At 60.6% G+C, this 83,164-nt stretch carries 78 protein-coding genes, 1 tRNA gene and 1 riboswitch (1 of these 80 running past the window's edge); of the genes, 70 read left to right on the top strand and 9 right to left on the bottom strand.

Annotation, left to right across the window (positions count from 1 at the left end):
- Positions 1 to 33 precede the first annotated feature (33 nt).
- The 10 genes from RIN49_RS07435 (at position 34) to RIN49_RS07390 (ending at position 11,643) form a co-directional block, all read left to right on the top strand.
- On the top strand, positions 34 to 1,770 hold the full coding sequence (locus tag RIN49_RS07435) for a 2-oxoacid:acceptor oxidoreductase subunit alpha (protein WP_309119525.1): 1,737 nt from the start codon (positions 34 to 36) through the stop codon (positions 1,768 to 1,770).
- A gap of 3 nt (positions 1,771 to 1,773) precedes the next feature.
- A complete protein-coding gene (locus RIN49_RS07430; protein WP_309119524.1) occupies positions 1,774 to 2,640 on the top strand; it encodes a 2-oxoacid:ferredoxin oxidoreductase subunit beta in 867 nt (288 codons plus the stop codon).
- Positions 2,641 to 2,773: 133 nt separating this feature from the next.
- Entirely contained in the window at positions 2,774 to 3,346 is a 573-nt protein-coding gene (locus RIN49_RS07425; protein WP_309119523.1) for a phosphate propanoyltransferase, read from the top strand.
- Between the two features lie 116 nt (positions 3,347 to 3,462).
- Positions 3,463 to 5,025, top strand: a complete 1,563-nt coding sequence (miaB, locus tag RIN49_RS07420; protein ID WP_309119522.1) for a tRNA (N6-isopentenyl adenosine(37)-C2)-methylthiotransferase MiaB — start codon at positions 3,463 to 3,465, stop codon at positions 5,023 to 5,025.
- Positions 5,026 to 5,124: 99 nt separating this feature from the next.
- Positions 5,125 to 5,553, top strand: a complete 429-nt coding sequence (locus RIN49_RS07415) for a YlbF/YmcA family competence regulator (protein ID WP_309119538.1) — start codon at positions 5,125 to 5,127, stop codon at positions 5,551 to 5,553.
- A 141-nt stretch (positions 5,554 to 5,694) separates the two neighbouring features.
- Complete coding sequence (locus RIN49_RS07410) at positions 5,695 to 7,047, top strand: spore germination protein (RefSeq protein ID WP_309119521.1); 1,353 nt, start codon at positions 5,695 to 5,697, stop codon at positions 7,045 to 7,047.
- Positions 7,048 to 7,056: 9 nt separating this feature from the next.
- Positions 7,057 to 8,184, top strand: coding sequence for a GerAB/ArcD/ProY family transporter (locus RIN49_RS07405; RefSeq protein ID WP_309119520.1), 1,128 nt, complete (start codon positions 7,057 to 7,059; stop codon positions 8,182 to 8,184).
- Positions 8,171 to 9,277 (top strand): Ger(x)C family spore germination protein, encoded by a 1,107-nt coding sequence (locus tag RIN49_RS07400; RefSeq protein ID WP_309119519.1) that lies wholly within the window; start codon positions 8,171 to 8,173, stop codon positions 9,275 to 9,277. Before RIN49_RS07405 ends, RIN49_RS07400 begins: the two co-directional genes overlap by 14 nt.
- A gap of 239 nt (positions 9,278 to 9,516) precedes the next feature.
- Positions 9,517 to 10,548 carry a ribosome small subunit-dependent GTPase A gene (gene rsgA, locus RIN49_RS07395; protein ID WP_309119518.1) on the top strand — a complete coding sequence of 344 codons (1,032 nt, stop codon included), beginning with the start codon at positions 9,517 to 9,519 and terminating at the stop codon, positions 10,546 to 10,548.
- Between the two features lie 21 nt (positions 10,549 to 10,569).
- Positions 10,570 to 11,643, top strand: coding sequence for an undecaprenyldiphospho-muramoylpentapeptide beta-N-acetylglucosaminyltransferase (locus tag RIN49_RS07390; RefSeq protein WP_309119517.1), 1,074 nt, complete (start codon positions 10,570 to 10,572; stop codon positions 11,641 to 11,643).
- A gap of 114 nt (positions 11,644 to 11,757) precedes the next feature.
- On the opposite strand, the gene RIN49_RS07385 is transcribed toward RIN49_RS07390, so the two are convergent.
- Both RIN49_RS07385 and RIN49_RS07380 read right to left on the bottom strand, forming a co-directional pair.
- The gene (locus RIN49_RS07385; protein WP_309119516.1) at positions 11,758 to 11,994 is read right to left on the bottom strand and encodes a hypothetical protein; all 237 of its coding nucleotides are present in this window, start codon (positions 11,992 to 11,994) and stop codon (positions 11,758 to 11,760) included.
- 9 nt (positions 11,995 to 12,003) lie between these two features.
- Positions 12,004 to 12,390: a DUF1540 domain-containing protein gene (locus tag RIN49_RS07380; protein ID WP_309119515.1), complete on the bottom strand. Its 387-nt coding sequence runs from the start codon at positions 12,388 to 12,390 to the stop codon at positions 12,004 to 12,006.
- Between the two features lie 126 nt (positions 12,391 to 12,516).
- Between RIN49_RS07380 and RIN49_RS07375 the strand changes: the two genes are divergently transcribed.
- Positions 12,517 to 13,314, top strand: a complete 798-nt coding sequence (locus tag RIN49_RS07375; RefSeq protein ID WP_309119514.1) for an MBL fold metallo-hydrolase — start codon at positions 12,517 to 12,519, stop codon at positions 13,312 to 13,314.
- On the opposite strand, the gene gluQRS is transcribed toward RIN49_RS07375, so the two are convergent.
- The 3 genes from gluQRS to RIN49_RS07360 all read right to left on the bottom strand — a co-directional run bounded on the left by gluQRS (position 13,301) and on the right by RIN49_RS07360 (position 15,311).
- Positions 13,301 to 14,278, bottom strand: a complete 978-nt coding sequence (gene gluQRS, locus RIN49_RS07370; RefSeq protein ID WP_309119513.1) for a tRNA glutamyl-Q(34) synthetase GluQRS — start codon at positions 14,276 to 14,278, stop codon at positions 13,301 to 13,303. The genes RIN49_RS07375 and gluQRS overlap by 14 nt on opposite strands.
- Before the next feature lie 67 nt (positions 14,279 to 14,345).
- Positions 14,346 to 14,422 (bottom strand) — tRNA-Asp (locus tag RIN49_RS07365).
- 43 nt (positions 14,423 to 14,465) lie between these two features.
- Positions 14,466 to 15,311 carry a tyrosine-type recombinase/integrase gene (locus tag RIN49_RS07360; protein ID WP_309119512.1) on the bottom strand — a complete coding sequence of 282 codons (846 nt, stop codon included), beginning with the start codon at positions 15,309 to 15,311 and terminating at the stop codon, positions 14,466 to 14,468.
- Between the two features lie 141 nt (positions 15,312 to 15,452).
- On the opposite strand from RIN49_RS07360, the gene hrpB reads away from it, so the two are divergent.
- The 7 genes from hrpB (at position 15,453) to RIN49_RS07325 (ending at position 23,004) form a co-directional block, all read left to right on the top strand.
- Positions 15,453 to 17,930 (top strand): ATP-dependent helicase HrpB, encoded by a 2,478-nt coding sequence (gene hrpB, locus RIN49_RS07355; RefSeq protein ID WP_309119511.1) that lies wholly within the window; start codon positions 15,453 to 15,455, stop codon positions 17,928 to 17,930.
- Between the two features lie 19 nt (positions 17,931 to 17,949).
- Positions 17,950 to 18,342, top strand: coding sequence for a globin domain-containing protein (locus tag RIN49_RS07350; protein WP_309119510.1), 393 nt, complete (start codon positions 17,950 to 17,952; stop codon positions 18,340 to 18,342).
- A gap of 122 nt (positions 18,343 to 18,464) precedes the next feature.
- A complete protein-coding gene (locus tag RIN49_RS07345) occupies positions 18,465 to 19,157 on the top strand; it encodes a response regulator transcription factor (RefSeq protein ID WP_309119509.1) in 693 nt (230 codons plus the stop codon).
- On the top strand, positions 19,147 to 20,259 hold the full coding sequence (locus RIN49_RS07340) for a sensor histidine kinase (protein WP_309119508.1): 1,113 nt from the start codon (positions 19,147 to 19,149) through the stop codon (positions 20,257 to 20,259). Before RIN49_RS07345 ends, RIN49_RS07340 begins: the two co-directional genes overlap by 11 nt.
- Positions 20,260 to 20,396: 137 nt before the next feature.
- On the top strand, positions 20,397 to 20,654 hold the full coding sequence (locus RIN49_RS07335) for a hypothetical protein (protein ID WP_309119507.1): 258 nt from the start codon (positions 20,397 to 20,399) through the stop codon (positions 20,652 to 20,654).
- Positions 20,635 to 21,690, top strand: coding sequence for a hypothetical protein (locus RIN49_RS07330; protein ID WP_309119506.1), 1,056 nt, complete (start codon positions 20,635 to 20,637; stop codon positions 21,688 to 21,690). The genes RIN49_RS07335 and RIN49_RS07330 overlap by 20 nt, the downstream gene beginning before the upstream one ends.
- An 81-nt stretch (positions 21,691 to 21,771) precedes the next feature.
- On the top strand, positions 21,772 to 23,004 hold the full coding sequence (locus tag RIN49_RS07325) for an aminopeptidase (protein WP_309119505.1): 1,233 nt from the start codon (positions 21,772 to 21,774) through the stop codon (positions 23,002 to 23,004).
- A gap of 67 nt (positions 23,005 to 23,071) precedes the next feature.
- Here RIN49_RS07325 and mgrA read toward each other — a convergent pair whose 3' ends face one another.
- A complete protein-coding gene (gene mgrA / locus RIN49_RS07320; protein WP_309119504.1) occupies positions 23,072 to 24,073 on the bottom strand; it encodes an L-glyceraldehyde 3-phosphate reductase in 1,002 nt (333 codons plus the stop codon).
- A 158-nt stretch (positions 24,074 to 24,231) separates the two neighbouring features.
- Here mgrA and RIN49_RS07315 point away from each other — a divergent pair, with 158 nt between their 5' ends.
- The 22 genes from RIN49_RS07315 (at position 24,232) to RIN49_RS07210 (ending at position 45,783) form a co-directional block, all read left to right on the top strand.
- The gene (locus RIN49_RS07315) at positions 24,232 to 25,605 is read left to right on the top strand and encodes a S41 family peptidase (RefSeq protein WP_309119503.1); all 1,374 of its coding nucleotides are present in this window, start codon (positions 24,232 to 24,234) and stop codon (positions 25,603 to 25,605) included.
- Between the two features lie 114 nt (positions 25,606 to 25,719).
- Positions 25,720 to 26,679, top strand: a complete 960-nt coding sequence (locus tag RIN49_RS07310; protein ID WP_309119502.1) for an alpha/beta fold hydrolase — start codon at positions 25,720 to 25,722, stop codon at positions 26,677 to 26,679.
- Between the two features lie 61 nt (positions 26,680 to 26,740).
- The gene (locus tag RIN49_RS07305) at positions 26,741 to 27,196 is read left to right on the top strand and encodes a divergent PAP2 family protein (RefSeq protein ID WP_309119501.1); all 456 of its coding nucleotides are present in this window, start codon (positions 26,741 to 26,743) and stop codon (positions 27,194 to 27,196) included.
- Between the two features lie 107 nt (positions 27,197 to 27,303).
- Positions 27,304 to 27,855 carry a GNAT family N-acetyltransferase gene (locus tag RIN49_RS07300; RefSeq protein WP_309119500.1) on the top strand — a complete coding sequence of 184 codons (552 nt, stop codon included), beginning with the start codon at positions 27,304 to 27,306 and terminating at the stop codon, positions 27,853 to 27,855.
- Positions 27,852 to 28,376 (top strand): hypothetical protein, encoded by a 525-nt coding sequence (locus tag RIN49_RS07295; RefSeq protein ID WP_309119499.1) that lies wholly within the window; start codon positions 27,852 to 27,854, stop codon positions 28,374 to 28,376. Before RIN49_RS07300 ends, RIN49_RS07295 begins: the two co-directional genes overlap by 4 nt.
- Before the next feature lie 81 nt (positions 28,377 to 28,457).
- Entirely contained in the window at positions 28,458 to 29,294 is an 837-nt protein-coding gene (coaW, locus tag RIN49_RS07290; protein ID WP_309119498.1) for a type II pantothenate kinase, read from the top strand.
- On the top strand, positions 29,291 to 29,689 hold the full coding sequence (locus RIN49_RS07285; protein ID WP_309119497.1) for a hypothetical protein: 399 nt from the start codon (positions 29,291 to 29,293) through the stop codon (positions 29,687 to 29,689). The genes coaW and RIN49_RS07285 overlap by 4 nt, the downstream gene beginning before the upstream one ends.
- A 395-nt stretch (positions 29,690 to 30,084) precedes the next feature.
- Positions 30,085 to 30,273, top strand: a complete 189-nt coding sequence (locus tag RIN49_RS07280; RefSeq protein ID WP_309119496.1) for a hypothetical protein — start codon at positions 30,085 to 30,087, stop codon at positions 30,271 to 30,273.
- Positions 30,274 to 30,420: 147 nt separating this feature from the next.
- On the top strand, positions 30,421 to 30,915 hold the full coding sequence (locus RIN49_RS07275; protein ID WP_309119495.1) for a cysteine hydrolase family protein: 495 nt from the start codon (positions 30,421 to 30,423) through the stop codon (positions 30,913 to 30,915).
- A gap of 55 nt (positions 30,916 to 30,970) precedes the next feature.
- Positions 30,971 to 31,864, top strand: coding sequence for an EamA family transporter RarD (gene rarD, locus RIN49_RS07270; protein WP_309119494.1), 894 nt, complete (start codon positions 30,971 to 30,973; stop codon positions 31,862 to 31,864).
- A gap of 62 nt (positions 31,865 to 31,926) precedes the next feature.
- Entirely contained in the window at positions 31,927 to 32,430 is a 504-nt protein-coding gene (locus RIN49_RS07265; RefSeq protein ID WP_309119493.1) for a GNAT family N-acetyltransferase, read from the top strand.
- Between the two features lie 39 nt (positions 32,431 to 32,469).
- A complete protein-coding gene (locus RIN49_RS07260; RefSeq protein WP_309119492.1) occupies positions 32,470 to 33,255 on the top strand; it encodes a Cof-type HAD-IIB family hydrolase in 786 nt (261 codons plus the stop codon).
- A 22-nt stretch (positions 33,256 to 33,277) separates the two neighbouring features.
- Entirely contained in the window at positions 33,278 to 34,123 is an 846-nt protein-coding gene (locus tag RIN49_RS07255; RefSeq protein WP_309119491.1) for an SDR family oxidoreductase, read from the top strand.
- 365 nt (positions 34,124 to 34,488) lie between these two features.
- A complete protein-coding gene (locus RIN49_RS07250) occupies positions 34,489 to 35,193 on the top strand; it encodes an ABC transporter ATP-binding protein (protein ID WP_309119490.1) in 705 nt (234 codons plus the stop codon).
- Positions 35,168 to 36,271, top strand: coding sequence for an efflux RND transporter periplasmic adaptor subunit (locus RIN49_RS07245; protein WP_309119489.1), 1,104 nt, complete (start codon positions 35,168 to 35,170; stop codon positions 36,269 to 36,271). Before RIN49_RS07250 ends, RIN49_RS07245 begins: the two co-directional genes overlap by 26 nt.
- Positions 36,272 to 36,294: 23 nt before the next feature.
- Positions 36,295 to 39,156 carry an ABC transporter permease gene (locus tag RIN49_RS07240; RefSeq protein WP_309119488.1) on the top strand — a complete coding sequence of 954 codons (2,862 nt, stop codon included), beginning with the start codon at positions 36,295 to 36,297 and terminating at the stop codon, positions 39,154 to 39,156.
- A 19-nt stretch (positions 39,157 to 39,175) separates the two neighbouring features.
- Positions 39,176 to 40,075: an ABC transporter ATP-binding protein gene (locus RIN49_RS07235; protein ID WP_309119487.1), complete on the top strand. Its 900-nt coding sequence runs from the start codon at positions 39,176 to 39,178 to the stop codon at positions 40,073 to 40,075.
- 135 nt (positions 40,076 to 40,210) lie between these two features.
- Positions 40,211 to 41,200: a LacI family DNA-binding transcriptional regulator gene (locus tag RIN49_RS07230; RefSeq protein ID WP_309119486.1), complete on the top strand. Its 990-nt coding sequence runs from the start codon at positions 40,211 to 40,213 to the stop codon at positions 41,198 to 41,200.
- Positions 41,201 to 41,267: 67 nt separating this feature from the next.
- Positions 41,268 to 43,067 (top strand): L-fucose isomerase, encoded by a 1,800-nt coding sequence (locus tag RIN49_RS07225; RefSeq protein WP_309119485.1) that lies wholly within the window; start codon positions 41,268 to 41,270, stop codon positions 43,065 to 43,067.
- Positions 43,068 to 43,199: 132 nt separating this feature from the next.
- Positions 43,200 to 43,895, top strand: a complete 696-nt coding sequence (locus RIN49_RS07220) for a response regulator transcription factor (protein ID WP_309119484.1) — start codon at positions 43,200 to 43,202, stop codon at positions 43,893 to 43,895.
- Positions 43,892 to 45,439: a sensor histidine kinase gene (locus RIN49_RS07215; protein ID WP_309119483.1), complete on the top strand. Its 1,548-nt coding sequence runs from the start codon at positions 43,892 to 43,894 to the stop codon at positions 45,437 to 45,439. Before RIN49_RS07220 ends, RIN49_RS07215 begins: the two co-directional genes overlap by 4 nt.
- Positions 45,440 to 45,489: 50 nt before the next feature.
- Positions 45,490 to 45,783 (top strand): hypothetical protein, encoded by a 294-nt coding sequence (locus RIN49_RS07210; protein WP_309119482.1) that lies wholly within the window; start codon positions 45,490 to 45,492, stop codon positions 45,781 to 45,783.
- Positions 45,784 to 45,882: 99 nt separating this feature from the next.
- Here RIN49_RS07210 and RIN49_RS07205 read toward each other — a convergent pair whose 3' ends face one another.
- Positions 45,883 to 46,689, bottom strand: a complete 807-nt coding sequence (locus tag RIN49_RS07205; protein WP_309119537.1) for a C40 family peptidase — start codon at positions 46,687 to 46,689, stop codon at positions 45,883 to 45,885.
- Positions 46,690 to 47,019: 330 nt separating this feature from the next.
- On the opposite strand from RIN49_RS07205, the gene RIN49_RS07200 reads away from it, so the two are divergent.
- The 11 genes from RIN49_RS07200 (at position 47,020) to pdxR (ending at position 54,715) form a co-directional block, all read left to right on the top strand.
- Positions 47,020 to 47,340 (top strand): Dabb family protein, encoded by a 321-nt coding sequence (locus RIN49_RS07200; protein WP_309119481.1) that lies wholly within the window; start codon positions 47,020 to 47,022, stop codon positions 47,338 to 47,340.
- The gene (locus RIN49_RS07195) at positions 47,337 to 47,633 is read left to right on the top strand and encodes a 4a-hydroxytetrahydrobiopterin dehydratase (RefSeq protein ID WP_309119480.1); all 297 of its coding nucleotides are present in this window, start codon (positions 47,337 to 47,339) and stop codon (positions 47,631 to 47,633) included. The genes RIN49_RS07200 and RIN49_RS07195 overlap by 4 nt, the downstream gene beginning before the upstream one ends.
- A gap of 44 nt (positions 47,634 to 47,677) precedes the next feature.
- Positions 47,678 to 47,831: riboswitch (cyclic di-AMP (ydaO/yuaA leader) on the top strand.
- Between the two features lie 172 nt (positions 47,832 to 48,003).
- Positions 48,004 to 49,179: a KamA family radical SAM protein gene (locus tag RIN49_RS07190; protein WP_309119479.1), complete on the top strand. Its 1,176-nt coding sequence runs from the start codon at positions 48,004 to 48,006 to the stop codon at positions 49,177 to 49,179.
- A gap of 127 nt (positions 49,180 to 49,306) precedes the next feature.
- On the top strand, positions 49,307 to 49,558 hold the full coding sequence (locus RIN49_RS07185) for a spore gernimation protein GerQ (RefSeq protein WP_309119478.1): 252 nt from the start codon (positions 49,307 to 49,309) through the stop codon (positions 49,556 to 49,558).
- Between the two features lie 9 nt (positions 49,559 to 49,567).
- A complete protein-coding gene (locus RIN49_RS07180; protein WP_309119477.1) occupies positions 49,568 to 49,954 on the top strand; it encodes a spore coat protein in 387 nt (128 codons plus the stop codon).
- Positions 49,951 to 51,087, top strand: a complete 1,137-nt coding sequence (locus RIN49_RS07175) for a zinc-dependent alcohol dehydrogenase (protein ID WP_309119476.1) — start codon at positions 49,951 to 49,953, stop codon at positions 51,085 to 51,087. Before RIN49_RS07180 ends, RIN49_RS07175 begins: the two co-directional genes overlap by 4 nt.
- A gap of 36 nt (positions 51,088 to 51,123) precedes the next feature.
- A complete protein-coding gene (locus RIN49_RS07170; protein ID WP_309119475.1) occupies positions 51,124 to 51,324 on the top strand; it encodes a hypothetical protein in 201 nt (66 codons plus the stop codon).
- 13 nt (positions 51,325 to 51,337) lie between these two features.
- Complete coding sequence (locus RIN49_RS07165; RefSeq protein WP_309119474.1) at positions 51,338 to 51,637, top strand: spore coat protein; 300 nt, start codon at positions 51,338 to 51,340, stop codon at positions 51,635 to 51,637.
- Between the two features lie 117 nt (positions 51,638 to 51,754).
- Positions 51,755 to 52,729 carry a Gfo/Idh/MocA family protein gene (locus RIN49_RS07160; protein WP_309119473.1) on the top strand — a complete coding sequence of 325 codons (975 nt, stop codon included), beginning with the start codon at positions 51,755 to 51,757 and terminating at the stop codon, positions 52,727 to 52,729.
- Positions 52,730 to 52,838: 109 nt separating this feature from the next.
- Positions 52,839 to 53,210, top strand: a complete 372-nt coding sequence (locus tag RIN49_RS07155) for a YidH family protein (RefSeq protein WP_309119472.1) — start codon at positions 52,839 to 52,841, stop codon at positions 53,208 to 53,210.
- An 80-nt stretch (positions 53,211 to 53,290) separates the two neighbouring features.
- Positions 53,291 to 54,715, top strand: coding sequence for a MocR-like pyridoxine biosynthesis transcription factor PdxR (gene pdxR, locus RIN49_RS07150; RefSeq protein ID WP_309119471.1), 1,425 nt, complete (start codon positions 53,291 to 53,293; stop codon positions 54,713 to 54,715).
- A gap of 110 nt (positions 54,716 to 54,825) precedes the next feature.
- Here pdxR and RIN49_RS07145 read toward each other — a convergent pair whose 3' ends face one another.
- Positions 54,826 to 55,443 (bottom strand): thioredoxin family protein, encoded by a 618-nt coding sequence (locus tag RIN49_RS07145; protein ID WP_309119470.1) that lies wholly within the window; start codon positions 55,441 to 55,443, stop codon positions 54,826 to 54,828.
- Positions 55,444 to 55,681: 238 nt separating this feature from the next.
- On the opposite strand from RIN49_RS07145, the gene RIN49_RS07140 reads away from it, so the two are divergent.
- Positions 55,682 to 56,197: an NUDIX domain-containing protein gene (locus RIN49_RS07140; protein WP_309119469.1), complete on the top strand. Its 516-nt coding sequence runs from the start codon at positions 55,682 to 55,684 to the stop codon at positions 56,195 to 56,197.
- A gap of 79 nt (positions 56,198 to 56,276) precedes the next feature.
- Complete coding sequence (locus RIN49_RS07135; protein WP_309119468.1) at positions 56,277 to 56,420, top strand: hypothetical protein; 144 nt, start codon at positions 56,277 to 56,279, stop codon at positions 56,418 to 56,420.
- A gap of 112 nt (positions 56,421 to 56,532) precedes the next feature.
- Here the strand turns inward: RIN49_RS07135 and RIN49_RS07130 are convergent, their stop codons facing one another.
- Complete coding sequence (locus tag RIN49_RS07130) at positions 56,533 to 57,714, bottom strand: MFS transporter (RefSeq protein ID WP_309119467.1); 1,182 nt, start codon at positions 57,712 to 57,714, stop codon at positions 56,533 to 56,535.
- Positions 57,715 to 57,905: 191 nt separating this feature from the next.
- Between RIN49_RS07130 and RIN49_RS07125 the strand changes: the two genes are divergently transcribed.
- The 17 genes from RIN49_RS07125 to RIN49_RS07045 all read left to right on the top strand — a co-directional run.
- Positions 57,906 to 60,320: an alpha-L-rhamnosidase-related protein gene (locus tag RIN49_RS07125; protein ID WP_309119466.1), complete on the top strand. Its 2,415-nt coding sequence runs from the start codon at positions 57,906 to 57,908 to the stop codon at positions 60,318 to 60,320.
- Positions 60,317 to 61,954 carry a hypothetical protein gene (locus tag RIN49_RS07120; protein WP_309119465.1) on the top strand — a complete coding sequence of 546 codons (1,638 nt, stop codon included), beginning with the start codon at positions 60,317 to 60,319 and terminating at the stop codon, positions 61,952 to 61,954. The genes RIN49_RS07125 and RIN49_RS07120 overlap by 4 nt, the downstream gene beginning before the upstream one ends.
- Positions 61,955 to 62,000: 46 nt before the next feature.
- On the top strand, positions 62,001 to 64,076 hold the full coding sequence (locus RIN49_RS07115; protein ID WP_309119464.1) for a glycoside hydrolase family 88 protein: 2,076 nt from the start codon (positions 62,001 to 62,003) through the stop codon (positions 64,074 to 64,076).
- Positions 64,073 to 65,272: an enolase C-terminal domain-like protein gene (locus RIN49_RS07110; protein WP_309119463.1), complete on the top strand. Its 1,200-nt coding sequence runs from the start codon at positions 64,073 to 64,075 to the stop codon at positions 65,270 to 65,272. The genes RIN49_RS07115 and RIN49_RS07110 overlap by 4 nt, the downstream gene beginning before the upstream one ends.
- A 16-nt stretch (positions 65,273 to 65,288) precedes the next feature.
- Entirely contained in the window at positions 65,289 to 66,068 is a 780-nt protein-coding gene (locus RIN49_RS07105; RefSeq protein WP_309119462.1) for an N-acyl homoserine lactonase family protein, read from the top strand.
- Positions 66,065 to 66,268 (top strand): hypothetical protein, encoded by a 204-nt coding sequence (locus RIN49_RS07100; RefSeq protein WP_309119461.1) that lies wholly within the window; start codon positions 66,065 to 66,067, stop codon positions 66,266 to 66,268. Before RIN49_RS07105 ends, RIN49_RS07100 begins: the two co-directional genes overlap by 4 nt.
- 21 nt (positions 66,269 to 66,289) lie before the next feature.
- Positions 66,290 to 67,045 carry an SDR family NAD(P)-dependent oxidoreductase gene (locus RIN49_RS07095; protein ID WP_309119460.1) on the top strand — a complete coding sequence of 252 codons (756 nt, stop codon included), beginning with the start codon at positions 66,290 to 66,292 and terminating at the stop codon, positions 67,043 to 67,045.
- A gap of 21 nt (positions 67,046 to 67,066) precedes the next feature.
- A complete protein-coding gene (locus RIN49_RS07090; RefSeq protein WP_309119459.1) occupies positions 67,067 to 68,749 on the top strand; it encodes an alpha-L-rhamnosidase-related protein in 1,683 nt (560 codons plus the stop codon).
- Between the two features lie 117 nt (positions 68,750 to 68,866).
- A complete protein-coding gene (locus RIN49_RS07085; RefSeq protein WP_309119458.1) occupies positions 68,867 to 69,988 on the top strand; it encodes a substrate-binding domain-containing protein in 1,122 nt (373 codons plus the stop codon).
- A gap of 240 nt (positions 69,989 to 70,228) precedes the next feature.
- Entirely contained in the window at positions 70,229 to 71,905 is a 1,677-nt protein-coding gene (locus tag RIN49_RS07080) for an ABC transporter substrate-binding protein (protein ID WP_309119457.1), read from the top strand.
- Positions 71,906 to 71,991: 86 nt separating this feature from the next.
- Positions 71,992 to 73,914, top strand: a complete 1,923-nt coding sequence (locus RIN49_RS07075; RefSeq protein WP_309119456.1) for an ABC transporter permease subunit — start codon at positions 71,992 to 71,994, stop codon at positions 73,912 to 73,914.
- Between the two features lie 15 nt (positions 73,915 to 73,929).
- Positions 73,930 to 74,805 (top strand): carbohydrate ABC transporter permease, encoded by an 876-nt coding sequence (locus RIN49_RS07070; protein WP_309119455.1) that lies wholly within the window; start codon positions 73,930 to 73,932, stop codon positions 74,803 to 74,805.
- Between the two features lie 27 nt (positions 74,806 to 74,832).
- Positions 74,833 to 78,840 carry a DUF5722 domain-containing protein gene (locus tag RIN49_RS07065; protein ID WP_309119454.1) on the top strand — a complete coding sequence of 1,336 codons (4,008 nt, stop codon included), beginning with the start codon at positions 74,833 to 74,835 and terminating at the stop codon, positions 78,838 to 78,840.
- A gap of 388 nt (positions 78,841 to 79,228) precedes the next feature.
- The gene (locus RIN49_RS07060) at positions 79,229 to 80,434 is read left to right on the top strand and encodes a GTP-binding protein (protein WP_309119453.1); all 1,206 of its coding nucleotides are present in this window, start codon (positions 79,229 to 79,231) and stop codon (positions 80,432 to 80,434) included.
- 40 nt (positions 80,435 to 80,474) lie between these two features.
- Positions 80,475 to 81,446: an ABC transporter substrate-binding protein gene (locus RIN49_RS07055; protein ID WP_309119452.1), complete on the top strand. Its 972-nt coding sequence runs from the start codon at positions 80,475 to 80,477 to the stop codon at positions 81,444 to 81,446.
- Positions 81,447 to 81,456: 10 nt separating this feature from the next.
- The gene (locus RIN49_RS07050) at positions 81,457 to 82,464 is read left to right on the top strand and encodes a FecCD family ABC transporter permease (protein WP_309119451.1); all 1,008 of its coding nucleotides are present in this window, start codon (positions 81,457 to 81,459) and stop codon (positions 82,462 to 82,464) included.
- Positions 82,457 to 83,164, top strand: the 5' portion of a protein-coding gene (locus RIN49_RS07045; protein WP_309119450.1) for a FecCD family ABC transporter permease. Its footprint extends 348 nt past the window's final position; the window shows 708 of its 1,056 coding nt (coding positions 1-708); its start codon is at positions 82,457 to 82,459; the stop codon falls past the right edge of the window. The genes RIN49_RS07050 and RIN49_RS07045 overlap by 8 nt, the downstream gene beginning before the upstream one ends.

The raw sequence follows: 83,164 nt of genomic DNA, 5'->3' as shown, positions 1-83,164 counted from the left end.
ACTATTTTTCGGCCTCCAAAGGAGTGGACTTTCTTGATTAGCCAATTGTCATGGAAAATCGGCGGACAACAAGGGGAAGGCGTTGAAAGTACCGACCGTATTTTCTCGACTGCGCTCAACCGGCTCGGGTATTACTTGTACGGATATCGTCACTTCTCTTCCCGAATCAAGGGCGGACATACCAACAACAAGATTCGGATTTCCACGAAAGCGATTCGCGCGATTTCGGACGATCTCGACATCCTCGTCGCGTTCGACCAAGAGACGATCGATTTGAACTCTCATGAATTGCGCAAGGGCGGCGTCATCGTGGCCGACGCGAAATTCAATCCGACGGTGCCGGAAGGCATCGATGCAAGACTGTTCCCGGTCCCGATCACCTCGATCGCGGAAGAGCTTGGCACATCCCTGTTCAAGAACATGGTCGCTTCCGGCGCATCCTGGGCGCTGCTCGGATTGCCGCTCGAGGTGTTCAATAAAGCGGTAGAAGAAGAGTTCGGACGTAAAGGTCCGGCGATCGTCGAGAAGAACGTCGAAGCGGTGCGCCGCGGCGCGGAATTCGTTCTCGAGCTGGCGGGCGGTTCGCTCGCGGACTTCCAGCTGGAGCCTTCCGACGGCAAGGCGAAGCTGTTCATGATCGGCAACGACGCGATCGCCCTCGGCGCCGTCGTCGGCGGCTGCCGCTTCATGCCGGCTTACCCGATTACGCCGGCTTCCGAAATCATGGAATACCTCGTCAAGACGCTGCCGAAGTTCGGCGGCACCGTCATTCAGACGGAAGACGAGATCGCGGCCGTCACGATGGCCATCGGCGCCAACTACGGCGGCGTGCGTACGTTGACCGCTTCGGCGGGCCCGGGTCTGTCGCTCATGATGGAAGCGATCGGCCTCGCCGGCATGACCGAGACGCCGGTCGTCATCGTCGATACGCAGCGCGGCGGACCGTCCACCGGTCTTCCGACGAAGCAGGAGCAGTCCGACATCAACGCGATGATCTACGGCACGCACGGGGAAATTCCGAAGATCGTCATCGCGCCGAGCACGGTCGAAGAATGCTTCTACGATGCGATCGAAGCGTTCAACCTGGCGGAGAAGTTCCAATGCCCGGTCATCATCGTGACCGACCTGCAGCTGTCTCTCGGCAAGCAAACCGCGGAAAACCTCGAGCTCGATAAGATTAAGATCGACCGCGGCGCGCTGCAAACCGGCGAGCTGCCGCAGCTCGAAGAAAACAAGCTGTTCAAGCGATACGAGTTTACGGAAGACGGCGTATCGCCTCGCGTCCTGCCGGGCATGAAGAACGGCATCCACCACGTGACGGGCGTCGAGCACGACCAAGAAGGCCGTCCTTCCGAAAGCCCGATCAACCGCAAGAAGATGATGGATAAGCGATTGAAGAAGCTCGAAAGCGTACGGATCACGAACCCGATCCATATCGATGCGCCGCACGAAGAGCCGGACGTTCTGATCGTCGGCATGAGCTCCATCGGCGGCACGATCGACGAAGCGCGCGAGCGTCTGACGAAGGACGGCATCAAGTCGAACCACATGACGGTTCGCCAGCTGTTCCCGTTCCCGACCGAGCTCGTGGCGCCGTACGTCGAGAAAGCGAAGACGGTCGTCATCGTCGAAAACAACGCGACAGGCCAGCTGGCGGATCAGCTGAAGCTGCGCGTCGGTCATGCGAACAAAGTGAAGAACTTCCTGAAATACGACGGGACGCCGTTCCTGCCTTCCGAAATTCACACCGGCTGCAAGGAGTTGTTATAAGCGATGGCAACATTTAAAGACTTCCGTAACAACATCAAACCGAACTGGTGCCCGGGCTGCGGAGATTTCTCGGTGCAAGCCGCGATCCAACGCGCCGCCGCGAACGTCGGCCTCGAGCCGGATAACCTTGCGGTCGTCTCCGGCATCGGCTGTTCCGGACGCATCTCCGGTTACATTAACGCTTATGGCTTCCACGGCATCCACGGCCGCGCGCTGCCGATCGCCCAAGGCCTCAAGATGGCGAACCGCGAGCTGACGGTCATCGCATCCGGAGGCGACGGCGACGGCTTCGCGATCGGACTCGGACATACGGTGCACGCGATCCGACGCAACATGAACGTAACGTACATCGTTATGGATAACCAAATCTACGGGTTGACGAAGGGCCAGACGTCGCCGCGAAGCGCGGAAGGCTTCAAGACGAAGTCGACGCCGGAAGGTTCGATCGAAGGCACGCTCAGCCCGCTCGAGATCGCGTTGTCCGCAGGCGCGACGTTCGTGGCGCAGTCGTTCTCCAGCAACATCAAGCAGCTGACGGCGCTCATCGAAGAAGCGATCAAGCACGAAGGCTTCTCGATCGTCAACGTATTCAGCCCTTGCGTCACGTTCAACAAAATCAACACGTACGACTGGTTCAAGGAGCATATCGTCGATCTCGACGAGCAGTCCGACTACGATCCGTCCAACCGGATCGCGGCCATGACGAAAATCATGGAGACGAACAGCATGCTGTGCGGGCTGATCTATCAAGACAAGAGCAAGAAGCCTTACGAGGCATTGGTCAAGGGCTTCCATCCGGAAGGCCTGGCGAAGCAAGATCTGACGATTACGGAAGAGCAGTTCGCGAAGCTCGTCGCGGAATTCCGTTAAATAGATCGCAACGAACGAGAGCATTCGGGGACTTCCCGTATGCTCTTTTCGTTTGCATGGAATACTGAACAAGGCTATGATTGGGTGGAAAAGGGAATCGATCACACCGCAAGGACCGAGGAGGACGACAAGCATGTACGAAATTCCGATCGGGGTGTCCGCCCGTCACATTCACTTGGCGCCGGAGCATATCGACATCTTATTCGGTCAAGGATACGAGCTGAAGACGTTGAAGCCGTTGTCGCAACCGGGACAATTCGCGGCGGAGGAGACGGTGGCCGTCGTCGGGCCGAAAGGCCGTTTCGACAAAGTTCGGATTCTCGGACCGGCGAGAGGGAACACGCAGCTGGAAATTTCCCGCACCGACGCGTTCGCGCTCGGCGTCGACGCGCCGGTCCGGTTGTCCGGAAATATCGACGGGACGCCCGGGATCCGAATCGTCGGACCGAAGGGCGAAGCGACGGTCGAACGCGGGGTCATCGTCGCTTCCCGTCACATTCATTTGCATACGGACGATGCGGCGCGGATGAACGTGAAGGATAAACAGATCGTCAGCGTGAAGACGCAAGGCGAGCGGGCGGTCACGTTCGCGAACGTCGTCTGCCGCGTCTCCGATCAATTCGCCCTCGACATGCATATCGACACGGACGAAGCGAACGCCGCGGGCATCAAGAACGGAGACAAGGGAACGATCGTCTTGGAATAATGGGAAGCGGCTCCGGCGACGGGGCTGTTTCTTTTTCGATGAATGGATTCTTTATTCGCCCTTATGTTATAATTTCCGAATGGGACATTCAGCATAAGAGGAAGTGAACGATAGCGATGAGCGCGAAGGAACCGAAGGACTATTCCAAATATTTCGATTTTTCGAGCGCGAAGGTCGTAAGCGTGGAGGACGGCAAGACGACGTACCGGCTGAACGGGCGCAACATTCAAATAAATTCGCAACCGGATTATAAAGCGGGGAAGAAGCGCGGGAAGGAAGAGGTCGAAGTGCATTACGGCTTCGACATCCCCGAAGAGATGCGGACGTTCGGCGCGGGAAAGCGCTACCTCGTAACGACGTACGGCTGCCAGATGAACGAGCACGACTCCGAGACGATGAAGGGGATGCTCGAGGCGATGGGCTACGTCTCGACGGACGATAAGCGCGAAGCCGACGTCATCCTCTTGAATACGTGCGCGATCCGCGAGAACGCGGAGGACAAGGTTTTCGGCGAGCTCGGCCATCTGAAGCATCTGAAGCTGGAGCGTCCGAACGTCATTCTCGGCGTATGCGGTTGCATGTCGCAAGAGGAAGGCGTCGTGCAGCGCATCTTGACGAAGCATCAACACGTCGACCTCATCTTCGGCACGCATAACATCCACCGCCTGCCGAGGCTGCTGCAGGACGCGTATTACGATAAAGAAATGGTCGTCGAGGTTTGGTCCAAGGAAGGCGACATCGTCGAGAACTTGCCGAAGAAGCGCGAAGGCATGAAGGCTTGGGTCAACATCATGTACGGCTGCGACAAGTTCTGCACGTACTGCATCGTGCCGTATACGCGAGGCAAGGAGCGCAGCCGCCGGCCGGAGGACGTCATCGCCGAGGTTCGCGAGCTGGCGCGGCAAGGGTACAAGGAAGTCACCCTGCTCGGGCAGAACGTCAACGCCTACGGCAAGGACTTCGAAGACATCGAATACCGATTCGGCGATTTGATGGACGACATTCGGAAGATCGACATTCCGCGCATCCGGTTCACGACGTCGCATCCGCGCGACTTCGACGATCATCTGATCGAGGTGCTGGCTGCGGGAGGCAATCTCGTGGAGCATATCCATCTGCCGGTGCAATCCGGCAATACGGACGTGCTGAAGAAGATGAGCCGGAAATATTCGCGGGAGCAGTACCTCGAGCTCGTCGCGAAGATCAAGCGGGCGATCCCGGACGTCGTGCTGACGACGGACATTATCGTCGGCTTCCCGGGCGAGACGGAGGAACAGTTCCTGGACACGCTGTCGCTCGTCAAGGAAGTGCGCTACGACTCGGCGTACACGTTCATCTACAGCCCGCGGGAAGGAACGCCGGCCGCCGAGATGGCGGACGACATTCCGGCCGAGGAGAAGTCCGCACGGCTCATTCGCCTGAACGACGCGCTGAACGAAATCAGCCGCGAAGCGAACGAGCGATTGCGCGGACAGACGGTGGAGGTGCTTGTCGAAGGCGTCAGCAAGAACAATGCCGACATGCTGTCGGGACGGACGCGATCCAATAAGCTTGTTCATTTCCAAGGTCCTCGCGAGTTGATCGGCACGTTCGCGAAGGTGACCGTCACCGAACCGATGACTTGGTTTATCAAAGGCGAACTGGCGGGAACCGATTCGCCTGCCGTCGCCAACTTATAGAAGGTTATAGAAGGAGCGAAACCCATGGCGCATCATCATCTGTATCGGCATGAAGGACATGCGGGGCACGCGTGCAGCGCGGAAGCCGACGGCAAGCCGATGAAGCATTATCATACGAAGGATCTGCTCGTCCGGGAGGACATTATGGCGAAGGCGAAGGAAGTCGCCGAGCTGCTGTCGTCGTCCGACGAAGCGGACGTCTTCCGCAAGGCGGAGAAGCGGGTCAACGAACATCCGGAGATCCAACGCTTGATCGCCGCGATTAAGAAGAAGCAGAAGGAAATCGTCGCGTTCGAGACGACGTTCAAGAACGCGGATATGGTGAAGAAGATCGAAGCCGAGATCGAAGAGCTGCAGAACCAGCTCGACGACTATCCGATCGTGACGCAATTCCGCCAGTCGCAATCCGACTTAAACTATACGCTGCAGCTTGTGTTCAACCTCATTCGCGATACGCTGTCCGAGAAGATCGCGGTCGAAGACGCGGCGACGACGGCGGCTTCCGCCGGGGGCGCTTGCGGCGACTAATGTTTCATTCGAATATGCTCCTCCTGTAAGACGATTCCGAACGCGTTCGGGGTCGTCTTTTTTTCGTCTGCATGAACGCTCCTTAACATCTCCATACTAATCCAGATTTAGAAAATCGGGGAGCGGATTTCTATCGAAGCCATGGAGGAACTAAAGCAAAAAATTATCGCGCAACTGAAGGGCGCCTCGGACCTAATACAGAAGACAATGCATCGGGAGCAAACGAGCGTAGACCTGATGTACGTGCGCACCGTCGCCGACGAAGCCAAAGTGTTCGATTTGTTGGTTACGCCGTTTTACAACAAAGCGATGTTCGCGAACTATGACGACTACGTCGTTAGCTTGCCGAACCGGGTCGCTCCGAAATCGGAGAAGGAGATCCTGTCGTTGCTCGCGGACGGTTACGCGATTTTATTGTCGGGAACGGATGTATACGTATATGACGTTCGTAAATTTCCGCTCGGAACCATTCGGGAAGCGACCGTCGAAACGGTCATCCAAGGACCGCTCAACGCGTTCAGCGAAGATCTGGGGACGAATATTACGCTGCTTCGCCAGCGTTATAACCAACCCTCGCTTCGGGTGGAGAAGGCGAAGGTAGGAACCGTTACGCAGACGGGGTTGACGATTTTGTACGATAGCGCCACGGCCGACCCGAATCTGATCGCCGAGCTGAAGCGTCGGATCGACAGCGTTACCATGGCGGTCGTCCAATCGACGGGACAACTGGTTCAACTGCTCGGGGAGCCGAAGCGAAGCCTATTTCCACGCATCATGATCACGGAAAGGCCCGACCGGGCGACGCTCAATCTTTCGCAGGGGAAGGTCGTCCTCTTAATGGAAGGGACGGCGTTCGCGCTCATCGCGCCATCGACGTTTTACGACTTTCTGGCGTCTATGGAAGACCTTTACCAACAATATTTCATCAGCCGCTTCTTAATTATTCTGAGGTATGCTTCCTTGCTCATCAGCTTAACGCTTCCGGCGGCGTACGTCGCGGTCTCCGCTTATAATCCCGAGATCCTGCGGGCGCAGCTGGCGCTCTCGATCGCCGGAAGCCGGGTACCCGTTCCGTATCCGGCGTTCCTGGAGGTGCTCCTGATGCTGCTGGCCATGGAGCTGCTGGTCGAGGCTTCGATCCGTCTGCCGAAGGCGATCGGCTCGACGGCGACGACGGTCGGCGGTTTGATTCTCGGTACGGCCGCTACCGAAGCGAGCCTAGTGAGCAGCATCATGATTATCATCGTCGCGACCGTAGCCATCTCGAATTTCGTCGTGCCGATCAACTCGATGAGCTTCGCGCTGCGGGTCGCCAAATACGGTATCCTGCTCTTCGCCACGCTGTTCGGATTGATCGGCATCGTGCTCGGGATCATTGCCTTGATCGGGTACTTGGTATCGCTGGAAAGCTTCGGGAAGCCTTACATGAAGCTGTTCGAAAACGACGACCGTCACGTGAAGCCGACGCAGAGACAACCCGAATCGGGCGTGTAGGAGGAAACTATGAACCGGTATTTGGTTTATTTCTTGGTCTTGAATATGTTGACGAACATCGTATCGCAGGTGTCGATCCTTCTGCAGGAAGATCGATATAGCGGGACGGTTCCTTCGATCTTGATCGGAATTCCGCTAGGCGGCTTGATGCTGTTCGTCTTCGTGCGACTGTTCAGCCGATTCCCGAAGCAAGGCTTGCCGGAAATTATGGCCGGCGCGCTTCCTCGATGGATCGGTGCGCCCTTCCTCCTCCTGCAAACCGCGTTGTGGTTCGTCGGCGGGTTCGTCATCCTGCTGTACATCTCAGAGGTGACCAAACGGTTCATTAATCCGGATTTCGCTCCAGTGGAGGCGTTGGCGTTATTTCTGACGGTCGTGGTGCTGCTGGCGAACATGCCTTCGACCAAGGTTTTGTATTTAATGGAGATTATCCTCGTTCTTGCCGCCCCCTTCGTCGTGTTCGTGATCGTGAAAGCCGTGTTCAGCGACAGCCTCATGTTCGACAGCATTCGGGAGGTTACGACGCATGTATATGAGATGCCATCCCCGTTGGCGTTCAACGGCACGATGTTTATTTTCTCGGGATTTATGGCATTATGCGTCTTTAACCGCGTCATCGCGCCGGACGTGAAGCGTTGGTGGGTGTATATGGCGATGACGGCCACCGGCGCGGCTATGCTGTTAATCACGTTCCTGCTGCCGATCGGTTTCCACGGCGCGGACGGCGTGCTCGGATGGACGTACCCGTGGTTCGCCACGGCGGATTCGCTCCGGCTGAAGTACGGGTTCATCGAGAGGTTGTTGTTTTTCTTCCTCCTGTTGAACGTAATGATCAGCGTCGTCGCGATCATCGTGTATTGGCATTCCGGACTGCAGCTCTTCAAATCCGTGCTGCCTCGCCGCATCGGGGCGTCGTGGTCTCAGGTCGTCTTGCCTTACGGTTTGTTGGCGGCGGCGGCGTTCGCTTCGATTTATATCGACCTGAATTTCGGCCTTCGCTTCATCCGCGAGGTCGCAAGGTTGTGGCTTTGGATTCAAATGCCGAACACCTTGCTCGTGCTGGCGATCCTCGTCTGGGCCGCCTATGTCCAAAGCCGAGCGAGGCGGAAGAAGGGGGAGCGGAATGAGGCTTGCTAAGCTCGAGTTCTTCGCGAGATCGGCGCTTGTCCTCGCCCTGCTCATGTTCGCCGGCATCGGTTTTAACGGGTATAAGGATATCGATAAGCGATTCTTCGTCGTATCGATGGGCGTCGATGAAGGAAAGAACGGTTTTTTGTATGAAGTAACGTTAAAGCTGGCGCTGCCGCAGGCGGACCCGAAGGCCGCGAAGAACGAGTTTCTGCTGATCAAGCGGGAGTCGAACTCGATCGGGGAGGCCGTCGCCTTCATGAAGTCTCAGGTCGACAAGGAGTTCGACTTCGGTCATATGAAGATGATTTTCATCGGGGAGAGTCTCGCGAAGCGGAATTGGTTGAAGACGATGGATTGGTTTTTCCGCAGGCGGGATATTCAGAAGATCGCGTACGTCGCTGTCGCACGCCCCGACGCGGCGACCGCGCTGAACATTAAGCCGATGTTCGAGCAGTTGCCTTCGAGCTCGCTGTTCACCGCGTTCGGAGACGAGGGCAGCGAGACCCCGTATATCGTGACCGAATACTTATTCGACTTGCATCGTAGATTGCATGAGAGGGGGATCGATCCTGTCGTGCCGATCGTCGAGCCTTACAAGAAGCAATTCGACATCCAAAAGGCATACATCGTGACGCGTTCCGGCATCAAGACGGCCCTGAACCCGCAAGAGACGGGTTTATACAGCATGCTTCTGAATCGGGCGGAGCGGGCGACGTTAAGCGTCCAACGGGGAACGGACAGCTTCTCCGTGACAGCGGACGAAATCAAGCTGGATCACGAATTAAGGACGGGAGCGAAGCCGACCGTTACCGTGAAAGGAACGGTTCTCGGAACGGTGGAGGTCGCGAGCGAGACGGTAGAACCGAGCGAGCTGGGGAAATTCGAAAGCGCGCTCGAACAACGGATGAACGAGGACATTATCTCGTTACTTAAGAAGCTGCAGGAAGACGATGTAGACCCGTTCGGATTCGGGCTTCATTATCGCGCGACGCATTACAACAATGATACGGAATGGGAGGACTGGCGGAAGATCTACCCGAAGCTTACTTTCGAAAGCGAAATTCGAGTCGTTCTCGAGACCCCGGGCGTGGTCGAATAATCTTCCGTTGTGCGGCGGACGCCGTTGCCCTATAATGGGTAATGTTTGGAAGCTTCCGAAGGAGTGATGTAATATGGTGAACCTTGCAACTGTCCGCGCTGCGGTCAACGTCGTCTCGTCGTTCGTCGGTAAGGCAAAAGCACATCAATCGATTCGCGCAAGAGGATTCGCCGGTTCCCTATAATATGAAGCTTCCGTCGGCCGGTACGTCCTCCGAGCGATATTATTGGAGGATCCGAATGTCGGAATTGGAACGATACGGTTGGAATGAAGCGCGGGAGGCGGCGTTCGCCTCGTCCCGCGCCAAAGGTTGGACTCCGGGCCGAGTGTCCCTGGAGCATAAGCGAATGTACCGCATCTGGACGGAGAACGGAGAGCTGCTCGCCGAGCTGTCCGGCAAGCTTCGATTCGAAGCGTTGGGGCGGGACGACTTGCCCGCCGTAGGCGACTGGGTCGCCGTATCGGCGCGCGACGAGGAAGGGAAAGCGACGATCCACGGCGTGCTGCCGCGCACGAGCAAGTTTTCCCGTAAAGCGGCCGGCGGCGAGACGACGGAGCAGATCGTCGCCGCCAACGTCGATACGGTGTTCTTGGTCAGCTCGTTGAATATGGACTTCAATCCGAGGAGATTGGAGCGTTATTTGCTGCTGGCCTGGGAGAGCGGGGCGAACCCGGTCATCGTCTTGACGAAGGCGGACCTCTGTCCGGATCCTGCGCCCTATCTCGAGCAGGCGGAGGCGATCGCCCTGGGCGTGCCGGTATATGCGGCGTCGGCGGAGACGGGCGAGGGCATGGACGCGATCCGCGCCTACGCGACCCGCGGACGCACCGCGGCGCTGCTCGGCTCGAGCGGCGTCGGGAAGTCGACGCTCGCGAACGCGCTGCTCGGCGAAGCGCGCCTCGCCGTCGCGGGCATCCGCGAGCAGGACGCTCGCGGCCGGCATACGACGACGCATCGGGAGATGTTCGTCCTGCCGTCCGGCGGCCTGCTGATCGATACGCCGGGGATGCGGGAGATTCAGCTCTGGGACGTCGGTCAGGGGTTGTCCGAGACGTTCGAGGACGTCGTCGCCGTCGCGAGCGGCTGCCGGTTCGGCGATTGCCGGCATGAGCGAGAGCCGGGCTGCGCCGTACGCGAGGCGCTGCGGGCCGGGACGCTCTCCGAAGGGCGGTACCGGAACTATCGCAAGATGGAAGCCGAAGCAGCCTATGCGGCCCGCAAGGAGTCCGCGCGGCTGCAGGCGGCTATGAAGCGAAAACATCGAAGATAAACGGGGAGGCGGAAGAGGCGGATGAAGCGCGCCATCGTGTTTACCGGCGGCGGCACGGCCGGCCATGTGACCGTGAATTTAGCCTTGATGCCGAGGTTTTTGCGCGACGGCTGGGATGTGCATTATATCGGTTCGGAGCGCGGCATCGAACGGGAGCTCGTCGCCGGCGTTCCGCAAGTGACGTACCACGGCATCGCTACCGGCAAGCTGCGGCGGTATATGGATTGGAACAACGCGAAGGACCCGTTCCGCGTCGTGAAGGGCGTCTGGCAGGCGTATCGGCTGATGGCCGCGATCCGGCCCGGCGTCGTCTTCTCCAAGGGAGGGTTCGTGTCGGTGCCGGTCGTCGCGGGAGCTTGGCTGAATCGGATCCCGTCGATCATCCACGAATCCGACTTTACGCCGGGTCTGGCGAACAAGCTGTCGATTCCGATGGCGACGAAGGTATGCACGACGTTCCAGGACACGGCGAAGCATCTGCCGCCGAACAAGGCGGTGCACGTCGGAGCGGTCGTGCGAGAGGAGCTGTTCCGCGGCGAAGCGGTCCGCGGTCTCGCGATGTGCGACTTCGTGCGCACGAAGCCGGTGCTGCTCGTCATGGGCGGCAGCCTCGGCTCGCAGCGGATTAACCGAGCGATCCGCGAGGAGCTCGACGCGCTGACCGAGACGTTCCAGATCGTACATCTGTGCGGGAAGGGCAATGCCGATCCCTCGGCGTCGACAAGATCGTACCGTCAGTTCGAATACGTGACGGACGAACTGCCGGACCTGCTTGCGGCGGCGGACGTCGTCGTCTCTCGCGCCGGCTCGAATTCGATCTTCGAATTCCTGGCGTTGAAGAAGCCGATGCTGCTCATCCCGCTGCCGCTCGCCCAGAGCCGCGGCGATCAGATCGCGAACGCGGAAAGCTTCCGCGAGCGCGGCGTCGCCGAGGTGCTGCCGGAGGAGACGCTCACCGGCGAGACGTTCCTGCGCGCCGTTCGAGAACTGTACGAAAACCGCGCCCGTTACGTCGAAGCGATGGAGCGGGAGCCGAAGCGGGAGCCGCTGCAGCAGCTGTACGACTTGATCCTCGAAGCGGCGGGGACGGGATGAGGCTCCCGATCGCAAGTCGCATGCATGCGAACGCGTCGAAAATAAAAAACCTTCGTTCCATTGCGACCGCGTCTTAGGAGACGCAGCGCGGAACGAAGGTTTTTCGTTTTCCCGTCAATGGGTGTAATCCGTCTTCTCCACTTCGATCTTATTCCCGACCGACTTCGCCCAATCGAGGAACGCCTTGCCGTTCACCGTCGGTTGGCCGTCGCCGGAGTTGTTGAACGAGAACTTCCCCTCGCGTTCGAGCCGGCGGATCGTATCGAAGCCGAGCCCCGTCATGCCCGCCAAGACGTCCAGAGGGTAGTTCGTGCCTTCGTCGAGCTCCTTCACCTTCATCTCGTATTCCATCGGTTTCGGTTACGCTCCTTCCCGACGTTCGAACGTCTGACAGTTCGTGTCCTGGCATTCGTTGCTGTCGCGGCCCGTAATTTCGATCGCCTTCGCGACGCAGCGGGCGCCTTCCCCCCAATATTCGCAGGAGGAGACGGTGCAGGCGACGGACGGATGGACCGCGTACGCCGGATTGACCAGTCCCATGACGGTTCCGGCTAAGTTAATGTTGTCCGCCGAACCTAAATAATTGGCGAGGCTGCTCGCATGGACGAACGACTTGCACATCGTCTGTTCGACGACTTGGGACATCATCGTCTCCTCTTCATGCAGGATATCGATGTTTTTCGCGCCGCAGCGATCCCCGTACAAATAGTGGGTGCATGTGTTGACGACGCATTTGACCTCCGGCATTGCCATTCACTCGCTTTCCAAGTGGGTTATCGCTAGTATTCCCACCCGAGCGGAACATAGTCCGCCGCGCGGTGGGCAACCTAACCGGTAAAACCAGCTTGGCAGACGAAGGGAGCGTTCAGCGATATGAGAGCGGAACGATTAGCGAGGGATGTGTATTGGAAAAGGCTGCTGATCGTCAATATGGCGTTCATCGGCCGACCGGGGGCGAAGAACGGGGAGTGGGCGCTCGTGGATACGGGATTGCCGTACTCGGCGGAGGCGATCGAGAGAGATGCGAAGGAGTGGCTGGGCTATGAAGGCGCGCCGAGCTGCATCGTGCTGACGCACGCGCACTTCGACCATGTCGGCGCCGTCCGGGAGCTGGCGAAGAAGTGGGACGTGCCGGTATACGCGCACGAGAGGGAGCTGCCTCACATTACGGGCAAGGCGGCGTATCCGCGGCCGGATCCGACGGTGGGCGGAGGCGGCATGGCGCGGCTGTCGGTCATGTTCCCGACGAAGGCGATCGACCTCGGCGAACGGGCGAAGCCGCTTCCCGCGGACGGCTCCGTGCCGGGCTTGCCGGAGTGGCGATGGGTGGCGACGCCGGGTCATTCCGACGGCCATATCTCGTTGTTCCGGGATGCGGATCGGACGTTGATCGCGGGCGACGCGTTCGTCACGGTGGCGCAGGAATCGCTCGGAGGCGTGTTGATGCAGCGCAGCGCCATTCACGGACCGCCCGCGTACTTGACGACCGACTGGGAGGCGGCGCGCCGGTCCGTGGCCGAGCTGCGCGAGTTGCGGCCGCATGTCGCGCTGACGGGGCACGGCGTTCCCGTCGTGGGCGAATACGATTGTAGCCTGCTGCTCGATATTTTGACCGATCGGTTCGACGAGATCGCGGTCCCGCGGCAGAGCAAGTTCCTCAACCGGAAGTAGAGGTAACGTTATATTTCTTAAGCGCGTCCAAGGGGAAGCGGATCGGGTCCCGCGGCAGCTTGTCGAGGTCGAAGCCGGCGACGAGCTCCGCTGGGCGGATCGGCTCGGGCCGGTCGATGAGGCGCGCCGACCAAGCGACGAGTCCGACGAGCGTCTCCGCGGGGACGCCGGCTTCCCTCAGCGCGGCGGCGGCGAGCGACTTCTGACGCTTCGACAGCCGTTCGCCTCGTTCGTCGCAGAGGAGCGGCACGTGCGCGAAGGCCGGCGGCGTCAGACCGAGCGCCTCGTACAGCCACAGCTGTCGCGGGGTGGAGTCGAGCAGGTCGGCGCCGCGCAGCGCGTGCGTTACGTTCATCGCGGCGTCGTCGACGACGACGGCGAGCTGATAGCCGATAATGCCGTCGGCTCTGCGCACGACGAAGTCGCCGCCCGCGCCGGGCGGGAAATCGACGCGGCCGTAGACGGCGTCCTCGAAGGCGACGGGCGCGTCCGGCGGAACGGCGAAGCGGAGGGAGGGCGTCTTCGTCTCGGCCCTCCGAGACCGCTCTTCCGGCGGCAGGAAGCGGCAGGAGCCGCCGTACGCAGGTCCTTCGGAGGAGAGTCCGTGCGGAGCGCTCGCGACCGAGAACAGCTCGGCGCGGCTGCAGAAGCACGGGTAGAGCCTGCCGTGCGCCAGCAACGCGTCGAGCGCGGCTTCATAACGGTCCGCCCGCTCGCTCTGCGTATAAGGAGCGTACGGACCGCCGACGTCCGGACCCTCGTCCCAATCCAAACCGAACCAGCGCAAGTCTTTCAGAACCAGTTCGGCGAGGTCGGGCTTGCAGCGCGGCTTGTCGATGTCCTCCATGCGCAGCGCGAAAGCGCCCCCTGCGCTTCTCGCGTGGAGCCACGCCATCAGCGCGGCGTACAGGTTGCCGAGATGGAGGCGTCCGGACGGCGTCGGGGCGAAACGGCCTCGGTACATAGCTAACCCTCCTGGAATAGAAAACAATCCCGACACGAATGTGACGAGACTGTTGAATAGGTATGTATGGCGGAGCTGACGGGATTCGAACCCGCGGTCTCCTGCGTGACAGGCAGGCATGTTAGGCCTCTACACCACAGCTCCTAATGGACACAAGCGTTATCATACCACGACGCAGTTGGTTAAATCAACCTCTACTTTCTTGTCGATAATATTTCCACGTCGTCAGCAGCGTCTTATGGCCCGCCAGCGCCTTGAGCCGCTCGACGGGGACGCCCTGCTCCGCAAGCCTGCGGCAGAACGTATTCCGCAGCGATTGGCTCGAGAGCGGGATGCCGAGTTTGACGCTGTAGGTCTCGATCACGAACTGCACGGCGCGCGGCTGCATCTTGCCGGACCGCTCCGTGACGAACAGCGCGTCGCTCAGAGCGTGAACCTCCTTCGCCGAAGCGAGGCGAAGGCGAAGCCAAGCGTCGAGCTTCGCGAACGCGAACGGCGAGAGCGGCACGGTCCGAACGCGAACCCCGTCGTCGTACACGTCCAGCTCGCCGCCGCGGAGGGCGCCGATGGGCAGCTGCGGCAGTTCCTCCACCTTCACGCCCGCATACAGCATGGCGGCGATCAACGCTTCGTTGCGGACGCGTTGGAAGACGGTCGACTCCTTCGCGACGACGTCCAGCAGCGCCGCTTCCTCCTCGGGCGTCAACCATCGAGGCGGCTCGTCCTTCTTCGACGCCGGCAGCCGAAGCCGCCGTGCGAAGTTGTCGCCGGCGAGGCCGTTCGATTGCGCCCACTTGAAGAACGTGCTAAGCGTCGAGACGGACTTATTGACGGTCGCGGTCTTCATGCCGCGGCCGACGAGCGCGTCTCGGTATTCGGAGAACGCGGCCTGCGACAGCTCGGACAGACCGGCGTTCCGGATGGAACACCACCCGAGGAAGCCTTCGGCTTCGTGTACGTACGCTTTAATCGTATTTTCTTCTTTCCCCTGACTCTTAAGGTATCTTCGGTATGACTCTATGATCGAATCCATGCATGCGCGCCGGCCTCTCCGTTATAGTCTCTCTTATTATAAGAACGCAACCCTTCAGGCGCAATCGCGCGGCTAGGCTCTTCCCAATTCGGCGCGATTCGTGTATGGTAAGGGTCGAAGAATGGTTGCGGAGGTGTCGGCATGAGCGAGAGGCTGCCGATCGAAGAAGCGCTGCCCGCCTTGAAGAAGGCGCTGGCCGCCGGTCCGAACGCGGTCGTGACGGCGCCCCCGGGCGCGGGCAAGACGACGATGGTGCCGCTTGCGCTGCTCCGGGAGCCGTGGGCGGGAAGCGGGCGCATCGTCATGCTGGAGCCGCGGCGCATCGCGGCGCGAGGGGCGGCGCGGCGCATGGCGTCGCTGCTCGGCGAACGCGCCGGCGAGACGGTCGGCTATCGGACGAAGGGGGACACGAAGGTCGGTCCCCGCACGCGCATCGAAGTCGTCACGGAAGGCGTCCTGACGCGGATGCTGCAGCAGGATCCGGCGCTGGACGGCGTCGCGTGCGTCCTGTTCGACGAATTCCACGAACGAAGCGTGCACGCCGATCTCGGGCTTGCCTTGGCGCTGCAGACGCAAGGGCTGTTTCGGGACGACCTGCGGCTCGTCGTCATGTCGGCGACGATCGAGGCCGACGCGACGGCGCGGCTGCTCGGCGGCTGCGCCGTCGTACACAGCGAAGGGCGGATGTATCCGGTCGAGACGCGGTACGAAGAACGGCGAACGGAGCTTTCGGTCGAACGCCGCGCCGCGGCGACCGTGAAGGAAGCGCTCCTGCGTCATCCGGAGGGAGACGTGCTTGCGTTTCTGCCGGGCGGACGTGAAATTCGACGCACGGCCGGGGAGCTGGAGCGGCTCGGCCTGCCTCCGGGCGTTCGCGTCGCCCCGCTCTATGGGGCGCTGTCTCCCGAAGAGCAGGACGCGGCGATCGCGCCGGCTCGGCCGGGCGAACGCAAGGTCGTGCTCGCGACGAGCATCGCGGAGACGAGCTTGACCGTCGAGGGCGTGCGGATCGTCGTCGACTCGGGGCTCAGCCGGGTGCCGCGGTATTCGCCGCGGACGGGATTGACGGCGCTCGAGACGACGGCGGTCACGGTCGCCTCCGCCGATCAGCGGCGCGGCCGCGCCGGCCGGGTCGCCCCGGGCGTCTGCTACCGGCTGTGGACGGAGGAGGAGCACCGCCGGCTCGAGCCGTTCGGCGAACCGGAGATTCTCGCGACGGACGTGACGCCGCTCGCGCTCGAACTCGCCGTCTGGGGCGTCCGCGACCCGCTGGAGCTCTCCTGGCTCGACCCGCCGCCGGAAGGCGCCTATAAGCAGGCTATCGACCTGCTGCAGCGGCTCGGGGCGCTGGACGCGCGCGGCGTCGTCACGCCGGAGGGCCGCCGCATGGCGGAGCTCGGGATGCACCCGCGGCTCGCGCATATGACGCTGCGCGGCATGGAAGGCGGGCGCGGGGATCTCGCCTGCGAGCTGGCGACGCTGCTCGAAGAGCGCGACGCGCAGGCGCCCGGCGGCGCCGATATGCGCCTGCGCGTCGAGGCGCTGCGCCGGGGCGCGACGCCCGCGGCGGCGAAGCAGCGCGAGGTAGCGGCGCGTCGGATGCGGGACGCCGGCGTCGTTCGGGACAGCCGGCCGACGGCGGCCGCCGCGTCGGGCGAGCTGCTCGCGCTCGCGTTCCCGGACCGCGTCGCGATGCGGCGCGCGAACGGCAAATACGTGCTCGCCGGCGGGCGCGGCGCGGAATTCGCGGGGGACGAGCCGCTCTCCCGCGAGACGTTCCTCGCCATCGCCGAGCTCGACGGGGCGGGCGTCGACAGCCGGATCCGGTCGGCGGCGCCGGTAAGCGCGGAGGCGCTCCGGCGCGTCTGCGCGGACCGGATCCGCACGGAGGACGACGTCTATTGGGACGCCGCCTCGGCCTCGGTTCGCGCGCGGCGGCGAACGACGCTCGACGCGATCGTGCTCGAGGAGACGCCGGCGGCGGCGCCCGATCCGGAACGCGTGAAGGACGCGTTGCTGCGCGGCATCGCGGAGACCGGTCTGCATCTGCTGCCGTGGACGAAGGCGGCGGATCAATGCCGCAAGAGGCTCTTGTTCCTCCGCCGGCATGCGGGCGAGGAATGGCCGGACGTCTCCGACGAACGCTTGCTCGAGACGCTGCCGGACTGGCTCGGATCTTACGTCTTCGGCATGAAGTCGAAGGGCGATCTCGAACGCGTGCGTCTCGTCGAAGCGCTCGAAGCGCCGCTCTCCTGGGAGCAGCGTCGCCGAATGGACGATTGGGCGCCGACGCATCTGACGGTGCCCAGCGGCTCGAGGCTGGCGATCGATTATAGCGACCCGGACGCGCCCGCGTTGTCCGCTAAGCTGCAGGAGCTGTTCGGCTGGGCCGAAACGCCGCGAATCGGAGGGGGCCGGGTGCCGGTGACGATCCATCTGCTGTCGCCGGCGCAGCGGCCCGTGCAAATTACGAGAGACCTGGCCAATTTCTGGCGCGAAACGTACTTCGAAATTAAGAAAGACCTTAAGGGTCGATATCCGAAGCATTACTGGCCGGACGAGCCGACCGCGGCGATCGCGACGCGCGGGACGCGGCCGAAGATAACTCAGCGCGACTAGGAGGGACTTCCAAAAACCTATGGAGACGACGATTTTCGAACAACTCGGGGGCGAGGCGACGATCCGGAGGCTCGTCGACGCGTTCTACGACCGCGTCGTGCGAGACCCGAAGTTGTCGCCGCTGTTCGCCGGCAGCGACATCGACGAAGTGAAACGGAAGCAGAAGATGTTCCTGACGCAATTCCTCGGCGGCCCGCAGCTGTACTCCGAGGAGTTCGGGCATCCGATGATGCGGTATAGACATCTGCCGTTCCCGATTACGACGTCGCACGCCGAAGCGTGGCTCGGCTGCATGGCCGCCGCGATGGACGAGGTCGGCCTCGAAGGCGGCGCGCGCGAATTTTTCTTCGGGCGGCTGACGCAGGTCGCGCATCATATGGTGAATACCGAAGACGGCTCCCTCGATCGATGAGGCGGGCCGTTTTCCATATTTCTTAGGGAATCCTTAAGATTGCTTAAGGTTATGTAAGGGTCGAAGAAAACCGGAAGCGAATGTTGTATAGTGTTGGGAAGAGAAAGGAGATTTAGACGCCAGTGAACTATCGCATCTTAATCGTGGACGACGACCGGGAAATCGCCGGTCTGATCGAAATTTATTTGCGCAACGACGGCTACGACACCGTGCTGGCGTACGACGGGGAGGAGGCGCTTCGCGCGCTCGAAGGAGACGAACCCGTACACCTCGTCGTGCTTGACGTCATGATGCCGAAGATGGACGGTCTGACGGTATGCCGCCGCATTCGCGAGGAGAAGCATCTGCCCATCCTCATGGTCAGCGCGAAAGCCGAAGACATGGATAAGATTCTCGGTCTGATGACCGGGGCGGACGACTATATGGTGAAGCCGTTCAACCCGCTCGAGCTAAGCGCGCGCGTGAAGTCGCTGCTGCGTCGCGCGTACCGGATGCCGGCGGAGGCGCCGGCCGCGGACGACGCGATCCGAGTCGGGGCGCTGCGGATCGACAAGACTACGCATCGGGCCGAGGTCGACGGGAAGCCGCTCCATCTCACGTCGACCGAATTCGGCATCCTGCACCTGCTCGCGAGCAACCGCGGCCGGGTGTTCAGCGCGGAGGACATTTTCCAACAGGTGTGGAAGGAGAAATACTTCGATTCGAACAACACGGTCATGGTGCATATCAGTCATCTGCGCGACAAGCTTGAGCAGGAGACGGGAGATAAGATGATCGCGACCGTATGGGGGGTCGGCTACAAAATTGACGGATAACATCGTACGCAGGCTCGTCTTCAAGTTCGTGCTCCAAGTGTTCCTCAGCGTGTTCTGGACCGGCCTGGCCACGGTCGTCACGGGCGTCGTCGTCGCCGCCGCGGCGGATGCCCGAAATATCGTGGGCTATTTTCTGAGGTTTTTGTTCAGTCTGTTTCCGGCCGAGGGCTGGGGCGTCTTGGCGCTAATCTTCTACTTCCTAACGTTCCTTACGCTGTACCAGTATCGCCGCTTCCGCTATTACGGGGAGATGATTCGCGCCGTTCGGCACATCGCCGAAGGGCGATTCGACGTTGCCGTGCCCGTGAAGCAGAAGGACGACTTCGGCGTGCTGGCGACCGATATGAATTCGTTGATCGCACGGCTGCGCACGTCGATCGAGGAGGAGCGGCGCGCCGAACAGACGAAGAACGAGCTCATCACGAACGTCTCGCACGATCTTCGGACGCCGCTGACGTCTATCCTCGGTTACCTCGGTTTGATCGACGACGACAAATACCGGGACGAGCTCGAGCTGCGCCATTACGTGCAGATCGCGAACGCGAAGGCGAAGCGGCTGCATGTGCTGATCGACGATCTGTTCGAGTATACGCGGATGCGCCACGGCGGCATGCCGCTGCGGAAGACGCGGTTCAATCTGACGGAGCTGCTCGGGCAGCTGCTCTCCCAGCATCGTCTCGGCTTGCAGCAGGCGGGCATGACCGCCTCGCTGTCGGCGCCGCAGGAGGCGGTGGAGGTCGTCGGGGATCCGGATAAGCTCGTACGCGTCTTCGAAAATTTGCTGACCAACGCGATGCGGTACGGACGGGACGGGAAGCGGATCGACGTCGCGATCCGAACGGGGGGCGGCGCCGCCGAGGTCGACGTGGCCAATTACGGCGAGCCGATTTCGGCCGCGGACTTGCCGTATATTTTCGAGCGGTTTTACCGCGCGGACAAATCCCGGACGGAGGCGGACGGCGTGCCGGGCTCGGGGCTCGGCCTCGCGATCGCCAAGGGCATCGTCGACCAGCACGGCGGCGCGATCGTCGCGTACAGCGACGCGAGAAGCACCGTCTTTCAGGTGCGGTTGCCGCGGGGAGAGCATCGTCCGATTTCATAAGAGCGCCGCGGAACGAACGTTCCGCGGCGTTTTTTTAATCCGTTCTTAAGAAATTCTTATGGTTTCGTTACTACGTTCTTAATCTTGCGCCTGTACAATGAAGCTTAGAAAACGGAGATGAGCGAGGTGAACGCAGGATGGCGTTCGAAGAGAAAGTCTTGCTGCTGAGGCGGTACGAGCAACGCGTCTATTCGATTTGTCTTCATCTCGTCGGGGAGGAACCGCTCGCGAGCGAAGCGGCCGAAGCGGCGCTCGTCGCCTTGTTCGGCGACCCGGCGTTCGCCGCCGGATCGGAAGGGGAGCGTTCCCGCTCGGCGCGCGCCGCCGCCGTCCGCCACGCTCTGCTGCTACATTCCAAAGAGAGAGGGTTCGCTCATGCACGCGCACACGGTTGAGAAACACCCGACGGTCGCTTTCTTGTTATCCCTGATTCCCGGGGTAGGCCATCTGTACTTGGGGAAATACATCAGGACGCTGCTGTACGGCGGCGCCGCGGCCGCCCCGCTCGCGCTGCTAGTTTTGTTTACTCTGGCGGAAGGGTTCGCGATCGAGGCGTTTTCCCTTGCGGCGGTGGCGGTATTTTTCGTCTGGTGCGTCAATATGATCGATATGGCGATTACGCTGACGCTGCGGAAACCGTACGCGCCGAGCGGCCTTCCCGAGGCTCCGTCTCCGCGGCGGGATCGAACGATCGCGACGATGCTGTCGCTGCTTCCGGGCATCGGCCATATCTATTTAGGACGGAGTCGACGAGGATTGACGCTCTTGCTCGCCGCGGCCGCCTGCGGCATCGTTCCGCTCCTCGCGGCGCTCGCGCTGGGCGAAGAGACGATGCTGCTCGGCTGGTTCGCGGTGCCGGCGCTCGTCGCATTCGCCGCGATCGACGCCGCGGAAGCGGCGAAACGCTCCGAATACGACGCCTTGCGGCCCGAGGACGACTTCGACGCTTGGTTCGTTCCCGGGTCGGACGGCCGTCGTCCGGTCGTCGCCCTATTCCTCTCGCTCGTACCCGGAGTAGGGCATCTGTACCTCGGCTCGTTGTTCGCCGGGCTGCGACAGCTCGGCGCCTTGCTCCTGCTCTTATTCCTGAAGCGGGAATACGGCATCGACTTGGCGGTTTACGCGCTGCCGCTCCTGTGGTGTTGGGCGTTCTTCGACGTGCTCCGCCGCGTGTCGCCGGGCGGCTTCGGCGGCTTGGACGCCGACGAGCCGCCGGTATGGTCGTCCGCGGTGACGCGCTGGGCGGGCATCGGACTGATCGTGCTCGGGGGATACGTCGCCTTCGACCGCATCGTCGTCTCGGCGGCGCTCGAGTGGCTGCCGAACGCGGAGTGGTTGTTCAGGTATCGCCGCTGGGCGGAGCCGATGCTGATCGCCGGGCTGTTCCTCGGCGTCGGGCTCGAGCTGCTGCGCGGCCGGCATCGTTCATAACGGAAGGGGGAGAGCGGAGACGCTCTCCCTCTTGGCGTTGCCCCCCCTTCCTATGGTATAAAGAGGGGAGGAGGCGATGAGATGGCAACGTTCGAACAACATTTACATAACTACGTGAGCTTGGGGGTTCGGGTCGGCGTCAATCTGCAGCCGGGCCAGACGCTCGTCATTCAGGCGCCCACGACGGCGGCAGAGCTCGTCCGGTTGGCGGCGAAAGAGGCGTATTCGCTCGGCGCCCGTTACGTGCACGTCGAATGGAACGACGATCCGTTGACGCGCATTCGGTACGAGCTTGCGCCGGAGGAGTCGTTCGGCGACGGTCCGGCGCTGCGGGCGCACAATTACGACCAGCTGATCGCGCGCGACGCCGCGTTCTTGTCGCTCGTATCCGCCAATCCGGACCTGCTGACGGGGATCGACCCCGATCGGGTGGCGGCGGCGACGAAGGCGACCCGTTCGGCGATGACGAACTTCTACGACGGGGTGCGTTCCGACAAGTTCAGCTGGAGCATTCTTGCCGTGGCGACCGACGTATGGGCGGAGAAGATGTTCCCGAACGAACCGCAGGAACGCCGGCTCGAGACGCTCTGGAACGCCATCTTCCGCGCGACGCGGGCGGATCTGGCGGATCCGGTGGGCGCATGGAACGCGCACTTGCAGCAGCTAGCCGAGAAGAGCGATTATCTGAACGCCAAGCGGTACCGCGCGCTGCATTATACCGCGCCGGGCACCGATCTCGTCGTGGAGCTGGCGGACGATCATCTATGGGTCGCCGGGGACAGCGTGAACGAGAAGGGCACGACGTTCGTCGCCAACATGCCTACGGAAGAAGTGTTCACCGCGCCGAAGCGCGAAGGCGTGAACGGCACGGTGCGCAGCACGAAGCCGCTCAATTACGGCGGAACGCTGATCGACGACTTCGCCTTCACGTTCAAGGACGGGAAGATCGTCGACTTCTCGGCGGGCACCGGGGGCGAGACGCTGCAGCGTCTGCTCGATACCGACGAGGGGGCTCGCTATTTGGGCGAGGCCGCGCTCGTCCCGCATCGTTCCCCGATCTCGGATACGGGAATGATCTACTACAATACGCTGTTCGACGAGAACGCGTCGAACCATCTCGCCATCGGCAGCGCCTACGCCTTCAGCGTGAAAGGCGGCAAGACGATGACGAAGGAGCAGCTCGCGTCCAAGGGGCTGAACGACAGCTTGACGCACGTCGACTTCATGATCGGCTCCGCCGAAATGAACGTCGACGGGCTGACGGCGGACGGCGCGCGGGAGCCGATCTTCCGCGGCGGCAATTGGGCGATATAATCGATCGGTACGTATTGAAAAAGGCCGGCATCGGGTTCCCGATGCCGGCCTTGCTTGCGCTTCGCTCCTATTCTGCGCGAAGCACGTCTTCGATGCGCTGCAGCTCTTCGCTCGCGAAGTCGAGGTTGTCCAGCGCGGCGACGTTCTCCTCGATTTGGCTCGCCCGGCTGGCGCCGATGAGCGCAGACGTCACTCTTCCTTCGCGGAGCACCCAAGCGAGCGCCAACTGCGCCAGGGACTGTCCGCGAGCGGAGGCGATCTCGTTCAGCTTGCGCACCTTCGCGATTTTCTCCTCGGTGACGTCCTTCGCGTTCAGGAACGGCGACGTCGTCTTCGCCGCGCGAGAATCGCTCGGGATGTCTCCGGCGAAGTACTTGTTGGTCAGCAGTCCTTGCGCCAGCGGCGTGAAGGCGATGCTGCCGACGCCGTTCTGCTCGAGAACGTCTTGCAAGCCGTTCTCGATCCATCGGTTGAACATCGAATAAGACGGTTGATGAATCAACAGCGGCGTGCCCAGCTCGCGGAGGATGCGAACCGCTTCGCTCGTCTGCTCGGCCGAGTAATTGGAGAGGCCGACGTACAGCGCCTTGCCTTGCCGGACGACGTGGTCGAGCGCGGCCATCGTCTCCTCGAGCGGCGTCTCCGGGTCGGGGCGGTGAGAGTAGAAAATATCGACGTAATCGAGATGGAGCCGCTTCAAGCTCTGGTCGAGACTCGAGACGATGGATTTCCGCGAGCCCCACTCGCCGTACGGCCCCGGCCACATATAGTAGCCCGCTTTCGTCGAGACGATCAGCTCGTCCCGGTACGGCGCCAAGTCGGTCTGCAGCAGGCGGCCGAACATCTCTTCGGCGGAGCCCGGAGGCGGTCCGTAATTGTTCGCCAGGTCGAAGTGCGTAATGCCGAGGTCGAACGCCCTCTTCACCATGTCGCGGCCGTTCTCGAACGCGTCGACGCCCCCGAAGTTGTGCCAGAGGCCGAGAGAGATCGCCGGCAGCTTCAAGCCGGAAGCTCCGGTACGCCGGTACTTCATTCCTTCGTATCTCGAAGAATTGGCTACATATGGCATAAAAAAGATTCCTCCCGTTCGTAGTTTCGTGTAACATATACCATTATAGTGAAACCGCATTCGCGAAAGCAAAGGAGGAGTTGCATTCGATTTCGAATCGCGCTTCGGCTATAATGAACGCGATTGGATTTCGAAACGGAGAGACGAGGGAATAATCGATGAGCAGATGGAAGTGGATCCCCGCCATGCTCGCCTCGGCGCTTGCGGGCGGCGCCGTGGCTTATACATACGCGAGCTTGAACCAGAGCGGAATCTCCAAGTTGGAAAACGCGATGGATCTGATCGAAGACGGGTATTTGGAACCGGTCGACCGGTCGAAGCTGATCGACGGCGCGATCGAAGGCATGCTGCGGTCGCTCGAGGATCCGTATACGACGTATATGGACCAAGAGGAAGCGAAAGCGTTCTACGAAAGTATCAACGCTTCGTTCGAAGGCATCGGCGCCACGATGGAGGAGATCGACGGGCGCATCGTCATCGTGGCTCCGATCAAGGGCTCGCCCGCGGAGGCGGCCGGCGTTAAGCCGGGCGATCAGGTGATCAAGGTCGGAGACACCAGCTTGGAGGGCATGAAGGTGCACGAAGCCGTCCTGCTTATTCGAGGGAAGAAAGGTACGACCGCCGACTTGACGATCGTTCGGGACGGCAAAGAGGTGAAGCTGTCGATCGTGAGAGACACGATCCCGCTCCAGACGGTATACGCCGAGCTGCGGGGAGACGGCGTGGGCGTCATTCGGATTTCGTCGTTCGCGGAGACGACGTCCGAGGAATATGTGAAGGAAGCGAAGCGGCTTCTGGGCGAAGGGATGAAGGGGCTCGTGCTCGACCTCCGGCAAAATCCGGGCGGCCTCACCGACACGGCCGAGGAAGTCGCGGAGACGCTTGTGCCCGACGGAGAACCGATCGTTCAATTCAAGCGACGCGACCACCCCGCGGAAGTGTCCCGATCCGACTATAACGATATCGGTCTCGGAGAGCTTCCCGTCGTCGTGCTGATCGACGCCGGGAGCGCGAGCGCGGCGGAGATCGTCGCAGGGGCGCTGCAGCAGTCCGCGGGCGTTCGGCTCGTCGGCGAGAAGTCGTTCGGGAAGGGGACGGCGCAGCTCAGCCAACCGTTCCAAGACGGCTCGAACATGAAGTATACGGTCGCCGAGTGGCTGACGCCGAACGGGAACACGATCAACAAGAGCGGACTGACGCCGGACGTTCCCGTCTCGCTGCCGTCGTACGCCTCGCTGCCGATCGTCGAGTCCGATCTCGTCATGAAGGAGAACGGATTTTCCGGCGAAATCAAGACCGTCCAGACGATGCTGAAAGCGGTCGGCTTCGATCCGGGCCGGGAGGACGGCTTCTTCGACGCGAACACGACGAAAGCCGTGCGGGAGTATCAGGCGTCGAAGAAGCTCGAGTCGACCGGGATCGCGACAGGGGAGACGACGCGCGCGCTGATCGAGGATGTCAGGGCTCTGATCCAAGCGAACGATACGCAGTTGGAAAAGGCGGCGGAGCTCGTCAAGGAACAAATGAAATGACGAGTCGACAACAAACGATAATAAACAGTTGTAAATAACAGTATAATGCAATAAACTGGGAATATCGCCGTAACGGTACCGATAACCTTCTTTATGACAAGGGAGAGAGAACAGATGCCAGCATTGGATATGCCGTTGGAACAGTTGAAACAATATAAGGGACGCAGTCCGAAGCCGGACGACTTCGACGCGTACTGGTCGAGAGCGTTGGCGGAGCTCGACGCGACGGCGCCGGACGTCGAGCTGACGCCCAGCGCGTTCCAAGCGCCGAACGCGGAATGCTTCGATCTGACGTTTACCGGCGTGCGGGGCGCTCGGGTGTATGCCAAACATCTGCGGCCGAAGGGCGCGTCCGGTCCGACGCCGGCGGTGCTGATGTTCCACGGATACAGCGGCAGCTCGGGCGATTGGGCGGACAAACTCAACTGGGTGAACCTCGGCTTCTCCGTGTTCGCGATGGATTGCCGCGGTCAGGGCGGCAAGTCCGAGGACGTAGGCGGCGTGAAGGGAAATACGCTGCGCGGTCTGTTTATCCGCGGATTGGATTCCGGACCGGATCACTTGACGATGCGTCACGTATTCCTGGACACGGCGCAGCTCGCGCGGGCGGCGATGGCGATGCCGGAGATCGATGCGGATCGCGTCGGCGTGACCGGCGGTTCGCAAGGCGGCGCGCTGGCGCTCGTCTGCGCCGCGCTCGAGCCGAGGGTGAAGCGCTGCGTCTCGATCTTCCCGTTCCTGAGCGACTACAAGCGCGTATGGCAGATGGACCTCGCGAAAGACGCTTACGAAGAGCTGCGGACCTACTTCCGCTTGTTCGATCCTCGCCACGAGCGGGAGGACGAGGTGTTCCGGACGCTCGGTTACATCGACGTTCAATATTTGGCGGAGCGCATTCAAGGCGAGGTATTGATGGGGATCAGTCTGATGGATTCGGTCTGCCCGCCATCGACGCAGTTCGCGGCGTACAATCGAATTTCCGCGCCGAAGCGCCATATCATCTATCCGGATTTCGGCCACGAAGGGCTTCCGGGCTTTAACGACGACGCGTACTTGTTTTTATCCAAGTTATAACGATTCGTTTATCGGCATAATTCCTTTCGGAACGGACGACATTACCATTGAGGTGGTGTCGATGAACAGAGCGATTATTACGGGTCTCAGCACGATCGCGGCGACCCAAGCCCTGAAGCTGCCGCTCGAATACGCGACGAACGGCACATGGAACTGGAAGACGTTGTTTCGCACCGGAGGCATGCCGAGCTCCCACTCCGCGGGCGTCGCTTCGCTGGCGACGTACATCGCGTTGAAGAAGGGCGTCAAGGCGGTCGACTTCGCGATCAGCTCCATTTTCGGACTTATCGTAATGTATGACGCCATGGGCATCCGCCGCCATGCCGGCGAGATGGCGGTGGAGTTGAACGATCTGGACGAGAGGGTCGAGAAGCTCGCCGATCAGCATCCGGGGTTGTATCATCGGGAGCGCCGCGCGGAGCTGAAGGAAGAGCTCGGCCACTTGCCGAGGGAGGTCGCCGTCGGCGCGATGCTCGGCATCGCGGCGGGCATTCTCAGTTACGCATGGGAATCATGAATCATTCGAACGAGCGAGGCCTTCCTTCGGGAAGGCCTCTTTCGTGTGCGGCCGCGGTTTGGTATAGTTGATTTTATCCAAGGAATGGAAATCAAGGGGGGGACCGGATGGCGTATCGGTATTGGGAAGGGGAGCGGATCGCGCTTCGGGCGCTTCGGGCGTCCGACGCCGCCTTGTTTCGGTCGTTCGACGACGAGGTCTCGCGCAATCTCGACGGCGTTCACGGGCCGATGTCGGATGCGAAGTTTCAAAGCTGGTTCGAACAGCAGCAGAAGGCTCGATTCGACGATTCGAATCGATGGGTCGCCGACGACAAGGAGGGCGTTCCCGTCGGAACGATCGACACGTTCCAGTGCAATCCCCGGCACGGCACGTTCAAGTACGGTATCGTCGTCGCCGACGGACATCGCGGCCGGGGATACGCGTCGGAGATGATCGTAATGACGCTCCGGTATTACTTCCTCGAACTCGGGTATCAGAAGGTCACGCCGCATGCGTTCGCGTTCAACGAGGCGTCGATCCGGCTGCATGAGAAGCTTGGCTTCCGGCTCGAAGGCCGGCTGCGGAGCATGATGTACACGAACGGCGCGTATCACGACGAGCTGCATTACGGCATGACGCGCGACGAATTCGCCGCGCTTCACGGTGCGGGACGATGAGCGCGAAGTCGGCCGCGTTCATCGGGCTTCGGCTGCTAGCCATATACTGGGCCGTTCGCAGTCTTGAAGCGTGGGGCCAGCTGTTGACGCTGCTCGTTCCGGAGCTGCCTTGGAGCGAAATCAATCGTTCCTCCGTCGCGATCGCCGGGATGATTCCCGGCGCCGTGCAAGGAGGAATCGCCGCCGCCCTCTGGCTGTCTGCGGGGCGAGCGGCGTCCGCGATCGCCGGCGTATCGAAGACGCCCGAACCTGAAGGGGAGTCGGCCCCGGACGATTGGGCGTCGTCGGCGCTCGCCGTCGCGGGCATCGTCGCGGCCGTCTCGGCGCTTCCCGGATTGGCCGGATCGACGTACACGATCATGCAGCCGCCTGTAGTCGGGTTCGAGCTCAACGAGTATCAGACGATTGTGTACAGGGGCGCCTTGATCGAAGGCGTCTTACAGCTTGCGGTCGGACTCGCCTTAGCGTTCGGCTCCCGCCGTATCGCGGCGATCGTCAAGCGTTTCGGGGCGAGAAATTGAACGATTCGGAAGACTTCCGATTGCGGATGTCTTCCTTTTTTTATATAGTAGAGAAGGTTTTTGCGATAGGAGGGGAGTCCTATGAGGGATATGAAACAATCTATCGGCATCGACGCCGGAGGCACGTTAATCAAAATCGCGCACGAGACGCCGGACGGCGCCGTGCGCTTTCTTAAATTCAGATCGGACGATCTCGAAGGCGCGGCGGCATGGCTGCTGGCGCGCGGGGATGATGCGGCCGTCGCCCTTACGGGCGGCAAGGCGAAGCCGCTGCAAGCGCTGATCGGGCGACCGGCGTCGTATTTAGTCGAATTCGAAGCGACCTGCAGCGGCGTTCGTTGGTTGATGCGCCAGGGCGGCATGGAGCAAGCTTCGTTCTTGCTTACGAACGTAGGGACCGGTACGTCGATTCACTATGTCGACGGGGAGCGGCATACGCGCATCGGCGGCACCGGCGTCGGAGGCGGTACGCTCGTCGGGCTGTCCGCGATGACGACCGGCGTGCGGGAATTCGATGAAATCGTGCGTTTGGCTTCCACGGGGAAGCGCGACGACATCGATCTGCTCGTCAGTCACATCTATGAAGGCTCGACGCCGCCGATTCCCGGCGAGCTGACGGCCAGCAACTTCGGACGATGGCTCCAAACCGGCGGGAGCGACCGGCCGGAAGACGTGCTCGCGTCCATCGTCGGCCTTGTCGGGGAGACGGTCGCGTCGGTCAGCGTCCATGCGGCCGGACAATGCGGCGCGTCTTGCGTGCTGTACATCGGCTCGTCGTTCATTCGCAACGACCTGCTCCGCAAGGTCGTCGCCGGGTATACGGAGCTCCGCGGGTCACGCGCGGTCATGGTGCCGGACGGCGAATACAGCGGAGCGCTCGGCGCGTTGCTGTCTTTGAAGACGGGGGAAGCGGGATGAAGCGTTGGCTGCAGCGTGCCGGAGGCGTCTTCCTCGGATACGCGTTCGCGGAGCTCCTTCTGCACGCGGCGCGCGCGTCCGCTTACGGATTGAAGGCGCAGACGCTCGCGGGGAAGCTCGGCGCGCTCCTGTTCGGCGTCGCCGTCTTGGCGGGCTGCATCGTTTGGTTGAAGCGGCGCTTCCCGAGGAGCTTCTATCATGGGTTTATCGTGTCGACCGGATTGTTCTTCAGCTTCGATATCGTCGCGTTTCATTGGATCTTCGGACTTCATCGCATCACGGACGGGCCGGAAGCGAACGTATTGGAGCCGATTCTCGTGGCGGTCGGATGCTTTTTGCTGGTCCGCGGTTTGCGGGACGAGCTTCGTTTTCAAAAAAGAAATGAAAATGATTGAAAAATGCGTTGACAAAGCAAGTGCAGATCCTTTATATTTACTCAAGGGAAAACATTCCCAATACTTAAACGAAGGGGTGATGGAACATGTTTACGATCGCGACGGCGGCTCTTACGGTACAACTGAACAGAACGTCTTTGCTCACCCGGTTCCGTCATACCCGGGAACGCAACGCTGACGCGTGATGTCTTCAGCTTGCGGTCCATATGTGTGATGGGTAACTCAGCCACGGTGAACGATGTTCGCCGTGGCTTTTTTACGTCCAAAATCGAGAGGAGCGATCTACAAAACATGCAGCAGCACACCGCCGGTAATGTCATGGTAGTCTCGATGTTTCAATCGCAACGTTTGGCAAAGCACTACAATAAAACAAGAAAACGAAGGTGAAGGTTAACATGGAATTGATGGGTTACGTAGCGGAACAATTGGCCGCACAAAAGCATAGCAACTTGGAACACGAAGCGCACTTGGCGCTTCTCGCGAAGACGAACGCGGCGGGTCCGTCGTGGAAGCGCGCATTCGCGTTCAAACTGTGGAACGTCGAAGTGACGGTCCGTACCGCTCGCAAGACGGTTCATATGTAATATTCCTTTGAAAAAGCGGTGCGTTTCGGAAACCCGAAGGTTTTCGAACGCGCCGTTTTTTCATTTTCAAGACGAGTTCGTCTTTCTTATGGTAAAATGTCATCTGCAATCTATTATCCTATGCATTGAAGAGAAGGAGAATCGCGCATGACGATCGCAATGCTGATCATCGATATGCAAGTCGGGTTTATCGGCGAGGAAAAGAGGAAGGATGACGTCCGCATCGCATCGGAGTATATCAATTATGCAGCGAATCTCATTCGACAAAGCGGCAACATCGTCGTCCACGTGCAGGACGAGGACGTCGAGGGAGGCAGGGATTCCGCGAACTACGAGATCGTTCCATCGATCGTTCGCGCCGCCGGGGATTTATATGTAAATAAGAAATGGTCGAACTCGTTCTGGAATACCGAGCTGGAGTCGATGCTTAAGGAGCGCGGCGTCCGCTACGTGATCGTCTCCGGGTTCGCGGCGGAGCATTGCGTGCTCTTTACGTACAACGGAGCGTCGGAGAGAGGCTTCAAACCCGCGGTGCTTCAGCATGGGGTCGTCGGGGAGCGAGCAGGCTCCGCCGAGATGCTGCAGCGGGATCGAGCCGTCATCTCTTGCAACGTTATCGGTTGGTTGACCGAGAAAAAGTAGAAGGTAACGAAGCTGACAGCTTGCAGCTATGAAATTTCAGAAATGAGAGAGACTTATGAAAGCTGGCGTCGGTTACGCCATATTGGCTTATTTATCATGGGGCATGCTCCCGCTGTATTGGAACTTGTTCAAGGGGGTGCCTTCGGACGTCGTGCTCGGTCATCGCGTCGTATGGTCGTTCCTCTTCGTGATGGTTCTATTGGCTTGGTCGAAGCGGTTGAAAGCATGGAAGTGGATGTTCCAGTCGAAGCGGTCGTTGTTCTCGGTCCTTGCGGCTTCGGTTCTCATCTCCGCGAATTGGCTGCTGTTCATTCACGCCGTGAACAGCGGGCACGTCGTGGAAGCCAGCCTCGGGTATTATATCAATCCGCTCGTTAGCGTCGTATTGGCGGTCTTCTTTCTCGGCGAGCGTCCGAAGCCGCTGCAGTGGGCGGCGATCGCCATGGCGGCGGTCGGCGTCGCGCTGCTGACGATCTCGTTCGGGAAGCCGCCGTGGATCGCGCTCGCGCTGGCAGTCAGTTTCGCGTTCTATGGCGTCGTGAAGAAGAAGTCGTCCGCCGACGCGGTCTCCGGGTTATTCGGCGAGACGTTGGTCGTGCTTCCGCCGGCGCTCATTTACTTGCTCTTCGCCGGCGGCCTGGACGCGCCGTTCCGGTCCGTCGACGCCTGGCCGTTAGTGCTCGCCGGCGTCGCGACGACGCTCCCGCTGCTTTGGTTCGCGCAGGCGGCGAAGCGGTTGCCGTTGTCCACAGTCGGCTTGATCCAATACGTATCCCCGACGATAACGCTCGCGATCGGCGTCTTGCTCTTCCGGGAGCCGTTTACGAGCGGGCATGCCTGGAGCTTTGCGCTCATCTGGAGCGCGCTGGCGTTGTACACGGTCGCTTCTCTGCGGTCGGCGCGCCCGACGCGGCCTGCACCCGCGGGTGTAAAGAATGGCGTGAACTGATTAATGGGATCAATGTTTATGGGATTAATAATTAATAGCATGAAATGACGAGGTGGACGAACATGATTCGCCAGGCGGATGCGCGGGATATCCCGGCGATTTTGGACATTTATAACGACGCGATCCTGCATACGACGGCCGTCTACGACTACGAGCCGCATCCATTGGAGAGGCGGAAACAGTGGTACGACGCGAAGGTCGAGGAAGGGTATCCGGTCCTCGTCTACGAAAGCGACGGCCGCGTCGCGGGCTTCGCTTCGTTCGGTCCGTTCCGCGCTTGGGCGGCGTATCGGTACACGATCGAGCATTCGATCTACGTTCATCGCGATTTTCGTAAGCAAGGCATCGGTCAAGCGCTCTTGGAGCGATTAATCGACATCGCGAACGAACGGGAATATGCGGTCATGGTCGGCGGGATCGACGCCTCCAACGAGAATAGCATTCGCTTGCACGAGAAGCTCGGCTTTCGGCATTCCGGCACGATCGCGAAGGCCGGTTATAAGTTCGGGCGTTGGTTGGATTTGGCTTTTTACCAGCGGGAGTTGAACGGGCCGAAGCAACCGTAGTTTACAGATAGAATGAATCGGATAGGAAAGAGGGATCGTATGATTAAATTGGCTGCATTCGACGTCGACGGGACGCTCCGGGAGCGCGACTATTTGCCCGAGTCGACGCGGTCGGCGCTGCGGAAGCTCAAGGAGAAGGGCGTCGCGCTTGCGATCTGCACCGGCCGAAGCGAGTTCGAGCTCGTCGCGCTGCGGGAAGAGCTCGGGATCGATTGGGCGGTGTCGTGCAACGGTAGCCATATCGGGTACCGGGGGACGACGGTGGCGGGGACGCCTTTTCCTAAGAAACTGATTCAGTCGTGGCTGACGTTGGCCGAAGCGCAAGGTCATGAGGTGTTGCTGTACGCCGGGGATTCGATGTATTTGAACCGGGCGGATGCGCCGCGGTTCCGGCAAGCGCAGCTGGAGATCGGGTTCCTGGAACCGACGGTGTTGTCGGAGGAGCGTTGGGCGTCCATTCCGGACATCTACCAATGTATCGTCTATTGCGAGGCGCACGAGCAGGAAGCTTATACGTCTCTTGCGGACGGGGATCTCTATGTGCATCGCTGGCGCCCGTGGGCGGTCGACTTCAACCCGCGCGGCATGAACAAGGCCGTCGGACTGAAGCGGCTGCTGGAGCATCTGTCGTTGGCGCCGGAGGAAACCGCCGCGTTCGGCGACGGCCTGAACGATCTAGAGATGATGGCGCTCGTCGGCAACGCGATCGTGATGGGGAACGGCTGCGACGAGCTGAAGGCGCTCGCGACGTTCGTGACGAAGTCGCTGCGCGAAGACGGCATCGCGCACGCCGTGGACCATCTGGAACGGACGTCGGCGATTTAATACGGCAAGGGAGGGACGGCGAATGGCATCGGCAACGCGGGTCGCGATCGTGACCGGCGCCTCGAGCGGCTTCGGCCTGCTCGCTTCGGTCGAGTTGGCGCGCCGGGGATATACGGTCGTAGCGGCGATGCGCGACCCGGAAGGGCGCGGGCGGCGCTTGCTCGAAGCGGCGACGCTGGAGGGCGTCGAGCGGCGCATCGCTCCGTCGCGGCTCGACGTGACGGACGCGAGCCGCGCGGAGGCGGTCGTCGCGGAAACGATCTCGGCGCACGGACGCATCGACGTGCTTGTGAACAACGCCGGCTTCGCGCAAGGCGGCTTCGTCGAGGACGTGTCGCTCGAGGCGCTGCGCGCGCAGTTCGAGACGAACGTGTGGGGCACGATCGCGATGACGAAGGCGGCGCTGCCTCATATGCGGGAACGCCGCAGCGGCAAGATCGTGAATATGAGCAGCGTCAGCGGCCGGATCGCGATCCCCGGCTTCGCGCCGTACGCCGCGTCGAAGTACGCGATCGAAGGCTTCAGCGAGTCGCTGCGGCTCGAGATGCGGCCGTTCGGCGTGTCCGTCGTGCTGATCGAACCGGCTTCGTACCGAACCGACATCTGGGATAAGGGCTTCGCGGCGATGGCCGGCGGCCCCGACTCGGCGTACGCGGCGCCGCTCGCCCGCATCCGCGGCTTGGCGGAGCGATCCGCCCGTAAGGGCGGGGACCCGCGGGACGTGGCGCGGTTGATCGGCCGCGTCGCGGACGCCCGCCGGCCGCGGCTGCGGTACGCGATCCCGCGCCGCGCGGGCTGGATGGCGGCGGCACGGGACTTGCTGCCGTGGTCTTGGTACGAAGCGGCGATCAGGCGCTTGCTGCGTTAGCGGCGGCAGGCCGCCCGATTGCGCCGTGGCGTGAAAACGTAGGAGTTTCTCCGACTACAGGCCGCTCGGTGGGGAGCACCTCCCCAATAAAGTTGGCGCGCTGCCCCGATGATTGCGGAACCCCGCCGCATTTCCCTCGAACCCACCGAAACTCGCCAGTCCCGCCGAAACGAATGCCACCGTTAGATAATGGAACGTCCTCCCAGCCTAGCATTCGCTGCATATCCCGATCATTGTAGAAATTTATAATGAATCGCAATGATTCGTTGTAGTCTTCTTCACCTATGTTCTTTATAATAGCTGGAAGAGCTTGTATCCGTTTGGATAAACATGCAACAAACGTTCGAAGAGGTGGGAGAAGCATCATGGGAGATGAACCGCAACCGATTCTAAGAACTGTAAGCGTTTCCAGAGTGTTCGGGCAAGGCGAAGGGGCGGTGCATGCGCTGCGCAACGCGAATTTAGCGATCCCGCGCGGACGGCTCGTCGCGTTGAAAGGGCGATCCGGTTCCGGTAAGACGACGCTGCTGAACCTGTTGGCGACGCTGGATGCGCCGACGACGGGCCATGTGTTCTACGACGGGAGAGACGTCCAGGCGATGAGCGACGGTGGCCGCGACGAGCTGCGCCGTACGGAGATCGGGCTTATTTTCCAGTCGTTCGGCCTCGTGCCGTATATGTCCGCTTACGAGAACGTGGAATTCTCGCAGCGTATCGCGGGCGTGACGCCGGCGACGCGACGGAAGGAGAACGCCTTGCAGGCGCTGGAGTTCGTTGGGTTGAAGCCGCGCATGCACCACCGCCCGCAGGAGATGTCCGGCGGGGAGCAGCAGCGCACCGCCATCGCGCGCGCGATCGCGCATCGGCCGAAGGTGCTGCTCGCGGACGAACCGACGGCGGAGCTCGACACGAAGATGGGCTTCCAAATCATTAAGGTGTTTCGGGATTTGGTGGAGCAGGAAGGGATCAGCATCGTGATGACGACGCACGACCCGGCGATCATGGATGTCGTCGACAACGTATACGCATTGGAGGATGGGGAAATTGTCGAACAACAAGGCGAACGGTAACGTCGCGCCGCGCCGCGGCGGAGGCCGGCCGGAGCGAGCGCATCACGGTAGACGCATCGCGCAACAATCCAAGCGGGTCGCCGGCCTCGCGATCTTGCTGTCGGCGTCCGTCGCCGCATCGGGCTGCTCGCTGCTGCCCTCGGAGGAGCAGCCGCTCAAGCCGCCGCTCGTGAAACCGGCCGAAGCGCGCATCGTGACGGCCGAACCGAAGATCGGCACGATCGAACGGGCGCTCTCCGGCTCGGGGACGTTCGAGTCGGTGCGGACGGCGTATCACCGATTCACGGAAACCGGCGGCCGCGTCGAGGAAGTGCTCGTCCGCTCCGGAGACGAGGTGAAGGCGGGCGATGTTTTGCTCCGCCTCGATACGGGCGAGATGCGGATGACGCTGCTGCAGCGGCGGCTCGAGGTCGAGAAGAAGAAGTTAGCGCTCGACGAGGCGAAGGAGACGGGCGACGCCCGGCGCGTGAACATCGCGGAGCTCGAGCTCGAGATCGCGACGATGGCATACGATTCGATCGAAAACACGTTCGATCACCGGGAGCTGCGCTCGGAGATCGACGGCGTCGTGACGTTCGCCGCGGACCTGGAGCCGGGAGATTTCGTGGAGGAATATCGGACGTTGTTTACCGTCTCGGATCCGTCGGAGATGCGCCTCGCGTTCGGCGTATCGTCGGGCAGCGCCGTCTCCGAAGCGCAGGTCGGCATGGCGGCGGATATCGTGTTCAAAGACAAGAACTATGCCGGGAAAGTCGTGCAGACGCCGTCTTCTGCGCCTTTCGAAGAGGACGAACGACTGCGAGACCGGTATTCGAAGACGTTGTACATCGAGGTCGAGGGGCTGCCGGAGGAAGCGGAGATCGGCGATTCCGCCTCGGTGCGCATCATTACGGCGAGGAGCGAGGACACGCTGATCCTGCCGAAGAGCGGCGTGCGGAAGCTGTTCGGTCGGACGTTCGTGCAGGTGATCGAAGGCGAGAGCCGCCGGGAGCTCGATGTCGAGACGGGACTCGAGACGGCGACGGAAGTGGAAATCGTGAACGGGTTGGAAGCCGGAGCGAAGGTCGTATTACAGTAATAGGATTGTAGGAGGACATAGAAGTGATAGCGATCCTGACGATGCTGTTCCGGAAGATGGCGAAGAACCGATGGCTCGTCGCCGGGTTATTGGCGGGCATGTGCCTCTGCACGGCGTTGACGAGCAGCATGCCCATTTATAAGAACGCCTCGCTGCAGCGCATGCTGACGAAAGAGCTGGAGCGGCACTACGAAAGAACGAGCACGTACCCGGGATCGATCGTGGCGACGGGCACCCCGAACTTCCAACCGGAGGACGTGGGGAAGCAAGCCGCATTCCTCAGAACGTACGACGCTTTATGGGAAAAGGACGCCCTGCTGGATCCGAGTCTAACGGTGCTGGATTATGTGAAGGAACGGCAGACGGTGACGTTCCGCATCGTTCCGGCGGATCCGACCCGGATGGATCCGGAGGAAAACCGCGTCGCCAAGCTCGCGATGCGAACGGGGCTGAAGGAGCATGTCCGGCTCATCGACGGCCGCATGCCGTCGCCAGAGCCGCAGAACGGCGTATACGAGGCGCTGGTGACCGATAGCATGCTTGTGAAGTTGGGTATGGTGCTCGGGGTGGAGGTCGTCAGCGACGACGACGACTGGGCGGAGCAGATTCGCATCGTTCCCGTCGGGGTCGTCGCGGAGTCGGATCTCAACGATATGTACTGGGATTTCATGCGGCTAAGCGGATACGACGCGACGTTCTTCGTCGACGACGCATTGTTCGAAGCCGAGATCGTCGACGGGGCGAAGGTACCGGTCGGGAACGTCCGATGGGAGGCCAGCTTTGACTACAGCCGCTTTACGCTGGAATCCGCGATCCGCTTCACCGAGGCGAAGGAACGTCTTGATGCCGCGTACAAGCAGCGGATGCCGTTCAACTCCAACGTTCGCGCTCCAGCGGAGGCGATTATGTCCGTATACGAGGAGAAGGAAGCCACGTTGGAGTCGCTTCTCTGGTCGTTGAACGTGCCGTTGTATATCCTCGTCGCGTTTTACTTGTATATGGTGTCCGGGTTGCTCGTCGAAAAGCAAAAATCCGAGGTCGCCGTGCTGCGCAGCCGCGGCGCGGGACGATGGCAGATCATCGCATTGTTCGCGATGGAGTCGGCGGTTCTGTCGATCGTCGCGCTGATGGTCGGTCCGTACTTAGGGGCGGCGTTCACGGCGGTGCTGGGCTCGAGCGACAGCTTCATGAGCTTCGTGCAGCGCAAGGCGCTCCCGGTACGGGTGGACGGCGATAGCTTCGCGTTCGCAGGGGCGGCGGCCGCCTTTTCGTTCGTCGTGTACTTGATCCCGGTTTTCCTTGCGACGCGCTTCAGCATCGTGGATCAGAAGCGCGCCTCCGCCCGAGGCAACCGCGCTTCCGTCTGGCACAGATTCGGGTTGGACGCGGTGCTGCTTGCAGTCTCGCTATACGGATTGTACACGTTCCGCAAGCGCATTGCGGAAATGACGGCGCTCGGTCTCGACGCCGGCGCTATCGCGACCGACCCGCTGTTGTTCGCGGTGCCGTCGATGTTTATTCTCGGGTTCGGCTTGGCGCTGCTGAGGTTATACCCGTGGTTCGTCAAGCTCGTCTACTGGATCGGGAAGTCGCGTTGGACGGCGTCGCAGTATTCTTCGCTGCTCCAGGTCGGCCGCCGAAGCCGGCAATACGAGCTGTTCATGATGTTCCTGGTGTTGACCGTCGGAACGGGGTTGTACAGCGCCAGCGCCGCGAGAACGATCAACGGGAATATGGAGGATCAGATTTGGTACGCCCAAGGCGCCGACGTCGTGCTGCGTCAGGATTGGGTCGACGATGCGCCTCCCCCGGCGGGACCGGGCATGGAGGCGCCGCCGCCGGTCAGCGATCGGATCAATTATCTCGAGCCCGACTTCGACGTGTTCTCGTCGCTGCCCGGCGTTCGGAGCGCCGCTCGCGTCTTCACGAAGGAGAAAGCCGTCGTATGGACGAAGGAAGAGAACGTTCAAGCCCGCTTGATCGGGATCCATACCGATGAGTTCGGAATGACGTCATGGATGAAGGACGGATTGCTGCCCTACCATTTCTACGAATATTTGAATCTAATTGCGCCGGATCCGAGAGCGGTGCTCGTCTCGCGATCGATGGCGGAGGCGTTCGAGCTGACGCCCGGCGACGTCATCGACGTCGGTTGGAGCGACACGTCGCGGATGCAGGCGACGGTGTACGGAACGATCGATTACTTCCCGACGTTCAACCCGAACCCGGCCGGAGCGGAGACGAATCCCGACGCGCCGAAGCCGTACCTCGTCGTCGGACATCTCGAGACGATCCAGAACGAACTGGCGTTGGAGCCGTACGACGTCTGGATCGACGTCGCTTCGCCGGACGATCGGGAGGCGTTATATGCGGCGATCGGGGAAAAACGAATTCAACTCGTCTCGATCCATGATACGAACGAACTAGTCGCGGACAGCCGGAGCGATCCGTTCCGGATGGCGATGAACGGCGTCATGAGCCTTGGTTTTCTGTTGTCGCTTGCGATCACGCTGGTCGGGTTTCTCTTGTATTGGGTGCTGGCGCTGCAGGGGAGAACGCTGCAATTCGGCATTTTCCGAGCGATGGGTCTTACGTTCCGCAACATTGTCGGCATGCTCGGCACCGAACAGCTGCTCACGTCGGGCGCGGGCTTCGCGATCGGACTGTTGTCCGGCGCGACAGCCAGCTACTTATTCGTGCCGTTGTTTCAGCTATCGTTCGATCCGGGGCGCGTCGTGCCGCCGTTCCAGGTGATGATCGAATCGCAGGATACGACGCGGCTGCTGCTCTTCATCGCCGCGATGCTCGTCGTCGCGCTGGTCGCGCTGGCGGCGTCGCTGAGCAGGGTCAAGCTGCATCAAGCGCTCAAGCTGGGCGAGGATTAACGGGGAGGAGGCGTGCCGGGTGATCAAATGCGAGAACTTGGTCAAAATCTATAAGACGTCCGACCTGGAGGTCGTCGCGCTGCAAGGGCTGGATCTCACGATCGAGCAAGGGGAACTGACGGCGATTATCGGCAATTCGGGCAGCGGGAAGTCGACGCTTCTCAATATGCTGGGCGGGCTCGATCGCCCGTCCGCGGGTCGGCTCTGGGTGGACGGGAAGGACATGCTGAAATTCAGCGAACGGGAGCTGACGCGGTATAAGAAAGAGACCGTCGGATTCGTGTGGCAGAACAAGGCGCGGAATCTGATTCCGTACTTAACGGCGAGGGAAAACGTGGAGATCCCGATCCTGCTGAAAGGTCGGCGAAAGCGGCTTCGCGCCATGGAGCTGCTCGAAGCCGTCGGCATGTCCCATCGTCGAGACAATCGGCTCGATCAGTTGTCCGGCGGGGAGCAGCAGCGCGTCGCGATCGCGATCGCGCTCGCCAACCACCCGAAGCTGCTGCTCGCGGACGAGCCGACCGGTTCGGTCGATACGAAGACCGCGGCGCTGATTATGGAACTGTTCAACCGATTGAATCAAGAATTGGGGCTGACGATCGTCATCGTGACGCACGACCAGCAATTGGCGAAGCAGGTCAGCCGCGTCGTGGCGATCCGGGACGGGCGAACGTCAAGCGAGCTCGTCCGCCGCGCCTCGTACGCCGAACGGCTGGCGGAGATGGAGTCGGAAGCCGCGGCGACGTCCGCGGTAGAAGACTCGCACGAGGAATACGTCGTCATGGACGGCGCGGGCCGCATCCAGGTGCCGGCTAATTACCTCGAGGCGCTCGGCCTCTCGGGAAGTAAGCGAATCAAGCTGCAGCTCGAGGGCGACCGCATCGTGATGACGTCCCCGGCCGGCAAGCCGGAAGCATGACGCAAGAAAAAGACGCGCCCGTTCCGCCGGTATGGCGGGCGGGCGTATGTTTTCGCACTGGACGTCACCGGCGGGATGGCATATAATGGTTTGTGTAAACGTTAACACATCCAAGTCGAAACGAAGGTGCGCGGCATGACGAAGAAGCTGACGGTGAAGGACGTCGCTCGCGAAGCCGGGGTCTCGACCGCTACGGTTTCCAGAGTGTTGAACCGCACCGGATACGTCAGCGAGTCGGTGCGGGAGCAGGTGCTCGGCGTCGTGGAACGGCTGAAGTACCAGCCGAACTCGATCGCGAGAAGCTTGAAACAAGAGAAGAGCTACACGATCGGCATCGTCATTCCCGACATGACGAATCCGTACTTCATGACGATCGCTAGGCATATCCAGAGGCGATGCATGAGCGCCGGATACCATCTCCTGTTCATGGATTCCGAGGAGGATGCCGGGAAGGAGAGCGTGGCGCTCGACCTGCTGATGGAGAAGCGGGTGGAAGCGATCGTACTCGCGGGCACCGATCGCAATCGGGAGAAGCTCGAGTCGATTCGCGCGAACGGAACGGCGCTCGTATTGATCGACCGGCGCATCGACGGCGTCGACGCGGACATCGTCTGCGAGGATAACGCGAACGTTACGTTCCGAGCGGTATCCGAGCTGCTCGACCGAGGCCATACCCGGATCGGCGTCATCGCGGGTCCCGAAGGGATCGTCACGGCAAGAGAGCGTTACGAGGGCATCGCGGCGGCGCTGCGGGAGAAGAGCGTAGAGCTGGACCCCGCGTTGGTGTACGAGGGCGATTATACGAAAGAATCCGGTCGCGGCGCCGTTCGTTCCTTATTGGCGTCGACGCCTCCGCCGACCGCGGTCGTCTCCTGCAACAACGAGATGACGTACGGATTTTACCTTGGCTTGCAGGAGGCCGGCATCGATACGGCTTCCGTGGAAGTCGTATCGTTCGGCGATCTGGAGTTTTCCCCGCTGTTCCGACAGCGTCTCACGGTCATCAAGCAAGACCCTGTATGGATCGGGGCTACGGCAGGCGATACGGTGCTGGCCCGGATCTCGGAGCCGAGCCTAGAGAAGGTTACAAAGATAAGGATCCCTACGGTAGAGGCGAAGTCGTAATTTTTTTTCGATGGTGTGTAAACGATTACACATACATGCAATCATTTTCTCTGGGAGGAATGGACTTATGAAGAACGGATCGATCATTCGTAACCGCTTGCAAGGGGAGATGCCGAAGATCGGCATTCGCCCGATCATCGACGGTCGCCTCGGCGGCATCCGGGAATCGCTCGAGGAGCCGACGATGAAGATGGCCGAGGCGTGCGCGAAATTTCTGTCCGAGCATTTGCGTCACTCGAACGGCCTGCCGGTCGAATGCGTCGTGGCGGACACGACGATCGGCGGCGTCGCGGAGGCGGCGCGTACGGCGGAGAAATTCCGCAAGGAAGGGGTCGGCGTCACGATCTCCGTGACCCCGTCCTGGTGTTATCCGCTCGAGACGATCGACGCCGACCCGCACATGCCGAAGGCGATCTGGGGCTTCAACGGCACCGAGCGGCCGGGGGCGGTCTATCTCGCCTCCGCGCTCGCCGCGCATAACCAGAAGGGGATTCCGTCGTTCAGCATTTACGGACGCGACGTGCAGGATATCGGCGACGAGACGATTCCAGAGGACGTGCAGGCGAAGCTGCTCCGGTTCGCGAAGGCGGGTCTCGCCGTCGCGACGATGCGCGGCAAGTCGTATTTGTCGCTCGGCGGCGTCTCGATGGGCATCGCCGGCTGCATCGTGGACGAGAGCTTCTACCAGGAATACCTCGGCATGCGCAACGAATACGTCGACATGACGGAGTTCGTGCGGCGGATGGATCGCGGCATCTACGACCGCGACGAGTACGCCAAGGCGCTCGCCTGGACGAAGGAGCATTGCCGCATCGGCGAAGACGTCAATCCGCCGGAGTTGACGCGGACCGCCGAGCAGAAGGAGCAAGATTGGGAGACTGTCGTGAAGATGTCGCTCATCGCGCGCGATCTGATGATCGGCAACCCGAAGCTGGCGGAGATGGGGTACGGGGAAGAGGCGCAAGGTCATAACGCGATCGCCGCGGGCTTCCAAGGGCAGCGGGCGTGGACGGATCACTTCCCGACCGGCGACTTCCTGGAAGCGATCCTCTCGAGCTCCTTCGACTGGAACGGGATTCGCGAGCCGTTCATTATGTCGACGGAGAACGACAATCTGAATGCGGTGACGATGCTGTTCGGCCATCTGCTGACGGATCGGGCGCAAATCTTCGCGGACGTGCGCACGTATTGGAGTCCGGAGGCGGTGAAACGCGTCACCGGGCATGCGCTTGAAGGCGCGGCTGCCGGCGGCGTCATCCACCTGATCAACTCCGGACCCGCGGCGTTGGACGGCACGGGCGAGCAGAAGGACGCGGACGGACGCCCGACGATGAAGCCGTTCTGGGACATTACCGCCGAGGACGTCGAAAGCTGCCTCGCCGCGACGAAGTGGTGCCCCGCGGTCGACTTCTTCCGCGGCGGCGGTTATTCCACCGACTTCACGACGCGCGGCGGCATGCCGATGACGATGGCGCGGCTAAACCTGATCAAAGGCGTCGGTCCGGTGCTGCAAATCGCCGAGGGATATACCGTCGAGCTGCCGCAGGATGTGCACGACGCGCTCGATCGTCGATCGAACCCGACGTGGCCGACGACATGGTTCGTGCCGAATCTGACGAGCGATCCGGCGTTCAAGGACGTCTATGCCGTTATGAACAACTGGGGCTCCAACCATTGCGCCGTCAGCTACGGCCACGTCGGCGCCGATCTGATCACGCTCGCGTCGATGCTGCGTATTCCGGTGTGCATGCACAATGTGCCGAGCGACCGGCTGTTCCGCCCGAGCGCATGGACCGCGTTCGGCGCGAACGAGCCGACGGGCGCCGATTATCGCGCCTGCGCGGCGTACGGTCCGTTGTATAAGTAAGCCCAGCGCTCCTCATGCGGAGAACATTTTCGCTTGGGGGGCATTTTTTTTTACGACCGACGGACAGAAACCATCGCCTCCTTGCGAACGTTGTAAGGACCCGCATTCCGCGGAAAGAAGGAGGCGCTGTTGATGAAAGTGTTGGTAGCCGACGACGATCCGAACGTATGCGAAATTATCCGCATCTATTTCGAACAACAAAACATCGAGCTGCTGGAAGCGTACGACGGCGCGGCGGCGCTCGAGCTCGTCGAGAAGGAAACGCCGGACCTCGTCATTCTCGACGTGATGATGCCGAAGATGGACGGCTATGAGGCTTGCCGGGAAATCTTGAAGCGGCGGGACGTGCCGATCATTATGCTCACCGCCAAAGGAGACGAGTTCGACCGCGTGCTCGGTCTCGAGTTAGGCGCGGACGATTATATGACGAAGCCGTTCAGCCCGCGAGAGCTCGTCGCCCGCATGAAGGCGATCTTCCGTCGCGTGCAGCCGCGGCAAGCGGCGAACGGGGAAGAGGCGGCGAAAGCGGCCGCGTACGAATTCGAGGGGTTGTCCATCCATCCGGACCGTCGGGAAGTGCTTTCGGACGGAGAGCGCGTGTCGCTGCGGCCGAAGGAGTTCGATCTGTTGGCGCATCTGGCGAAGTCGCCCGGTACCGTGTTTACGAGAGAACAGCTGCTTGAGCTCGTCTGGGGGTACGACTTTATCGGCGACATCCGCACCGTCGACGTGCACGTCAAGAACGTACGCAAAAAGCTGAATCAGCCCGAACGGGAATATATTCATACCGTTTGGGGCGTCGGTTATAAATTCGAGGCGCCGCGATGAAGAAGCTCGGCATGAATAAGACGATCTTCCGCCGTCTGCTCCTCGGCAATCTGGCGATCGTACTGCTGGGACTCGGCGCGGTCGGCATCGCCATCTCAATGATGGTGAAGGGATACTTATACGATGTAACGCAGCAGGAGCTGCTTCGCAAGGCGAAGAAGGTCAACCTATCGATTCAAGAATTTCAAACCGCGGACGAAAATATGTTGGCGTTGCTGACGTTCCTCGACCAGACGTTCGATACCCGCATCTGGATTTTCGACAGCCGAGGCGAAATTATCGCCACATCGACGCAGGACGAAGTGTCCGTAGGCAAGTCCGTGTCGGGAAAGATTGCGGAACGAGTCATGCAAGGGAACGCGGTGAGCGACGAGCTCCACTTCGAAGGGTTGACGGAACCGATGCTCTCGGTCGCAGTCCCGTGGGGGAAGGAAGACGCGTTATACGGCGGCATCGTGCTCCACGCGCCCGTCAACGGCGTCACGCATGCGATCCTTCAGGTGAGAGAGACGATTCTCTGGGTCACCTTGTTCGGGATGTTGATCTCGATCGCCGTCGTGTTGTATTTATCTCGGTCGATCTCGAGGCCGCTGCAGCATATCGCGAGGACCGCGACGGAAATCGGCATGGGACAGTACGACCGGAGGCTCGAGGCGGAAGGCGCGGACGAAATCGACGACTTGGCGTCGTCGATCAATTCGTTGGCCGGCAAGCTGGAACGCATGGACGAGGAGCGTCGCAAATCGGATCGGATGCGCGACGACTTCCTTGCGAATTTGTCGCATGAGCTGCGAACGCCGCTGACCGCGATGCAAGGTTTCTTGGAAGCGCTGCAAGACGGACTCATCCCGGAAGAAGGCCGGGAGAAATATTACGACGTGATGTATCAAGAGACGCATCATATGACGCGGCTCGTCGACGACCTGCTCGATCTGATGAAGCTGGAACGGGAAGAAGTGGCGATCGATCGGCATCCGCTCGACGTCGCTCCGCTGCTGCGGAAGGTGGCGTTCAAGTTCGAGCCCGACGCAAGAGAGCGCGGGCTGGACCTGCGGGTGGAAGCGGACGACGCGCTGCCGAAGGCGTACGCGGACGGCGACCGCTTGGAGCAGATCGTGGCGAATCTCGTTCGCAACGCGGTCAAGTTTACGGATCGCGGCTACATCCTGCTTAAGACATTCGCGGAGGAGGACGAAGTCGTCCTCGAAGTGACAGATACGGGCGTAGGCATCTCCGAAGCGGATCAAGCCCGCATCTGGGAACGATTCTTTAAGGCGGACCGCGGGCGTTCCCGGAAAAACAAGGGCGCGGGTCTCGGCCTCGCCATCGTGAAGGAACTCGTCGAGCGGCACGAAGGAACGATCGAGGTGGACAGTCGATTGGAGCAAGGCTCGACGTTCCGGGTCCGAATTCCCGCGTACCGGGATCCCTCGGAAGTCGTCGTCGCGAAGATCGGCGATTCCTCCGTTCATCGAACGAACATATTTCTTCATAAAAAGTTCCCGAACCGAAAATCGAACGATCACACGTTTCCGGTAAAGTAAAGGTGTACCAAAGAACACCGAAAACCAAAGATCGAAGGGAGAGGTTCGGAATGAGAAAGAAAACGTGGTGGACGGCGCTTGCGGTTGCCGTTATGTCGATGGGGTTGTTGATCGGGTGCAGCGGCGAGGGCGGCGAGCCGTCGATGGACGCGCCAGCGGGAGGCCAGCCGATGGAGCCGGGCATGACCGCGCCGGAAGCGACGGAGGCGCCCGAGGCGACAGAGACGCCGGAAGTAACGGAGACGCCGGAAGCGACGGAAACGCCGGAAGCGACCGAGGCGCCAGAGGCGTCCGAGGAGACGATGGCGCCGGAAGCGGAGACGTTACCGGAAGCGACGGAATAACGCGACTGACCTACACATACGTATCCCCATGAAACAGAGAAGAAGCTCCAGGGCGCCGCCGCGCCGCTGGAGCTTCTTCTCTTGTAGGCGGGAATGACTTTACAGAACGTCCCGCGCCGTTACGTAATGATCGGACCAATAGTTCGAGTTGATATCCGAGACGCCGACTCCGTCGAAGATCGGAGACGCATGGATGAAGTCGCCGCCGCCGATGTACATGCCGACGTGGTTAATGCTGCCGTTGTCGTTCGTGTCGAAGAAGACGAGATCGCCCGGCTTTAAATTCGATTTCTTAACGTATGTACCTTCCTTCGCCTGCTGCCGGCTTGTCCGCGGCAGGTCGACGTTGTGCTTGCGGAAGACGAGCTCCATGTAAGAAGAGCAATCCGCGTATTTGTACCCCGTGTTCCACGGCTCGGCGCCCCAATCGTATTCGAAGTCGCCTTTGTACGATTTCGCGGTCGCGACGATCGCGCTTCGGCTCGGGGACACGGAACCGGAGGAGCCGACGGAACCGCTGGAACCGCTGGAACCGCCTTTATAGTCCGTATACTTTCCATTATCAGATATGTATCCGGTCGTGCCGCTCTTCGTCCGCACCTTCAGCCAGTTGCCGTCCGCTTCTTCGATGACGCGTAGGTCTTCGCCGCGATTCAGCATCCGGATGACCTTGCTCGACGTGCTAGGCTTCGTCCTTAGATTCACGCCGTAGGTTACTTCCGTATCGTAGCGCGCCGCCGACGCATCGAAGCTCGTATATTTGTCGTCATCCGATATGTATCCGATCGTGCCGCTCTTCGTTTGGATTTTGAGCCAGTGGTCGGCGACGCCGTCGATGACGTGGACGTCTTCGCCGCGCTGCAGCATGCGAATCACCTTGCCCGACATGCTCGGTTCGCTCCTCATATTAACGCCGTACTTGACTTCCGTCTCGTAACTCGTCGCCGCCGAAGCGGATGTTGCCAGTGCTGCGGATCCTACTACCGATGCGAGGAATATCATGGTTTTTCGCATCCTAATCACCTCCATAACCAGAATACCCCACGCTCGTCCGGCTCGGGGAGGGGCCAAATGTTGGGATTCGAGATGAACGCGTATACATTCGGCATATTTATCCATGCCTCCGGCCGTCCGAGCGGCAGCAAGAGATGGACATCGCCGCCCTGTAAACGTCGGTGCCGCGCCGGCGGATATGGTAAACTAGAGGGAATGAAAAAGAGGAAAGGATGACGGCACATGTACGAGCATATCGTCGTATTTAAATTTCGGACCGAGCTGCCCGCGGCGCAGGAGGAGGGCTTGCTGACGCAGCTGCGGTCGTTCCAGGGAGTCATTCCGGGCATCGTCTCGATGAGCGCGGGCCGCAACGTTACGCGCGAGACCGAGAACATCCATGGCTTTTCGATCGGGCTGCGCATTACGTTCGAGGATCATGCCGCCTTGATGGCTTACGGACCGCATCCGGCGCATCAAGCGTTCGTCGCTTCGTTGGACGGCCTCGTCGAACAAGTCGTCGTCGTGGACTACGAGATCGGGAAGGAGACGAACCGCGCATGAAGCTGACGCCGGTGGAGATCGAATCGCGGCTGCCGTCGGCGCCCGGATGGCGTCTGGAAGACGGGAAGTGGATCACCAAGAAATATCGCTTCCCCTCGTATCTCGACGGGATCGCCTTCGTCGGCCGGGTCGCCGCGGAAGCGGAACGGCTCGATCATCATCCGTTCATCGCGATCGAATATAAGCTGATTACGCTTCGGCTGACGTCCTGGCATGCCGGCGGACTAACGGCGCTTGACTTCGAGGCGGCCGAAGCGTTCGATCGGGCGGCGCCGGCGCCGCCGGGGACGTAATCGTTTTCGGGAAATGGGTTGACAGCGTCCGCGCCGTTCGATACAGTAAAATTACGCTTAATTCTCGGTCGACATCCGTTCGGCGGGAAGCGGGGGAACCAATGTACGTGGGGCGAATCGTTCCGAAGTTTGGACCGTAGGGAACCATCTTATCCCGAGCCCGGCAGCTAACCTCGTCAGCAGGAGATGGGTCGATTTTTTACTGCATACTTAGCTTATACTTGCCGAGACCCGATTCCGTTCGGGCATTCGTGCGTCCATACGACCCCGTTCGTACCTCCGCTGGCGAGACATGTCTTCATCATGTCGTCGGCGGAGTTTTTTGCGTTCCCGCCGGCGACCGAAACTTCGAATCGAGGGAGGAATGCGCATGGCGCAGCCGAAGTACATCACCGACATCGACAAGCTCGAAGCGATCCCGGAAGAAGAAAGAAGTCGATTGAAGCGAATTACGGAGAAGTTCGTGTTTCGCGTGAACGACTACTACTTAAAGCTGATCGATTGGAACGATCCCGAGGACCCGATTCGCAAGCTCGTCATTCCGAACGAGGGGGAGCTGCTCGAATACGGGCGCTGGGACGCCTCCGACGAGGATACGAATTACGTGGTGCCCGGCTGCCAACATAAGTACCGATCCACGGCGCTCTTGATCGTATCGGAGGTGTGCGGCGCGTATTGCCGGTACTGCTTCCGGAAGCGGCTGTTCCGTACGGACGTGAAGGAAGCGATGTCCGACGTCGAGCCGGGGCTCGCGTATATCGCGGCGCATCCCGAAATCGACAACGTACTGCTGACCGGCGGCGACAGTCTCATTCTGGCGACGCCGAAGCTGAAATCGATCTTGGAGCGGCTTCGCGCCATTCCGCATGTGAAGATCATTCGCCTCGGTTCGAAGCTGCCCGTCTTCAACCCGATGCGGATCTACGAGGATCCGGAGCTGCTCGAGACGATTCGCGCTCACTCCACGCCCGAACGCCGAATCTACGTTATGGCGCATATCAATCACCCTCGCGAAATTACGACCGAGGCGAAGCTCGGGTTCGAAGCGCTGCATCAAGCGGGCGCTATCGTGGTCAATCAGACGCCCGTGCTGCGGGGGATCAACGACGATCCGGCGGTGCTCGGGGAGCTGCTCGATAAGCTGAGCTGGGCGGGCGTGACCCCGTATTATTTCTTCGTCAATCGTCCCGTCGCCGGCAATTCGGATTTCGTCCTGCCGCTCGAGCGGGTGTACCGAATCGTCGAAGAGGCGAAAGCGCGCACGTCGGGGCTCGGCAAGCGGGTGCGGCTGTCGATGAGTCATACATCAGGGAAGATCGAAATTCTCGCGATCGAAGACGGGAAGGCGTATCTGAAATACCATCAATCGCGCGAAGGCGCATACGGTAAGTTTCTAACGCTCGATTGCCCGAGCGACGCGGCTTGGTTCGACGATCTGCCCGGCAACGAACGGTATTGGAAGCGGCCGGTCAAGCGCACGGACGCTGTCGTTTCGGTCAACGAGCTGCCGGATGTGCCTCGGCGGGCGACGAAAATCGCAAAGTAATCGCAAACGGCTCGCTCCTCGGTTGTTCGGGGAGGGGCCGTTTTTTCTTAACCGAAGGAGAATAGCCCTGCGCCGATAGGTAAAAATACCGATCATACCGAAGACTCCCAACCGAGGTGAACGTTAGATGAACCATGCCACGTTGGCGGCGCACGAGTCGCTCGACCTTCATGAGACGCTTAATCTCAAGACGCTTTGCTTGGCGAAATCGAAATTAATGCAAGGGCTCGTCTTCGATCAAGAACTGCGGGCCTTGATGCAGAAGGACGTCGAACAAAGCCTGAAGGCGCTCGCCGACCTGCAGGCGTTGTACGAGAAGGCGCCGTTCCGGACTCCCGTACCGGTAATCCGGCCGACTCCCATCCTAGACGGAAGGTGACCTTACTCCATGAATAACGATTATCTTGATCCGATGAACGCCCTCGGCATGCCGGAGCTGGCGGATATGACGTTCGCCATGGACTTCCTCGTCCGGGCGAAGGACGGCGTCCGCAACGCCGCCGCCGCCTTGACGGAAGCCGCTTCCCCGGAAGCGCGAGCGCTGCTGCGGAATCAGCTTCGCGAAGCGCTCGCGATGCATCAAGAAATTACGGAATTGATGGTTCGGAAGAGATGGTTCCATCCGTACGAGCTCGGCGAACAATACAAGCTGGATCAGCTGTCGGCGAAAAATACGGCGATGATCGGCGGCATGAAGCTATTCCGGGACGACACGTCAAGAAAAGGGATGTTCGACCGCCTGCCGGACGAAGGGCTGAGAGGAGATCGAGCATGAAAGCCGTTACGTATCAGGGCGTCAAAAATGTCGTGGTCAAAGAGGTTCCGGATCCGACCATCGTAAAGCCCGACGACATGATCATTCGGGTGACGAGCAGCGCGATCTGCGGCTCGGACTTGCATCTGCTGCACGCGATGATTCCGAACCTGCCGGAGGATTACGTTATCGGGCACGAACCGATGGGCGTCGTCGAAGAAGTCGGTCCCGGCGTGACGAAGCTGAAGAAGGGCGACCGGGTCGTCATCCCGTTCAACGTCTCTTGCGGCGAATGCTTCTATTGCAAACATCAGCTGGAAAGCCAATGCGACAACTCGAACGAAAACGGAGAGATGGGCGGTTTCTTCGGATACTCGCATACGACGGGCGGTTATGCCGGAGGGCAAGCGGAATATTTGCGCGTGCCGTTCGCCAACTTCACCCACTTTAAGATCCCAGACGACAGCGAAGTGGAAGACGAGAAGCTGTGCTTGATTTCGGACGCGATGACGACCGCCTATTGGACCGTGGACAACGCGGGCGTGAAAGACGGCGACACGGTCATCGTGCTCGGCTGCGGACCGGTGGGGCTGCTCGCGCAGAAATTTTGCTGGCTCAAGGGAGCGAAGCGCGTCATCGCGGTCGATTATGTCGGCTACCGGCTGGAACATGCGAAACGCACGAATCGGGTAGAGATCGTCGATTTCGAATCGAAGGAGCATATCGGCGAGTATTTGAAGGAGCTGACGAGCGGCGGAGCGGACGTCGTCATCGACGCGGTCGGCATGGACGGCAAAATGACCGACCTCGACTTTCTCGCGACGGGCATGAGGCTGCAGAGCGGCGCGCTCGGCCCGCTCGTCATCGCCTCGCAAGCGGTGCGAAAGGGCGGCACCATTCAGATTACGGGCGTGTACGGCGGGCGGTACAACGGGTTCCCGCTCGGCGACTTGTTTCAGCGCAACGTCAACATCCGCACCGGTCAGGCGCCCGTCATCCATTACATGCCGTATATGTACGAACTGATCGCTTCGGGGAAGGTGGACCCGGGCGATATCGTTACGCATAAACTTCCGCTACAAGATGCGAGACGCGGGTACGAGGCGTTCGACACGAAGACGGACGATTGTATTAAGGTGATTCTAAAGCCGTAATAAATTCCGCCGCGCAACAGGAGGTTCGATAAGGAAATGCAACAAGGATACGCATTGCACGAAACGCTGGAGGTACACGAGCTGGCCGGGGCCCGGACGGTCGGCTTGACGAAGTCGAAGACGATGAAGGCGCTGGTATCCGACGACGCGCTGAAACAGCTCATGCAAGCGGACGTCGAGCTGTCGACGCGCCATCTGGAGGAGCTTCGCGACATTCTGAAAAAAGCGAAACGGTAGGGGGATCCGACCGATGAATATTATTTTGGAAAAGCTGACCGGCCTCGGTTCGTTGACCGATCAGGTGGTCGCGATGGACTTCTTGAACACGGTGAAGAGCGGAGTGCGCAATTACGCGATGGCGGTCACCGATACGGTCACCCCGGAAATCAAAACGATCTTGTCTCGGCAGCTGGAGGAGTTGATCGACCTTCACGAACGCGTCGCGACGTATGCGGCGGAGAAGGGGATTTACCATCCGTGGAACGTCACCGAACAGATCGAGGTCGATTTGAACCATATCGAAATGGCTTTGAAGGCGCCTACGCTGTGAACGTCTATTAGCGTCGGATGCTGCGTCCCGAACCCGGGACGCTTTTTTTTCTATTACCGCATTCTTCCTGTAAAATGGATCGTGGAATGATATCCAATGATAGGAAGGCGGAAGACGATGAATGCTACGGTGAAGTGGGGAATCATGGGCCCGGGGGGAATCGCGCGCGCGTTCGCGGCGGATCTGAAGACGGTCCCCGGGGCGGAGCTGGTCGCGGTCGCGTCCAAGTCGAGGCAGCGCGCCGATGCGTTCGCCGGCGAGTTCGGCATCCCGCGAGCGTACGACGACTACGAAGCGTTCGTTCGGGACGAAGAGGTCGAGATCGTCTATATCGGGACGCTCCACCCGGCGCATAAGGAGTTGATGCTGCTATGTCTTCGGCACGGCAAGGCGGTCGTCTGCGAGAAGCCGTTCACGATGAACGCGAGCGAAGCCGAAGAAGTGGCGAACGCGGCGCGAGCGAACGGCACGTTCGCGATGGAGGCGATGTGGACGCGGTTTCTGCCGCCGATCGTGCAAGCGCGCGCATGGATCGCGGAAGGCCGAATCGGAGAAGTGAAAGCGGTCACCGCCAATTTCGGCTTCGATGTCGGGTGGCGCCCGGAGAGCCGGTTGCTGAATAAGGAGCTTGGCGGCGGAGCGCTATTGGACGCCGGCATCTATCCCGTGTCGTTCGCCTCGATGATCTTCGGCCGCCAGCCGGAGCGCATTTCCAGTTCCGCCTGGATCGGCGAGACCGGCGTGGACGAGCGATTCGCGGCGCTCTTCGAATACGACGGGGGACGCACGGCGCAGATCGGCGCGAGCGTGCGGCTGCGCACCTCCAACGACGCATACGTCTACGGCTCCGAAGGGTATATCCATCTGCCGAATTTCCTGTTCGGCCGTACGGCGTCGCTGCACCTTCCGAACGCGGAGCCCGTCGTATGCGCGGACGACCGCCTCGAGCAGGGCTATCGATTCGAAGCGATGGAGGCGATGGCCTGCCTACGGGACGGTCGGCTCGAGAGCGCGGTCATGCCGCTCGACGAGACGGTGGACATTATGCGTACGCTCGATCGCCTGCGGGAGCAGTGGGGGCTAGAGTATTAGGGCGAGCCGGCGCCTCGTCGATCCCATAATTCTCCTCTAAGTGGTCATACTAAGTTCGCGTCGCGATGATTGAGGACGGGAACTGTTACGCTTGGAGGAGATATTTATTTTGTCAACGCAACGGAAGAGCATCGATTCGCAGTATATTCAACAGCATCTCGCGAATGAACGGACGTTCCTGGCATGGGTTCGAACCGCCGTCGCTATGGCGGGAGTAGGTTTCCTAGCGGCCGGGGTCGCGTTTCGGTCCAACGAATACGAAGCCCTCGGGCAGCTCTTCGCGGTCGTTACGGGAGTCGGGTCCGTGCTGCTCGGCGGATTGATCATCGGATGCGCGACAAGAGATTATTTCATGAAGCGGAAGACGATCAACGACTGCAGCTTTCTAGCTCCGAGGTTATCGATATGGGTCGCGTTCGCGAGCCTTGGGATTATAGATGTGTTATTAATGATTCTCGTCATTTTATTGCTGATAGGATAAAATGCGATTACAAGGAAACTGACATGTAGGTATACAGCATTATTTTAAAAATTTAAAAGACAGCGGGTACGCTTCGATATATGTTCGAGATCCTTTTGCCTACCGAATTCGAGATGCCGATCTACCGACAGCTATACCTTCAAATTCGGGAGATGATCGTCAGCGGCCGCCTTCCCGACGGAACGAAACTGCCGTCCGTTCGCGCCCTGCAGGTTCAATTGAATATAAGCAAAACCCCGATCGAGACGGCCTATCAGATGCTGACGTCGGAAGGGTATGTCGTCAGTAAGCCTCGTTCCGGGCTATTCGCGGCGACGCATGGATTTCGGGATGCGGAGCGGACGAAGGCGGAGGCGCCGAGCCGGAACGCAACCCGTTCGGAGCAGCCGGCGCCTGCCGAGCGTCCCGCCTTCGTCGCGGATTTCGATCCGACGGCGTTGGGTTCGGACTTGTTTCCTTGGCGGACATGGATGAAGACGATGAAAGAAGCCATGGAGAAGAGAGCGGGGGACATCGGGAAGTACGGCCATCCGCAAGGAGAATTCGAGCTTCGGCTGGCGTTAGCCGACTACTTGCGCAATTCGCGAGGAGTGAACGCCTCTCCGGAACGCATCGCGGTCGGCGTCGGCATGGCGTATAGCATCGGCGTATTGACGAAGCTGCTGCCCGGTGAGCGGCGCGTCGCGGTCGAGGAACCGGGGTATCATCTGGTGCGGGATCAATTCGAGCTGAACGGCTACGAGATCGTCCCGGTTCCGGTCGGCGAAAGAGGGATTTCTCCAGACGTTCTCGAGCAAGTTTCTGTTCGGGCGGTGTACGTCACGCCGTCGCACCAATTTCCGACCGGCGTCGTCATGCCGTATCCCGAGAGGCAGCGTCTCCTCGAATGGGCCGTCTTGAATAACGCTTATATTATCGAGGACGATTACGACGGCGAATTCCGATACAACGGCAAGCCGATCCCTTCCTTGCAAAGCTTGGACGTTCATGGAAGAGTCGTGTACATCGGTACGTTTTCGAAGGCGTTGACGCCGGCTTTGCGCATGAATTACATGGTGCTGCCTCCGAGCTTGCTTGCGCGTCTATCCGACCTGCCGCACGAGATCGTCTATGCCCCTTCGCGCGTCGAACAGTGGGCGATGCAATCGTTCATCGAACAAGGTCATTGGTATCGGCACATTCGCAAAGCCCGCAATGCGTACCGACGGAAGCATCGCCACATCATCGATTCGATCCGAGCGGAACTGGGCGATCGGGTCGAAATAACGGGACAAGACGCCGGACTGCACATCCGATTGACCGTAAAGACGGGACGAACGACGGAGGAGTTGATCGGACTGGCGGCGGCGGCGGGAGTAAAGGTGTACGATTTTCGGAAAATGTGGTTGACCCCGCCGGCCGTACCTCCCGAGTATCCCCAATGTTTCTTAGGATTCGCGGGAATCGACGGGGAGGACATAACCATCGGCGTTCGCTCTCTTCGTCGGGCGTGGTTTCGAGATTGACGACTTGCTCGCCACAAAAACGCCCGATTGGATCAGAGCGAGACCGGCAACCATGCTCCAGCGGATCGTCTCGTTCATCAGCAGTAACACGAAGTATAACGAGCCCCGCATCAAAAGCGCGCTTCCTTCGGAAATGCAGTAAACAATATCTTCAATTCCTGGATGATCGCATCTCGATAGCGCGCTCCGTTGTCTTCGCGGTAAAGCTCGCCGATGCGTCGATACGTCCGATCCAGATTCGACATGTACTCGGGGCGGGATTTGTCCGGATGTTCCTCCTTAAAGCGATCCATTGCCGCTTGGATATAAGCGGGACGCGCGCCCCAACGCCCTAGCACATCGCCGTTCGTGTTTAGAAACGCCGCGACCGGCTGCGCGCGACCGCCGTCGGTCAGGAACAAATCCATGACGTCAAGATGCTCCTCCATCGGGAGAATTTCGCCGGGAATGCCGCAGGTTTCTAAAACCCGAAGCAATAGGGGCACGTTCCAGATGACGTCCGGGCACCAATCCGTGCAGAGGATCAGGCAATGACCAAGGTCGGAACGCTCGCGGATGCCCGAAAAGTACGTTCGGTCCTCTTCGTTTCTCCAAGCAAACTGTTCGTATTCGGTAATAAATCGTTGTTTCGTATTCTGGATCCCGCTGAGCTCCATTGTGCGGATTTGCATCCCGTCTACGAAATCTTGAGGGGACATGCCCCGGCCGATGCTACGTCGTAAGTTCAATCCTTGGCGATCCATGTTTTTCACGCAACCTTTCGTCTGAAGGAGATATACCGAATGTAACGGAATACTGACCATTAAGAAATGGTCAGTCCGACGTAGTATTCGAAAGACAGAACGAGAAGGTCCGAATCCGCTCGATTCCGGTTGGTTCGGTCGGGCGCAAGATCATATGATTTCAACTTAAGATATAGTAAAATGGTTCCATGCTTGCCTGACGAACCGAATAAGGAGGAGTGACATGCGGCGTCTTGTCAGAATTACAGACAGCGACTTCTTCGGCGGCGCTCCGGCGTACTTGGATTCGGTTTCCCGATACGGCGCTAGAGGCGTGTTATTAGATGAACGTTCGAACGTAGGCATGATGTATATGTCCGCCTCGGACTTGTACAAGCTGCCGGGCGGCGGCGTAGACAAGGGCGAAGATCCGCGGGACGCCTTCGTTCGCGAAATTTTGGAAGAGACGGGCTTCGAAGCGGAGATCGTCCATGAGCTCGGCTGGGCGGAGGAGCATAAGAATCGGAATCGATTCATGCAATACTCTTATTGTTATTTGGCCAGAGCGCTTCGAAATACGGGGAAGACGATGCTTAGCGCCAACGAGCGAAGGCTTGGCATGACGATCGCGTGGCTAACGCCGTCCGAGGCGTTGGAAGCGATGAAGAACGCGGTGCAACGCAACGACGATTATTCAAAGCGGTTCATGTTGATGCGGGATCGCGCGATTTTGGAGCACGCGATCAAGTTGATGCGTTAGGAAGCACGAGCGAAGCGTGCGGGGTGCCGGCACATATCGTATGACCAATAACGCTTGTCGTTACGGGGAGGAGAAGGCAGTGCGCGAATTCGTCGGAAACTGTCGATCGTGCGAATCGCCGATTTACTGCAACGAAGGCTTCTTGAACGGAATCGTTATGGAAGATAAGACGCTGTTATGCTTCGACTGCTCCGAAGAACCGAATGAGGAGAAGGAAGAATGAACCAAGGAATGTCCGCCGGATGCGCGGACATTCCTTGGTTTTCGTTATGGGGCGGAACCGTGTTCCGCATCGCACTGCCGCTAGGGCGAATCGAAACGGAGGTCTCTCGGCGTTAACGGAGGGGCCTCGTTTCCGTTCCCAAGCGCATCAGCAGGAAAGCGCCGATCAGCAACACGACGGTGAACATGCCGAAGATGACGAGGTAGCCGACTTGGTTGTCGATGAACGCCCCGACCAGGAACGGCGCGACGATGCTGCCGACCCGGCCGAAGGCGGCCGCGAAGCCGGCGCCCGAAGCTCTAACGCGGGCGGGGTAATTTTCCGGAGTATACGCGTAAAGCGCGCCCCAGGCCCCCAAGTTAAAGAAGGAAAGCAATGCGCCGAACGACAGGAGGAAGCCGTCGGATTCGCTTGCGCCGAATCCGACGGCGGCGACGGCCGTCATCGCCATGAACGCGGCCAGCGTAGGCTTGCGACCCCACCGCTCGACCAGGTAGGCCGCAGAGAAGTACCCCGGCAGCTGCGCCAGCGTCATCAGGAGCACGTATTCGAAGCTTTTGAGTAACGTATACCCTTTGTCCACCAGTACGGAGGGAAGCCAGAGAAACATGCCGTAGTAAGAAAAGGAGATCGCGAGCCATACGCTCCAAAGCGCGATCGTCGGCTTCCGGTACGCCGTGAAGATTTCGCGAAGGTTCGCGCGATCCTCGTCGCTTCGGACGAACGCCGGGGATTCCGGAATGTTTCTTCGAATCGCGACGGCGTACACCAACGGGAACGCCCCGATGAGGACTGCCGTACGCCATCCGTACGCGGGCATGACGTAGTAAGCGATGACGGCCGCCAAGATCCAACCGAACGCCCAGAAGCTCTCCAACAGCACGACGGCTCTGCCTCGCTTCGCTTCCGGCGCGAATTCGTTCACAAGCGTCGATGCGACAGGAAGCTCCGCCCCGAGTCCCAAGCCCATCAGGAAACGGAGGGCGAGCATCGACAGAAAGCCCGTCGCCGCCGCGCTGCAGACGCTCGCCAATCCGAACAGCGCCAACGTATAAAGAAATACGGGGCGTCTGCCGATACGATCGGCGTAATATCCTCCTAAGAACGCGCCGAGCGCCATGCCGACCATATTCATCGTCCCTAGCATTCCGCCCTCGCTCGGCGTCAGATGCCACTCTTCCTTCAGCATCACAAGAATGAAAGAAAGCAAGCCGACATCCATGGCGTCGAACATCCACCCGAATCCGGCCGACCAGAAAACCTTCCGATAAGTGCTCGTAGTCGAAGTCGACATCGAAGGACTTCACCCTCTCCGCATGTTCCTTCCTAGGAGTATTCTCCATTTCGCCGTAGCTCATGTGAAGGATCGGCGAAAATAAACGTATATCATTCAAAATGCAATTGATAAAACAGATCATTAAGTATATATTTTAAGTATAGGGTATACGTAAGTAACTATACTTCATCAGCGGGGGAGCCACCGGAATGAATCAAACATGGCAAGCGAAGTGGATCTGGATCGATGCACCGGAGCGAACGCCCAACGTATATGCCGAAGCGCGGACCGTCTTTCCAGTCGATGCGCAGGTTCGCTCGGCCGCGTTGCGGATTTCCGCGAATCAAGAGTATAAGGTATACGTGAACGGCGTCGAGATCGGGAACGGGCCGTCGCCGTCCGACGTCGCTTGGAAGTATTATGACGAGTACGACGTGGCGGATCGCCTAACGATCGGCGACAATTGCCTTGCGATCGTCGCATATAACTTCGGGACGACGGACATCGTGACGATGCAGCGTCAAGGTCCCGGCGGGATGATCGCGCAGCTGGACGTTCGGACCGATGCGGGCGACCTGACGGTCGGGACGGACGAATCGTGGAGATGCCGGCGCTCGCCGCGATGGGTGAACAACGTCTCCAGAATGCACAACTGGGGCGGGTATAAAGAAATCTACTTAGCGGACAAGGAAGACGGCTGGGAGCTGGCGGGGTACGACGATTCGTCATGGCAGAATGCTAGGGTCGTCGCAGACGCGATGCAGGCGGATTCCGCATGGCCGAGGCTGCTGCCGCGGGAAATTCCGTTCTTGCGCCGGGAGGCCGTTCGACCTAACGCGATCGTCCGAATCGAGGAGAACTACGGTTCGCTGTTCGGGGCGGAGCAGATGATCGCTTATGGGGACGAAGACGGCGATGCTTCCGTCGGCCGGATGGTGCTCGACGCGAGCGTTCCGGGATCGCTGCCCGGCGTCGTGTTCGATTTCTCCGCCGTGAAGGTCGGATATCCGGAGCTTCTCGTTCATGCGCCGGAGGGCGGCGTGCTGCAGCTGTTTTACGGGGAGTCCTTAGAGTTAACGCTGTTGGACACCTTCGTTCTGAAGCGCGGGGAGAATCGACTGTCTCCATACGGCAGAAGGGCGTTTCGTTATTTGAAGCTGTCGGCTCAGGCGACCCCCGCTCCGATCGCGTTGGAATCGTTCCAAATGCGGTTCGTACGTTACCCGTTCGAGCGGAACGGCGATTTCGAATGCAGCGATCCGCTGTTGAACCGGATCTGGGACATCGGCCGGTATACGACCGAGGTTAACAGTCAAGATCATCTGGAGGATTGTCCGTACCGCGAACAAGCGCTGTGGGTCGTGGACGCGGTCGTGATGGCCAAGGTCATCTACCAGACGTTCGGGGATACGGCCTTGGTTCGGAAATGCTTGCTGCAGGGAGCCAGAATTCAGAACGAGGACGGCTCCATCCCCGGCACCGGTCCGGAGCGGAACGACTTCCTGCTGCCCGACTTTAACGCTTATTGGTTTCTAGGCGTCTTCGATTATTGGAAGTATTCCGCGGACGATGCGTTCGTGAAGGAAGTGTGGGAGCCGATCCGGCGATTGATCGGATGGTTCCGGGAGCAGGAAGACGAGAATGGATTGTTCGCCCGGGCGGATCGGGGCAGCTGGTGGTGTTTCGTCGACTGGGCCGACTATATCGACAAGCGGGATCGGGTCACGGCCGTATCCTGCCTGCATCACAAGGTGCTCCGGAAGGCTGCGGTTCTCTCGGCGGCGTTCGGAGACGCGTCGTTCGCGGCGGAGCTTACCGAACGGGCCGATCGGCTGCGCGATTCGATCCGTTCGCTGCTGTGGATTCCGGAGAAGCGCATGTTCGCGGATTGTTTGACGGACGACGGCTTATCCGACAACGTCACGTTCCAGACGAACTTCATCGCGGTATGGTCCGGCATTATGACGGACGAGGAAGCGGAGCATTTTCTAACGGAAGGGTTTCTGCGCGGGGCGTGTCCCGAGCTCAAGGGAGCTTTCTTCTATCATATCGTGCTCGAGGTGCTGTTCGAACGAGGGTACGCGGACGCGGCGCTGGACATTATTCGCGCTTACTGGGGCGAGATGGTGGCGAGAGGCGCCACGACGTGGTGGGAGACGTTCGATCCGTCGTCCCCGCGCTGTACCGTGCCGAGCCCTTATCAGGGCAACACGCCGACGTATTTGTCCGACTATATCCCGGTCAGTCATTGCCACGGCTGGGGCGCGTCACCGACGTACGTGCTGACGGAACGCACGCTCGGCATCGACGTGCGCGAGATCGCGTCGGGCGCGTTCGAATTCCGGCCGGCGCTCGGCGATCTCGACTGGGCGAAGGGAACGGTGCCGACCGCCTTCGGACCGATCCGCGCGTCATGCGTGCGAGAGGCCGACGGGAGCGTATCCGTCGCGTTGGAGCATCCGGAACGGTTACAGCTTCGTTCGCCGGCGTTGGAACCTCTCGCATGCGAGCGGCGGGGCGAAAGCGTTCTCGTCCGAGGCCGATGGGTCGACCGCGCCGATCGCGCCGACGGTATGGGCGTCGTCGAACGGATCGAGAATGCGGGAAGGGGGTCGATCGCATGACGGAGCGGACGAACCGGGAAAACCGCGAACGTTACGTCGGCCTGTTTTATTTCCTGTGGCTCGGCCAACACGGGACGGAGGGGCCGTTCGACAATACGAACATTTTGCAGGCGGCCCCCGATGCGGTGTTCGATCCCGATCATCCGTTATGGGGACCGCAAGATGCGTTCCACTTCTGGGGGGAGCCGCTGTACGGGTACTATTTGAACGACGACGCGTGGGTGCTCCGGAAGCACGTGCAGCTGCTGACGGCCGCCGGCGTCGATTTCCTCGTGTTCGATACGACCAACGCGGTTACGTATAAGAACGTCTACGACGTCTTGTTCGAGATACTGGAAGACGTCCGGCGTCAAGGCTTCGACGTGCCCCGGATCGTCTTCTACACGAATACGCGCTCCGGCGAGACGATCGCGAAGCTGTACGAGGACATCTACAAGCCCGGACGGTACGCGGAGCTCTGGTTTCACTGGAAAGGGAAGCCGCTGATGATCGGAGATCCCGGGGAATGCGGCGAGGACATTCGGACGTTCTTCACGTTCCGGCTGAACCAATGGCCGTTCGACGAGCGCAAGACGAACGGGTTTCCTTGGATCGAGTTTTGCCGGCCGCAGCGGGTCTATTTCAACGACGAAGGCGAGAAGGAAATCGTCAGCGTATCGGTGGCGCAGCATCCGACCGTCGCTATGAGCGACACCCCCTTCTACAATCACGGCGTCAATTGGGGAAGAAGCTTTCATAACGGCGCCAACGACGACGCTCCCGGCGCCGCATACGCGGGCTATAACATCGCGGAGCAATGGGAGTTCGCGCTCGCCGAGGACCCCGACATCGTGTTCGTGACGGGCTGGAACGAATGGATCGCGATGCGGCTTAAGGGACCGCCCGAACGTCCGATCTTGTTCGTCGATCAAGCGACGTTGAACTTCAGCCGAGACATCGAACCGATGAAGGGGGGATATAACGACAATTATTACCTTCAGATGGTCGAATACATTCGGCGGTATAAGAGAACGCCGCCGACGCCGGCGGCCGGTCCCGGGCGAACGATTCCGATGGAGCGGAATTTCCGAGGATGGGACGATGTCCTTCCGGAATACCGCGACTTCGCGGGCGACACCGTTCCGAGGCGACATCGCGGGTACGGAAGCCTCCTGTATTCCGACGATACCGGACGGAACGACTTCGTGACGATGAAGGCGACGCACGACGAGGCGTACGTATACTTTTACGCGCGCACGCGAGAGGCCGTCACGCCGCATACCGACCGACACTGGATGATGCTGCTGATCGACACGGGCGGATCGCCGGACGAAGGCTGGCACGGGTACGATTACATCGTGAACCGGACGGTGAAGGACGCCTCGCGGTCGGCGCTGGAGCGCAGCGTCGGGGGATGGCGGTGGGAAGCGGTCTGCGACGTCCGGTACGTCGTCCAGGGGAACGAGCTTCAGCTCGCCGTGCCGAGGGCGGCGCTCGGCTTGAACCGTCCGGGGGAGCCGCTGCGCTTCGAGTTCAAGTGGGTCGACCATATGCAGAGCGAAGGGGATTTCATGGACTTCTACCGGCACGGCGACGTCGCGCCGGAAGGCAGGCTGAATTTTATTTATCGGGAAGCCGGATCAGACAAGGGTTGACAGCGCTTACCAGGGGAGTAAGAATCCCATAAGGGGAGATGCGGACATGCCGAAGTATAAGCATGCAAGCTACGCTAATGAAACGATTCGGTTGGACAACGGGAAGATCCGCGTGGACGTCCATAAGCGGCTGACCGGATGGGGATGGGCGGAAATCCATGCCGGGAACGGCGCTTACATCGGTGTGCTCGAACATCTCGGCGAGGTGATGCTCCGGGATCAGGAGATGCCGATGCGGCTCGAGGCGGCGGACGCCGTTCGTTCGAGCGGCGACTTCGGCGAGCGGCTGACGTTCGCGGTCGCGTCGCTCGTCGTGCAGCAGAAGCTGAAGGGCACGTCCTTCGAGCAGTGGATTCATTATCCGTTCGCGGAGCCCGTCATGGAAGGCGAGGTGACGCTGACCGTTCCGGCGGACGAGGCGGCGCTCCTGCTCTCGTTCCGGCTGCGGTCGCGAAGCAATCTATTCGCTCGTTACGTACGCGGGCCGTGGTTCAAGTTCGGGGAAGGCGACTTCGGAACGGCGAAGACGGACGCGATCTTTCCCGGCGTGGAATGGCTCCAGGGCGACGAATGGTCCAGCGGCACCGACTGGTTCAAAGATCCGTGGGCGCAGCGGTTCGCGCCGCATCCGAACAAGGTCGCCAGCCCGTTAATGGCGATCAGCCGCGGAGGCGTCTTCGCTTCGCTATCGTGGGATCCGCGGCAGGACGCGACGCGATGGTTCAACGATCGCATCCATCGTCCGCAGCCCGTGTTCGCCGTGCCGAACTTCATCGACCGGATGAACAATCAATTAATGGGGGTCATGGTTCCCGACGCGCAAGGGGAAGGCGCGGAGAATCGCGTGTACGCGGATCCCCCGCTCGAGCTGCACAAGGATCAGGAAGTACGCTTCGATGCTGCGATTCGTATCGGCGCGGGGGACAGCCTGGAGGCCGTCGTCGATTGGGTGAAGCGATACGGGCTGCCGGCGCCGCCGCCGCCGAGATGGCCGCTCGAGCAAGCGCTGGAGCGAATCGCGACGGCGTACGATACCCGGTATTGGCACGAAGGCAAGGGCTTCGGCTTCGCGCAGCATCCCGGGGCGGAAGGGCCGCATGAGCCCGGCTTCGCCGAAGGGTATCTTCGACTGCTTCCGGACGGAGCGGCCGCGCCCGGGCTGCGGGAGAAACTCGCGTGGTGCCGCGCCCAGCCGGAATATGCCAAGCCGCAGCTGCGGTTCGGCGCCGTCTCGCGGATCCGGGACATGTCTCCCGAGCGGCTCGCGGCGTACGGCGAGGAGCTTCTCTCGTATCAACGGGAAGACGGAGCGTTCCCGTTCGACCCCGACGGGAGGCACTACATGAAGGACGACTTCGTCGTCGCGAGGGAATACCTGGAGCCGATGGGTCGCGCCGGCGATACGGCGCTGGATATTTGCATCGTGCCCGCCGCGGAGTTGATCGCACTATGGGAAGCGACGGGCGAGACGAAGTATCGGGACGCCGCGGCGCTGGCATTGGAGTTCTGCATGCCGATGAAGCGTCCCGAGGGCGGGGACTTCTGGGAGACGCCGCTGCGCAGTCCGAATCTGCTCGCCGCGGGACACGCGGCTCTGGCCTATACGTACGCCTACCGGGCGTTCGGCGAGCCGCGGTATCGGGAGAAGGCGGTCTATTGGCTGCGCGCTCTGCTGCCGTTCACGCATCTGTGGCATCCGGACCGTCTGCCGATGATGTACAATACGAAGCCATGCCTCTGCTCGAGCGATTGGTATTTCGCCAACTGGGTGCGGGATCACGTGCAATGGGAGGCGCTCGTCACGTTCGCGGCCGCGTCGGAGATGGGCTTCGACTGGGGCGCGCTCGATCCGGAGATCGACTGGCATCGGTATCAGGAGGGCATTACGGTCGCGGCGCTTCGCTGGATGGTCGATCATCGGGACAACGCCTGGCAGCCGCACAATCTCCCTTGGACGCTGGAGCTCTATCGCCAAGGGGCGCTCGACGATTGCTACGCCGATACCCACAACGCCGTCACGGGCCATTACGGCGGAATGGTCATTCCGCCCGATCCGATCGCGATCAATCTGATCGCCGTTCTGGAACGGAACAATACCGCGGAAGAGAGGTGCCGGACATGAAAATCACCGACGTGAAGGTGTACGTCACGGGCAGGAAGCCCGCGGCGAACGCTCCGGAAGCCGCCGCGGGCGCAGGATGCCCCGCCGCCGCGAAGAAGGGCTCGTGGCTGTCCGAGACGGTCATCGCCAACCCGATGTCCATGTACCCGGAATATTTCGACCGGCGATCGTCTTGGACCGGCATGGGCGGCCGCACGATCGTTGCGCTCGAGACCGACGAAGGGCTCGTCGGGATCGGCGAGACGGCGTCGGGCATGGCGACGGCTCCGATCATCAAGCAGCATCTAAGCCGGTTTTTGCTCGGGCAGAGCCCATTCCAAGTCGAACGATTGTGGGACATTATGTTTAAAGCGACGCTGCCGTACGGACGGAAGGGCGCTCCGATCATGGCGATCTCCGCGGTCGATCTAGCGCTCTGGGACTTGATCGCGAAGGCGCGGCAAGAGCCGCTGTATCGAACGCTCGGCGGGCCGGTCAAGGATCGAGTGCCGGCCTATTGCACCGGGAACGAGTTCGAGAAGACGAAGGATCGCGGCTTCCTCGGGCAGAAGCTGGCGATGCCGTACGGTCCCGCCTCCGGCTTCGAGGGAATGCGCAAAAACGCCGAGCTGGTCGCGCGCGCGAGGGAGGCGCTCGGCCCGGAGAAGGAAATCATGTTGGACTGTTACATGGCATGGAACGTCGACTACACGGTGCGCATGACGGAGCTCGTCGCGCCGTACCGCGTGAAGTGGATCGAAGAATCGTTGCCGCCCGACGACTACGAAGGCTACGGAATCGTCCATCGCAAGGTGAATTCGTCCGCGATCGCCACGGGCGAGCACGAATATACCCGGTACGGGTTCCAACAGCTGCTGGACGCCCGGGCCGCGGACATTTTGCAGCCGGACGTCTGTTGGTGCGGCGGCATCACGGAGGCGCGAAAAATTAGCGCGATGGCGTCCGCGAAGCACATTCCCGTCATTCCGCACGCGGGCGGACTGCAGCCTTGGGCGCTCCATCTCATTTTCGCGGATCCGAATATGCCGATGGCGGAGTTCGCTTATATCAACGGGGCCGATCTGCCGAATCAAGACCCTGTGTTGGCGGGCATTCCGGCGCCGAAGGACGGGGGGTTCGAGCTGCCGCAAGGCATGGGCGCCGGCATCGAATTCCGCCCGGACGCGCGCGATCACCTGATCGAGCTCGAGGGGTAAGAGGGGGGCGCGAACGATGAACAACGACGCGGCGAAGACGCCCGAGTACCGCGTGAGATGCTTGCGGACGGCCACCCATACGGCGCCCGAGCCGGTCTTCCTCTACATGAAGGGCTTCGGCCGCACGGTGGACGTCAACTGCTACTTCTGGCTCGTGCAAGGCGGCGGACGGAACGCGCTCGTCGATACCGGCATGGGCGGCGACTACCCGGGGCGGCTGACGGAGAGCGCTCGCAAGAGCGAAGCGGGCTTCCCCGTCGGCGACGGCGAGGATACGCTGTCGCAGCTTCGCAAGCACGGATTGCGGCCGGGAGACATCGACCTCGTGATCCTGACGCATCTGCATTACGATCATATCGCGAACGTACAGCTGTTCGAGAACGCCGACATCGTCGTCAATCGAAAGGGGTGGGAGGCGGCCTTGTCTCCGACCCATCCCGTGTTCGACGTCTTCCCGAAGGACGTGCTCGCGCATATGGCGACGCGGATGAAAGCGCAGCTCCGGCTGGCGGCGGACGAGGAGACGATCGCGCCGGGCATCGACGTCCTCTGGACCGGAGGGCATACGCGCTGCTCGCAAGCCGTGAAGATTCGAACCGCGAAGGGTGCCGTCGTCTTGACCGGAGACGTCGCGTATTTGTACGACAACCTGGAGACGGAGCATCCGGTCGGCCTCGGCGTCAGCTTGTACGAGTCGGTCGAGGCGCTTCGGCGTTTGAAGCGGGAAGGGGACGTGCTGCTCCCCGGCCACGACAAGCGAATCTTAGATCGCTATCCGGACGGGATTATCGCGTGAGGGCCCGCTCCGAAGTGGACGCGAAGGGTTCGTTCGGTTACGCGGATGCGGATTTCCGAGACGCGCTCCAGCTGCTGGCCGACTCGAACGTCAGCGAGCGCGAGTGGACCGAGCTTCGGCCGTTGTCGGCCGGGGCGGAAGCTTTCCGGGAGCTCGTCTCCGGACGTTGTCCGCCGGGGAAAATATTGCTACAGACGTAAGCGAGCGAGGGGGCGGACCAGATGAAGCTTGAGGGCAAGGTCGCCGTCGTTACCGGAGGAAGCCGAGGCATCGGCGCCGGCATCTGCGAAGAGCTGGCCGCGGCGGGGGCGGCCGTCGCGGTCAATTATACGGATCAAGAGCAAGAGGCGAACGCCGTCGTCGAACGACTGCGCGGGGCGGGCGTTCCGGCGCGGGCGTTCCGGGCCGACGTCTCGAAGAAGGGCGAGGTCGACGGCATGATGGACGCGGTGGCGGAAGCGTTCGGGAGGATCGACATCCTGGTGAATAACGCCGGGATCTGTCCCTTCTCCGATTTCTTCGCGATCGACGAGGCGACGTGGCGGCGGACGATCGACGTCAATCTCGCCGGCGCGTTCTTCTGCTCCCAGGCGGCCGGTCGCCATATGCGGCGTCAGGGCGGCGGCTCCATCATTCACATCAGCACGGTAACCGCTTTCCGCGGCGGTCCGGAGCAAGTGCACTATGCGGCGAGCAAGGGCGGTTTGAATTCGCTGACGTCGTCCATGGCGGTCGCGCTCGGCCCTTACGGCATTCGAACGAACGCCATTTTGTGCGGCGGCGTCCCGACGGACATGAACCGCCACCAGTTCGCGAACGGCGTCCCGCCGCCGAGGGCGAAGAGCGGCGGAGTGCCCGCGGGCAGAATCGGAAGCCCGGAGGATATCGGGAAGGCGGTCGTCTTTCTCGCCTCCGGGGACAGCGAGTGGGTGACCGGCGCGGCGCTCGCCGTCGACGGCGGCGCGCTCGTCATGTAAATCGAAACGGGAGGTACAGTCATGTTGGAACGCATCGCGAAGACGAAAGATCCCAGAACGCGGTATTACGTTACGCCGACCCGCGTCTTGTGGGAAGCGGAGGGCGAAGGGGTCGAGGTTCTAGCGGCCGAAGCGCTGCTTCGGAACCGCGACGGACAGGCGACGCTCGGCGGCGGCGAAGCCTGCATCCTGAGCAACCGGGGCGGGCAGGCCGGTCTGCTGCTCGATTTCGGCACGGAGCTGCAGGGCGGCGTGCAGATTACGCTCTGGACGGCCGGCACCGGCGCGAAGACGACGAAACTGCGCGTGCGGTTCGGCGAATCGGCGGCGGAAGCGATGAGCGAGCGCGGCCCGTCCTCCACCGCGACGAACGATCATGCGGTCCGCGATTCCGTCGTCGAAGTGTCGAGCTTCCTCGGCACGACGGAAATCGGCAATACCGGCTTCCGCTTCGTGCGGATCGATCTGGCGGACCCCGACGAGAGCGTGCGGATCAAGAGCGTGCGGGCGTTCCTGTTGATTCGGGAGCTCGAGCAGCCGGGGAGCTTCCGCTGCAGCGACGCGCTGCTGACGCGAATCTGGGAGGTTGGGGCGTACACCGTGCACTTGAATATGCAGGAATATTTATGGGACGGCGTGAAGCGGGACCGCTTGGTATGGGTCGGAGATATGCATCCGGAGGCGTCGACGATCCAAGCGGTGTTCGGCAATCCCGAGGTCGTGCCGCGCAGCCTGGACTTCAGCCGCGACGAAACCCCGCTGCCCGGGTGGATGAACGGATTCCCCAGTTATTCGATGTGGTGGATCCTGATTCACCGCGATTGGTACCGTCAATCCGGCGACCTGAATTATTTGATGGAGCAGAAGCCGTACCTGCTCGGCTTATTGGCGGCGCTCATCGGCCATGTGCGGGAAGACGGCACGCACGACGCGCCGAGCCCGTTCCTGGATTGGCCGACGTCCCCCAACCGAGCGGGCGTGGAAGCGGGCGTCCATGCGCTGTTCGTCTTGGCGCTGCAGGCCGGCGCGGAGCTGTGCGGCTTGTTGGGGGCGCCGGAGGCGGAGCGCGATTGCCGGCAGGCGGAGCGAACGCTGCGCCGGCGCGTACCGGAGCACGGCGGCAGCAAGCAGGCGGCCGCTCTGATGGCGCTCTCCGGGCTGGTCGATCCCGTCGAAGCGAACGAGCGGGTCCTGGCGGTAGACGGCCCCCGAGGCATCTCGACGTTCCTTGGGTACTACGTGCTGAAGGCGCGGGGCGAAGCGGGCGATATCGCGGGAGCGCTCGACGTCATCCGACGATATTGGGGCGGCATGCTGGAGCTCGGGGCGACGACGTTCTGGGAAGATTTCGACCTGTCTTGGATGGAAAACGGTTCGCGCATCGACGAGCTGCCGTCGCCCGGGAAGGTCGATGTCCATGGAACGTATGGAGATTACTGTTATGAAGGCTATCGGCACAGCCTATGCCACGGCTGGGCGTCCGGCCCGACGGCCTGGCTGTCCGAGTACGTGCTCGGCGTCCGCATCGCCGAGCATGGCTGCCGCAAGCTTGCGATTCGGCCGCAGCTGGGGGATTTGGAATGGGCGGAAGGCAGCTTCCCGACGCCGTTCGGTCCCGTGCGCGTCGCCCACCGGCGGCGCGCGGACGGCGCGGTGGAGACGAAGGTCGAAGCCCCGGACGGCGTCGAGATCGTATACGCATGATCCTATAGAACGATGACCGGCCTTTCGTCTGCGACGGGAGGCCGGTCCTTTTTCCGAATGCGCCTTGAAATGGGATAAACACATAAAGTATACTTAAGTCATGACAAGGAGCGGAGCGTGCTATCATTGAAACTTGAGAAAACCCCGATGTATCAAACGATCGTCGACGATTTGAAGCGAAAGATCACGGCGGGGGCGTTCGATCTGAACGAACCGCTGCCGACGCAGGTCGAATTCGCAAAATTATACAATACCAGCGAAATTACGACGCGCCGGGCGCTGACGGAGCTTGCGAACGAAGGATATATTTATCGCGTGCGCGGAAGGGGCACGTTCATTCGCCTGGAATCGGACGGGAAGCCGAAGGACAAGACGATCGCGCTTGAGCGCATCTATCTCGCGCATTCCTCGATTCCGCTCGGGACGTTCAGCCATCGATTCTACGGGGATCTCGCCGCCGGCATCCAAGAGGTGTGCGAGGAACACGGCATCCGGTTTCATCTCTTGGACGTCGGCAGTAAGAACGCGCTTCCCGCGAAAGACGAGAAGACGGGCTTCGTTCTGCTGCCGAACGCGAACACGAATCCGGATTTGCTGCGCCGCTGGAAGGAAGAGGTGCGCAAGCTCGTCACCGTCCATTTCTATTACCCGCAGCTCCAAATTCCGTACGTCATCGTCGATAACTTGACGGGCGGCTTCTTGGCGACGCAGCATCTGCTGTCTCTCGGTCATCGCCGCATCGGCATCGTGCTGACGGGGAAGTCGGCGCTCGAGATGAATCAGGAGTTTTCGCTGCGGCTGCAGGGCTATCGGCTGGCGCTGTCGCAATATAACGTCGACTTCGACCCGGATCTCGTCTCCGTCATCGAGATGGACGAGGAATCGGCGGAAATGGGCTACGCAGGAGCGAGGAAGCTGCTCTCGCTGCCGGAGCCGCCGACGGCGATGTTCGTGACGAGCGACTTCAAGGCGTTCGGCGCGCTGCAGGCGATCAAGGACGGCGGACTTCGCATTCCCGAGGACATCAGCGTGATCGGATACGACGATACGTTGATCAGCGCTTATTTGGAGCCGAGTTTGACGACGATCAATCAAAATACGCTGTCCGTCGGACGCAGAGCCGCGGAGATGCTCATTTTCGAATGGAAGCAGCACGAGGAGGGGCGGCTGCTGAAGGAAGAGATCGTCCCGAGGCTGATCGTGCGCGACAGCACGACGGAGCTAGATGCATACGCATGAACATCCTGACGCCGTAAGGCGTTATTTTTTTCGACACCAATCAACAAAGTATTCTGATTAAAATTAGAATATACTTATTGATAATCATTTACTTTGTGTATATAATGAAATTAATAAGTATACGTTTTATATCCTCGAGTGGAAACGGAGGTGTACGAAATTTTCGGCGGCATTATGTAAGCGCTTTGATGAGCATTCATTCTCGGATGGATCCTATCGTTGAAAAGGAGAGGTCGTTACATGCGGCTAAAGAAATCAATCTCGTTGCTTCTGACCCTGATGTTGTCTGGCTCGCTCCTCGCGGCCTGCACGAAATCCGGCGGGGACGCAGCCGAGGAACCGCCTGCGGAGCAGCCCGCGCAACAAACCGAGCCGAAGCCGACGACGGAGACGCCGGCGCCGGACGCGTCGGCTCCGGAATTGGAAGGGACGATTCGCATCTCGCTTCCGAACGCGTCCGCGGCCGTCTGGAACGCCGTCGCGCAAGGCTATATGGCGAAGCACCCGAAGGTGAACGTCGTCGTCGACAATAAACCGCTAGAGGGCTATCGGGAATGGCTGACGGCGCAATTCGCGGCCGGCACGCCGGACGTCGACTTCGTCGTCTCCAACGAAGTCGCCTCTCTTCACGAGAGCCAGAAATTCGTCGACATGTACCCGTTCTTCGAGAAGGATAATCCGTATACGGGCAAGAAGTGGAAAGAGAGTCTGGATTTAGACGCGATGGGCATCAATTATTCCGGGATCGGCGCGGACGATCATCTCTACATGTTGAACTTCGAGTCCGTCCAGATCGTGTGGCTGTACAACAAAGAAATCTTTAACGCGGTGGGCATATCCGAAGCGCCGAAGACGTTCAACGAGCTGATCGCGGCGTTCGAGAAAATTAAGGCGGCGGGGTACACGCCGCTCGCGCTCGCCGGCAACTCCAATTCGATGTGGAGCGGCGAAGCCGGCTGGCTCGTTCGAATCTATGCGGACCAGTACATGCGGGATTCGATCAACATCGTCCGCTCGCAGCCTGACGATTACACCTATCTGCCGGAAGTGGACGACAGCTGGACGTTCGATCCGAACGATCCGTATAACGATTCCAACAGCAAGGTCACGAAGAACGATCTTCGCGTATGGAAAGCGATTCAGGACAAGGAAGGTCCGTTCAAGGTGGCGGACAATCCGAAGTGGTCGGCGTTCATGGAAAACTTAAAGGCATTGTTCCAGTATACGCCGGACGGATTTTTCGGCGTCAACGCCGAGCAGGCTTACAGCTTGTTCCTGACCGGCAAGGCGGCGACGATGATGAGCACGCCGGGTTCGTTCTGGCAGCTGCCGAAGGACTTCGCGAGCGAAGAGAAGACCGGCGCGCAAGGCGGCGTGAAGCCGTTCGAGTACGGATTCTTCAACATGCCGTCCATGGAAGGTCCCGAGGTTATGGCGCCCGCGCGGACGATCCACATTCCGATCGGCTTCTACAGCTTCGTCGCGAAGGATGCGAAGCAGACGGAACTGGACATGGATTTCATGATGTACCTGACGAGCCCGGAAGGGTATAAGGTGTACTTGACCGCGATCCAAAACAGCGACGACGCGGCGCTCTCGGGCTCCCCGGCGCTGAAGGACATCGTGCTGCCGGACGAAATGGCGGCGGCGTTCGCCAACTTCGAGCCGATCGGCAACACGGAAGGGTTCCCGAGCGCGTCGAACTCCTTGGCTCGCGGCGTGTGGGATCACCAGCCGTCGGTGCAGGACTGGGTCGGTCTCGTGCAGCGGTATTTCGGCGGCCAAGTGACGACCGAGCAATACTTGAACGAATATCAAGGCATCGTCGACAAATATTTGGAGCCGGCGCTGAAGGAGAAGAAGCTCGAGCGGAGCGATCTGGAGCATCCGGAACGCAGGCCGCCGGAGCGCAGCTAGAACCAAAGAACAGACGGAGACGAACCGTGCGCGCCGATCTAGCCGCGCGGTTCGTTGCCTAGAGAACTCGCTGAGGGGGAGTAGAGATGTCGGTACGCGGCAAAATCGCAGCGTTGGCGGGCTGCCTCGCGATCTGCGCTTCGTTCTTGTTTACGGGAGCGGCGCACGGGAACGGGGGGTGGTCGCTGGCGGAACCGGAGAATATTACATCTTTGTCGTTATCCGAGGACGGAACGAGAATCGCGGTCGGCAGCTACGGCGCGAAAGCGTATTCCTTCCAAGCCGACGGCGCCGAGCAGTTCGCGTTCGAGACGCGCAACGTCGTGACCGGCGTGGCGTTCTTGACGGACGGCAGCTTGCTCGTCTCGTCCGACGACCGGCGTCTCTACAAGGTTGACGCAGAGGGTAACCCGATCTGGGAGCTGGACGTGAAGCGGCAGGTGAAGAGCGTCGCCGCGTCGAAGGACGGCGCGGTCGCCGTCTATATCGCGCAAGGGCGATCGACGGTGGCGTTCTTCGACGTCGCCTCGGGCGAGACGGTTCGCGAGGCGGACATCGGCATTACGCCGTCGCATGTGCAGGTGTCGCCGGACGGGCGGTTCGTGGCGGTCGGCGCGCCGGACCAGTACGCGTATGTGCTGGACGCGGAAGGCGCGTTATTGCGCAAGGTCGGGGTATCCGGGACGATCGAAGCGATCGGCGTTTCGAACGACGGCGCCGTCGTCGTCGGCACGTCCCGGAGCGAGGCCGTCGCCTTCGACGGGGAGGGGAATCAGACGACGGTCTATTCCGTGAAGGACGTCGTCACGGACGTGGACGTGTCGGCGGACGGCGGATATGTCGCGGCTTCGGACTTCTTGGGCAACTTCTACGTCTTCGCGGCCGACGGGAAACCGCTCTGGACGGCTCGGGTCGACGGCGCGGGCCGGCAAGTGAAGTTCAATTCGGACGCGACGATGCTGTACGCGGGGACGGGCAACGGCGCGCTGTTCGCTTACGACGTCGGGGAGATCGTCGCCTCGGCGAAGAGCGGCGCGACGATCCGGCTGTTCTCGTGGATCGCGGCCGCCGCGGCCGGCGCTGCGATCGTCGCCTTCGGGCTGCTGTGGATGAAGCGTCGGCAGAAGCTCGGCGTTTTCGTCGAGATGTGGCGTTCCAAGTATATCTATCTCGCGCTTGCGCCGAGCTTCGCGCTTGTGTTCGCCTTCTTGTATTATCCGGCGTTTTCCGGATTGTTCCACTCCTTGTACGACTGGAATCCGGGCGGCCGGACGGTATTCGTCGGTCTCGACAACTTCGAGCGTATGGCGAACGATCCGTACGTCACGAAGGGGCTCGGCAACCTGGCGCTCTTGATCGTCACGGGCATCGTCAAGTCGCTGCTGCCTCCCTTGATCGCGGCGGAGCTCATCTATCATCTGCGCAGCAAGAAGGCCCAGTACTGGTACCGCACCGCGTTCGTCGCGTCCATGGTCATACCGGCGGTCGCCGGACTGCTGATCTGGCAAAACCTGTACGACCCTAACGTCGGCCTCATCAACAACGTGTTGGAGGCGGTCGGCCTGCCGGGACACGCATGGTTGGGCGACCCGAACACGGCGCTCTGGGCGGTCATCTTCATCGGCTTCCCGTTCATCGGCATCCTCCAGCTGCTCGTGTTTTACGCGGGACTGCTAGCGATTCCGGAGGAGCTCGTAGAGTCCGCGAAGATCGACGGCGCCAGCCTCTGGCGCATCATCCGCTCGATCCATCTGCCGCTCTTGTCCGGGCAATTCAAGCTGCTCGTCATTCTGGCGCTGATCGGCATCATTCAAGATTTCGGCGGCATCTTGATCGTCACCGGCGGCGGACCGATGGATTCGACGTACGTCCCGGCGCTTCAGATGTATTACGCCGCGACGATCTTCAACGATCTCGGGTACGCGTCCGCGCTCGGCGTCGCCATGTTCGCCGTCATTCTGGCGATCACGATCGTCAATATGAAGCTGATCAAAACCGCGAACGATTAAGGGAGGAGACCGCTCATGCATTCCGTGAAAACCGCCAAGCTGTCGACGATCGTTCAGCGGAGCCGGTCTTCCGACCTGTCCGCGGCGCAGATCGCATCCTATACGATCTTGTCGTTGTTAGTTTTCTTAACGCTCGTTCCGATTTTCTTCATGCTGTTCAGCTCGCTGAAGAGCAACGCGCAAATCTTGGGCAACTTCTGGGCGCTGCCCGCGCCGCCGCAATGGGGCAACTACGGCGAAGCGTTCGGAGCGATCTGGCGTTACGTCGTCAACACGGTCGTCTACGCGGTCGCGGGCAGTACGCTCGTCTGTTTGCTCTCCTCCGTGTCGGGGTACATCTTCGCCAAGAAGACGTTCCCCGGCAAGGAGACGTTGTTCATAATGATGCTCGCCATGATGATGATTCCCGGCGTGCTCACGTTAATTCCGTCCTACGTGCTGTACAACAGCCTCGGCTTAACGAACACGCCGTGGGTCATCATCGTCGCGGCCGCCGCAGGCGGGCAAATTTTCGGAACGTTCCTGTGCCGAAGCTTCATGTCCGGCGTGCCGAACGAGCTGTTCGAAGCGGCGAGAATCGACGGGGCGCATGAAGTCACCGTGTTTACGAGAATCGTCCTGCCGTTGTCGGTGCCGATCTTGGCTACGTTGTTCATCATGCAATCGGTCGGCGTCTATAACGACTACATTTGGCCGCTGCTAACGATTCGAGACAGCAGCATCCAAGTGATCGGCGTCGGGCTGACCGTATTCGAAAATCAATTCGGCATTACGAATATGGGGGTGCAGTTCGCGGCTTACGCGTTGTCGTCGGTGCCGTTGGTGCTCATTTTCGCCTTCGGCATGAAATATTACATCCAAGGGATGACCCAAGGCGCTTTGAAAATGTAGATGAACCCAAGGGAGGATTCGTAATTGATGAACCGAACTGCAAAGTGGACGGCCGGGTGTATCGCCTGGCTGTTGGTTTGCCATGCCTTCTTAGCGTCCTTCGCCGTCGCGGCGCCCTACGATCCGGGGCTTACGCCCTCTCCGAACGTGTCGAACGGCACGGCGGTGTATCCCGCGAAAATCATTAACGACTTCAATACGGCCGCCGACGTGGCGACCTGGTCCGCCGGCGAAAATACGAAGAGCGTGAACTTCGTGACAGGTATCTTGAACGGTCCCGGCAGCGTCTACGAAGGGGCCGGCGCGCTCGAGCAGCAGCCGGAGCGAGTGAAGGTGTACGCGTGGCGCACGATTTACCGCGACTTCGCGACGCCGCTCGACCTGTCCGACTCCCGATACTTGGCATTCGCGGCCAACAGCTGGGGCTGGCAGCCGGTAGAATACGTGCTGCGCATCCGGCTTCACGGCGCGGACGGCGTGAACGAGTCGATCGCTCATATTAAGCCGGACAGCTGGAGAACGGTATTCGTGGACGTCTCGAATTGGTCGGGCCGCGGAGCGATCTCCAAGATGGAAATTTCGTTCATGCAAAACTTCGATCTCGAAGGAGTGCCGCCGGGAGCGCCCGGATACGATTATTGGGACGGCCGGTTCCAGATCGACCAGATCTCGGCGACGAACGTGCTCGATATGCGATTCTCGAAGCCGGGCGATCCCGAAGGGTTCACGGCGGCGCAAGGCGCGGTGGCGGTCGACGCGGGGGCGCTGCAGTGGACGGTCGCCGGGGCGGGCGATGCCCTGACGTCGGGATCGTTCGCGCTGTCGATCGCGGAGCGCAACGCGATCTCGTTGACGCTCGCGAACGGAACGCCCGCGGAACGGTTGAAGGTGTCGTGGACGACCGAGGAGGATCCGGTCTGGGACGACGAGAAGTCGAAGACGTTCGATGTGGATCCGTCGTCCGGGATGAAGGCGTACGACTTCAATCTGTCCGATAAGCTGAACTGGAGCGGCACGCTGCAGGCGTTCCGCATCCAACCGGTGCTGGAGGAAGGAGAGGGGGGCGTCATTCAATTGGACGAAGCGGAGTTCAAGATTTTGCCGCCGTTGCCGCCGGAGACGATCGGCGAGCTGGCGCGGCCGGTCATCGGCGGAGACGGCAGCGTCGTCGTCGCGGGTTCGATCACGTCCGCCTCGGTCGAGATCGATCCAGAAGCTCGACTAACGCTCTACGAGCTGCCTACCTATTCGGACCCGTTCGATCCGGCGTCGGAGCGCGTGAAGCTGGGCGAACAACCGGCGGCGGCGAGTTTCTCCTTCGCGTTTCCGCTGCTGGACGATAGCCGCAGCCGCCTGTACTCGAAATTCGCCGTCGCGCTGGAGACGGACGACGCGACGCTCTGGGTCGATGCGCCCCAGTACATCGCGAATCCGCAGACACTCGCCGAGAATACGTATCCGTTCCCGGAGGCGAAGAGCAAGAAGGGGCTGCAGGTGCAGTATACGGACGACGCCGAGGAGCTCGGCATCAGCCACGCCGCCCTGAACGTCGCTTACGATCAGATGCTGTACTTAACCGATAGTCAGCCGGCCAATACGATTCCGTACGAATTCCAAGGCAAGACGTATTACTTCAAGAAAAACGTCGTCGAAAATCTCGATCTGCAAATCAAGAGCTTGTCCGACAACGACAATATCGTTTCGCTCATCTTGATCATGTACCGGAATCTCGATCCGAATACGCCGAACCATATTCTGATCCATCCGGATTCGGAGCCGGGCGGCACCGTCTACGCCGTCAATACGAAGACGGCGGAGGGCATCGGGTATTACGGCGCGATCACGAGCTTCTTGGCGGAGCGTTATACCCGCGAGGACGAAGCGTACGGACGCGCGGTGAACTATATCGTCGGCAACGAGATCGGCCAAAACAAGGTTTGGAACAACATGGGACCGAAGCTCATTCACGAATACGTAGAGGACTACGCGCGTACGCTGCGGCTGACCGATACGATCATCCGAAGCCATTACGACAAGGCGCGCGCATACGTCTCCCTGGATCACTTCTGGGACGAAAATCTGCCTTCGGATTCGCTCTGGAAGTACGACAACAAGAACATCGTCGACCTGCTGACCGAGCACCTGAAGACGAACGGCGACATTCCGTGGAACATGGCGTTCCATCCGTATCCGGAAAACTTGTTCAATCCGAAGTTCTGGGAGGACGCCACGGCGACTTTCGATTTCAATACGCAGCGCATAACGTTCAAGAACTTGTCCGTCCTTGTGGATTACCTGCGGCAGCCGGAGTACTTATACGAAGGCGAGATGCGGCGTATCATCTTGTCGGAGCAGGGCTTTCACAGCCTCGATAATTCCGAGCAGGCGCAGAACATTCAAGCGGCCGCTTACGCGTACGCCTACTACATCGTCGAATTTCTTGACGGCATCGATTCGTTCATTCTGCACCGTCACGTCGACCATGCCTTCGAAGGCGGTCTGAATCTGGGCCTCTGGACGAATTTGCCGGGCGAGACGGCGACGCCCGATCGGAAGAAATTGGCCTATCACGTGTTCCGCGATATCGATACGGCGAAGTCGCTCGAGGCGACGAGCTTCGCGCTCGACGTGATCGGCATCGACTCGTGGGAAGCCGCGATTCCGGGCTTCGATCCGGCGAAGCTGAACGACCGCGTCGCCCCGGCGTACGCGCCGGCCGAGTTGAACGGCCCGTCGCAAGGCCATGACCCGAAGGCGGTTCGGATCTCTACATTCGAGAACGGCACCGACGGCTGGACGTTCGCCGACAACAGCAACGGCGTATCCAGCGCGGCGGGCGACGCGTACGAAGGGGCGTCCGCCTTGCGGGTAACGTTCAGCGCGCTGTCCAAAATGTGGCGCGGCGCCGACTTGCAACTGTCGTCGCCGGTCGATCTCTCGAATACGCCGGTGCTTAAGCTGGCGCTTAAGGTGCCGGGAACGCTGCCGGATCGGACGCACTACGCGAAGGTGAAAGTGTACAGCGGTTCCACGAGCGCGGAAGCGGTCGTAGCTTTGCCGAACCCGGGCGAATGGCAATCGATCGCCGCCGACTTCCGCGGCTTCGACGGCATCGGCGCGGTGGATCGAATCAAGGTATGGATGTCTTCGCCGGCGACGACGAACTGGAACGGCTCGTTCCTCATCGACGACGTGTCGTTCGAGCGGAAGGGCGAGACGCGGGAATCCGTCGCGAACCTCGACGTCTCCGCGCGGCTCTTGGCAGACCCGCTCGGGGTCGGCTCGAACCTCGAAGTGACCGTTACGAATTACGACGATAAGAAGCTGTCGGGGGAAATCGCGGTGACGTCCGAGCATGCGACCTTCTCGACATCGGCCTTGGACGTGAACCGCGTGTTGCCCGGAGAATCGAAGACGTTCCTTGTGTCGGTCGTCGACTACGCGCCGCCGCCCGCCGGCGGGAACGTGACGATGACGTTCACATATCGGGAGACGGCGGTAACGAAGACGATCGGCGCAGTGAAGCCGAACGGGGAAGACCAAGTGCCGAGCAACGTCGAGCTGCTGCACAACTTCGAAACCGGCTTGCAAGGCTGGGAGGCAGTCGACAATCTGGCCGGGCTCCGGACCGTGGAGACGTTCCCGAACGGCCCGACGAAGCCGATCCTCGGCAGCTACGCGCTGAACGCCAGATCCGCGGTCGCCCCGGCGACCTCATGGAAGACGGCGAAGGTTGCGCCGGAGACGGCGATCGATATGAGCGAAGCGCATACGTTCTTTTACCATATCGATTCGTACGGCGGCGTTCCGAACGCCACGTATGAGACGCGTGTCGTCTTAACGGGCGCCGACGGCACGACGCATATGCATACGCAGGCGATGCAGGCGGATCGCTGGAATCGCATCGCGACGGACGTCAGCGGTTGGGCCGGTCGAAGCGCCGTGACGTCGATCGAGATCGGCTACCGCGCCGTCGGCAACGATATGGCATGGAATCCTGAAATCCAATACGACTACATCGGCTTCGAAAAATAAAAATCCGCTCGAAACAGACGATCCTGAGGGGTCGTCTGTTTCGGTTTTCGTCGATATTATCTTCGCATTGTTCGTATATGAATTAAAGGGCGCAGTCGAAAAGCCGGCGGTGCGCTGCGCACCGCGAACAGCAATCAGGACTCAATTCATTGGGGCGCTGCTCCGCATTCATTAGGGCATGGCACCCCGAAAATCGTGGAACTCCTCCCCAACTGGCCGCACCACACGAGTTTCGCCTTGGTGGAAGCAACGATTCGAGGCGCAGCTAAAATAGCGAGGTCAATTCTGTAAATCGTTAATGTTACTATTTACACGAAAGGTATAACGCGTTACAATCGACCTCGTAATTAATCGTAATGATTACTAATAGGGAGGTCGGGTATCCGACATGAATCCGAAGGAACAACGCATTCCCGTCACCGTGTTAAGCGGTTATTTGGGCTCGGGCAAGACGACGCTGCTAAATCATGTATTGAACAACCGCGAGGGGTTGAAGGTGGCGGTCATCGTCAACGACATGAGCGAGGTCAATATCGACGCGGCTCTCGTCGGCCGGGAGACGCAGTTGTCGCGAACCGAAGAGAAGCTGGTCGAGATGTCGAACGGCTGCATCTGCTGCACCTTGCGGGACGATCTGCTCCGGGAGGTCGAGCGTCTCGCGACGGAAGGCAGGTTCGATTATATTTTGATCGAATCGACCGGGATCGGCGAGCCGGTTCCGGTCGCGCAGACATTTTCCTACGCGGACGAAGAGTCCGGCATCGACCTAGCCCGCTTCGCCAAGCTCGACTGCATGGTAACGGTCGTAGACGCATACCGATTCTGGCACGACTTCGCCTCGGGCGACAGCTTATTGGAGCGTAATCAAGCCGCGGGGGAAGACGACACGCGATCGGTCGTAGACTTGTTGATCGATCAGATCGAATTTTGCGACGTGCTCATTTTGAACAAGTGCGATTTGGTCGGAGACGAGGAACTGAATCAACTGGAGAAGGTACTCCGTACGCTGCAGCCCGCCGCCCGCGTCATCCGAGCCGTCAAAGGCCGAATTTCGCCGTCGGCGATCCTGAACACGGGCCTGTTCGACTTCGAAGAAGCCAGTCGGTCCGCAGGTTGGATCCGGGAGCTTCAGCGACCGGCGCATACGCCGGAGACGGAGGAGTACGGGATCGGCTCCATCGTCTATCGAAGACGCAGGCCGTTCCATCCGGAGCGATTGCTGCAATGGTTGGAAGAATGGCCTGAAGACGTCGTCCGGGCCAAGGGAATCGTCTGGCTCGCCAGCCGCAACGGCATCGCCGGGATGATCAGTCAAGCGGGACCGTCCATTCAGTTCGGTCCGTCCGGACATTGGATCGCCTCCTTGCCTACGGAAGAACAGATTGCGCTCCGCTCGGAACAACCGGAACTGTTCGAGACTTGGGACGACGTTCACGGCGACCGACAGACCGAGCTCGTACTCATCGGCATCGACATGGTTCGAGAAGCGATCGAAGCCGGATTGGACGACTGCCTGCTGACGGACGAAGAGATGGCGCTGCCCGACTGGAGCGCGTTGTCCGACCCGCTGCCCGCGTGGGCCGTCGTCGAATGACGGAAATCGAATTTGAATCCATACATACGGAGGTAGATCCATGATGAGATTTACGGTTCTAAGCGGAGTGACCATCGCCGTGCTGGCGGCTGTTCTTTCCGCTTGCGGGAACGGCGTCGCCGTACAGAGCGAGCCGCCGCGCGGGAGCTTGTCCATCGTCGACGATACAGGAGAGGCGCTGACGTTCGCGAAGCCGGTCGAGCGAATCGCCTGCGTCGTCTCGCTCTGCATCGATTTGACTGCGGAGCTCGGCATGGAGCCGATCGCGATCGGGGAAAGCGGCGTCCGGACGATCGCCATGCAGCCGGAGTTTTACGGCGAGAAGGGACGAAGCTTCGCTTCGATCGGCGGCAGCTTCTTCGAGCCGAACGTAGAGGACCTCGTCGCGGCGAAGCCGGATCTCGTGATCGGATTGGAGGGCGTGCACGACGCTCTAAGGGAGGGCTTATCCGGAATCGCCCCGGTCCTGCTCGTCAATCCCGTCAGCTATTCCGAGTCGGTCGAGCTGCTTATGGCGGTCGGCGGCGTTACCGGGCGGACGAAAGAAGCGCAGGCGTCCGCCGACGCGTTCCTCGCCAAGCTCGAAGAAGCGAAACGCAAGTCGCCGAAAGATCGGAAGGCGCTCATTATGTACGGCAGCGACGTGAATTTCGCGATCGTGACCGACAGCGGTCTCGGGGGCACGGTGTTACGGGAAATCGCGGCGTACCCATGGAAGGTGAACGATCCTTCCGAAGATCCATTCGGGGAAGGCGCGATTCCGTATTCGCTGGAAAAGCTGTTGGCGGAAAACCCGGACGCGATCTTCGTTGAAAGTTATTCGTTCCAACCCGGGGCGAAACAGCTGTCGGAGCAATTGTCGCAGCTTCCGCTATGGAGCGAACTGAAAGCGGTCCAGGAAGGGAAGGTCGCGGAAGTTCGGTCCCCGATTTGGGGAGACGGGCGCGGCACGCGTTCGCTCGGCATCATGGTCGACGAAGCGATGGCGTTCCTGTATCCTGAGCTTCCCTAACGGAATTGACATGAGACCTCGCGTTCGATCCGTACTGCTGCCGATTTTGCTGATACTCGTCGTTCTCGCTTCGTCGGCGGCGCAGGCTGCCTTAGGAACCCCCAACTTGACGTGGGGCGAGCTGTTCGGCATCGTCTTCCGGAACGAGGGGGAACCGCTCGCGCGTACGATCGTCTTGGAGATGCGTCTGCCTCGGGCCGCGCTTGGCGTCTTAATCGGCGCGATGCTCGGAGCGTCAGGTACGCTAGTGCAAGGCGCGATGAACAACCGCTTGGCGGGACCTGAGCTGCTAGGCGTATCGTCCGGGGCGTCCCTCGCGATGGGGGCGATCGCTGTGCTGCAGCTTCCGGTATCCTGGCATGCGCAGCCGTTGTTCGCGTTGCTGGGAGGAATGGCGGGGGGAGTGTGCGTATTGCTGGCCGCAAGAGGCAGCCGCGGCGCGGTGGGCATGCTTCTCATCGGCATGACTGTATCCGCCATCCTGAACGGCACGCTCATTCTCTTGATCGCGCTCGGTACGAGCAACGACGTGAATCAGCTTTATTTATACTTGCTCGGCTCGCTTGCCAATCGAAGCTGGGAGCATGTCGAGCGCACCCTGCCATGGTTCGCAGCGATGGCGCCGATGGCGTTCCTCTACCTCCGAACTTTGAATGTCATGCAGCTTGGCGACGATGTGGCCGCGGGTCTCGGCGTGAACGTCGAGCGGTCGCGTCGCGCGATCTTAGCGCTGTGTACCGGATTCGTAGGGGTGACCGTGGCTCAGTGCGGTCCGATCGGGTTTATCTCGCTGCTCGCCCCGCATCTCGCAAGATCGATGCTCGGAACCAACGACGCCCGGTTAACGCTGCCGTTTTCGATGCTGTGCGGCGGCGCGTTGCTCGTCTCCGCGGACGCGGTTGCGCGGCTGCTGCTGTACCCGGCGGAAATTCCGGTCGGGGTCTGGACGACGCTGCTCGGCGGGAGCTGTTTCTTGATTCTCATGGTCAGACGGCAAGGAGGAGTCGCGAATGGGTGAAGGGAATGGAACGTATGCGGGTAATAAAACGAGGATGGTCCTGCTGACGATGGCGTTCGCACTCTTGGGTTGTTTCGTGCTCTACATCGGCTTCGGAAAGACGCCTTATTCCTTCGCGGAAGTCATACGGGCTTTGTTTCGCGTCGAAACGGATGCCGGGACGCGGCACGTCATCTGGAATTTGCGCCTTCCGAGAGCGCTCATCGCCGTTGCGGCGGGCGCCATGCTGGGTACGGCGGGGGCGATGCTGCAATCGATCTTGCGGAATCCGCTCGTCGAGCCGGGTCTGATGGGCTCCTCGGCCGGCGCCGTCCTGTTCGCGGTCCTGTGGCTGACGTTCGCGGCGGGCTCGTTCGGGGACAACGTTCCGCTGCAGCTCGTTGCGCTCTTCGGAGGCGTCGGCGCTACGCTGCTCGTCCTGGCGTTGAACTCGCGTCAGAGCGCCGACCGCGCGCGATTCGCCTTCATCGGCGTCGTGACCGCGTCGATCTTGCAGTCCGCGACGTCGCTCCTGCTGCTCCATAGACAGCAGGGACTGTCCTCGATCTTTCTATGGCTGTTCGGTTCGCTTAACGGGAGAGGCTGGAGCAGTTGGTCGGCGCTCTGGCCATGGGCGTTGTTCGGGATCGGCCTGGCGCTGGCGTACGCGCGGAAGGCAGAAATTTTACAGCTCGGAGACGACTCGGCCGCCGGGCTGGGC

It is taken from the genome of Paenibacillus sp., assembly GCF_031177825.1.
Classification (GTDB): Bacteria; Bacillota; Bacilli; order Paenibacillales; family YIM-B00363; genus Paenibacillus_AE.
Note: the sequence above shows the minus strand (reverse complement) of the source record. Positions and strands in the feature narration are given on the sequence as shown.

Excerpts from the sequence above, each read along its gene's own strand:
- RIN49_RS07130 (WP_309119467.1), bottom strand. The coding sequence starts at position 57,714 with ATGTCGACTTCGACTACGAGCACTTATCGGAAGGTTTTCTGGTCGGCC.
- RIN49_RS07060 (WP_309119453.1), top strand. The coding sequence starts at position 79,229 with ATGAATCCGAAGGAACAACGCATTCCCGTCACCGTGTTAAGCGGTTAT.
- RIN49_RS07175 (WP_309119476.1), top strand. The coding sequence starts at position 49,951 with ATGAAAGCCGTTACGTATCAGGGCGTCAAAAATGTCGTGGTCAAAGAG.
- RIN49_RS07195 (WP_309119480.1), top strand. The coding sequence starts at position 47,337 with ATGAAGCTGACGCCGGTGGAGATCGAATCGCGGCTGCCGTCGGCGCCC.
- RIN49_RS07120 (WP_309119465.1), top strand. The coding sequence starts at position 60,317 with ATGACGGAGCGGACGAACCGGGAAAACCGCGAACGTTACGTCGGCCTG.
- RIN49_RS07275 (WP_309119495.1), top strand. The coding sequence starts at position 30,421 with ATGACGATCGCAATGCTGATCATCGATATGCAAGTCGGGTTTATCGGC.
- RIN49_RS07295 (WP_309119499.1), top strand. The coding sequence starts at position 27,852 with ATGAGCGCGAAGTCGGCCGCGTTCATCGGGCTTCGGCTGCTAGCCATA.
- RIN49_RS07070 (WP_309119455.1), top strand. The coding sequence starts at position 73,930 with ATGCATTCCGTGAAAACCGCCAAGCTGTCGACGATCGTTCAGCGGAGC.
- RIN49_RS07385 (WP_309119516.1), bottom strand. The coding sequence starts at position 11,994 with ATGGAATACGAGATGAAGGTGAAGGAGCTCGACGAAGGCACGAACTAC.
- RIN49_RS07090 (WP_309119459.1), top strand. The coding sequence starts at position 67,067 with ATGTTGGAACGCATCGCGAAGACGAAAGATCCCAGAACGCGGTATTAC.
- RIN49_RS07210 (WP_309119482.1), top strand. The coding sequence starts at position 45,490 with ATGAGAAAGAAAACGTGGTGGACGGCGCTTGCGGTTGCCGTTATGTCG.
- RIN49_RS07255 (WP_309119491.1), top strand. The coding sequence starts at position 33,278 with ATGGCATCGGCAACGCGGGTCGCGATCGTGACCGGCGCCTCGAGCGGC.
- miaB (WP_309119522.1), top strand. The coding sequence starts at position 3,463 with ATGAGCGCGAAGGAACCGAAGGACTATTCCAAATATTTCGATTTTTCG.
- mgrA (WP_309119504.1), bottom strand. The coding sequence starts at position 24,073 with ATGCCATATGTAGCCAATTCTTCGAGATACGAAGGAATGAAGTACCGG.
- RIN49_RS07125 (WP_309119466.1), top strand. The coding sequence starts at position 57,906 with ATGAATCAAACATGGCAAGCGAAGTGGATCTGGATCGATGCACCGGAG.
- RIN49_RS07200 (WP_309119481.1), top strand. The coding sequence starts at position 47,020 with ATGTACGAGCATATCGTCGTATTTAAATTTCGGACCGAGCTGCCCGCG.
- RIN49_RS07205 (WP_309119537.1), bottom strand. The coding sequence starts at position 46,689 with ATGAGGAGCGAACCGAGCATGTCGGGCAAGGTGATTCGCATGCTGCAG.
- RIN49_RS07375 (WP_309119514.1), top strand. The coding sequence starts at position 12,517 with ATGAGAGCGGAACGATTAGCGAGGGATGTGTATTGGAAAAGGCTGCTG.
- RIN49_RS07360 (WP_309119512.1), bottom strand. The coding sequence starts at position 15,311 with ATGGATTCGATCATAGAGTCATACCGAAGATACCTTAAGAGTCAGGGG.
- RIN49_RS07230 (WP_309119486.1), top strand. The coding sequence starts at position 40,211 with ATGACGAAGAAGCTGACGGTGAAGGACGTCGCTCGCGAAGCCGGGGTC.
- RIN49_RS07325 (WP_309119505.1), top strand. The coding sequence starts at position 21,772 with ATGGCAACGTTCGAACAACATTTACATAACTACGTGAGCTTGGGGGTT.
- RIN49_RS07075 (WP_309119456.1), top strand. The coding sequence starts at position 71,992 with ATGTCGGTACGCGGCAAAATCGCAGCGTTGGCGGGCTGCCTCGCGATC.
- RIN49_RS07080 (WP_309119457.1), top strand. The coding sequence starts at position 70,229 with ATGCGGCTAAAGAAATCAATCTCGTTGCTTCTGACCCTGATGTTGTCT.
- RIN49_RS07315 (WP_309119503.1), top strand. The coding sequence starts at position 24,232 with ATGAGCAGATGGAAGTGGATCCCCGCCATGCTCGCCTCGGCGCTTGCG.
- RIN49_RS07415 (WP_309119538.1), top strand. The coding sequence starts at position 5,125 with ATGAAGCATTATCATACGAAGGATCTGCTCGTCCGGGAGGACATTATG.
- RIN49_RS07190 (WP_309119479.1), top strand. The coding sequence starts at position 48,004 with ATGGCGCAGCCGAAGTACATCACCGACATCGACAAGCTCGAAGCGATC.
- RIN49_RS07300 (WP_309119500.1), top strand. The coding sequence starts at position 27,304 with ATGGCGTATCGGTATTGGGAAGGGGAGCGGATCGCGCTTCGGGCGCTT.
- RIN49_RS07330 (WP_309119506.1), top strand. The coding sequence starts at position 20,635 with ATGCACGCGCACACGGTTGAGAAACACCCGACGGTCGCTTTCTTGTTA.
- RIN49_RS07305 (WP_309119501.1), top strand. The coding sequence starts at position 26,741 with ATGAACAGAGCGATTATTACGGGTCTCAGCACGATCGCGGCGACCCAA.
- coaW (WP_309119498.1), top strand. The coding sequence starts at position 28,458 with ATGAGGGATATGAAACAATCTATCGGCATCGACGCCGGAGGCACGTTA.
- hrpB (WP_309119511.1), top strand. The coding sequence starts at position 15,453 with ATGAGCGAGAGGCTGCCGATCGAAGAAGCGCTGCCCGCCTTGAAGAAG.
- RIN49_RS07310 (WP_309119502.1), top strand. The coding sequence starts at position 25,720 with ATGCCAGCATTGGATATGCCGTTGGAACAGTTGAAACAATATAAGGGA.
- RIN49_RS07260 (WP_309119492.1), top strand. The coding sequence starts at position 32,470 with ATGATTAAATTGGCTGCATTCGACGTCGACGGGACGCTCCGGGAGCGC.
- RIN49_RS07265 (WP_309119493.1), top strand. The coding sequence starts at position 31,927 with ATGATTCGCCAGGCGGATGCGCGGGATATCCCGGCGATTTTGGACATT.
- RIN49_RS07405 (WP_309119520.1), top strand. The coding sequence starts at position 7,057 with ATGAACCGGTATTTGGTTTATTTCTTGGTCTTGAATATGTTGACGAAC.
- pdxR (WP_309119471.1), top strand. The coding sequence starts at position 53,291 with ATGTTCGAGATCCTTTTGCCTACCGAATTCGAGATGCCGATCTACCGA.
- rsgA (WP_309119518.1), top strand. The coding sequence starts at position 9,517 with ATGTCGGAATTGGAACGATACGGTTGGAATGAAGCGCGGGAGGCGGCG.
- RIN49_RS07220 (WP_309119484.1), top strand. The coding sequence starts at position 43,200 with ATGAAAGTGTTGGTAGCCGACGACGATCCGAACGTATGCGAAATTATC.
- RIN49_RS07160 (WP_309119473.1), top strand. The coding sequence starts at position 51,755 with ATGAATGCTACGGTGAAGTGGGGAATCATGGGCCCGGGGGGAATCGCG.
- RIN49_RS07095 (WP_309119460.1), top strand. The coding sequence starts at position 66,290 with ATGAAGCTTGAGGGCAAGGTCGCCGTCGTTACCGGAGGAAGCCGAGGC.
- RIN49_RS07185 (WP_309119478.1), top strand. The coding sequence starts at position 49,307 with ATGAACCATGCCACGTTGGCGGCGCACGAGTCGCTCGACCTTCATGAG.
- RIN49_RS07430 (WP_309119524.1), top strand. The coding sequence starts at position 1,774 with ATGGCAACATTTAAAGACTTCCGTAACAACATCAAACCGAACTGGTGC.
- RIN49_RS07115 (WP_309119464.1), top strand. The coding sequence starts at position 62,001 with ATGCCGAAGTATAAGCATGCAAGCTACGCTAATGAAACGATTCGGTTG.
- RIN49_RS07285 (WP_309119497.1), top strand. The coding sequence starts at position 29,291 with ATGAAGCGTTGGCTGCAGCGTGCCGGAGGCGTCTTCCTCGGATACGCG.
- RIN49_RS07105 (WP_309119462.1), top strand. The coding sequence starts at position 65,289 with ATGAACAACGACGCGGCGAAGACGCCCGAGTACCGCGTGAGATGCTTG.
- RIN49_RS07055 (WP_309119452.1), top strand. The coding sequence starts at position 80,475 with ATGATGAGATTTACGGTTCTAAGCGGAGTGACCATCGCCGTGCTGGCG.
- RIN49_RS07280 (WP_309119496.1), top strand. The coding sequence starts at position 30,085 with ATGGAATTGATGGGTTACGTAGCGGAACAATTGGCCGCACAAAAGCAT.
- rarD (WP_309119494.1), top strand. The coding sequence starts at position 30,971 with ATGAAAGCTGGCGTCGGTTACGCCATATTGGCTTATTTATCATGGGGC.
- RIN49_RS07165 (WP_309119474.1), top strand. The coding sequence starts at position 51,338 with ATGAATATTATTTTGGAAAAGCTGACCGGCCTCGGTTCGTTGACCGAT.
- RIN49_RS07335 (WP_309119507.1), top strand. The coding sequence starts at position 20,397 with ATGGCGTTCGAAGAGAAAGTCTTGCTGCTGAGGCGGTACGAGCAACGC.
- RIN49_RS07065 (WP_309119454.1), top strand. The coding sequence starts at position 74,833 with ATGAACCGAACTGCAAAGTGGACGGCCGGGTGTATCGCCTGGCTGTTG.
- RIN49_RS07380 (WP_309119515.1), bottom strand. The coding sequence starts at position 12,390 with ATGCCGGAGGTCAAATGCGTCGTCAACACATGCACCCACTATTTGTAC.
- RIN49_RS07110 (WP_309119463.1), top strand. The coding sequence starts at position 64,073 with ATGAAAATCACCGACGTGAAGGTGTACGTCACGGGCAGGAAGCCCGCG.
- RIN49_RS07170 (WP_309119475.1), top strand. The coding sequence starts at position 51,124 with ATGCAACAAGGATACGCATTGCACGAAACGCTGGAGGTACACGAGCTG.
- RIN49_RS07225 (WP_309119485.1), top strand. The coding sequence starts at position 41,268 with ATGAAGAACGGATCGATCATTCGTAACCGCTTGCAAGGGGAGATGCCG.
- RIN49_RS07390 (WP_309119517.1), top strand. The coding sequence starts at position 10,570 with ATGAAGCGCGCCATCGTGTTTACCGGCGGCGGCACGGCCGGCCATGTG.
- RIN49_RS07425 (WP_309119523.1), top strand. The coding sequence starts at position 2,774 with ATGTACGAAATTCCGATCGGGGTGTCCGCCCGTCACATTCACTTGGCG.
- gluQRS (WP_309119513.1), bottom strand. The coding sequence starts at position 14,278 with ATGTACCGAGGCCGTTTCGCCCCGACGCCGTCCGGACGCCTCCATCTC.
- RIN49_RS07215 (WP_309119483.1), top strand. The coding sequence starts at position 43,892 with ATGAAGAAGCTCGGCATGAATAAGACGATCTTCCGCCGTCTGCTCCTC.
- RIN49_RS07180 (WP_309119477.1), top strand. The coding sequence starts at position 49,568 with ATGAATAACGATTATCTTGATCCGATGAACGCCCTCGGCATGCCGGAG.
- RIN49_RS07410 (WP_309119521.1), top strand. The coding sequence starts at position 5,695 with ATGGAGGAACTAAAGCAAAAAATTATCGCGCAACTGAAGGGCGCCTCG.
- RIN49_RS07250 (WP_309119490.1), top strand. The coding sequence starts at position 34,489 with ATGGGAGATGAACCGCAACCGATTCTAAGAACTGTAAGCGTTTCCAGA.
- RIN49_RS07050 (WP_309119451.1), top strand. The coding sequence starts at position 81,457 with ATGAGACCTCGCGTTCGATCCGTACTGCTGCCGATTTTGCTGATACTC.
- RIN49_RS07400 (WP_309119519.1), top strand. The coding sequence starts at position 8,171 with ATGAGGCTTGCTAAGCTCGAGTTCTTCGCGAGATCGGCGCTTGTCCTC.
- RIN49_RS07350 (WP_309119510.1), top strand. The coding sequence starts at position 17,950 with ATGGAGACGACGATTTTCGAACAACTCGGGGGCGAGGCGACGATCCGG.
- RIN49_RS07140 (WP_309119469.1), top strand. The coding sequence starts at position 55,682 with ATGCGGCGTCTTGTCAGAATTACAGACAGCGACTTCTTCGGCGGCGCT.